Annotated in this window: 110 protein-coding genes (1 of these 110 only partly in view); 51 read left to right on the top strand and 59 right to left on the bottom strand. The window is 72.7% G+C overall.

Translation table 11 applies throughout. From position 1 onward, the window contains the following. From AB0K10_RS11600 to AB0K10_RS11590, 3 genes are all read right to left on the bottom strand, one after another. Window positions 1-414: the start of a sugar ABC transporter permease gene (locus AB0K10_RS11600; RefSeq protein WP_363682392.1), read on the bottom strand. The gene continues 573 nt to the left of window position 1, outside the view; the window shows 414 of its 987 coding nt (coding positions 1-414); the start codon lies at window positions 412-414; the stop codon falls past the left edge of the window. A gap of 113 nt (window positions 415-527) precedes the next feature. After that, on the bottom strand, window positions 528-1,838 hold the full coding sequence (locus AB0K10_RS11595) for an extracellular solute-binding protein (protein ID WP_363682390.1): 1,311 nt from the start codon (window positions 1,836-1,838) through the stop codon (window positions 528-530). Window positions 1,839-2,105: 267 nt separating this feature from the next. Then, window positions 2,106-2,651, bottom strand: a complete 546-nt coding sequence (locus AB0K10_RS11590; RefSeq protein WP_363682388.1) for a plasmid pRiA4b ORF-3 family protein — start codon at window positions 2,649-2,651, stop codon at window positions 2,106-2,108. A gap of 150 nt (window positions 2,652-2,801) precedes the next feature. Here AB0K10_RS11590 and AB0K10_RS11585 point away from each other — a divergent pair, with 150 nt between their 5' ends. Further along, entirely contained in the window at window positions 2,802-3,548 is a 747-nt protein-coding gene (locus tag AB0K10_RS11585) for a pyrimidine reductase family protein (protein ID WP_363682386.1), read from the top strand. Between the two features lie 4 nt (window positions 3,549-3,552). On the opposite strand, the gene AB0K10_RS11580 is transcribed toward AB0K10_RS11585, so the two are convergent. Next, a complete protein-coding gene (locus tag AB0K10_RS11580) occupies window positions 3,553-4,278 on the bottom strand; it encodes a hypothetical protein (protein ID WP_363682384.1) in 726 nt (241 codons plus the stop codon). Beyond that, window positions 4,271-4,789, bottom strand: a complete 519-nt coding sequence (locus tag AB0K10_RS11575) for a SigE family RNA polymerase sigma factor (protein ID WP_363682382.1) — start codon at window positions 4,787-4,789, stop codon at window positions 4,271-4,273. The genes AB0K10_RS11580 and AB0K10_RS11575 overlap by 8 nt, the downstream gene beginning before the upstream one ends. A 234-nt stretch (window positions 4,790-5,023) precedes the next feature. On the opposite strand from AB0K10_RS11575, the gene AB0K10_RS11570 reads away from it, so the two are divergent. The 10 genes from AB0K10_RS11570 (at window position 5,024) to AB0K10_RS11525 (ending at window position 16,291) form a co-directional block, all read left to right on the top strand. Next, window positions 5,024-6,775, top strand: a complete 1,752-nt coding sequence (locus AB0K10_RS11570; protein WP_363682380.1) for an ATP-binding protein — start codon at window positions 5,024-5,026, stop codon at window positions 6,773-6,775. Between the two features lie 18 nt (window positions 6,776-6,793). Next, entirely contained in the window at window positions 6,794-7,942 is a 1,149-nt protein-coding gene (locus AB0K10_RS11565) for an exonuclease SbcCD subunit D (protein ID WP_363682378.1), read from the top strand. After that, entirely contained in the window at window positions 7,942-10,416 is a 2,475-nt protein-coding gene (locus tag AB0K10_RS11560) for an SMC family ATPase (protein ID WP_363682376.1), read from the top strand. Before AB0K10_RS11565 ends, AB0K10_RS11560 begins: the two co-directional genes overlap by 1 nt. Then, a complete protein-coding gene (locus tag AB0K10_RS11555) occupies window positions 10,413-11,372 on the top strand; it encodes a hypothetical protein (RefSeq protein WP_363682374.1) in 960 nt (319 codons plus the stop codon). Before AB0K10_RS11560 ends, AB0K10_RS11555 begins: the two co-directional genes overlap by 4 nt. A gap of 16 nt (window positions 11,373-11,388) precedes the next feature. Next, the gene (locus tag AB0K10_RS11550) at window positions 11,389-12,246 is read left to right on the top strand and encodes a fused MFS/spermidine synthase (RefSeq protein ID WP_363682372.1); all 858 of its coding nucleotides are present in this window, start codon (window positions 11,389-11,391) and stop codon (window positions 12,244-12,246) included. Between the two features lie 155 nt (window positions 12,247-12,401). Beyond that, window positions 12,402-13,094: a sigma-70 family RNA polymerase sigma factor gene (locus AB0K10_RS11545; protein WP_363682923.1), complete on the top strand. Its 693-nt coding sequence runs from the start codon at window positions 12,402-12,404 to the stop codon at window positions 13,092-13,094. Continuing rightward, window positions 13,091-13,873 (top strand): zf-HC2 domain-containing protein, encoded by a 783-nt coding sequence (locus AB0K10_RS11540; RefSeq protein ID WP_363682370.1) that lies wholly within the window; start codon window positions 13,091-13,093, stop codon window positions 13,871-13,873. Before AB0K10_RS11545 ends, AB0K10_RS11540 begins: the two co-directional genes overlap by 4 nt. Before the next feature lie 204 nt (window positions 13,874-14,077). After that, window positions 14,078-14,728, top strand: coding sequence for a hypothetical protein (locus AB0K10_RS11535; protein ID WP_363682368.1), 651 nt, complete (start codon window positions 14,078-14,080; stop codon window positions 14,726-14,728). A gap of 117 nt (window positions 14,729-14,845) precedes the next feature. Next, window positions 14,846-15,766 carry a DNA-3-methyladenine glycosylase 2 family protein gene (locus AB0K10_RS11530; RefSeq protein WP_363682366.1) on the top strand — a complete coding sequence of 307 codons (921 nt, stop codon included), beginning with the start codon at window positions 14,846-14,848 and terminating at the stop codon, window positions 15,764-15,766. A 30-nt stretch (window positions 15,767-15,796) separates the two neighbouring features. Continuing rightward, entirely contained in the window at window positions 15,797-16,291 is a 495-nt protein-coding gene (locus tag AB0K10_RS11525; RefSeq protein ID WP_363682364.1) for a GNAT family N-acetyltransferase, read from the top strand. On the opposite strand, the gene AB0K10_RS11520 is transcribed toward AB0K10_RS11525, so the two are convergent. Beyond that, complete coding sequence (locus AB0K10_RS11520) at window positions 16,266-16,688, bottom strand: SRPBCC family protein (RefSeq protein ID WP_363682362.1); 423 nt, start codon at window positions 16,686-16,688, stop codon at window positions 16,266-16,268. The two genes, AB0K10_RS11525 and AB0K10_RS11520, sit on opposite strands and share 26 nt — an antisense overlap. Before the next feature lie 132 nt (window positions 16,689-16,820). Then, a complete protein-coding gene (locus AB0K10_RS11515) occupies window positions 16,821-17,033 on the bottom strand; it encodes a hypothetical protein (RefSeq protein WP_039905709.1) in 213 nt (70 codons plus the stop codon). Between the two features lie 135 nt (window positions 17,034-17,168). Here AB0K10_RS11515 and AB0K10_RS11510 point away from each other — a divergent pair, with 135 nt between their 5' ends. Further along, entirely contained in the window at window positions 17,169-18,284 is a 1,116-nt protein-coding gene (locus tag AB0K10_RS11510; RefSeq protein WP_363682360.1) for an ATP-dependent DNA ligase, read from the top strand. Window positions 18,285-18,342: 58 nt separating this feature from the next. Further along, complete coding sequence (locus AB0K10_RS11505) at window positions 18,343-19,914, top strand: alpha/beta hydrolase (RefSeq protein WP_363682921.1); 1,572 nt, start codon at window positions 18,343-18,345, stop codon at window positions 19,912-19,914. Here AB0K10_RS11505 and AB0K10_RS11500 read toward each other — a convergent pair. After that, window positions 19,841-20,353 (bottom strand): potassium channel family protein, encoded by a 513-nt coding sequence (locus AB0K10_RS11500; protein WP_363682358.1) that lies wholly within the window; start codon window positions 20,351-20,353, stop codon window positions 19,841-19,843. The two genes, AB0K10_RS11505 and AB0K10_RS11500, sit on opposite strands and share 74 nt — an antisense overlap. 73 nt (window positions 20,354-20,426) lie before the next feature. Here AB0K10_RS11500 and AB0K10_RS11495 point away from each other — a divergent pair, with 73 nt between their 5' ends. After that, window positions 20,427-20,879 carry a GNAT family N-acetyltransferase gene (locus AB0K10_RS11495; RefSeq protein ID WP_363682356.1) on the top strand — a complete coding sequence of 151 codons (453 nt, stop codon included), beginning with the start codon at window positions 20,427-20,429 and terminating at the stop codon, window positions 20,877-20,879. Between the two features lie 337 nt (window positions 20,880-21,216). Here the strand turns inward: AB0K10_RS11495 and AB0K10_RS11490 are convergent, their stop codons facing one another. The 7 genes from AB0K10_RS11490 to AB0K10_RS11460 form a co-directional block, all read right to left on the bottom strand. Continuing rightward, a complete protein-coding gene (locus AB0K10_RS11490; RefSeq protein WP_363682919.1) occupies window positions 21,217-21,942 on the bottom strand; it encodes an ABC transporter ATP-binding protein in 726 nt (241 codons plus the stop codon). 11 nt (window positions 21,943-21,953) lie between these two features. Further along, the gene (locus AB0K10_RS11485) at window positions 21,954-22,949 is read right to left on the bottom strand and encodes an ABC transporter ATP-binding protein (RefSeq protein WP_363682354.1); all 996 of its coding nucleotides are present in this window, start codon (window positions 22,947-22,949) and stop codon (window positions 21,954-21,956) included. A 1-nt stretch (window position 22,950) separates the two neighbouring features. Next, window positions 22,951-25,656 carry an FtsX-like permease family protein gene (locus tag AB0K10_RS11480; protein ID WP_363682352.1) on the bottom strand — a complete coding sequence of 902 codons (2,706 nt, stop codon included), beginning with the start codon at window positions 25,654-25,656 and terminating at the stop codon, window positions 22,951-22,953. Next, entirely contained in the window at window positions 25,653-28,853 is a 3,201-nt protein-coding gene (locus tag AB0K10_RS11475; RefSeq protein ID WP_363682350.1) for an FtsX-like permease family protein, read from the bottom strand. The genes AB0K10_RS11480 and AB0K10_RS11475 overlap by 4 nt, the downstream gene beginning before the upstream one ends. Window positions 28,854-28,961: 108 nt before the next feature. After that, a complete protein-coding gene (locus AB0K10_RS11470) occupies window positions 28,962-29,117 on the bottom strand; it encodes a hypothetical protein (protein ID WP_363682348.1) in 156 nt (51 codons plus the stop codon). Next, window positions 29,114-29,329 carry a helix-turn-helix transcriptional regulator gene (locus AB0K10_RS11465; protein WP_007457017.1) on the bottom strand — a complete coding sequence of 72 codons (216 nt, stop codon included), beginning with the start codon at window positions 29,327-29,329 and terminating at the stop codon, window positions 29,114-29,116. The genes AB0K10_RS11470 and AB0K10_RS11465 overlap by 4 nt, the downstream gene beginning before the upstream one ends. After that, a complete protein-coding gene (locus AB0K10_RS11460; protein ID WP_363682346.1) occupies window positions 29,329-29,808 on the bottom strand; it encodes a DUF2975 domain-containing protein in 480 nt (159 codons plus the stop codon). Before AB0K10_RS11460 ends, AB0K10_RS11465 begins: the two co-directional genes overlap by 1 nt. Window positions 29,809-29,891: 83 nt before the next feature. Between AB0K10_RS11460 and AB0K10_RS11455 the strand changes: the two genes are divergently transcribed. After that, entirely contained in the window at window positions 29,892-30,404 is a 513-nt protein-coding gene (locus AB0K10_RS11455; protein ID WP_363682344.1) for a DUF402 domain-containing protein, read from the top strand. A gap of 34 nt (window positions 30,405-30,438) precedes the next feature. Further along, window positions 30,439-30,777, top strand: a complete 339-nt coding sequence (locus AB0K10_RS11450; RefSeq protein ID WP_363682342.1) for a nucleoside triphosphate pyrophosphohydrolase — start codon at window positions 30,439-30,441, stop codon at window positions 30,775-30,777. Window positions 30,778-30,962: 185 nt separating this feature from the next. Here the strand turns inward: AB0K10_RS11450 and AB0K10_RS11445 are convergent, their stop codons facing one another. Continuing rightward, window positions 30,963-32,213: a DUF222 domain-containing protein gene (locus tag AB0K10_RS11445; protein WP_363682340.1), complete on the bottom strand. Its 1,251-nt coding sequence runs from the start codon at window positions 32,211-32,213 to the stop codon at window positions 30,963-30,965. Between the two features lie 126 nt (window positions 32,214-32,339). Between AB0K10_RS11445 and AB0K10_RS11440 the strand changes: the two genes are divergently transcribed. After that, window positions 32,340-32,687, top strand: a complete 348-nt coding sequence (locus tag AB0K10_RS11440; RefSeq protein WP_363682338.1) for a hypothetical protein — start codon at window positions 32,340-32,342, stop codon at window positions 32,685-32,687. A gap of 11 nt (window positions 32,688-32,698) precedes the next feature. On the opposite strand, the gene ligD is transcribed toward AB0K10_RS11440, so the two are convergent. Next, window positions 32,699-33,736: a non-homologous end-joining DNA ligase gene (gene ligD / locus AB0K10_RS11435; protein ID WP_363682336.1), complete on the bottom strand. Its 1,038-nt coding sequence runs from the start codon at window positions 33,734-33,736 to the stop codon at window positions 32,699-32,701. 47 nt (window positions 33,737-33,783) lie between these two features. Between ligD and msrB the strand changes: the two genes are divergently transcribed. Next, entirely contained in the window at window positions 33,784-34,188 is a 405-nt protein-coding gene (gene msrB, locus AB0K10_RS11430; protein ID WP_363682334.1) for a peptide-methionine (R)-S-oxide reductase MsrB, read from the top strand. On the opposite strand, the gene AB0K10_RS11425 is transcribed toward msrB, so the two are convergent. The 3 genes from AB0K10_RS11425 to AB0K10_RS11415 form a co-directional block, all read right to left on the bottom strand. After that, entirely contained in the window at window positions 34,154-34,765 is a 612-nt protein-coding gene (locus AB0K10_RS11425) for a DUF305 domain-containing protein (RefSeq protein ID WP_363682332.1), read from the bottom strand. The genes msrB and AB0K10_RS11425 overlap by 35 nt on opposite strands. A gap of 63 nt (window positions 34,766-34,828) precedes the next feature. After that, a complete protein-coding gene (locus AB0K10_RS11420) occupies window positions 34,829-35,575 on the bottom strand; it encodes a lytic polysaccharide monooxygenase (RefSeq protein WP_363682330.1) in 747 nt (248 codons plus the stop codon). A gap of 109 nt (window positions 35,576-35,684) precedes the next feature. Then, window positions 35,685-35,960, bottom strand: coding sequence for a glycoside hydrolase (locus tag AB0K10_RS11415; RefSeq protein ID WP_234588982.1), 276 nt, complete (start codon window positions 35,958-35,960; stop codon window positions 35,685-35,687). A gap of 155 nt (window positions 35,961-36,115) precedes the next feature. Between AB0K10_RS11415 and AB0K10_RS11410 the strand changes: the two genes are divergently transcribed. From AB0K10_RS11410 to AB0K10_RS11400, 3 genes are all read left to right on the top strand, one after another. Continuing rightward, window positions 36,116-36,376 carry a hypothetical protein gene (locus AB0K10_RS11410; protein WP_007456992.1) on the top strand — a complete coding sequence of 87 codons (261 nt, stop codon included), beginning with the start codon at window positions 36,116-36,118 and terminating at the stop codon, window positions 36,374-36,376. 51 nt (window positions 36,377-36,427) lie between these two features. After that, complete coding sequence (locus AB0K10_RS11405) at window positions 36,428-36,901, top strand: GNAT family N-acetyltransferase (RefSeq protein ID WP_363682328.1); 474 nt, start codon at window positions 36,428-36,430, stop codon at window positions 36,899-36,901. A gap of 125 nt (window positions 36,902-37,026) precedes the next feature. Beyond that, window positions 37,027-38,160 (top strand): lytic polysaccharide monooxygenase, encoded by a 1,134-nt coding sequence (locus AB0K10_RS11400; protein ID WP_363682326.1) that lies wholly within the window; start codon window positions 37,027-37,029, stop codon window positions 38,158-38,160. Window positions 38,161-38,229: 69 nt separating this feature from the next. Here the strand turns inward: AB0K10_RS11400 and hemQ are convergent, their stop codons facing one another. The 3 genes from hemQ to hemE are packed head-to-tail and all read right to left on the bottom strand — an operon-like array spanning window position 38,230 to window position 41,442. Next, window positions 38,230-38,931: a hydrogen peroxide-dependent heme synthase gene (gene hemQ, locus AB0K10_RS11395; protein WP_266250986.1), complete on the bottom strand. Its 702-nt coding sequence runs from the start codon at window positions 38,929-38,931 to the stop codon at window positions 38,230-38,232. Continuing rightward, on the bottom strand, window positions 38,928-40,337 hold the full coding sequence (gene hemG / locus AB0K10_RS11390) for a protoporphyrinogen oxidase (RefSeq protein ID WP_363682324.1): 1,410 nt from the start codon (window positions 40,335-40,337) through the stop codon (window positions 38,928-38,930). Before hemG ends, hemQ begins: the two co-directional genes overlap by 4 nt. A 7-nt stretch (window positions 40,338-40,344) precedes the next feature. After that, window positions 40,345-41,442, bottom strand: a complete 1,098-nt coding sequence (gene hemE / locus AB0K10_RS11385; protein WP_363682322.1) for a uroporphyrinogen decarboxylase — start codon at window positions 41,440-41,442, stop codon at window positions 40,345-40,347. Window positions 41,443-41,590: 148 nt separating this feature from the next. Between hemE and AB0K10_RS11380 the strand changes: the two genes are divergently transcribed. Next, the gene (locus AB0K10_RS11380; protein ID WP_363682320.1) at window positions 41,591-42,163 is read left to right on the top strand and encodes a DUF3000 domain-containing protein; all 573 of its coding nucleotides are present in this window, start codon (window positions 41,591-41,593) and stop codon (window positions 42,161-42,163) included. A 34-nt stretch (window positions 42,164-42,197) separates the two neighbouring features. Here the strand turns inward: AB0K10_RS11380 and AB0K10_RS11375 are convergent, their stop codons facing one another. Next, on the bottom strand, window positions 42,198-43,124 hold the full coding sequence (locus AB0K10_RS11375; RefSeq protein ID WP_363682318.1) for a hypothetical protein: 927 nt from the start codon (window positions 43,122-43,124) through the stop codon (window positions 42,198-42,200). Window positions 43,125-43,347: 223 nt separating this feature from the next. Then, entirely contained in the window at window positions 43,348-44,607 is a 1,260-nt protein-coding gene (locus AB0K10_RS11370) for a trypsin-like peptidase domain-containing protein (RefSeq protein ID WP_363682917.1), read from the bottom strand. A gap of 245 nt (window positions 44,608-44,852) precedes the next feature. Between AB0K10_RS11370 and AB0K10_RS11365 the strand changes: the two genes are divergently transcribed. From AB0K10_RS11365 to AB0K10_RS11350, 4 genes are all read left to right on the top strand, one after another. Next, on the top strand, window positions 44,853-46,178 hold the full coding sequence (locus tag AB0K10_RS11365) for a ribonuclease D (protein ID WP_363682317.1): 1,326 nt from the start codon (window positions 44,853-44,855) through the stop codon (window positions 46,176-46,178). Window positions 46,179-46,272: 94 nt separating this feature from the next. Next, entirely contained in the window at window positions 46,273-47,466 is a 1,194-nt protein-coding gene (locus AB0K10_RS11360; protein ID WP_363682315.1) for a thiolase family protein, read from the top strand. Continuing rightward, window positions 47,463-49,523 carry a 3-hydroxyacyl-CoA dehydrogenase NAD-binding domain-containing protein gene (locus tag AB0K10_RS11355; protein ID WP_363682313.1) on the top strand — a complete coding sequence of 687 codons (2,061 nt, stop codon included), beginning with the start codon at window positions 47,463-47,465 and terminating at the stop codon, window positions 49,521-49,523. Before AB0K10_RS11360 ends, AB0K10_RS11355 begins: the two co-directional genes overlap by 4 nt. Window positions 49,524-49,694: 171 nt before the next feature. Continuing rightward, window positions 49,695-50,495, top strand: a complete 801-nt coding sequence (locus tag AB0K10_RS11350; protein ID WP_363682311.1) for a hypothetical protein — start codon at window positions 49,695-49,697, stop codon at window positions 50,493-50,495. An 86-nt stretch (window positions 50,496-50,581) separates the two neighbouring features. Here AB0K10_RS11350 and AB0K10_RS11345 read toward each other — a convergent pair whose 3' ends face one another. The 6 genes from AB0K10_RS11345 to AB0K10_RS11320 all read right to left on the bottom strand — a co-directional run bounded on the left by AB0K10_RS11345 (window position 50,582) and on the right by AB0K10_RS11320 (window position 56,073). Then, entirely contained in the window at window positions 50,582-51,010 is a 429-nt protein-coding gene (locus AB0K10_RS11345) for a VOC family protein (RefSeq protein WP_363682309.1), read from the bottom strand. Then, window positions 51,007-51,414 (bottom strand): VOC family protein, encoded by a 408-nt coding sequence (locus AB0K10_RS11340; RefSeq protein WP_363682307.1) that lies wholly within the window; start codon window positions 51,412-51,414, stop codon window positions 51,007-51,009. The genes AB0K10_RS11345 and AB0K10_RS11340 overlap by 4 nt, the downstream gene beginning before the upstream one ends. 163 nt (window positions 51,415-51,577) lie before the next feature. Continuing rightward, entirely contained in the window at window positions 51,578-52,759 is a 1,182-nt protein-coding gene (locus AB0K10_RS11335; RefSeq protein ID WP_363682305.1) for a HAMP domain-containing sensor histidine kinase, read from the bottom strand. Continuing rightward, window positions 52,756-53,424 (bottom strand): response regulator transcription factor, encoded by a 669-nt coding sequence (locus AB0K10_RS11330; protein ID WP_039907546.1) that lies wholly within the window; start codon window positions 53,422-53,424, stop codon window positions 52,756-52,758. The genes AB0K10_RS11335 and AB0K10_RS11330 overlap by 4 nt, the downstream gene beginning before the upstream one ends. An 85-nt stretch (window positions 53,425-53,509) precedes the next feature. Then, window positions 53,510-54,799 carry a hypothetical protein gene (locus tag AB0K10_RS11325; RefSeq protein WP_363682303.1) on the bottom strand — a complete coding sequence of 430 codons (1,290 nt, stop codon included), beginning with the start codon at window positions 54,797-54,799 and terminating at the stop codon, window positions 53,510-53,512. After that, window positions 54,796-56,073 (bottom strand): PQQ-binding-like beta-propeller repeat protein, encoded by a 1,278-nt coding sequence (locus tag AB0K10_RS11320; RefSeq protein WP_363682301.1) that lies wholly within the window; start codon window positions 56,071-56,073, stop codon window positions 54,796-54,798. The genes AB0K10_RS11325 and AB0K10_RS11320 overlap by 4 nt, the downstream gene beginning before the upstream one ends. A gap of 150 nt (window positions 56,074-56,223) precedes the next feature. On the opposite strand from AB0K10_RS11320, the gene AB0K10_RS11315 reads away from it, so the two are divergent. Further along, a complete protein-coding gene (locus AB0K10_RS11315; protein WP_363682299.1) occupies window positions 56,224-58,089 on the top strand; it encodes a hypothetical protein in 1,866 nt (621 codons plus the stop codon). Here the strand turns inward: AB0K10_RS11315 and AB0K10_RS11310 are convergent. Further along, window positions 58,086-59,912 (bottom strand): hypothetical protein, encoded by a 1,827-nt coding sequence (locus AB0K10_RS11310; RefSeq protein WP_363682297.1) that lies wholly within the window; start codon window positions 59,910-59,912, stop codon window positions 58,086-58,088. The two genes, AB0K10_RS11315 and AB0K10_RS11310, sit on opposite strands and share 4 nt — an antisense overlap. Then, a complete protein-coding gene (locus AB0K10_RS11305; RefSeq protein ID WP_363682915.1) occupies window positions 59,912-61,627 on the bottom strand; it encodes a hypothetical protein in 1,716 nt (571 codons plus the stop codon). The genes AB0K10_RS11310 and AB0K10_RS11305 overlap by 1 nt, the downstream gene beginning before the upstream one ends. A 497-nt stretch (window positions 61,628-62,124) precedes the next feature. Between AB0K10_RS11305 and AB0K10_RS11300 the strand changes: the two genes are divergently transcribed. Further along, window positions 62,125-63,285, top strand: a complete 1,161-nt coding sequence (locus tag AB0K10_RS11300; RefSeq protein ID WP_363682913.1) for a hypothetical protein — start codon at window positions 62,125-62,127, stop codon at window positions 63,283-63,285. Window positions 63,286-63,398: 113 nt separating this feature from the next. On the opposite strand, the gene dxs is transcribed toward AB0K10_RS11300, so the two are convergent. The 3 genes from dxs to AB0K10_RS11285 form a co-directional block, all read right to left on the bottom strand. Beyond that, the gene (gene dxs, locus AB0K10_RS11295) at window positions 63,399-65,345 is read right to left on the bottom strand and encodes a 1-deoxy-D-xylulose-5-phosphate synthase (RefSeq protein WP_363682295.1); all 1,947 of its coding nucleotides are present in this window, start codon (window positions 65,343-65,345) and stop codon (window positions 63,399-63,401) included. Window positions 65,346-65,426: 81 nt separating this feature from the next. Then, complete coding sequence (locus tag AB0K10_RS11290) at window positions 65,427-66,683, bottom strand: TRAM domain-containing protein (RefSeq protein WP_363682911.1); 1,257 nt, start codon at window positions 66,681-66,683, stop codon at window positions 65,427-65,429. 34 nt (window positions 66,684-66,717) lie between these two features. Then, complete coding sequence (locus tag AB0K10_RS11285; protein WP_363682293.1) at window positions 66,718-68,787, bottom strand: APC family permease; 2,070 nt, start codon at window positions 68,785-68,787, stop codon at window positions 66,718-66,720. 172 nt (window positions 68,788-68,959) lie between these two features. Here AB0K10_RS11285 and AB0K10_RS11280 point away from each other — a divergent pair, with 172 nt between their 5' ends. Beyond that, the gene (locus tag AB0K10_RS11280) at window positions 68,960-69,625 is read left to right on the top strand and encodes a TrkA family potassium uptake protein (protein ID WP_363682291.1); all 666 of its coding nucleotides are present in this window, start codon (window positions 68,960-68,962) and stop codon (window positions 69,623-69,625) included. Window positions 69,626-69,628: 3 nt separating this feature from the next. Further along, window positions 69,629-70,318, top strand: a complete 690-nt coding sequence (locus tag AB0K10_RS11275) for a TrkA family potassium uptake protein (protein ID WP_363682289.1) — start codon at window positions 69,629-69,631, stop codon at window positions 70,316-70,318. A 38-nt stretch (window positions 70,319-70,356) separates the two neighbouring features. Here the strand turns inward: AB0K10_RS11275 and AB0K10_RS11270 are convergent, their stop codons facing one another. The 4 genes from AB0K10_RS11270 to dut form a co-directional block, all read right to left on the bottom strand. Beyond that, on the bottom strand, window positions 70,357-71,043 hold the full coding sequence (locus AB0K10_RS11270; protein ID WP_363682287.1) for a DUF3159 domain-containing protein: 687 nt from the start codon (window positions 71,041-71,043) through the stop codon (window positions 70,357-70,359). 25 nt (window positions 71,044-71,068) lie between these two features. Then, window positions 71,069-71,449: an OB-fold nucleic acid binding domain-containing protein gene (locus AB0K10_RS11265; RefSeq protein WP_357498525.1), complete on the bottom strand. Its 381-nt coding sequence runs from the start codon at window positions 71,447-71,449 to the stop codon at window positions 71,069-71,071. Between the two features lie 126 nt (window positions 71,450-71,575). Continuing rightward, window positions 71,576-72,250 carry a DUF3710 domain-containing protein gene (locus tag AB0K10_RS11260; protein ID WP_363682285.1) on the bottom strand — a complete coding sequence of 225 codons (675 nt, stop codon included), beginning with the start codon at window positions 72,248-72,250 and terminating at the stop codon, window positions 71,576-71,578. A gap of 25 nt (window positions 72,251-72,275) precedes the next feature. Beyond that, window positions 72,276-72,800 (bottom strand): dUTP diphosphatase, encoded by a 525-nt coding sequence (gene dut / locus AB0K10_RS11255; protein ID WP_363682283.1) that lies wholly within the window; start codon window positions 72,798-72,800, stop codon window positions 72,276-72,278. Window positions 72,801-72,890: 90 nt separating this feature from the next. Here dut and AB0K10_RS11250 point away from each other — a divergent pair, with 90 nt between their 5' ends. Then, complete coding sequence (locus tag AB0K10_RS11250; RefSeq protein WP_363682909.1) at window positions 72,891-73,418, top strand: DUF3093 domain-containing protein; 528 nt, start codon at window positions 72,891-72,893, stop codon at window positions 73,416-73,418. Window positions 73,419-73,437: 19 nt separating this feature from the next. On the opposite strand, the gene AB0K10_RS11245 is transcribed toward AB0K10_RS11250, so the two are convergent. Together AB0K10_RS11245 and AB0K10_RS11240 are read right to left on the bottom strand one after the other, a co-directional pair. Then, window positions 73,438-74,235, bottom strand: a complete 798-nt coding sequence (locus AB0K10_RS11245; protein WP_363682281.1) for a hypothetical protein — start codon at window positions 74,233-74,235, stop codon at window positions 73,438-73,440. A 121-nt stretch (window positions 74,236-74,356) separates the two neighbouring features. Beyond that, entirely contained in the window at window positions 74,357-74,653 is a 297-nt protein-coding gene (locus tag AB0K10_RS11240) for a DUF4193 domain-containing protein (RefSeq protein ID WP_007075406.1), read from the bottom strand. 434 nt (window positions 74,654-75,087) lie between these two features. Here AB0K10_RS11240 and AB0K10_RS11235 point away from each other — a divergent pair, with 434 nt between their 5' ends. After that, window positions 75,088-75,606, top strand: a complete 519-nt coding sequence (locus tag AB0K10_RS11235; RefSeq protein WP_363682907.1) for a LytR C-terminal domain-containing protein — start codon at window positions 75,088-75,090, stop codon at window positions 75,604-75,606. Window positions 75,607-75,680: 74 nt separating this feature from the next. On the opposite strand, the gene AB0K10_RS11230 is transcribed toward AB0K10_RS11235, so the two are convergent. After that, the gene (locus AB0K10_RS11230; RefSeq protein WP_363682279.1) at window positions 75,681-76,502 is read right to left on the bottom strand and encodes an inositol monophosphatase family protein; all 822 of its coding nucleotides are present in this window, start codon (window positions 76,500-76,502) and stop codon (window positions 75,681-75,683) included. A 289-nt stretch (window positions 76,503-76,791) separates the two neighbouring features. On the opposite strand from AB0K10_RS11230, the gene AB0K10_RS11225 reads away from it, so the two are divergent. Both AB0K10_RS11225 and AB0K10_RS11220 read left to right on the top strand, forming a co-directional pair. After that, window positions 76,792-78,381: an RNA polymerase sigma factor gene (locus AB0K10_RS11225; RefSeq protein ID WP_363682277.1), complete on the top strand. Its 1,590-nt coding sequence runs from the start codon at window positions 76,792-76,794 to the stop codon at window positions 78,379-78,381. Window positions 78,382-78,626: 245 nt separating this feature from the next. After that, window positions 78,627-78,860 (top strand): hypothetical protein, encoded by a 234-nt coding sequence (locus tag AB0K10_RS11220; protein ID WP_007456919.1) that lies wholly within the window; start codon window positions 78,627-78,629, stop codon window positions 78,858-78,860. A 209-nt stretch (window positions 78,861-79,069) separates the two neighbouring features. Here AB0K10_RS11220 and AB0K10_RS11215 read toward each other — a convergent pair whose 3' ends face one another. From AB0K10_RS11215 to AB0K10_RS11205, 3 genes are all read right to left on the bottom strand, one after another. Beyond that, on the bottom strand, window positions 79,070-80,803 hold the full coding sequence (locus AB0K10_RS11215) for a DEAD/DEAH box helicase (protein WP_363682275.1): 1,734 nt from the start codon (window positions 80,801-80,803) through the stop codon (window positions 79,070-79,072). A 180-nt stretch (window positions 80,804-80,983) separates the two neighbouring features. After that, a complete protein-coding gene (locus AB0K10_RS11210; protein WP_363682273.1) occupies window positions 80,984-81,628 on the bottom strand; it encodes a trimeric intracellular cation channel family protein in 645 nt (214 codons plus the stop codon). 40 nt (window positions 81,629-81,668) lie between these two features. Next, window positions 81,669-81,887, bottom strand: coding sequence for a DUF3039 domain-containing protein (locus tag AB0K10_RS11205; protein WP_007456912.1), 219 nt, complete (start codon window positions 81,885-81,887; stop codon window positions 81,669-81,671). A gap of 87 nt (window positions 81,888-81,974) precedes the next feature. Here AB0K10_RS11205 and AB0K10_RS11200 point away from each other — a divergent pair, with 87 nt between their 5' ends. Beyond that, window positions 81,975-82,910 (top strand): pseudouridine-5'-phosphate glycosidase, encoded by a 936-nt coding sequence (locus AB0K10_RS11200; RefSeq protein ID WP_363682271.1) that lies wholly within the window; start codon window positions 81,975-81,977, stop codon window positions 82,908-82,910. After that, a complete protein-coding gene (locus tag AB0K10_RS11195; protein ID WP_363682269.1) occupies window positions 82,907-83,806 on the top strand; it encodes a PfkB family carbohydrate kinase in 900 nt (299 codons plus the stop codon). The genes AB0K10_RS11200 and AB0K10_RS11195 overlap by 4 nt, the downstream gene beginning before the upstream one ends. An 80-nt stretch (window positions 83,807-83,886) precedes the next feature. Here the strand turns inward: AB0K10_RS11195 and AB0K10_RS11190 are convergent, their stop codons facing one another. Then, the gene (locus tag AB0K10_RS11190) at window positions 83,887-84,246 is read right to left on the bottom strand and encodes a DUF3099 domain-containing protein (RefSeq protein ID WP_363682267.1); all 360 of its coding nucleotides are present in this window, start codon (window positions 84,244-84,246) and stop codon (window positions 83,887-83,889) included. A gap of 104 nt (window positions 84,247-84,350) precedes the next feature. On the opposite strand from AB0K10_RS11190, the gene AB0K10_RS11185 reads away from it, so the two are divergent. Together AB0K10_RS11185 and AB0K10_RS11180 are read left to right on the top strand one after the other, a co-directional pair. Then, window positions 84,351-84,638, top strand: coding sequence for a hypothetical protein (locus AB0K10_RS11185; protein ID WP_007456905.1), 288 nt, complete (start codon window positions 84,351-84,353; stop codon window positions 84,636-84,638). A 13-nt stretch (window positions 84,639-84,651) separates the two neighbouring features. Next, window positions 84,652-84,963 carry a hypothetical protein gene (locus AB0K10_RS11180; protein WP_363682905.1) on the top strand — a complete coding sequence of 104 codons (312 nt, stop codon included), beginning with the start codon at window positions 84,652-84,654 and terminating at the stop codon, window positions 84,961-84,963. Window positions 84,964-84,972: 9 nt separating this feature from the next. On the opposite strand, the gene AB0K10_RS11175 is transcribed toward AB0K10_RS11180, so the two are convergent. Further along, complete coding sequence (locus tag AB0K10_RS11175) at window positions 84,973-85,563, bottom strand: HhH-GPD-type base excision DNA repair protein (RefSeq protein WP_363682903.1); 591 nt, start codon at window positions 85,561-85,563, stop codon at window positions 84,973-84,975. A 96-nt stretch (window positions 85,564-85,659) separates the two neighbouring features. On the opposite strand from AB0K10_RS11175, the gene AB0K10_RS11170 reads away from it, so the two are divergent. Both AB0K10_RS11170 and dtd read left to right on the top strand, forming a co-directional pair. After that, complete coding sequence (locus AB0K10_RS11170) at window positions 85,660-87,144, top strand: methyltransferase (RefSeq protein ID WP_363682265.1); 1,485 nt, start codon at window positions 85,660-85,662, stop codon at window positions 87,142-87,144. Between the two features lie 37 nt (window positions 87,145-87,181). Continuing rightward, window positions 87,182-87,604, top strand: a complete 423-nt coding sequence (dtd, locus tag AB0K10_RS11165) for a D-aminoacyl-tRNA deacylase (RefSeq protein WP_363682263.1) — start codon at window positions 87,182-87,184, stop codon at window positions 87,602-87,604. 63 nt (window positions 87,605-87,667) lie between these two features. On the opposite strand, the gene AB0K10_RS11160 is transcribed toward dtd, so the two are convergent. After that, on the bottom strand, window positions 87,668-88,453 hold the full coding sequence (locus AB0K10_RS11160) for a sporulation protein (protein WP_363682901.1): 786 nt from the start codon (window positions 88,451-88,453) through the stop codon (window positions 87,668-87,670). A 245-nt stretch (window positions 88,454-88,698) separates the two neighbouring features. Here AB0K10_RS11160 and sigB point away from each other — a divergent pair, with 245 nt between their 5' ends. The 4 genes from sigB (at window position 88,699) to AB0K10_RS11140 (ending at window position 91,115) form a co-directional block, all read left to right on the top strand. Then, on the top strand, window positions 88,699-89,703 hold the full coding sequence (gene sigB, locus AB0K10_RS11155) for an RNA polymerase sigma factor SigB (protein WP_363682899.1): 1,005 nt from the start codon (window positions 88,699-88,701) through the stop codon (window positions 89,701-89,703). 124 nt (window positions 89,704-89,827) lie between these two features. Further along, window positions 89,828-90,205, top strand: a complete 378-nt coding sequence (locus AB0K10_RS11150) for a metalloregulator ArsR/SmtB family transcription factor (protein ID WP_363682261.1) — start codon at window positions 89,828-89,830, stop codon at window positions 90,203-90,205. A gap of 5 nt (window positions 90,206-90,210) precedes the next feature. Further along, window positions 90,211-90,711: an SRPBCC family protein gene (locus AB0K10_RS11145; RefSeq protein ID WP_363682897.1), complete on the top strand. Its 501-nt coding sequence runs from the start codon at window positions 90,211-90,213 to the stop codon at window positions 90,709-90,711. Beyond that, a complete protein-coding gene (locus tag AB0K10_RS11140; protein WP_363682259.1) occupies window positions 90,708-91,115 on the top strand; it encodes a VOC family protein in 408 nt (135 codons plus the stop codon). Before AB0K10_RS11145 ends, AB0K10_RS11140 begins: the two co-directional genes overlap by 4 nt. 10 nt (window positions 91,116-91,125) lie before the next feature. On the opposite strand, the gene AB0K10_RS11135 is transcribed toward AB0K10_RS11140, so the two are convergent. The 3 genes from AB0K10_RS11135 to AB0K10_RS11125 are packed head-to-tail and all read right to left on the bottom strand — an operon-like array spanning window position 91,126 to window position 95,787. Continuing rightward, a complete protein-coding gene (locus tag AB0K10_RS11135) occupies window positions 91,126-93,681 on the bottom strand; it encodes a GNAT family N-acetyltransferase (RefSeq protein ID WP_363682257.1) in 2,556 nt (851 codons plus the stop codon). Between the two features lie 15 nt (window positions 93,682-93,696). Then, window positions 93,697-94,878: an acetoin utilization protein AcuC gene (locus AB0K10_RS11130; RefSeq protein ID WP_363682255.1), complete on the bottom strand. Its 1,182-nt coding sequence runs from the start codon at window positions 94,876-94,878 to the stop codon at window positions 93,697-93,699. 48 nt (window positions 94,879-94,926) lie between these two features. Continuing rightward, on the bottom strand, window positions 94,927-95,787 hold the full coding sequence (locus AB0K10_RS11125; protein WP_363682253.1) for a sulfurtransferase: 861 nt from the start codon (window positions 95,785-95,787) through the stop codon (window positions 94,927-94,929). 100 nt (window positions 95,788-95,887) lie between these two features. On the opposite strand from AB0K10_RS11125, the gene AB0K10_RS11120 reads away from it, so the two are divergent. After that, the gene (locus AB0K10_RS11120) at window positions 95,888-96,577 is read left to right on the top strand and encodes a metal-dependent transcriptional regulator (RefSeq protein WP_358146919.1); all 690 of its coding nucleotides are present in this window, start codon (window positions 95,888-95,890) and stop codon (window positions 96,575-96,577) included. Window positions 96,578-96,596: 19 nt separating this feature from the next. Here AB0K10_RS11120 and AB0K10_RS11115 read toward each other — a convergent pair whose 3' ends face one another. Beyond that, on the bottom strand, window positions 96,597-97,145 hold the full coding sequence (locus AB0K10_RS11115) for a hypothetical protein (RefSeq protein WP_363682251.1): 549 nt from the start codon (window positions 97,143-97,145) through the stop codon (window positions 96,597-96,599). A gap of 92 nt (window positions 97,146-97,237) precedes the next feature. Beyond that, window positions 97,238-97,498, bottom strand: coding sequence for a DUF5522 domain-containing protein (locus tag AB0K10_RS11110; protein WP_363682249.1), 261 nt, complete (start codon window positions 97,496-97,498; stop codon window positions 97,238-97,240). A 119-nt stretch (window positions 97,499-97,617) separates the two neighbouring features. Here AB0K10_RS11110 and AB0K10_RS11105 point away from each other — a divergent pair, with 119 nt between their 5' ends. The 3 genes from AB0K10_RS11105 to AB0K10_RS11095 are packed head-to-tail and all read left to right on the top strand — an operon-like array spanning window position 97,618 to window position 100,728. Next, on the top strand, window positions 97,618-98,895 hold the full coding sequence (locus tag AB0K10_RS11105; RefSeq protein ID WP_363682247.1) for an MFS transporter: 1,278 nt from the start codon (window positions 97,618-97,620) through the stop codon (window positions 98,893-98,895). A 9-nt stretch (window positions 98,896-98,904) separates the two neighbouring features. After that, entirely contained in the window at window positions 98,905-99,759 is an 855-nt protein-coding gene (locus tag AB0K10_RS11100) for an alpha/beta hydrolase (protein WP_363682245.1), read from the top strand. Window positions 99,760-99,792: 33 nt separating this feature from the next. Continuing rightward, window positions 99,793-100,728 (top strand): MerR family transcriptional regulator, encoded by a 936-nt coding sequence (locus AB0K10_RS11095; RefSeq protein ID WP_363682243.1) that lies wholly within the window; start codon window positions 99,793-99,795, stop codon window positions 100,726-100,728. A 47-nt stretch (window positions 100,729-100,775) separates the two neighbouring features. Here AB0K10_RS11095 and AB0K10_RS11090 read toward each other — a convergent pair whose 3' ends face one another. Beyond that, window positions 100,776-101,711: a DUF2332 domain-containing protein gene (locus AB0K10_RS11090; RefSeq protein WP_363682241.1), complete on the bottom strand. Its 936-nt coding sequence runs from the start codon at window positions 101,709-101,711 to the stop codon at window positions 100,776-100,778. A gap of 352 nt (window positions 101,712-102,063) precedes the next feature. On the opposite strand from AB0K10_RS11090, the gene AB0K10_RS11085 reads away from it, so the two are divergent. After that, window positions 102,064-102,963, top strand: coding sequence for a bifunctional 5,10-methylenetetrahydrofolate dehydrogenase/5,10-methenyltetrahydrofolate cyclohydrolase (locus AB0K10_RS11085; RefSeq protein WP_363682239.1), 900 nt, complete (start codon window positions 102,064-102,066; stop codon window positions 102,961-102,963). Window positions 102,964-103,125: 162 nt separating this feature from the next. Here AB0K10_RS11085 and AB0K10_RS11080 read toward each other — a convergent pair whose 3' ends face one another. Beyond that, window positions 103,126-106,032: a vitamin B12-dependent ribonucleotide reductase gene (locus AB0K10_RS11080; protein WP_363682237.1), complete on the bottom strand. Its 2,907-nt coding sequence runs from the start codon at window positions 106,030-106,032 to the stop codon at window positions 103,126-103,128. A gap of 34 nt (window positions 106,033-106,066) precedes the next feature. Further along, window positions 106,067-106,567, bottom strand: coding sequence for a transcriptional regulator NrdR (nrdR, locus tag AB0K10_RS11075; protein WP_363682235.1), 501 nt, complete (start codon window positions 106,565-106,567; stop codon window positions 106,067-106,069). Window positions 106,568-107,148: 581 nt separating this feature from the next. Between nrdR and lexA the strand changes: the two genes are divergently transcribed. After that, window positions 107,149-107,937, top strand: a complete 789-nt coding sequence (lexA, locus tag AB0K10_RS11070; RefSeq protein WP_363682233.1) for a transcriptional repressor LexA — start codon at window positions 107,149-107,151, stop codon at window positions 107,935-107,937. Window positions 107,938-108,006: 69 nt separating this feature from the next. Here the strand turns inward: lexA and AB0K10_RS11065 are convergent, their stop codons facing one another. After that, window positions 108,007-109,677 (bottom strand): hypothetical protein, encoded by a 1,671-nt coding sequence (locus tag AB0K10_RS11065; protein WP_363682231.1) that lies wholly within the window; start codon window positions 109,675-109,677, stop codon window positions 108,007-108,009. Window positions 109,678-109,727: 50 nt separating this feature from the next. Next, entirely contained in the window at window positions 109,728-111,182 is a 1,455-nt protein-coding gene (gene hflX / locus AB0K10_RS11060) for a GTPase HflX (RefSeq protein ID WP_363682229.1), read from the bottom strand. Between the two features lie 185 nt (window positions 111,183-111,367). Here hflX and AB0K10_RS11055 point away from each other — a divergent pair, with 185 nt between their 5' ends. Then, a complete protein-coding gene (locus AB0K10_RS11055; RefSeq protein ID WP_363682227.1) occupies window positions 111,368-112,834 on the top strand; it encodes an NAD-dependent malic enzyme in 1,467 nt (488 codons plus the stop codon). Window positions 112,835-112,977 lie beyond the last annotated feature (143 nt).

The raw sequence follows: 112,977 nt of genomic DNA, 5'->3' as shown, positions 1-112,977 counted from the left end.
GATGGCCAGTCGGAAGAACATCTGGCCGCGGATGCGCCGGTTCAGGGCGTTGGCCAGCAGCAGCGCGATGATGAGCTGCGGGATGGTGGAGAGCGCGAACATCCCGAAGGTGTTCACCACCGCGTTCCAGAACTGCGGATCGTTGGTGAACAGTTCGACGAAGTTGTCCAGGCCGACGAAGCTGATCGTCGCGTTCATCGGTGACCTGTCGGTCATCGCGATCCAGAACGTGTAGACGATCGGGTAGACGCCGAAGATCGCGAAGAGCACGAAGAACGGCAGGACGAACACGTACGGGGTGAAGCGCAGGTCCAGCCGGTTCAATTGACGGCGGCGCGCCGGTGAGTGCCGCGGGGCGGGGCGCGACCGGCGGGCCGACGCACCCGGTGGCGCGGGGGTCTTCAGGGAGCTCATGAGCGGTCCTTCACACTCGGCGGCACCGTCGTGGGCGCCGCGGCAGGGCGTTCCGACGCGGGTTCACGGGTGGCACCGGAGTCCGGCACCACCCGTGAGCGCGTCCACAGCCGTTACTTGCCTGCGGCCTGGCCGTTCTTCACCGCGTCCTGCCAAGCGGCGTCGGCGGCCTTGCCCTGCTCGATGCTGCGCAGCGCGTTCTCGACCGCGTCCCGGACGGCCTGGTTCTTCGGGCCGAGGTAGACCGGCTTCAGCTCGGTCGCGCCGGCGGCGAAGATCTTGCCGATCGGCGCCTTGCTGAAGTAGTCGTTGGTGGCGGCGAGCACGGCCGGGTCGTTGAGGGCCTGCGGCGACGAGGGCAGGTTCCCGACCTTCTTGAACGCCTCGGTCTGGCCCTTGGCGCTGGTCAGGAACTTGGCCAGCTCGGCGGCTTCCTTCTGGTGCTTGCTGGACTTCGGCACGGCCAGCCAGGAACCGCCCCAGTTGCCGGCGCCACCCGGCGCCTTGGCGACGTCCCACTTGCCGGTCGCCGCGTCACCGGCCTGCCCCTTGATGACACCGGTCATCCACGCCGGGCAGCCGATGGTGGCGAAGCTGCCGTTCTTGAAACCGGCGTTCCACTCGTTGGAGAAGCTGCGCAGGTTGTTCGACAGACCCGAGCTGATCATCTTGGTGGTCTGCTGGAACGCGGACTGCACGTCCGGGTTCTCGCCGACGACGAGCTTGTTGCTCTTGTCGAAGTACGTGTAGCCGCTGCCGGCGCCCGCCGTCTGCATCAGCACGATGTTGTAGAAGTTGGTGGCCGAGTCGACGAACTTGTGCTTCGTGTCGGCGGCGGCGAACTTCTTGCCCTGCTCGATGAAGGCGTCCCAGGTCGGCCAGAGGGCGCCCACCTGCTCGCGGTCGGTCGGCAGGCCGGCGGCCTTGAAGAGGTCGCTGCGGTAGCAGACGGCCATGCCACCGACGTCGGTGCCGAGACCGAGCACCTTGCCGTCCGGGGTGACGCCACCCTCCCACTTCCAGGGCAGGAAGTTGCCCTTGAGGTCGTTGGCGCCGTGGTCGGCCAGGTTCACGAACTTGTCGGCCTGCGCGAAGAACTGCACGATCGTGCCCTCTTCGAGGGCGACGACGTCGCCGGCGCCCGCGCCCGCGGTGATCTGCTGCGTCAGCCGGGTGTTGTAGTCACCCAGGCCGAGGCCCTTGCCGCGCTCCTGAATGGTGACGTTCGGGTGCTCAGTCTGGTACTGCTTGTAAAGATCTTCGTAGCCGAAGCCCTGGTCGCCGAAGACGTCGACGACCAGAGTGACCTTGCCGCCGTCCTTGTCGGACGACGAGTCGTCGCCGCCGCAGGCGGTCGCCGAGGCGAGTACGGCGACGGACGCGAGCGCGATCGCCGCAAAGCGACGACGTGAGGTGACGCTCATCCTGACCCCTCTCAAGTGGTGAGGCTTGGTGTGTCGTGCGTGGTGGGGGGTGCTGCAGCGCCCCTGCCGTCGCCGGACCGGTGGTCGTGGACGATCTGGGGAGAACTGTGAAGGAGGCTTCGGCCACTCCCCCGGGAGCGCTCCCATGAGATTGCCGGGGCGCTACCAGGGTGTCAATAGACCGTTGGGAGCGTTCCCAGATCGTTACCGCCCTGTTTCAGGCCGACGCCGGACGTGCCGGACGTCGACCCGAGCGGCCGGGCGGGGTCAGCAGAAGCGGCGCAGCAGCGTCGTGGCGACGGCCGGATCGAAGAACGTCGGGTCGAAGCCGTCACCGACCCAGCTCCGCAGCTCGGGCCGCTCCGGATGGGTCGGATCGGCCAGGGCCGCGAGCAGCGCCTGGTAGCCCGGCGACCCACCGATGCCCTCCGGAGGGCAGGCCCGCTGACCGTCCAGGCAGACCGGGTACCGCTCGTCGTGGTCGGCGGTCAGCGCGTCCTCGACGACCAGGTCGTGCTCCCACCAGTCACCGAAGTCGTACGTGTAGGAGAACCTGCTGCCCTTGCCGAGCACCGCGTCCAGCCGGACGTCCAGCTCGTCGTGCAGCGCGAGGCCCCCGTCCGGGTCCGGCTCGCCGTACGCCACCGCGTCGATCTCGAACGAGTGCAGGTGGCAGTCCCGCCAGCCCATCGCGTGCTGAGCGACCCGGTGCAGGCGGTCCAGCGTGTAGCCGGCCGGGACGAGCACCCGCCGCCACACCTGCGGACGGACACCGGCGAGGGACATCTTCAACTGGAAGATCTGACGCGGCATGCTGTCCCGTCCTCCCGCGGCTTAGGCTGCGAGCATGATCTGCCGAGCGTGCCGGGCCCGGCGGCACGACGACTGCCCGGGCCGGAACTGGTGCGACTGCCAGCACCGTACCGCCGAACCGACCCCTCCGGTCACCGGTCCGGCCGGCGAATGACGGTCGGAATCCCGATCCGGCGGCTCTGGCCCGAGCCCTCCACCGAGCCGCTCGACGACGCCACGCTCACCGCTCTCTTCCGCCGCGGCGACCGGCCCCGGCTGCGGGTCAACTTCGTCGCCAGCCTGGACGGCGCGGTAAGCGTGGACGGCTACTCCGCCGGCCTGTCGGGCGAGCCGGACAAGCGGGTCTTCGGCCTGCTGCGGATGCTCTGCGACGCGCTGGTGGTGGCCGCCGGCACCCTGCGCCACGAGGGGTACCGCGCGGTCCGGCTCGACGAGGGCCGGCGCGCCTGGCGTCGGGCGAACGGGTTGGCCGCGTACCCCACGCTTGTGGTCGTCTCCGGCTCCCTCGACCTGGACCCGGCGCAGGCGGCCTTCGCCGACGCGCCGGTCCGGCCGATCGTGCTCACCCGCGCCGACGCGGACCCGCCACCCGGCCTGACCGACGTCGCCGACCTGCTGCGCTACGGGACCGACCGGGTCGACCTCGCCGCCGGCCTCGCTGAGCTGCACCGGCGCGGGCTGACCCAGCTGCTCTGCGAGGGCGGCCCGCACCTGCTCGGCGCGCTCACCGCCGCCGACCTGGTGGACGAGCTGTGCCTCACCGTCGCACCGCTGCTCGCCGGCCCCGGCCCTGGCCGGATCACCGCCGGCGACGCCAGCGCGCCCCGGCACCTGCCGCTGCGACACGTGCTCGCCGCCGACGACGGCGTCCTGCTGCTCCGCCACGCCCGCGGCTGAGGGCTCAGTCGACGAGCACCGCCCCGGGCGCCCACGGGATCCGGTAGCGCCGACCGTCCTCGGTACTCGCCCAGACCTGCACCTCGTCGTAGGGCTCGTCGGCGACCACCTCGACCACCGCGCCCCGCGGCGCCGCGCCGACCGGATGCGGCACGCCGTTGGCGACGACCTCGACGGTACGGCCCTGCGGTGCCTGGACCAGGACGTAGAGCCGTCCGCCGGAGCGCCGCGCCACGGCGACGCCCAGCCCGCCGCCGGTGGACCGGATGGCCGCGCAGACCACGTCGCCGTCGACACAGGCCAGGTCGTACGAGAGGTAGTCGAGCAACCGGCGCGGTTCGCCCCCGTCCGCGACGGTCAGGACCTCGACCGCCTGCTCTCCCGCGGCCCGTGGTTCGCGCCGGATCAGCACGAGCGTCTCCGTACCGACCCGGCCGACCGCCACGACCTGCGCCTGCGTCACCTGTCGACCGTCGGAACCGACGATTCCGGCCGGGACGTCGGCGGCCGCGCTCGGCCCGGTGCCGCCGCCCTCGCTACCGGCAGGGCCCAGCTGCGGGAGCAGCAGTGCTCCGGCGGCGACCACCACGACCGCCGTGCCGCCCCACAGCAGCAGACGCCGACGGCGACGCGCCTGACTTCTCGCGATGACCCGTTGGGCGAGACCGGGCGGCAGTTCCACGGTTGCGACAACATGGTCGAGCAGGCCGGCCACCTCGTGGTCACGCATGGTTCTCCTCAGCAACGTCGACGTCGAGTGGGGGAACACCGGCCGCCTCCAGTCGAGCCCGCAGGCGGTGCAGACCACGGGAAGCCTGGCTCTTCACCGAGCCCACCGAACATTCCAGTTCCGCGGCCGCCTCCGCCTCGGAGAAGCCGAGCCAGTACCGGACCACCACCACTGCCCGCATCCGCGGCGGCAGTTCCCGCAGCGCCGTCAGCAGCAGCTCGCGGTCGTCGACCCGGGTCATCTCATCCTGCTGCGGCACGCTGTCCGGGACGCCGGCGACCCGACGTCGGTTCCACGGTGAGCGCCACCGGCTGACGAGCCGGTTGGTCATCGCGCGACGCAGGTATGCCTCCGGCTGCCGCTGCCGGACCGTGTGCCACCGTGGGTATGCCTGCTCCAGCACCTCCTGCAGCAGGTCCTCGGCGTCCGCCCGCTGCCCGGTGATCAGGACGGCGAAGCGGAGCAGCCGCGGGCCGCTCGTCGCGACGAACGCGCCGAAGTCGTCACTCATCCGTGCTCCATGCCTAGGTAACGCGACCCGCGCCTCGGGGGTTGAGTCCCTGCCGTGCGCGGTTCGGGCCGACACGACTCCCGCCCACCTCGTGCGCTCGGCCGAGCACCCAGCGTCATGAGTGTGACGGCGCATGGTGTCGTCCGCCGCGTCGCGTGGCGACCTGTCGTACTCCTCGGGCAGGATGCAGGGCATGCGCCCCGACCATGCCGCCCGACCGACCCGATTCGCCCGATGACCGACGCCGACATCGACAGCCCTGGCGAGGCGGTCGGGCGGGTGCTGGGCACCGCCGACGCCACCCCGTTGCAGTTCTGGACGGCCGTGGCGCCCGGCAGTTACCTCCAGCTCGACGACGTGGTGGTCACCCGCCGCGAGCTGCCCGACCGGGAGCCGGTGACGATCGCCGGGGTGGTCACCCAGGTCCGGGCTCGGCACGAGGGCGCCCAGTTCGACTCCGACGTCTTCGCCATCGCCGACGGCACGCTGCCCGCGCAGGTGCAGGAGGCGGCCGAGGTCACCACCACCCGGGTCGATCCGGAGCTGTACGTGCCGCCGACCCCGGGGGCGGTCGTGCACCGGGCCGAGGGCGACGCCCGGGCCCGCGCGCTGCACTTCGACCGGATGGAGCGGCGCATCCCGATGGGCATGGGTCGCGACGGGGTGCCGGTCTACCTGAACGCCGACTTCCTCGACGGCAGCCGGGGCGCCCACGTCTCCATCTCCGGCATCTCCGGGGTGGCCACCAAGACGAGCTTCGCCACCTTCCTGCTCTACTCGGTCTTCCGCTCCGGCGTCCTGGGCGGCGACGCGGTGAACGCCAAGGCGCTGATCTTCAACGTCAAGGGCGAGGACCTGCTGTTCCTCGACCACCCCAACCTGCGCCTCGACGAGCCGACCCGAGCGGCGTACGCGAAGCTGGGCCTGAGCGCCGGCGCCTTCCCCGACGTGCGGGTGTACGCCCCGCCGCGGGTCGGCGACGCCGCCGGCACACCGGACGTGAGCAGCCGACTCACCGGCGTGGACGCCTTCTACTGGACGCTCAGCGAGTTCTGCGCCGACCGTTTGCTGCCGTACGTCTTCGCCGACGCGGACGACGAGCGCCAGCAGTACACGATGGTCGTGCACTCGGTCACCGCGCACCTGGCCCGCCACGCCCAGCCCGCCGACGGCGGGGTCAGCATCGACGGGGTCCGGCTGGGTTCCTACGGCGACCTCGTCGACCACATCGTCGACGCGCTCAACGACGACGAGACCCGCTCCGACTGGGCGGGCAGCGCGGTCGGCCTGGGCACCGTCAACGCGTTCGCCCGCCGGCTGATCGGCAGCAAGAAGGATCTGGCCCGGCTGATCCGTGGCGACCTGGCGACCCGTCGCCCACACTCGATCAACACGAGCGAGTCGGCCCAGGTCACCGTGGTCGACCTGCACAACCTTCCGGACCGGGCCCAGCGGTTCGTGGTAGGTGTGACGCTCAAGAGCGAGTTCGAGCGCAAGGAGAAGTCCGGCACGGCCAAGCCGTTGCTGTTCGTCGTCCTCGACGAGCTCAACAAGTACGCCCCCCGCGAGGGCTCCTCCCCCATCAAGGAGGTGCTGCTCGACATCGCCGAGCGCGGGCGGTCGCTCGGGGTCATCCTGATCGGCGCCCAGCAGACGGCGAGCGAGGTGGAGCGGCGCATCGTCACCAACTCGGCGATCCGGGTGGTCGGCCGGCTCGACCCGGCCGAGGCGTCCCGCCCGGAGTACGGTTTCCTCCCGCCCGCCCAGCGGCAGCGGGCGCTGCTCGCCAAGCCGGGCACCATGTTCGTCAACCAGCCGGACATCCCGGTGCCGCTCTGCCTGGAGTTCCCGTTCCCGGCGTGGGCCACCCGGGTCTCCGAGGCGGGCCGCGCCCCCTCGGAGACGCTGCGCTCGATCACCCAGTCCGCCGACCCGTTCGCCGTGGTGGGCTCCGGCGGCGGCACCGACGACGACATCCCGTTCTAGGTAGGGGCCGGTGCAACTGTGAAGATCCTGCACACCTCCGACTGGCACGTGGGCAAGGTGCTCAAGGGGCAGTCCCGGGCCGAGGAGCACAAGGCCGTGCTGGCGGGGGTGATCGACATCGCCCGTGCCGAACAGCCCGATCTGGTGATCGTCGCCGGTGACCTCTACGACACGGCCGCGCCGACCTCGGAGGCGACCCGGCTGGTCACCCGGGCGTTGACCGCGCTGCGTCGCACCGGCGCGGACGTGGTCGCGATCGGCGGCAACCACGACAACGGCCCGGCGCTGGACGCGCTGCGGCCGTGGGCCGAGGCCGCCGGCATCACGCTGCGCGGTGGCGTCCGGGAAAATCCGGCCGAGCACGTGATCGACGGCACCACGGCCGGCGGGGAACGGTGGCAGCTGGCCGCGCTGCCGTTCCTGTCCCAGCGGTACGCGATCCGCGCGCTGGAGATGTACGAGCTGACCGCCGCGGAGGCCAACCAGACGTACGCCGATCACCTGGGCCGGGTGTTGGGCCGCCTCACCGAGGGCTTCGCCGAGCCGGACCGGGTGCACCTGGTCACCGCGCACCTGACGGTGACCGGCGCGGCGGCCGGCGGCGGCGAGCGGGACGCACACACGGTGCTCGGCTACGCGGTGCCGGCCACGGTCTTCCCGGCGAACGCGCACTACGTGGCGCTGGGCCACCTGCACCGGGCGCAGCAGGTCGCCGGCCCGTGCCCGGTGCGCTACAGCGGCAGCCCGCTCGCCGTCGACTTCGGCGAACAGGAGAACGTGCCCTCGGTGACCGTGGTGGAGGTGACCGCCAGCACTGCCGCCCGGGTGCGGGAGGTGCCGGTGACCGCCGCGAGCGCGCTGCGGACGGTTCGCGGCACCCTGGCCCAGCTCGCCGAGATCGAGGCGCCGGACGCCTGGCTGCGGGTGTTCGTCCGGGAGCAGCCCCGCGCCGGCCTGCGCGAGGAGATCCAGGAGCTGCTCCCCCGGGCGCTGGAGATCCGGATCGACCCGGAGCTGCTCGCCTCGCCGGGCAGCGGCGCGCGCATCGCGCAGCGGTCGGGGCGTTCGCCCCGGGAGCTGTTCGCCGACTACCTGGACAGCCGGGGCCACGCCGACGAGGGCGTGCGGGAACTCTTCGACGAGCTCTTCGAGGAGGTCGAGCACTGATGCGGCCGATGCGGTTGGACATGGCCGGTTTCACGGTCTTCCGGGACGAGACGACTGTCGACTTCACCGATGCCGACTTCTTCGCGCTGATCGGCCCCACCGGCTCGGGCAAGTCCACAGTGTTGGACGCCATCTGCTTCGCCCTCTACGGCACGGTGCCCCGCTGGGGTGGCGCCCGAGGGCTGGCCAACGCGCTGGCGCCGTCGGCGACCGAGGCCCGGGTCCGGCTGGTCTTCGAGTCCGGCGGCGCCCGGTACGTGGCGACCCGGGTGGTGCGCCGCGACGGCCGGGGCAACGTGAAGACAGCGAACGCCGGGTTGCAGGTGATGCCGGCCGGCTTCGACGTGACCAAGCTCGACACCGGGTTGAGCCCGGACGACCTCGGCGAGGTGATCGCCGGGACGCCCGCCGAGATGGAGCAGGCGGTGCTGGAGGCGGTCGGCCTGCCGTACGAGCAGTTCACCAGCTGCGTGGTGCTGCCGCAGGGGCAGTTCGCCGATTTCCTGCACGCCAAGCCGGCGACCCGGCAGCAGATCCTGGTCAACCTGCTCGGCCTCGGTGTCTACGAGGACGTGCAGAAGCGGGCGACGGCGCGCGCCGCGCAGGCGGAGGCCCGACTGGACGCGGTCGACCAGGTGCTCGCCGGTCTGACCGGGGTGGACGACGAGGCGCTGGCCGAGGCCGACGCCCGGGTGGGCCGGATGGTCGAGCTGGCCGATGCGGTGACCGGGGCCGTACCGGAGCTGGCGGCAGCCCGGACCCGCGCGCGGGAGGCGGCGGCGGCGCTGACAGCCCTCGACGACGAGCTGAGCGTGCTGTCCGGGGTGCGTGCCCCGCGCGGGGTGGCCGAGGTGGCCCGCGCGGTCACGGCGGCGCGGGCCGAGGCCGACGCCGCGGCCGCGACGGTGTCGCTTGCCGAGGAGCGGGAGGAGAAGCTGCGCGGTGAGCTGGCCGGCGCCGGTGACGAGAGCGCGCTGCGGTTGCAGCTGCGGGCGTACGACGATCGGGATCGACTGACCGGCGAGGCCGACACGGTCCGCGCGGCCGTGCGCGCGGCGGACGAGGAGCACGCCACGGCGGTGGCGGCGCTGGCGGCGGCCCGGGCGGATGCCGAGCGGGCCGACGCCGAGTTGGAGGCGGCCTTCCGGGCGCACGAGGAGGCGAAGGCCACCGACCTGGCGGTCAGCCTGCGGGTGCACCTGCACCCCGGCGCGCCGTGCCCGGTCTGCGAGCACCCGGTGGCCGAGGTGCCGGCGGTCCCCGCGGACTCGGCGGTGGCCGCTGCGACGGCGGCCGGCAAGGCGGCGCGCGCCGCCACCAAGGCGGCGCAGGCGGCGGTGCAGCAGCGCGACGCCGCGGCGCGCGACCTGGAGCGGCTGCTGGTGCAGGCCCGCGCCCGGCAGGAGCAGGTGGACGCCCGGCTGGCCGAGCTGGGCGAGCAGCTCGCGGGCACGGCCGAGCCTGCGGTGCTGCGCCGGGAGTTGGCCGAGCACGCCCGGCTGCGACGTGCCCTGGAGGAGGCGGCGACCGCCGTGCGGGCCGGCCGGGACAGCGCCCGCCAGGCCCGCGCGGGTGTGGACGCGGCGGAGGAGCGGTTGCGGGCGGCCTGGCGAGGCTTCGACACCGCGCGCGACGGGCTCGCGCGGTTCGGTCCGCCGGCGGCCGACCGGGACGACGTGGCGGCCTCGTGGACGGCACTCACCGACTGGGCGACCGCCGAGGCCCAGCGTCGCCGCGCCGACCGGGAGGGCCGGGCCACAGTGGTTGCCGAGGCGGAGGCGGCGGCCGAGGAGGTGCGGCGGCGGATCGCCGACATCTTCGCCGCCGCGGACGTGCCGGTCGGCGACGACCCGGTGCACGCCGCGACGGTGGCGGTGGAGCGGGCCGAAGCCGACCTCCGCCGGCTGGCCGAGCGCCGCGAGCAGGCCGGCACGTTGCGCGAACAGCGGGCCGGGCACGAGCGTGAGGCGCAGGTGGCGCGGGCCCTGGCCGGGCACCTGCGGGCCAACAACTTCGAGCGGTGGCTGCTGGCCGAGGCGTTGGACCTGCTTGTCGACGGCGCGTCGGGCATCCTGCGGGAGCTGTCCTCGGGCCAGTACGAGCTGGTGCACGACAAGGGCGAGTTCTTCGTGGTCGACCACCACGACGCCGGGCTGCGCAGGGGTGTACGCACCCTCTCCGGTGGTGAGACGTTCCAGGCGTCGCTGGCGTTGGCGCTGGCGCTCTCCGAGCAGCTGGCCGGCATGTCGACGACCGCGGCGAGTCTGGAGTCGATAGTCCTGGACGAGGGTTTCGGCACACTGGACGCGGCCACGTTGGACACGGTTGCCGCGACCCTGGAGAACCTGGCCGCCCGGGGTGACCGGATGGTCGGCGTGGTCACCCACGTCTCGGCGCTGGCCGAGCGGATTCCGGTCCGCTTCGAGGTGCGCAAGGATGCCCGCTCGGCGCGCGTCGAACGGACCGGCCGGTGAGCGACGCCGCGTTCTTCGTCGACTCGTGGGATCCGGCGTACGGGGCGTCGTTCGAGGCGTCCGCGTCGGGGCCGGCGGCGCCGAGCAGCGCGCAGGTCGACGCCGACGTGGAGCTGCCGGCCGTCGACTGGCGGGCGATCGGGGTACGCGCGGACGTGCGAGCCCCTGACGTGGTGTTGCTTGTCGACGGGGTTCGCCGGATCGACGCGAGCATCTGGACGGCCGAACCGGACGGCGTGTCGTTTCCCGGTGTGGCGGCCTCGTACGCGGCCGGGGTGGTCCGCTGCGACCTCGGTCGGGGTGCGGCCCAGTTGGCGGGTACGCGGGTGGGCCGGGGTCTGTTCACGGCGAGCCCGTCGGCGCAGGACGTGGTGGCGGGTTCGATCCGCTACCCGGTGCACCGGGTGGGCGGCACCGGCGAGTTGGCGAAGCTGCCGGCGGCCGTGCAGGGCCCGTTGACCGCGCTGGAGGTGGCGGTGTCCGACGCCGCCCGGGTGGACGGTGACCTGTTGGTGGTGGACGGCCCGTTGCGCAGTCGCCGCCAGTTGCCGCGCACGCTCGGCTACATCAAGACGCAGCACAGCCAGTATCTGGACGCCCGACTGACGGCTGTGGTGACCGGCCTGGCGTCCGGTGAGCGGTCACCGGTGTTCCGGCTCGGTACGGCCTGGGGCGGGTGGTCGTGGTATTTGCGGCTGCCCGTGGCGGTGGGTGCGCCGTGGGCGGGGATCGTCCGGGTGGAGTGCTCCGCCGACCTGCCCGTCGAGGCGGCGATCGATCTAGCCGACCTGTCGCTTGTCACGCTGCCCCGGTTCGCGTCAACCCCGTACAAGGATCCGCGGGCGCCGCAGAACCTCGTCCCGATCGCCGGGCTGGAGCGCCGCCTGCGGGCGCTGCTCGGCGATTCCCGTCTGCTGCACCGCGCGTTGAGCACCGCGGCGCGCGTCGGTCGCTGAGCGGGGACCTGTCGCGTTGGGACGCAAACGATCGGATGACCGCCTGGTCGAGCCTGTGGACACCGGGCTCGCCGAGCTGGTGCCGTCACCGGACCGGGCTGGTTCGTGGACGCTGCTGCTGGACGGGGCGCCGCAGTCGCACGTCGACCTGACCGACCCCACCCATCTGGAGTTCGAGTACGTCCGACGGCTGGCCGCCGCACTGGACCTGGTCGCGCCGTCCGGCGAGCCGCTGCGGGTGCTGCATCTCGGCGGTGGCGCACTGACCCTGCCCCGCTACGTCTCGGCCACCCGGCCCGGGTCCACCCAGCGGGTGTCCGAGGTGGACGGTGCTCTGGTCGAGTTGGTGCGCCGCGCGTTGCCGTGGCCGGCGGACGCCCGACTGCGGGTCCGCGTTCAGGACGCGCGGGCCGTGCTGGCCTCGACCCGGGACGCCAGTTACGACGTGGTGGTCGCCGACGTCTTCGCCGGCGCCCGCACCCCGGCTCATCTCACGTCGGTGGAGTACGCGGCCGAGGTGGCGAGGGTGCTCCGCCCGGCAGGCTGGTTGCTGGCGAACCTGGCCGACGGGCCGCCACTGCGGTACGCCCGCGGCCAGGTCGCCACGGTCCGCTCGGTGCTGCCCCAGGCGTGCCTGGTCGGCGACGCGGCGGTGCTGCGCGGCCGCCGGTACGGCAATCTGGTGCTGGTCGCCGGGCGGACGACGCCCCCGGTGCCCGCGTTGACCAGGCGGGCGGCCGGAGACTGGTTCCCCGGCCGGGTGGTGGCCGGCGACGAGCTGGACCGCTTCGTCGGTGGCGCGGCAGTGGTGCGCGACGCGGACGCCACCGGCTCGGATCCGCCGCCGCCGGGGCTGTTCTCGGTCCGCCGCTGACCGGTCCGTCGGAGTCCGCAGGCCGGCCTGTCCACACCCGCAGACCGGGCCGGCGAACTTTTTTCGCCGTTTGTTGATCCGCTCGGGGCGCCGCTGCGTACCACCGGGCGGCCCGCCTTGTGGCGGCGATGGTGACGGACATCCCGGAGGTCTGCATGCATGCGGTGGCGGCCGGTTGGCACGGCGACGCGGTTCGCGCAGACTGGTTGTCCGCGCGGTCGTCGTCGCGGCCGACGTCGACTGCCCGGGGGGTCGACGCCCGAGCCACGTCTCGCCAAAATGGTCCGGTGACGCCCCGACCGGCGCCCGGGCGCCACCAGGCGACGACAACCGAGGCGAACCACTCCGACCAGTTGATCCGGCAGCTCTATGCCGAGCACGCCGGCCCGTTGCTGATGTTCGTCATGCGGCTCACCGGCGGGGACCGGCAGCGCGCCGAGGACATCGTGCAGGAGACGCTGCTGCGGGCCTGGCGCAACGCGCACCGCCTCGGCGCGCAGGGGCAGGGTTCGCTGCGGCCGTGGCTGGTCACGGTGGCCCGTCGGATCGCCATCGACGAGCACCGCAGCCAGGAGGCCCGACCGCCGGAGACGTACGACCGGGATCTGACCGCCTTCGCCGAAGCGGACAGCACCGACCGGGTGCTGCGCACGATGACGGTGGCGGACGCGCTGCGTACGCTGAGTCAGTCGCACCGGGAGATCCTGATCGCGACGTACTTCCGGGGGCGGACGGTGCCGGAGGCTGCCGAGGAGTTGGGGCTTCCGCTGGGCACCGCCAAGTCGCGGGTCTACTACGCGCTGCGCGCGCTGCGCACGGCTCTGCAGGAGCGGGGGGTGACAGAATGAGCCGGCCAGAGCACATGGACGTCGCCGCGTACGCGCTCGGCGTGCTCGACGAGCAGGACACCGAGCGGTTCGAGGAGCACCTCGCCGCGTGCTGGGCGTGCGCGGCCGAGCTGGAGACGATGGTGCCGGTGGTCGGGCTGCTCTCCGGCATCGACGGCGAGACGATGATGGCGCTGGAGCAGACGGCCACCGATCCGGCACTGCTGGACCGGACGTTGGTAGCGGTCCGGGCCGACCGGCGGCGCACCCGGTTTCGTCAGTTGCTCGCGACCGCCGCGGCGGTGGTGGTCTTCGGCGGTCTGACGGGTTACGGCTTCGTGAGTGTGGCCGGTGAGGAGACGCCGGGGATTCTCGCGGATCCGACGACGAGCGCGGCGGCCAACGACCCGCCGACGAGTGCGCCGACCGCGCCGCCGAGCGGGCCGGGCGTCGGCGGCACCGAGGAGGAGGGCGACCAGGTCGACGCCACCGATCCGACGACAGGCGTGCAGACGACCATGTTCCTGGTCGAGCGGGAGTACGGCACCCGCATCAATTTCAGCCTGCGGAAATTGCCCGGCCCGCGAATCTGCCGGCTGGTGGTGGTACGCAAGAACGCCAGCACGGAGGTTGTTTCGTCGTGGTCGGTGCCCGCGGGCGGGTACGGCACGAACAGTCGTCCGCAGGGTCTTGAACTGAGTGCGTCGACGTCGGCATTGGCGAGTGACATCAAGCAGCTCCAGGTGCAGTCGATCGACGGTAACGGTGTGGCCAGTCCGCTGGTCACGGTGCCCCTGTAGGGCCGCGTACCATCATCGGCGCCGGCCATTTTCCAATGGCCGGCGCCGATCTTTCTGTGTCGTCGGAGGTACCGTGCGGAGCCGTACGGATGGCCGCGATGTTCGGTTCAATCCGGTCGAGTGAAATTGACCACTGTTGCTGCTTCAACCTTGACAGCCCGCCCGCCGTACCTATGGGTGAACTGCCAAGAATGAGGAGGGCACGTGGCACAGATGAAGCGGACCGTCATCGTCGCGAGCGCGATGGTCGCACTAACGGCCTGCGCTCCCGCGGGTTACGACGGGGCGAACTCGAGCGCGGCCGAGCCGGTCGCCGTCGCCGCGGCCGAACCCACCGCGTCGGCGGAGCCCGAGGCGTCGGCATCCGCGGAGGCGCCGGTCGCCGACGCGCCGCCGCCCGCGGACGTCGACCTGACCGAGCAGTTGATCGGCAAGAAGATCGCCCGGATGGGCAACGTCGTGACCGACCAGGACGGCTGGGTCCTGTACCGCTTCGACAAGGACACCGCCGACCCGCCCGCGTCGAACTGCGTCGACAAGTGCGCGCAGGTGTGGCCGCCGGCGTTGACCGACGGCAACCCGCAGCTCAAGGGCCTCTCCGACGACAAGGTCGGCAGCGTCACCCGACAGGACGGCACCCGCCAGCTCACCATCGGCGGCTGGCCGGTGTACCGCTACATCGGCGACAAGAAGCCCGGCCAGTGGAAGGGTCAGGCCGTCGGCGGCACGTGGTTCGTGGTCGACCAGAACGGCAAGAAGAACCTCACCTGCCTGCCCACCTCCACGCCGAAGGCCGTCGCCCCGCCGGCGGACAGCGGGACGAGCGATTCCGGCGGTTCGGGCTACTCGTACTGATCCCGACAACGCCAGGGCACGGTGGCCGGTCGCAGCCGGAAAGGGCGCGGCCGGCCACCGTCGTACCCGGGGGCCTGCGGTGACCGTGGTCGCGCCCCGACCTGGCAGAGTGGCGGGGTGACCGACACCGAGCCCGCCGCGACCCGGGTGCTGCACCCGCCGGTCGGGTACCGGCTGGCCGCGTCGGTCCGCGCCCTGACCTTCAGCCCGTACGACCCGTGTGCGCGCATCGCCGCCGGCACCTTCTGGTGGGCGACCCGCACCCCGGACGGGCCGGCCACCCTCGCGCTGCGGCCCGCCGGCGGTGAGCTGCTCGCGGAGGGCTACGGGCCGGGCGCCGAGCACGTGGTGGCCCGCGCCGACGCGATCGCCGGGCTGCACGACGACCTGACCGGCTTCGCCGAACTGGCGGCGGCGCACCCGCTCGTCGCCCGGCTGGCTCGGGAGCACCGGGGCCTGCGGATGCCCACCACCGGGCAGGTCTTCCCCCGGCTGCTGCGCGCGGTCTTCGAGCAGAAGGTCACCGGCAAGGAGGCGTACCGGGCGTACGCGGCGACCGTGCGGCACTTCCGGGAGCCGGCGCCCGGCCCGCTGCAACCGCTGCTGCTGCCGCCCGAGGCCGCCGCGGTGGCCGCCACGCCGTACTGGGTGTTCCACCCGTTCGGCGTGGAGCAGCGCCGGGCCGACACACTGCGCCGCGCCGCCGCGCTCGCCGACCGGCTGGAGCGCTGCGTGGACGCCACCGAGGCCACCCGCCGGTTGACAGCCATCGCGGGCATCGGCCCGTGGACCGCCGCCGAGGTGGTCCGCATCGCCTACGGCGACCCGGACGCGGTGAGCATCGGCGACTACCACATCCCGAACACGGTGGCCTGGGCGCTCGCCGGCGAACCGAGGGGTGACGACGCGCGGATGCTGGCCCTGCTGGAGCCGTTCCGGGGGCATCGGGGTCGGGTCTGTCTGCTGCTGGCGGCGGCCGGCATCCAGGCGCCGAAGTACGGCCCGCGCGCAGCGATCCGCTCGTTCGCCCGGTTCTGAGGAACCGGGTGGCCGTGGTGTGCTGAAGCGATGAGCGTCGAGCCCCGCATCAGCCCGGCCGGTGTCGCGGACGCCGGTGAGATCCTCACCGTGCAGCGCGCCGCGTACCTGACCGAGGCACAGCACTACGCCGATCCGTTCCTGCCGCCGCTGACCGAGACGCTGGACGAGGTCCGGGCGGTGCTGAGCGGCCCGACCACGGTCCTCGCCGCCCGGCTGGGACACCGGCTGGTCGGCTCCGTGCGGGCCCGCCTGGACGGGCTCACCGCGCACATCGGGCGGTTGTCGGTCGCACCCGACCAGCAGGGGTGCGGCATCGGCGCCCGGCTGCTCGCCGCGATCGAGGCGGCCTGCCCGGCCGAGGTGGCCCTGTTCACCCTCTTCACCGGCGCGGACAGCACCCGCAATCTCCGGCTCTACCAGCGGCGCGGTTACCGGGTCGTGGCGCACCGGCCGGATCCGAACGGCGTTCCGCTCGCCGTGCTCGAGAAGCCGGCCGTCAGCTCCGTTCGGCTCGGGCCCTGAGCCCGTCGGCCTCCAGCCGCAGGTAGCGGCGCAGCAGGCCGCCGTACAGCCGCCCGATCAGCCCGGCGAGCGGTCCGGACTGGTCGATGGCCAGTTCGACCCGGGTACGCCCGTCGGGCAGCGGCAGCAACCGGTGCTCGCCGCGGGTGTGCACCCCGGGAGTGTCGGAGACCCAGGTGAACTCCCGTCCCTCGGTCAGCTCGGTGACCCGCCACACGGCGGGCCGTAGTTTCGGCTGGGTGAGGCGGGCCGTCGCACCGATCGCGAGGGGCCCCGACTCGCCCCGCTCGGCCTGACGCACCGAGGCCGTCCACTCCGGCCACCGCGGCACGTCGACAAGCACCGCCCAGACCTGCTCGACATCGGCGGCGATCTCGGTACCCGTTTCGAATCGCATCGCGTCCCCTCCCCCGGCGGCGCCGACCGGCGCCCACGCCCTGCCGACGACGCTGCCCGGTGAATGGTGACGGCGGCATCCACCGGCCGGTCCGATCATCGAACCGGCCGCGGGCCCACCGGCCGCGCGGGATCAGGCGGCCTCGCGCAGGTCCGCGAGGCTCAATGGGGTACGCCGACGCAACAGCTCCTCCAGCTCCGCCACCGAACCGACCTCGCCGAGCACGTTCCGGCCACCGCCGAACCGCTGCGGGTATCGGCGGGTCAGCCGGTAGCGGTAGCGGCCCCGGATCAGCTCCACGCTCACCCGCCACCGCCCGCAGCAGTCACAGACCCACTCGGACACCCCGCGAAACTAGCTCTGACCTGCGGCTATCCGATTCGCCCACCCGGGACGAGCGGCGCGCGGCCGGACACGCCCCCGCCGTGCCCACGGTGATCTGCCTCACGACTGTCGGCCCCGTCTGATTGACTGGTCGCCGTGGACCTGCCGATCAACCCGCCCGTCGAGCCGATGCTGGCCAAGAGCGTCGCGAAGCTGCCCACCACCGCCGGGGTGACCTACGAGCCCAAGTGGGACGGGTTCCGGTGCATCGTGTTTCGCGACGGCGACGAGGTCGAGCTGGCCAGCCGAGGTGGCAAGTCGATGACCCGCTACTTCCCCGAGGTGGTCGAGCAGGCCCGCCGTCAGCTGCCCGAGCGGTGCGCCGTGGACGGCGAGCTGATCGTGATCAGGCGGGACGGGCCGTCCGGTCAGCCCCGGCTGGATTTCGAGCTGCTGGCCCAGCGCATCCATCCGGCGGCGTCGCGGGTGAAGATGCTCGCCGAGACGACTCCCGCCGACTTCGTCGCCTTCGACCTGCTGGCGATCGGTGACGAGGCGTTGCTCGACCAGCCGTACCCGCGCCGCCGGGAGCGGTTGGTCCAGGCGCTGGCCGGGGTGCGACCCCCGGTGCACGTCACCCAGGTCACGACCGATGCGGACACCGCACGCCGCTGGTTCGACGTCTTCGAGGGCGCGGGGCTGGACGGGCTGATCGTCAAGCCGGCCGACCTGCCGTACGAGCCGGGCAAGCGGTTGATGTTCAAGGTCAAGCATTCGCGCACGGCCGACGCGGTGGTGGCCGGCTTCCGCTGGCACAAGTCCGGTCCGGTGGTGGGTTCGCTGCTGCTCGGCCTCTACGACGACGCGGGCGTCCTGCACCACGTCGGGGTGAGCGCGTCGTTCAGCATGGCCCGCCGCGCCGAGCTGCTCGACGAGCTCGCCCCCTACCGGGACACCGGCGGCGAGCATCCGTGGGTGCACGGCGACCACGAGCGTGGCCAGCGCATTCCGGGTGGGGTGAGCCGGTGGACCGGCACCAAGAACCTGGAGTGGGAGCCGCTGCGCCCGGAGCTGGTGGTCGAGGTGGGTTACGACGCGATGGAGGGTGAACGGTTCCGGCACACCGCCCAGTTCGTCCGGTGGCGGCCGGACCGCGATCCCCGCTCCTGTCGCTACGACCAGCTCGACCGTCCGATCCGCTTCGACGTGGACCAGGTGCTGCGCGGCGATCCGGCGATCACCCTCGATCGGGCCGCCACCGGTCCGGCGTAGCCTGGCCGTCGACCCGACACCGGAGGATCACGTGAGCCGCACCGCCGACCAGCCTCGGATGGCGACAAGTCGCCGGGTCCGTCGCAGCCTCGTCGTCTTCGCCGTGGTGGCGCTGCTCACCGCGGGCTGCACGCTGCCGGCGTTCGCGCCGCGCACCGATGTGGAGGGTACGCCGGCGCCGGCCGGCTCCTCGGCGACCTGGCGGCCCTGCCCGGAGGCGGCCGAGGACCTGGTCGGTCGGGGCGCGCCGGACATGCGCTACGAGTGTGCCCGGATCGCGGTTCCCCGTGACTGGGGCACCGGTGGCGGGGCGACCGCCGGGCCGGGCGTCGGGCAGACCTTCGAGATCGCCCTGCTGCGGGCACGGTCCACCAAACAGCGGGCCCGGATCGGCTCCCTGGTCGTCAACCCCGGCGGTCCGGGCGGCTCCGGTGTGGACACCGCCGTCTACCTCTCCTTCGGCCCCCAGTTCGGCGGTCTGCCCGCCTCGGTCACCGAACGCTTCGACATCGTCGGCTTCGACCCGCGCGGTGTCTCCCGGTCCAGTCCGGTGAAGTGCATCTCCGACGCCGATCTGGACGCCAGCTTCGGCTACGACCCGGATCCGGCGAGCCAGGCGGCGTTCGACGGCTTCGTCGGGTTGAGCCAGCGCATCGGGCGCGGCTGCGGGGACCGCTACGGCGACCAGTTGCCGCTGTACGGCAGCGAGCAGGCCGCCCGGGACATGGACGCGGTCCGGGCAGCGGTAGGCGACGACAAGCTCACCTACCTGGGTTACTCCTACGGCACGTTGCTCGGCGCCATCTACGCCCAGCTCTACCCGCAGCGGGTCCGCGCGCTGGTGCTCGACGGCGCCGTCGACCCGCAGCAGCGGCTGGTCGCCGGCTCGGAGAGCCAGGCCCGCGGTTTCGAACGCGCCTTCGGCAACTTCACCCGCTGGTGCGCCGCCAACGCCGCGCGCTGCCCGATCGCCCCGGACGCCCGCGCCGCCGTGACCTCGGCCATCGACAAGGCCAAGGTCTCTCCGGTCCGCGGCGACGACGGGCGGGAGGCCACGGCGGGCTGGGTCTTCTACGCGGTCATCTCCTCGCTCTACACCGAAGCCGGCTGGCAGGAGCTGGCCCGCGCCATCGACCGGCTGGCCGAGGGCGACCCGAAGGACGTGTTCCGCCTCGCCGACTCCTATGCCGGCCGGGAGGGCGACGGGCACTACTCGAACCTGTTCGACGCCAACCTCGCCGTCAACTGTGCCGACGAGACCGAGAAGCCGAGCCGGGAACAGATCCGCCAGCTGCAGTCGCAGTGGCGCACGAAGTATCCGCTGTTCGGTCCGGCGCTCGCGGTCGGCATGTTGAGCTGCGTCGAGTGGCCGGGTAGCCGGGATGCGTACCCGACCGGCCGGGCCGACGGCGCGCCGCCGATCGTGGTGGTCGGCACGACAGGCGACCCGGCCACGCCATACGAGCAGACCGGCCGCCTCGCCTCCATGTTGGGGGTGGGCCGGGTGCTCACGTGGGAGGGCGAGGGGCACACCGCGTACCCGCAGACCTCCTGCATCACCAAGGCCGTCGACGCGTACCTGCTCGAGCTGACCGTTCCCCGCGAGGGCCTGCGCTGCCCGGCCCGCTGACCGGTCGGGTCGGCGGCAGTGGGGGCAGCTCGATTCCCTGCCTGGTGGCCATCTCCTCCAGCAACGTCCGCATCCGGCGCACGTCGGCCTTGAGCTGTTCCTGCTCCTCGTGCACGAAGGCGTCGTCGTCGACGATGAGCCGGCTCGCGAAGTGTGCGGTGATCAGCGGGATGACCAGCAACACCATGGTCGAGATGAGCAGCGCGGCAAGCGTCCGACCCGCCCAGGTGGTCGGCGAGATGTCGCCGTACCCGACGGTGGAGGCGGTCACCACCGCCCACCAGACGGCGTCGGCAGGGCTGCGGTGCTCGACCTCTCCGTAGATGATCCCGGCCACCACGATCATCAGCAGGTACGAGGCGATAAGTGTGCGGGGCGAGTTCGCGAACCACACCAGCGCCCGGTAGATCCAGCGGAACGGCAGCAGCACTAGCTCCATGCCGCCCCATGCTGCCCGTTGTCCGCAAGCGGCACCGACCCATTCGCCGGTTTCGCTGTGCCAGGCTCGCGGAATGACCGATGTGACCTACCGGGAGGCGGTCCGCGCCGACCTGCCCGCCGTCATCGCCCTGCTCGCCGACGACGTCCTGGGCAAGGCCCGCGACTTCACCGAGGTCGACGAGGCGTACGAGCGGGCGTTCGCCGACATCAGCGCCGACCCGCGCAACCTGCTGATCGTCGCCGAGCAGGGCGGCGAGCTGGTCGGGTGCCTCCAGGTCACCTACATTCCGGGGTTGGGCCGGCACGGCGCCGAGCGGTCCCTGATCGAGGCGGTGCGGGTCCGCTCGGACCGGCGTGGCCAGGGGCTCGGTCGGGAGCTGATGACCTGGGCCATCGAGCAGGCCCGCGAGCGTGGCTGCGCCCTGGTGCAGCTCACCACTGACAAGTCCCGCGCCGACGCGCACCGCTTCTACCTGGGGCTCGGCTTCGTGGCCAGTCACGAGGGCATGAAGCTCCCGCTCTGACCCGCCAACGTCGCCAGCCCGCCAACGTCGCCAGCCCGACGGCCGCCTTCGGCGCTGTGGCCGCCAGGTCCCCAGGTTCCCACTTCGCCCGTGTAGAGCTGCCCCAGATGTGGGGCAGCGAACCACGGCGGCGGCAGGAATGCCCAGGCCCGCACACCTTCACCCCGCCCGCAGCAGGCAAGCCCCACACCTACCACGCGGTCCATGTCTGGGGCAGCTCTACAGGAAGCGAACAGGCCCCAGCCGGTCGTCTCTGACCGCGTGGCCGACGGCCGGTGGTCCGCAGAGCAGCGACCACCGACCACCGGCCGGGGGCCGGGGGTGCATGGGGCTGCGGTCAGCCGTCGACCAGGCGGCCGTCGCGCAGGACGAGCACCCGGTCGGCGAGGTCGATCAGGGCCGGGTCGTGCGTGGCCACCAGCGCCGTCATGCCACGGGCGTGCACCACCGCGCGCAGCAGATCCATGATGGAGCGACCGGTCTCCGAGTCGAGCTGGCCGGTGGGCTCGTCGGCGATGAGAAGGTCCGGCTCGTTGGCGAGCGCGCGGGCGACAGCCACACGCTGCTGCTGCCCACCGGACAGCTCGTACGGGCGCTGCGCCGCGTGCCCGCCCAGCCCCACCAGCTCCAGTAGCACCGCCACACGCTGCTCCCGCTCCGCGGCCGGCACCTGCGCCAGTCGCAACGGCACCCCCACGTTCTCGGCGGCCGAGAGGATCGGCACCAACCCGAAGGTCTGGAACACGAACCCGACGGTGCCGCGGCGCAGCCGCAGCAGCTCGGCCTCCCCGGCCGAGGTCACCTCGTGCCCGGCAACCACGACCTGACCGCTGTCCGGCCGGTCCAGCCCGCCGATGATGTTCAGCAACGTGGTCTTGCCGGCCCCGGAGCGGCCCCGGATGGCGACGAGTTCACCGCGGTTGGCGCTGAACGACACGTCCCGTACCGCCTGCACGGCGTGTTCTCCGCGGCCGAAGGTCCGGCTCACGCCGCTGACCCGCACGGCCTCGTCCGCAGGCGTTCCGGCGCCGCCACTGAACCCGGCCGCTCCGGCCACCACCATGTCCTGAGGGCTCACGCCCGTGCCTCCCGCTCGTCCGAGGCCCGGTCACCGGGCCGTACCTGCACGTGGTCGGGCTCCAGATCGAGCCGGACCCGCTCCTTCAGCGACAGCGCGTCGACGAACCCGGCCGGTAGCTGCATCCGGCCGCTGCGGTCCAGCACCGCGTACTCCTCGCTGACCAGTTCGGTGTTGCCGTCCGCATCGACGCGCGCGGTACGGCGTACCTCGGAGGCGGTTCGGCCGTCGCGAATCGCGACGGTCCGGCGGACCTGGGTGGCCACGGCGTGGTCGTGGGTGACGACGACGATGGTCACACCCAGTTCGGCGTTGATGGTGCGCAGCGCCCCGAAGACCTCCGCGCCGGTGGCCTCGTCCAGTTCACCTGTCGGCTCGTCCGCGAAGAGCACCTCCGGGTCGTTGGCCACCGCCACCGCCACCGCGCACCGCTGCTGCTCGCCGCCGCTGAGCTGACCCGGCCGACGGTCCGCGCAGTAGCCCACGCCGACCATGTCGAGCAACTCCCGGGCCCGCTCCCGGCGGCCCTTACCGCCGCGCTTGCCGGCCAACTGCATCGGCAACTCGACGTTCTCCAGCGCGGTCAGGTACGGCAGCAGGTTGCGGCCGGTCTGCTGCCAGACGAAACCGACAAGCTCCCGCCGGTAGCTCAGTCGCCGCTTGGCCGACAGCGAGAGCAGGTCGTAGTCGGCCACCCGGGCGATGCCGGCGGTCGGCGTGTCCAGACCGGAGAGGATGTTGAGCAGGGTCGACTTGCCCGAGCCGGACGCGCCGACGATCGCCACCAGCTCACCCCGGTCGATGACCAGGTCCAGACCCTGCAGGGCGACGACCTCCACCCCCTCGGTCTTGAAGATCCGCACCAGGCCGTCGCAGACGATGTGTCCGCGCAGTCGATCCTGGCCGCCGGCCCGCTCGGCGGCACGCTGTGCGGCCCTCTGCTGAAGGGCGGCCAGGTCGGGCACCAGTGGAGTCTGTGCGGTAACGGTCATCTCAGCTCTCCTCTCCGAGCCGGAGCACCTCACCGAGGCGCAGCCGGCGGTTGTTCAGGGCCTCGACGGCGACCGCGAAGCCGAGGGCGACCGCGCCGAGCGCGAACACCGCGACGACCAGGCCGGGTTCGAACGCCACCCGGACCGGCATTCCGCCGGTGAACGCGGACAGGCCGAGCACCGGATTGAGCACCAGCGGGAGCACCGCGCCGACCAGCGCGCCGGTCAGCACCGACACCCCGACCAGCGGGGCCAGCTCGACCAGCAGCAGCCCCCGCCACTGCCGGCGGGACAGGCCGAGAGTGCGCAGCCGGGACAGCACCTGCCCGCGGGCCCGCGCACCGGCCAGCACGGTGAACGCGATCGCCAGCAGCCCGAGAACGGTGCCGCCGGCGGCGCCCGCCACGAACCCGAACGCCAGCACGCCGTTCGCGCCACCGTCACCGAGGTCCCGTCGTACGCCCGCTCGGGTGTCGACGGTGACCCCGAGCGGCCGTTCCCGGCCGGTCACCGCCCCCTGCTGCTGGTAGCGCAACTGACCCTGGTCACCGGCCTGCCGCAGCGCCTGGACGTCGAGCCGGTCCCCGGCGACGAGCAGGCTGGTCGGCACCGGCGTGGTGGTCCGTGGCGGCAACGCCTGCCAGGGCAGGATGACGAACCGGCTGGTGCTCGCCGCCAACAGTGGGAAGGTGTCCTGCGCACCCGCCACCCGGAACTCGTACCGCTGCCCCTGCACCGAGACGAACGCGGAACGCTCCAGCCCCGTTCGCGACAGGTCGGCGGCGACGGCCGGGGACACGATGGCGGGCAGCGGCCCCTGCCCGGCCCGGGCGGAGCGCAACGCGTCCGGCACCGTCACGTCCACCTTGGCAGCACCGGTGACCCTGGCCAGTCCCGGGCCGTCGATCAGCAGCACGGTGGTCTGCCCGACCCGCGCGTCGGTGCCGAGTTCATCTTTGGCCAGCCGCTCGTCCGGCTCGATCAGCACCGGGGTGGTGGCGTGGACGCCGGGCACACCGTTCAGGGCCTCGACCGTGTCCGGGGCGAAACGTTCCCCCCGGATCAGCGCGTCGGCGGGAACGATCCGCTCGACGGCCCGGTCGCGGCTGGCGTCGACGCCGGCGGCGACGACTGCGCAGAACGCCGCGGTGCCGATCGCCAGCACCACGACGACAAGCGGCGCGGCGACGGCGGATCGCCCCGCCCGCGCGGTGCCGAGGAACGTCACGCTGCCACGTGTCCGCGCGGCAAGCCGGCTGACCAACCGCAACGGCCAGGGGTACGCGCGCAGCGCGAGCACCGCCGCGGCGATCGCGAGCAGCACGGGCACCGACACCAGCAGAGGGTCCACCTCGCCGAGAGTGAGCCCGCGTCGGCGCAGCAACACCACGCCGAGCCCCGCCAGCAACAGCAGGGACACCTCGACGGTGAGCCGGCGCGCCGACGGGCGCATCCGCACCAGATCACGGCGGGCCGCCCCGCCCGCCGGAACCGCCAGCGTCGCCAGCGGCAACGCCAGGGTGACCAGGACGGTCGCCGCCGCGGCGTACGGGGCGGTGGGATCCGGTTCGCCCGGGAACAGGGTGCCGAGCCACCAGCCGACCAGGGCGGCGACCGGCACGACCAGCAGTGACTCGGCCAGACTGCGCCGGGCGCCGGCGGTGGCCGCGCCGCCACGGGCACGGATCAACACGAACTCCGAGCGGCGTCGGCGGGTGGCCAGGGTCGCCGCGAGCACGATCAACCCGGCCAGGGTGGCCAGCACACCGGCCCCGATGACCGCGAGCAGGGTACGGGCGGCATTCACCTGCGCGGCGAACGCGCGCAGCGGAACGTCGACGCCGATGGTCAACGCGTAGCCGGGCGGGAGGCTGCGTTGCATCTCCTGCAGACCGTCGATCAGGTGGTTCAGGCCGCGCGGGTCGATGCGGTCGACGCCCAGTCGGTACCGCCACTCGGACTCGATCGGCCAGCCCTCCGCGGCACGCTTGTTCATGGCGGACTGGGCGATCACACCGGTGATGGTGAACGGGTCGCCGTCGCCTTCCGGTTCGATGACTCGCAGCAGCTGCGGCAGCCCGTCCCACATCCCGTCCGCGCGGTCGACGGGCCGGAACAGGCCGGACACCACCACCGGTTTCGGGTCGACGAAGGTACCCGCGAGGTCGACGGTGCCGATGCGCAGCCGGCTGCCGGTACGCAGGTTGAGCTTGCGGGCCACGTCGGCGTCGAGCGCCACCTCGATCGGCCGGTCCGGGACGTACGTCTCGCTGGGCCAGGCGCCCTCGACGAGGGTGCTGGCGTCCTGGACGCCTGGCATGGCCCGCAGGCCCAGGTCGACAAGCAGGTTGCGGGCCGCGAGGTCCGGCCCCACCACGCGGGCCGGCGGAATGTCCACCCGCTGCCACCGCTCGGTGATCGCCGAGCGCACCTGCGGCGGCATCCCGGCGGCGAGGGCGTCGAAGCGCTCCTGCGCGTCGGCCATCGCCGTCTTCGTGGTGGGGACCGGGGCGTTCGACGTGTACGAGAGGTCCCGGCGGGCGGGGGGCTCGCTGGTGAGCTGCGCCCGCAACCCCTGTTCCGCGAGCCGGTTGACGAGTCGGGGCGCTCCGCTGACCAGCAGGGTGACCACCAGGGTCAGCACCGCCAGGAGCAGGAACTGCCCACCGTACGCCCGGACCCGGCGGGCGGCCGCGCCGACGCTCATCGTTCTCCCCCGATTCGCAGCTGCACCGCCGCCACCCGCTGACGGATGCCGGCGGCGATGAACGCGCTGAAGGCGAGCGCCGCCAGCAGCAGGCCGACCGCGGTGAGGCCGATGGGCACCCAGGGCAGCGCGAATGCCGCCGGGGGCACCGGCCGGCCGGCGGCCGTGGTGAGGATGACCAACGGAGCCATGGTGGCTCCGACCGTGGCACCGAGCAGAAGCCCGACGCCGACGCCGATGCCGGCCAGGAAGGTCTGCTCGGCCAGCAGCGCCCGGGCCAGCAGCCGAGGTGTGGCGCCGAGGGTGTTCAGCACCGCGAACTCGCCCACGCGGCGCCGGGCGGTGGCCCACACGTCGACCATGAGACCGACCAGGGCGAGCAGGACCGCCCCGAGCGCGGCGGCGAGCATGCCGGTACGCGACCCGCGCCAGTACGGGTCGTCGGCGGCGGCCTCGATCACGGCGCGCCGGTCGAGGACTGTGACGCCGGCCAGTTCAGCGGTGGCGCGGGCGGCAGCCGCCGGGTCGTCGGCGCCGATCCACCATTCCGGCACCGGCCGGATGGTCCCGCCGGCGCGGATCAGCGCGTCGACCGCCGTGGGCAGGTCGAGCAGCACTCCCGCGCCGGTGGTGGTCGGCACGGAGTCCAGTTCACCGAGCAGTCGGGCCTGCACGGACGCGCCGGAGAGGGTCAGGTTGAAGGTGTCGCCCGTGTGCAGGCTCAACGCGTCACGTACTGCGGCGGTCATCAGCACCGGAACGGGTGCGATCTGCCCGGCGGGCACGATGGCGAACCGGGTGGGCGGTTGGTAGGCGAACTGCCCGCCGGGGATCACCTCCACCGGGAAGCTCGCGGCGACGCCCGTCGCGGTGGACTGCGCCTTGGGGGGCGCCTGGCCGCCGGTCGCCTGGCGGCCCGTCGCCGTGACCCAGTCTCCGGTCAGTTCGGCGGGCCGCGTGGCGCCGTCCGCGCCGACGAGAGTGAGGCCGTCCACCTGGAGCCGGTAGTTGTTTCCGGCCGCCGCCCCGCCGTCGGCCTCGAAGCCGGCGAGCCGCAGTCGCGCCGGGCCCACGTCGGGCAGCTGCACGGTGAACGGCGCGGCCCGTCCGTCGCTGGTGGCGTTGACCGCCGGCAGCCGGAAGGCCAGCCCGTCGGAGCTGGTGACCAGCAACGCCACCGCGATCCTCAGGGGCCGATCGGCCTCGCCGACGGGGGTGCGGGCCGTGCCGGTGATCGCTCGGGTGCCGGCAGGCAGTTCGACGCCGGTGGGGGCGCCGCGGGCCGCGACCATCCGCTGGTACTGCGTCGACACCGGCTCGTCGCTGAGCCGGTCGGCGAGCCGGACGACGCCGGCCGCGCTGGCCGGGTCGAGGCCGATCACGGTGACGGGCAGGTCCGCTCGCCCGACCCGTACCTCGTCTCGCCACGCCGGCACTGCCCGGTGCACGCCCGGCAGCGCTGCGAGCTGGCCTGCCCGGCTGGTCGGGGCGGAGCCGGCCCGCTCGGTCACCCGCAGGTCGGCGCCGACCGTGTGGCCGGCCTGTTCGACCTGGGACCGCTCACCAGTGCTGACGAGTGACCAGGCCAGGGTGCTCCCGCCTACGGCGAGGGCGAGCAGCAGCACCGGCCCGGCGTGCGGACGCCGGCCGGCCTGCCACATGCCGAACATGGTGGCCGTCCACGGTCGCCTGTCGACGAACCGCTCGGCGAACCGGGTCAGCGGCGGGAGCACCCGCAGCGCCAGTACGGCCCCGGCCAGCACACCGAGGGTCGGCGCGGCCACCAGCAGCGGGTCGAGTCCGAGACGGCCGTTCGAGCCGGCCAGCGGCGAAGCGTACCGGCGCAGCTGCACCCAGGCGAGCACGGCGAGCGCGACAAGCACCAGGTCGACGCTGGCCCGCTGGACGCTCGCCGACCGGTTCGGCCGGGACCGGGCGGCCATGTCGGCCACATACGTGCCGGCCCCCCGCAGCGTCGGCGCGACCATGGCCACCAGGCATCCGGCGGCGGTCGCCGCGGCGGCCGCCCAGACCAGGGTGGTGTTGCCACCGGCGGCGGACAGCTCTGCCGTCCCGCCAGGGCGGACGAACCGCAGCGCCTCCCCGGCGATCACCGGCCCGAGCAGGGCTGCCGGTGCCACCACGAGGGTCGCCTCCCGGGCAGCCAGGCCGGCGAGCTGACTCCGGGCGGCGCCACGTGCGCGCAGCAGCGCGGTCTGGGGACGACGGTCCTCGTGCAGCAGGGCGGCGACCAGCACCAGCGCGTACCCGCCGAGCACCAGGATGAGCAGCAGCGGGGTGGCCAGCGCGGAGCGTCCCACCAGGTCGGCGCGGGCGATCCGGTCGAGCAGTTGGTCCATCTTCGTCAGCGTCTGGGCCGAGCTGCCCAGTTGGGCGGCCTCGGGCACCGCCGTCGCGGCCGCGTTCACGGCGGCACGCACCGCGGGCAGGTCACCGGCGTCGACGCCGCCGAGGTCCGGCTCGGCCAGCCAGGACGCCGTCACCGAGCCCGGGAAGGCGGTCGCGAAGTCGGCCGGGTCCAGCGCGAACGGCCCGTACGAGGTGGCCGACCCGGCACTGCCTGTACCCACGCCGGGGGCCAGCAGCCAGTACGCCTCGGTCGGGTCGCGGGGCCGCCAGGTGCCGGCGAGCACCATTTCGCTGGCCTTCTCGGTGGAGCGGTCCCGCAGCGGGATCCGCTCGCCGGTGGTCAGGCCGAGTGTCGTGGCGACCCGTTCCGGCAGACTCACCTGCACGGGTTTCGCTCCGGGACGTGGCCACGCTCCGTTGGTCAGCTCGGCGTGCGCGGCCAGGTCGTCGAGGGTGGCCAGGTTCGCGAAGATCGGCTCGTCGCCCGTGCGCGGCACCGAGCCGAGGTCGCCGGTCAGCTCCCGGCCCGTGCCGTACCGGGCCCCGGCGACGGTGACCGGGACCCCGGCGAGCCCGTCGGCGAACTGTGCCCGTGCCGCCTGGTCACGCTTGGCGAACTCGGCGGCGTCGCGACCACCGGCGCCGCTGATCAGCAGGCCGCGTTCCTCGGCCGGCGACGCGGCGACCAGCGCCCGCTGGCCGGCGTCCACCGCCCGGCGGTTGTAGTCGGACAGACCGGTGACCAACGCGACGGCCACCAGGGCGGCGATCACCGCGGCAACCAGCAGACCCCGCGCCTCGCGGGCCCGCCTCCACACCAGCTTCATCCGACGCCTCCCCTGGCCCTGGCGGGCCGACGACCTTCAAGACAGGTCACCTACGGGGAAAGGTTCGCGCCCGTTACATGATCGTTATTACGAGTACGACAGGTGCGGTCACGTTCCGCGCCGGGCCGTCCGTACCGCGAACACGACAGCGCCCACGACGAGCAGTACGCCGACGAGCTGGAGGCCCGGCGAGTCGTCGGCTCCGCCGTACGCGACGGCGGCGACGCCGAGGGCGACAAGGACAGTGGCGGCGACGTACCTCATGGGGTTTCCTCCTCGACCCACTCCAGCAGGTCTCCGGGCTGGCAGTCGAGCACCCGGCACATCGCTTCCAGGGTGCTGAAGCGGACGGCCTTGGCGCGGCCGTTCTTCAGCACCGCGACGTTCGCCGGGGTGAGCCCGACGCGCTCGGCGAACTCGCCGACGCTCATCTTGCGCTTGGCCAACTCGACGTCGATGCGGACGATGATGGGCATCAGATCACCGCCTCCATGTCGGTCCGCAGCGTGGTGGCCTGCCGCAGCAGCGCCCGCATCACCACCATCAGCAGCCCGAGCACCGTGACGCCCATCGTCAGCAGGAACAGCAGGATCGGGCCGCCCGGGTCGTCGGCGTGAAAGCCGACGTAGAGGAAGACGCCCACGAGCACCACCCACCCCGCGCCGATGGCCCACACGATGAGGTCGACCCACGTCAGGGACGCCTCGGTGAAGATGCGGTCGTCCTTGACCAGGCTGAGCAACTTCCAGGTGGACACGATCACCACCTGGACGCACAGCACCCAGAAGACCGTCACGGCGGTCAGCGGCCACCGGAGGTACGCGTGCTCGGGCGCCTCCTGGGCCATGTGCGCGAACTGCCCCGGCAGCGAGAAGCTCTGGAACCCGACCAGGACCACGAACAGCACCACGAGAAAGACACGGAGAGCGGCTACCGCTCGACGTTCAACAAACATACATCGAGTCTCGCTCGTTACCTATCGAAAGTCAATCGGTTATCGGCCTGCATGCCGCCCCCAGCTGCGCCTAGGGTTCTTCCGTGAACATCGGGGAGACACCCACCAGCGTGCGGCTCAGCAAGGTCAAGCGTCCTGGTGGGGTCCTCTGGTTCGATCTCCAGCAGGTCGCGCACGACGATGCGGGAACGTGGCTGCGAGGTCCGGTCGGTTCGCCGTGGGCCGCTCCACACGACAGTGGCGGCCTGTCCGTGCCGACAGTGGTGCTGCTGGCCGCGGACCGCCCGTGGGTGGCATGGTGGGTCGGCGACCCCACTGATCGGCGGCTGGAGATCGACGTGTGCCTCCCGCCAGAGGCCGTCGAAGGGGGTTGGCGGTATGTCGATCTTGAGCTGGATCCGGTGCGCCACGAGGGCGACGGACGTGTGGAGATCGAGGACTGGGACGAGTTCGAACAGGCGTGCCGGCACGGCTGGATGACGTCGGACGACGCGACGCTTGCGCAGACCACGGCCGAGCGCTGTGCGGAGGTGCTTCGGCACGGGACGGAGCCCTGGCTGGGGCGCGGATGGGACATGCTTCGCGAGTCGCCGTGACCCCCGCGCGATCCGGCACTGCGAGGATGCTGACGTGGCGCAGATCGGGAGAACACTTCACGGCAAGCTGGTACGTGACCGCATTCCCGAGATCATCGCGGGAAACGGCCAGGTCCCGAAGTTTCGCGTCCTTCCTCGGGAGCGGTTCCTGCCGGCCCTTGTCGCCAAGTTGCACGAGGAAGCCGAGGAACTTGGGTCAGCCGGCCAGGAGGACGTCCTCGGTGAACTCGCCGACGTCCATGAGGTTCTCGCGACGATCATCACGCTGCTCGGCTATACAGCGGAACAGGTCGAACGGGCCTCCGCCGAGAAGCGTTCGGCTCGTGGTTCGTTCGACGAACGTTACTGGCTCGACGAGGTCGAGCACCCGTAGCCGGACGCGAGGGCACAACCCGTACCGCCCCGATAGCGGCGGTCGTTCGGCGGAAGAGCATGAAGAGCCCCGCATGGATGCTTCGGGGTTAGGCCACGTCGCAGCGCCGCGCTCAGCGTGCTTTTGTTCGCTGGGCTTCGTGCTCGTCGAGTGGTGACGGGGCGACGGATCGCGGTGCCGGCTGCTCACGTCCGTCGGTGGTAGTGGTTGCGGCGTGGGAGCTGCTCCGGGTCGAGCCAGGCCGGCGGCACGAACTCCGGGCGGCCGTCAGCGCCGAGGCGGACCGCCCAGTCGCTCTTGTGGACGTGTCGGTGGTGGTGGCCGCAGAGCAGGACGGCGTTGTCGAGTCTGGTCGGGCCGCCGTCGACCCAGTGCCGGATGTGGTGGGCGGCGCACCAGCGCGGTGGCCGGTCGCAGCCCGGGAAGGCGCAGCCGCCGTCACGCAGCACGAGTGCCCGACGCAGCGGACCGCTGATGAGGCGGCGCTGCCGGCCCACGTCGAGGACCTGGCCGGCGCCGCCCAGCACGGCGGGCAGGGTGGCGGCATCACAGGCGAGCCGACGCACCGTGTCGGGGGTGAGCTGCGGGCCGATGTCGAGAGCGCCGGCCCCCAACTGTCGGGTCAGCCCGTCGTAGCAGGTGGTGACGACGACCTGGGCCGGATCGCGGCCGTTCTCAGGCAGCTCACCGGTGCGCAGGGCGAGCCGGCACACGTCGGCGAGGGCATCGTGACGGCGCTGCCCGGCGCAGCGGGTGTCGTCGGGGCCGGCCGGTGCGCTGAGCGGGTCGATGACGGCGCACAGCAGCGCCGCGGCCTCCGCGTCCAGGGTGCCGCTGAGCCGTAGCCGCCCGCCGGTCTGCTCGGAGATGGTGACGTGCCGGTCGCGGGTCGCCCGCGCGTCCTCGGCGGCGAGGGCCGCCTCGGCGGCTTCGTCGGCGACATCGGGGGCGACGTGGTCGAGGATCCGGGTGCCCATTCTGCGCAGCACTGAGGGGTCGAACTGCTCGGCCCACTCCACCAGCACACCGACGGCCTTGTCGGCGACCTCGGCGCCCGCCGAGGTCGCCACGGTGGCGGCCGTGTCAGCGATGACCCGGGCCTGCTCCACGCTGACCACCCCATCGGCGAGGGCGACCCGCACGCCAGGCGGGGCCACGTCGAGCGTGGCGGCGAGGCCGACCAGGCGGCGCGCCGCAGAGACGTCGAGGCGCAGCCGATGACGCAGCCACACCGCCGTCGAGGACGCGCCCTGCGCGACAGCGGTGCCCCGACCGTCCAGCTCCCGCACGGCGGCCAACTGCACCGCCGCAAGGCGCTGTTGCAGCCGGTGCGTGGCATCGATCGTCGCGATCAGGTCATGCTCGGAGAGGACCCAGGCGGCAGCATCGACGCAGGCCGCCACCGCGCTCTCCGCCCGCGCCAACTCATCGATCACACACAAATTCTAGAACAGGTGTACGACAATTTCCGCCGCCCGCGCGGCGACGGAAGACAGATCCCAGGACGGTCAGCGCGATCGAAACCGATGGCTCGGTAGCGGCATCCCGAGGGATCATGAGGCGTGACCGATGCCGCTGCGACGCTGAGAATCGCGGATCTTCGCCAAGCCTGTTCGATGCTGCTGGACGCGGCGGAGAGCAGGTTCGGCCCACACATCCCGCTGTCCCAGTTCCGCGTCGACCACTACTGGAACATCGATCTTCGTGCGGCATTCGAGATGACTCCGCAGCCGGAGCTGGCGATCGACTGCGGGCAGAGCAGCGACGATCTCGCAGAGCTGATCGGCATCATGCAGCGGGGTCCGGAGGACCTCCTGTCGCTGTGGCACGACCTCCGGCACGTGAGCGGGCTCCTGCGGCTGCTGGCGTACCTCGACCTGCCGGACACCCGCGAAACGCCCGGCAACTAGCGGAGAGAGAGTCAGGCGCTCTCGTCGTCGGGGGTGCGCTTGGCGCGGCTGGGCTGCACCCGCTTGGGCTCGCCGGGCATCTTGGGGTGGTCTGGCGGGTACGGCAGGTCGCCCTGGCCGGCGTCGGCGTCGCGCTCGGCCCACTCAAGCAGGGGTGTGATGTCCCACGGGGCGTCGTCGATGCCGGCGTGCGGGTCGCCCTGCTCGGCGAGCCGGGTCGGGACGCTGCGCAGGTCGAAGTCGTCGGGGTCGACGTCGGGCAGTTCGTCCCAGGTGACCGGGGTGGAGACGGTCGCCCGCGCGTTGGCCCGCAACGAGTACGCACAGGCGATCGTGCGGTCACGGGCCATCTGGTTGTAGTCGACGAACACCCGGCGGCCGCGCTCCTCCTTCCACCAGGCGGTGGTCACCAGGTCGGGGGTGCGGCGCTCCACCTCCCGGGCCAGCGCGATGGTGGCCCGGCGCACCTCGGTGAACGTCCAGCGGGGTTGGATGCGCAGGTAGACGTGCACGCCGCGACCGCCGGAGGTCTTCGGCCAGCCGGTGGCGCCCAACTCGTCGAGGAGCGCGCGGATCTCCCCGGCGGCCCGCGCCGCGTCGGCGAAGTCGGTGCCGGGTTGCGGGTCGAGGTCGATGCGCAGCTCGTCGGGGCTGTCCACGTCGGCGGCGCGCACCGGCCACGGGTGGAACACGATCGTGCCCATCTGCGCCGCCCAGGCCACGTGCGCCAGGTCGGCCGGGCACAGCTCCGCCGCGCTGCGACCGCTCGGGAAGGTGATCTGGGCGGTGGTCACCCAGGGCGGCACGCCACGGGTGGGTACGCGCTTCTGGAAGAACGCCTCACCCCCGATGCCCTCGGGGAAGCGTTGCAGCGTGGTGGGCCGGTCCCGCAGGGCGCGCATGATGCCGTCGCCGACCGCGAGGTAGTAGTGGAAGACGTCCGCCTTGGTGAAACCCCGCTGCGGGAAGATCACCCGGTCCGGACTGCTCAGCCGTACGCTGCGCCCGGCCACCTCGACCTCGGCGACCGCTGCCTTGGTGCCACCCATCCCGCGACCTTATGCCACGCCCCCGACGTTCGACGTACCGTTGACGGGTGAGTCTTGACGACAACAACCTGCCCAAGACCGAGGACGAGTGGCGTGTCCGCCTGAGCCCCGAGGAGTTCCACGTCCTACGGGAGGCCGGCACCGAGCGCCCGTGGGTCGGCGAGTACGTGGACACCAAGACCCAGGGGGTCTACCACTGTCGCGCCTGCGGCCTGGAACTCTTCTCCAGCGACACGAAGTTCGACTCGCACTGCGGGTGGCCGAGCTTCGACGACGCCATTCCCGGCCGGGTCAAGGAGATCGAGGACCGCAGCCTCGGCATGGCCCGTACGGAGATCCGCTGCGCCCGCTGCGACAGCCACCTCGGGCACGTGTTCCACGGCGAGGGCTTCACTCCGAAGGACACCCGGCACTGCGTCAACTCGATCTCCGTCCGGCTGGAGCCGAGCTGATCTGAGCCGCGTACCCCTGGAGCAGCTCGACCTCGGCGGTCCGGGACCGCTCGATCCGCCGGGCCAGGTCGCGGACACGCTCGTCGCGGCCGACGTCGACCTGGGCCCGGGCCAGGTCGGCGGCGGCCCGCTGGTGCTCGGCGAGCACCTCGCGCAGCACCCGGTCGACGTCGGCGTCCCCGGCGGCCCGCAGCCGGTCGAGCGCGGTGTCGTCGCCGTGCCCGGCGTGGTCGTGCCCGGCCGCATCGGCGCCCGGCCCGGCCGTGGGCAGCCAGCCGCGCATGGCCGACAGCTCGTCGGCCTCGGTCGCCTCGACGGCGGCGGCCAGGGTGCGCAGCGCGTCGTCGCGCAGCCGGTCCCGGGCCAGCCGGACGATCTGCAGGGTGCGTTCGCTGTGCCCGACCATCGTGCGCAGGAACACCACGTCGATGCCGCTCAGCTCGGCGCCGGCCGGCGCGGCCCCGGCCGCCGGGGTCCCGGCCGGGGGCGCGGAAGCCGCCGGGCTTGGGGACGGCCCGGCGCAGGCGGCGAGCAGCGACGCGGCGACCAGCCACGACAGCAGGTGTACGCGGGGCATGCCGAGGCTCCGATCATCCGATGAGACGGTGACACGGGTGCGGCCGGGGCCGCACCCGTGCGGTCAGACCTGCTGCCAGAGCGCCGGCACGTTCGGCGGCTCCCAGCCGGGGATCGCCGTGTGGGCCTGCCGGCAGCGGTACGTGAGTCCGCCGTAGGTGACCTGGTCGCCGACCTGGTACGCCCGTCCGCTCGTCCAACTGCCGCCCGTGGGGGGCGGGGTCGTCGGCGCGGTGGTCGGGCTGGTGGTGGGCCGGGGCGTGGGCGAGGTGGTCGGCGTGGGGGTGGGCGTCGACCCGCCGCCGCCGATCTGCACGTCGATGCAGGAGTAGAAGGCGTTGGCGGTGTCGGAGATGTTCCACACCGCGAGGATCTTCTGGCGGCCGGAGAAGCCGCCCAGGTTGACGGTGTGCGAGACCGTCGCGCCGGGCTGCTGCCCGTTGCCGTTGACCACGCCGACGCGGGTGTTGCCGATCCAGTACTCCCAGTTGCTGGTGGCGTGCCGGGCGGTGTTGACCCAGGTGAAGGTCAGCGAACTGCCGACCGACGTGGCGGGCCAGCCCCGGCTGTCGTCGTTGAGGACGGCGAACTGGGCGATTCCGGCGTTGCAGCTGCGCAGCCCCTTGGGCCCTTCCACGCTCTGGGGCTCGTACCTGATCTGCCCGCAGTCGGGCACCCGGCCCTGCGCGCAGAGCGCCTGCCGACTCGGTGGGGCGGAGACGTAGCCATGCGCCTGGGCGGGCGCGGCGACTGTGAGGGTGGCGGCGACAGCGCCCGCCGCCACCAGCGGGACGGTGATTCTTCGACGCATGGGGGCAGCTCCTTCTCCAGGTGCGGTGAGGTGCCCTCAAGGTAATTTAAACTTTATTAACAGTAAAGAGCGTCATCGATAAATCCATCGATGGTGACGACTTCGCTCCTCAGAGTCGCAGCAGGCTGCCGCGGTCATCGACATCGTCGGCCGTCTCGTCGTCGAGCCAGACGCCGCCGCTGGCGAGATAACGGAACCGATACTCCCCCGGGCCGAGCTTCACGGTCACCGTCCGAGTGCCGTCGCGGCGGGCCACCAGCTCGTGCCGGCCGGGCTCCCAGTCGTTGAAGGAGCCCACCACGCTCACCGGACCGGGCGGGGCGTCCCGGGGAAGACAGAAGGTTACCCGGGTCTGGCTGCCGAAGAGCTTGTTGCGCTTGATCATGGCGATCCTCCGGGGTTACGGCGGTCCACCCGATCTAACGGACGACACGCCGGAGCCGACACGCCGCCGACCTCGACGAGCTGGCGGTAATTCGCCCGCTACCGCCCTGATCTGAGGGACCCTGGTAGCACATGTCCTGATATGGGGGGTTTTCCGTGGCAACCTGCGAGGTCTGCGGCAACGACTACTGGATGGCGTTCGAGGTGCACACCGTCAGCGGCGACGTGCACACCTTCGACTCCTTCGAGTGCGCGATCCACCGCATGGCACCCATCTGCGAACACTGTCAGATCAAGATCGTCGGGCACGGCGTGGAGGTCAACGGCCGGTTCTTCTGCTGCGGGCACTGCGCCCGGGCGGTCGAGGGCGCCGAGGGTGCCGAGATCCGCGACGCCGTGGGCGCGCGCCCCGCCTGAGCGACACCCCTGCGGAGTCGCCCGTGCGTCCGCCCGGCCTACCATCGGTGCGTGCCCCAGCAGACCACCGAGGTCCTCACGGCCTCCTTCGCCGACCTGGACGCCCGCACCTTCCACGACCTGCTCAAGCTGCGCATCGACGTGTTCGTGGTGGAGCAGAACTGCCCCTACCCGGAACTCGACGGGCGGGACGTGGAGCCAGGCACCCGCCACCTCTGGCTGACCGACGGCAGCGCGCCGCTGGCGTACCTGCGGATCCTGGCCGACCCCGACGGCGTCGCCCGGATCGGTCGTGTGGTGGTGGCCCCGGCGGCGCGCGGCGGCGGGCACGCCGGCCGGCTGATGACGGCGGCGTTGGACCTGGTCGGCGACCGGCCCTGCGTGCTGGAGGCCCAATCACACCTGGTCGGTCTCTACGCCCGGCACGGCTTCGCGGTGAGCGGCCCGGAGTACGTCGAGGACGGCATCCCGCACACCCCGATGCGCCGCACCGCGGGGGCCCGCGCCGACGACGCCAACCATTGACGTCTGACGATCGGCCTGGCATCGTTCCGGTTGGAGCCAGCGCGAGAGCAACGCAGTAGGCACGGGAGCGGGCAACTCCCGGCCGTCCGGGTGTCGTCGTCCGACCTCATCCCCCCGGGGGCTCCATGTCCAGTCTCGCCCGATCACCACGCGTGCTCCGGCCGCTCGCCATCGCGGCGGCCGCCACGCTCCTGCTGACCACCGCGCTGAGCGTCGCGCTGGTCCAGCCCGCCTCCGCGCACGGCTCGGTCGTCGACCCGGCCTCGCGCAGCTACAGCTGCTGGCAACGCTGGGGCAGCGAATTCCAGAATCCCCGGATGGCCACCGAGGACCCGATGTGCTGGCAGGCCTGGCAGGCCGACCCGCAGGCCATGTGGAACTGGAACGGCCTGTTCCGCGAGGGTGTGGCCGGCAACCACCAGGCCGCCGTCCCCAACGGCCAGCTGTGCAGCGGCGGGCACACCCAGAACGGTCGCTACAACGCGCTGGACACCGTCGGCGCGTGGAAGGCCACCCCGGTGTCGAACAACTTCCGGCTGCGCTTCTTCGACCAGGCGAGCCACGGTGCCGACTACATCCGGGTGTACGTGACCAAGCAGGGCTTCAACTCGTCGACCGAGGCGCTCGGCTGGGACGACCTGGAACTGGCCGGCCAGATCGGCAACACCCCGGCGTCGCAGTGGGACCGGGACACCGGTGGCGTCTCCATCCAGATCCCGGTCAGCGCGCCGGGCCGCACCGGGCGGCACATGGTCTACACCGTCTGGCAGGCGAGCCACCTGGACCAGTCGTACTACCTGTGCAGCGACGTGGACTTCTCCGGCGGCACGAGCACCCCGCCGCCCACCACGCCGCCGCCGACGACTCCGCCGCCCACGACTCCGCCGCCCACCACTCCCCCGCCCACGACCCCGCCGCCGAGCACGCCTCCGCCGAGCACTCCCGTGCCGGCCGGCGCCTGCTACGCGACGTACCAGATCACCGGCCAGTGGGCCGGCGGCTTCCAGGCCGAGGTGAAGGTGACCGCGGGCGCCAACTCGCCGACCCAGAGCTGGTCGGTGAGTTGGAACTACAACAACGGTCAAAAGGTCGCGTCCGCGTGGAGCGCCGATCTCACCACCAACGGAACGCTCGTCACCGCACGCAACGTGAACTACAACGGCGCCCTGGCCGGCGGAGCGAGCACCACGTTCGGCTTCCTCGGCTCGTGGACCGGCAGCAACCCCGTTCCCCTGGTCTCCTGTACGAAGACCAGTTGATCCCCGTCCGGCGCCGCACCCGGGCGGGGGCGCGGCGCCGGCCGGCGGGGATCAGACGACCGGCGGGGATCAGACCAGGCAGTTGACGATCTCGCCGACCGAGCGGCGACGACCCGTGTAGAACGGGACCTCCTCGCGGACGTGCCGCCGGGCGCCGGAGGCGCGCAGGTCCCGCATCAGGTCGACGATCCGGTGCAGCTCGTCGGCCTCGAACGCGAGCATCCACTCGTAGTCGCCAAGCGCGAACGACGCGACGGTGTTGGCGCGTACGTCGGGGTAGCCGCGGGCCATCTTGCCGTGCTCGGCGAGCATCTCGCGCCGCTCGGCGTCGGGCAGCAGGTACCACTCGTAGGAGCGCACGAACGGGTAGACGCACAGGTAGGGGCGGGCCTCCTCGCCGGCCAGGAACGCCGGGATGTGGCTCTTGTTGAACTCCGCCGGCCGGTGCAGCGCCATCTGCGACCAGACCGGGGTCAACGCCCGACCCAGCGTGGTGCGACGGAACCGCAGGTACGCGTCCTGCAGCGCGTCGCTCGACGCGGAGTGCCACCAGATCATCACGTCCGCGTCGGCGCGCAGCCCGGACACGTCGTACACGCCCCGGATGACCACGTCCTTGCCGGCCAGTTCCTCGAAGAGGGACTCGACCTCGCCTGTGACGTTGTCCCGCAGCGACGGCAGTGGGGCGCTGGCCCGGAACACCGACCACATCGTGTAGCGGATGCTGTCGTTCAGCTCCCGCAACCGGGCCGCGTTGGTCTGCTCGGTCATCTCGCCGATCCTCCCAGTGCTGTGATGATCTCGTCGGCTGCCGTCTCGCCGGAGCGGACGCAGACCGGTATGCCGACACCGTCGTAGCCGGCACCCGCCAGGACCAGTGTGGGATGCGCCGCCCGCAGCGCAGTGCGCGCGGCGGTCACCCGGTCGGCGTGCCCCGGGGCGTACTGCGGCAGCGCGCCGCCCCACCGCTGCACGTGCCCGTCGACCGGGGCGGGCAGCGGGGCGCCGAGCACCGCCGACAGCTCCCGGTGCACGGTCGCGGCCAGGTCCGCGTCGGGACGCTGGAGGTGCGCCTCCTCGCCGTAGCGGCCCACCGAGGCGCGCACCAGCGCCAGCCCGTCCGGCCGACGCAGGTGCCCCCACTTGGTGGTGAAGAACGTGGCCGCCTTGATCAACAGCCCTTCGGTGCTGGGCACCAGGAAGCCGGACAGCTCGGGCAGCAGCGGCTGCGGCAACGCCAGGGTGACAAGCGCGACGCTCGCGTAGTCCAGCTCACCCACGGCCGCGGCGGCCACCGGGGCCGGGCCGGCGAGCAGCCGAGCCGCCGGCCGGGCCGGCACTGCCAGCACCACGGCGTCCACGTCCACCAGCTCAGGGGCCCGGGTCGGGCCGACCGTGAGGCGCCAACCCGTGCCGGTCGGGGTCACCTCGCGCACGGCGGCGTCGGGTCGTACCGTCGCGCCGCTGGCCCGCACCGCCGCCTTGACCAGGGTGCTCAACCCGCCGACCAGGGTGCCGAAGACCGGGGCGCCCGGAGCGCGCGGCGCTGCGGCCTGCGCCGCCCGGACCGCGCCGATGAGGGTGTGCTCCACCCGGGCCGTGCGGGCCAGCGCCGGCATCGTGGTGACCAGGGACAGGTCGTCGGCGCGGCCGGCGTACACGCCACCCAGCATGGGGTCGACCAGCCGGTCGACGACCTCGTCGCCGAACCGGGACCGGACCAGCGCGCCCACCGAGACGTCCGCGTCCGGGCCGACCAGCGGCCGACCGTCGTCGGTGTCGGCGTCCGCGGCCGGGCGCGCGACAGTGGCCACCCGCTCCAGATCCCCGGGTACGCCCACAAGCGTCCCGCCCGGGATGGGGCGCAGCCCTCCGTCGACGACAAGCGCGGCCTGCCCGACGGTGGGGTGCACGATCCGGTCGGCCAGCCCGAGCCGGTGCGCCAACGCCACCGCCGCGCTCTGCGCCCCGGTCGGGTCGCGCATGAGGAACGACTCGGCGCCGAACTCCACAGGCGCACCTGCCAACGTCCCGGTACGCAGCTTGCCGCCCACCGCGCCGGACTGCTCGTACACCGTGATCTCGGTGCCCTCCGGCGCGCGGTCGCGCAGCCGGACCGCGGCGGCCAGCCCGGCGATTCCGCCGCCGACCACCGCCACCCGCCAGGGCTGCCGCATCGCCGTATCAGCCCTGGTCGGCCCGGCGGCTGGAGACCTCGTGCACCAGCGCGACCACCCGGGTCAGCACGTCCGGGTCGGTCTCCGGCAGCACACCGTGGCCGAGGTTGAACACGTGCCCGGGAGCCGCCTGCCCCTGGGCCAGGATCCGGCGCACCTCGGCCTCCACCACCGGCCACGGCGCGAGCAGCACGGTCGGGTCCAGGTTGCCCTGCACCGCCCTGTCCGGGCCGATCCGGTGCGTGGCCACGTCCAGCGGGGTACGCCAGTCGACGCCGACCACGTCCGCGCCGGCCTCGCCCATCGCGCCGAGCAGCTCGGCCGTGCCCACCCCGAAGTGGATGCGCGGCACGCCGGCGTCAGCCAGCCCGCTCAGCACGGACGTCGAGTGCGGCAGCACGTAACGCCGGTAGTCGGCCTCGGAGAGCGCGCCGGCCCACGAGTCGAACAGTTGCACTGCGGACACGCCCGCCTCGATCTGCACCCGCAGGAACGCCAGCGTCACCTCGGCCAGCCGGCCGCAGAGCGCGTGCCACAGCTCGGGATCGCCGTACATCAGGGCCTTGGTCTTCGCGTGGGTCCGCGACGGGCCGCCCTCGACCAGGTAGCTGGCCAGGGTGAACGGCGCGCCGGCGAAGCCGATCAGCGGGGTGTCGCCCAGCTCGACCACAAGCTGGCGGACGGCCTCGTCCACGTACGAGACGTCGTCGCGGCCGATCAGGCGGATCCGCTCGACGTCGGCGGCGGCACGGATCGGCTCGGCCACCACCGGACCGGTGCCCGGCACGATGTCCAGATCGATCCCGGCCGCGGCGACCGGCACCACGATGTCGCTGAACAGGATGGCGGCGTCGACCCCGTGCCGGCGCACCGGCTGCAGGGTGATCTCGGTGACCAGCTCCGGGCGACGGCAGGATTCCAGCATCGGCACGCTGGCCCTGATCTCCCGGTACTCCGGCAGTGAGCGGCCAGCCTGGCGCATGAACCAGACCGGGGTGTGCGGGCCGGGCCGACGCCGACAGGCCCGGATGAAGGGCGAGTCGGCCGGGCCGCCGGGGCGCGGGTGTCCGTCTCGGGCGGCAGTGCCCGTGGTATCCGTGGTCATCGCCGCAATCGTGCCACGCCGCCCGACCCCAGGCCGCGGAGGGTGAACGGAAGGGACGCACCTAACGTCCGTCGCGCGCCGGGGCGGTCGGGGTACGTGTCGGCGCGCCGTCGAAGCCTGTGGGCCGACGGCGGCATAGGCTGCCGACATGGCCCCCCCGATCGCGCTCCCGGAGACCTTCGCCCGCGCGGTCGCCGGGCTGCGGTCGCCGGCGCCCCGACCGGAGATCACCCTCGAGGAGGTCGGCGCCCCCCAGCGGCTCGCACCGTTCACGTTCGCGCTCTCCGCGACCGTGCTGCGCGACGGCGACGAGGTGGCCACCGGCCGGCTGATCCTGCTGCACGACCCGGCCGGGCACGAGGCCTGGCAGGGCACGCTGCGACTGGTCACCTACGTGACGGCCGAGCTGGAGGTCGACCTCGCCGCCGACCCGCTGCTCCCCGGCGTCGGCTGGACGTGGCTGACCGACGCCCTGGACGCCCAGGACGCGGATCACCGAGCGATCGGCGGGACGGTCACCCAGACGATGTCGACCCGGTTCGGCGACCTGGCCGGTCCACCGACGGCCGGCGACATCGAGATCCGCGCCTCCTGGACACCCGTCGACGACGACCTCACCCCCCACCTGCTCGGCTGGTGCGCCCTGCTCGCCTCGACGGCCGGGCTGCCCCCACCCGGGGTCACCGCCCTGGCCGACCGCCGTCCGGCCGCCACCGCCTGAAACCTGGGCGGCGGCCGGCTCAGGGCCTGGCGGATCAGAGGTAGTTCTCCGCCTCGTCGCACACCTTGTCGAGGCCCTTCATGGCCGCGTTGTACGCGCTCCTGTTCCCGGCCGCCGCCGCACCCAGCGCGGTGGTCAGCTTGTCCAGGCAGCTCGCGATGACCTTCTTCTGCCGGGCCTGCTCGTCGCGGTCGTTGCGGGTGCCGGTCAGGTCCTGCTCGGTGTTGTCGAGCTTGTCCTGCATGGCCTGCAGATCGGTCTTGAGCTTCGCGATCTCGGTGGTGTTGGCCGCGATGGTCCCGTCGCGCTGGCTGACCTGAGCGGTGAGGCGCTTCTCGGTCCGGTTCAGCTCGTTGTTCTTGGTCACGAACAGCCCGGTCATCACCCCGCTGACCACGAAGAGCAGCGCCGCCACCAGGGCCAGCACCAGCACCGCGCGACCCCGGCGTGGAGTCGGGGCGGCACCGTACGGCGGCATCCCGGGCGGGCCCGACATCGGCTGCCCGTACGCCGGACCGGAGACCGGCGGCGCGGACATCGGCTGCCCGTACGCCGGACCGGACACCGGCGGCGCGGACATCGGCTGGCCGTACGCGGAGCCGGAGACCGGCGGCGCGGACATCGGCTGGCCGTACGCGGAGCCGGAGACCGGCGGCGCGGACATCGGCTGGCCGGCGTACGGCGGGGCGCTGGCCGGGGAGCCGTACTGCGTCTGCGGGGGGCCGTACTGCGGCTGCGCGGGCGCACCGTATTGCGGCCCGGCGTGGCCCGGCGCGTACTGCTGCGGCGGCGTGGGCTGGCCCGGCGCGTACTGCTGCGGCGCGGGCTGCCCGGCCGGGTACTGCACGGTCGGGTCGGTGCCGGCCGCGTGCCGCACCGTCGCATCCGGGTCGGGCGAGCCGGCCGGCGGCGTCGGGGTGGCGGGCGGGAGACCCTCCGGCCCGGTCGGTGGCTGGGACATTTCTTCCTCCAGGTGAGCAGGTCCCTCCGCCGGTAGGCGCGACGGACCGGATGCAGCGGTGGGGTCGTCCGAGGCCGAGGACCCGGACGGGTCGGGGACGACCGGGGAGGCCGTCGGTGGCGCGGGCGGCCGGGAGGCCAGGGGTGGCGCGGGCGGCCGGGAGGCCAGGGGTGGCGCGGGCGGCCGGGAGGCCAGGGGTGGCGCGGGCGGCCGGGGCCGCGGGTCAGCAGATCTTGAAACCGTCGCAGGCGACCTTGATCGGGATGGCGAGCCCGATGCCCTCGGCGTCACGCGCCTTGGCGGTGGCGATGCCGACCACCTGCTTGCTGCCGTTGATCACCGGGCCGCCGGAGTTGCCGGGGTTGATCGGGGCGTCGAACTGGATGGCCGGTCCGGAGCCGCCCTGCGCGGCGCGCAACGCGCTCACCACACCGGTGGTGACGCTGTCCTCCAGGCCGAGCGGAGCGCCGACGACGATGATCTGCTGCCCGGACTTCACGGCTGCGGGTGAGGTGACCAGGCCGGTGAACTTGCCGGTCGCCCGCAGGTGCGCCACGTCGTTGGCCTTGTCGACCTTGACGATGGTGGCCGGGAAGCGCTGGTCCGTACGCTCCAGGAAGACCTCCCGGCCGCCGCTCTCCCACACCGACTCGACGACGTGGAAGTTGGTGAACAGGTTGGTGCCACCGCCGGCCGCCGGCTTGCCCACCGCGAACGCGGTGCCGGTGAACTGGCCGGCCCGCACCCGGAAGACGCTGGGCAGCACGGCGCTGGCCACCGCCTCGGGGTTGAACGCCGCCCCGGCCTGCTTCTCCAGCGCGTCCGTGCGCTGTTCCAGGCCGTCGAGACGGGTGCCGTCGCCGTCCTGGGCCTGAGCGAGCCGGCGGTCGGTGGCGGCGAGTCGGTCGCCGAGTCGGTCGAGCTGATAGGCCTGCAGGCCGGCCACGGCGGCAAGCGCGACGACGAGCAGCGTGGCGAGCACGACGGGCCACCGACGTCGGGTGGGCCGCGCGGGCGGGGTGACGCTGGGCCAGCCGAGCTGACCGGGGTTACCGGGCTGACCGGGGTGACCCGCGGTGGCGAACGGCGGCGCGCTGGCCAGGTCACCGGCGGGCGGGTAGCCGCCGGCGCCGTACGACGTGGGAGCGCCAGGGGTGTACGCGCCGTGCGGCGCCGGCCCTGCCACGTATGGCGCCGGCCCCGCCGGGTACGGCGCGGCAGTGCCGTGAGCAGCCGCCGTGGGCGCGGCGGTCATGCCCGGGCCGGTGGGCACGGGCCCCTGGGGCGCCGCGCCCCACTGGCCGGCGTTCGGCGGGGCCACCCAGCCGGTACGGGGTGCCGGGATGGCCGCGGAGGGCTCGGCGTTCTGGCCCGGCGTGCCGGACCAGGTGGCACCGGCCTCCGGGTGTGGTTCGATGCGTGGCGGCAGAGGGCCCGGCCGATCGGGGGCCCGGCCGCTCACGTCGTCAGGCTCGGCGCCCATTGGCCGTACGTCCCCCGCGCCGAAGCCAGCCGTCATGATCATCTTGCCTTTCCCCGTGGTCTTTCGCTTGCGGCCACGACCCAGGATCACCCGAGCGGGGTCGGCGGCTCGATGGACCGTACCTGCGCGAACGGGCTTTGTCTCCCCCGATGTCCGGGATCCGAAAGGACACCTTGCGGACACCTGACCGACACACGCGGGACCGGCTGCGCACGCCGGATCACGGCGCGCACTAGGGTTGGCAGGTGACCGACGAACCACCCCTGCGCCGTCGGCCCGCCGAAGAACTCCCGGGACACGCACCCCAGCAGCCGCCGTCGGCCCAGCCGCAGCCGGCGGACGAGGGGCCCGACCCGACCGACGGTGGGCCCGTTCCGCTGACCGCCCCGCGCGACGGCACCCCCGATCCGGTGACCACCCCGGCCGAGCTCGCCGAGGTCGTGGCCCGGTTCGCCGCCGGCACCGGCCCGGTCGCCCTGGACGCCGAGCGCGCTTCGGGGTACCGCTACAGCCAGCGCGCGTACCTGGTGCAGTTGCGGCGCGCGGGCGCCGGCACCGCGCTGATCGACCCGCTGCCGCTGCCCGACCTCAGCACGCTGGACGCGGCGATCGGCGAGGCCGAGTGGGTGCTCCATGCGGCCAGTCAGGATCTGCCCTGCCTCGCCGAGGTGGGGTTGCGCCCGCGCCGGCTGTTCGACACGGAACTGGCCGCTCGGCTGGCCGGGTTCGAGCGGGTCGGCCTGGCGGCGCTGACCGAGCAGCTACTCGGATTCACCCTGGAGAAGCACCACTCGGCGGCCGACTGGTCGAGTCGACCGCTGCCCGAGTCGTGGCTGACCTACGCCGCGCTCGACGTGGAGATGCTCACCGACCTCCGCGACGCGCTCGACGCGGAGTTGGCCCGACAGGGCAAGTCGGCCTGGGCCGCGGAGGAGTTCGCCGCCCTGGTCCGGACGGGTGCCCGGCCGCCCCGGGTCCGGGCGGAACCCTGGCGACGTACGTCGGGCATCCACCGGGTGCGCGGGGCGCGGGCCCAGGCCCGGATCCGCTCGTTGTGGTACGCCCGGGACCAGATCGCGGCTCGGCGGGACGCCGCGCCCGGCCGGGTGCTGCCCGACTCGGCCATCGTCGCCGCGGCCGAGCTGGACCCGAAGGACGAGAAGACGCTGCTGACGCTGCCCGGCTTCGGGGGGCGGTCGGTCCGTCGGCTGGCCCGCACCTGGCTGGCCGCGCTCGACGACGCCCGGGAGTTGCCGGACGACGCGCTTCCGGCCACCCCGGCGGTGGAGGGCCCACCACCGCCGCACCGGTGGGCCGAGCGGGACCCGGTGGCAGCCGGTCGCCTGGCCCGCTGCCGGGAGGTGGTGGTCCGCATCGCGGGCGAGCACAACCTGCCCCCGGAAAATCTGATCACCCCGGATTCGGTACGTCGTCTGGCCTGGACCCCGCCGGAGGAGATCACCGAGGACGCGGTGGCGGAGACCCTGCGCGGCTTCAATGCCCGCGAGTGGCAGATCGCCCTGCTGACCCCCCAGCTGACCCAGGCCCTGTCCCCCAACCCCATTCCCTGACGGGTGTGGGGTGGGCCACAGCCGGGGGTCGGCAGCAGTTTGGTTACTGGCGAGTAGCATTCGGGGGAACGCGCCCATCGGCTAGGAGGCTCAAGTGCCCCGTGAAGTCCGGGATGTCGTCTTCGTCGACGGCGTCCGTACCCCGTTCGGCAAGGCGGGTGGCATGTACGCCAACACCCGCGCCGACGACCTGGTGATCCGCTGCATCCGTGAGCTGATGCGGCGCAACCCGCAGCTGCCTCCGGAGCGGGTCGAGGAGGTCGCCATCGCGGCCACCACCCAGATCGGCGACCAGGGCCTCACCATCGGCCGCACCGCCGCCCTGCTGGCCGGTCTGCCCAAGACCGTTCCCGGCTTCGCCATCGACCGGATGTGCGCCGGTGCCATGACCGCGGTGACCACCGTGGCCAGCGGCATCGCCATGGGCGCGTACGACATCGCCATCGCCGGTGGCGTCGAGCACATGGGTCGCCACCCGATGGGCGAGGGCGTCGACCCCAACCCGCGCATCATCGCGGAGAAGCTTGTCGACCCGTCGGCGCTGGTCATGGGCGCCACCGCGGAGAACCTGCACGACCTGGTCCCGCACATCACCAAGGCGCGCACCGACGCGTTCGCGCTCGCCTCGCAGCAGAAGACGGCGAAGGCGTACGCCAACGGCAAGCTCCAGGACGACCTGGTGCCGGTGGCCATCCGCGACGCCGAGGGCGGCTGGGGTCTGGCCGGAGTGGACGAGGCTCCCCGCGACACGTCGCTGGAGAAGCTGGCCACCCTGAAGACCCCGTTCCGCCCGCACGGCAAGGTCACCGCGGGCAACGCGGCGGGCCTGAACGACGGCGCCACCGCGAGCCTGCTGGCCGACGAGGCCACCGCCCGCGAGCTGGGCCTGCCGATCGCCATGCGGTTGGTGTCGTTCGGTTTCGTCGGGGTGGAGCCGGAGGTGATGGGCGTCGGCCCGATCCCGTCGACCGAGAAGGCCCTGCGCCTGGCCGGGCTCAGCATCGACGACATCGGCCTGTTCGAGCTGAACGAGGCGTTCGCCGTGCAGGTGCTCGCCTTCCTCGACCACTTCGGCATCGCCGACGACGACCCGCGGGTCAACCCGTGGGGCGGCGCGATCGCCATCGGCCACCCCCTCGCGTCGTCCGGCGTACGGCTGATGACCCAGCTGGCCCGGCAGTTCGCCGAGCACCCCGAGGTCCGCTACGGCGTGACCGCGATGTGCATCGGCATCGGCATGGGCGGCACCGTGATCTGGGAGAACCCGAACTGGGAGGGTGGCAAGTGAAGGCGCCGAACGAGGTCGTCACGAAGGCGCTGCTGCGCTCGGTGACCGTGCCGGGGCTGGACCGGCCCGCCGCCCTGATCACTCTGGACAACGGCTTCGACCACACGAAGCCGAACACCTTCGGTCCGGCCGGTCTGACCGATCTGGACGATGCCATCACGGCCGCGCTCGCCGCCGACCCGGCGTTCATCGCGGTCACCGGCAAGCCGTACATCTTCTGCGTGGGCGCGGACATCGTCGGCCTGCCGCAGCTCGCCGACCGCGAGCAGGCGCTGGAGATCGGCCGACTCGGTCACCGGGTCTTCGCCCGCCTCAAGGACAGCACCGTTCCCACCTTCGCCTTCGTCAACGGCGCGGCGATGGGCGGCGGCCTGGAGTTGGCGCTGCACTGCCACTACCGGACGCTCTCCGGTGGCGCGGCGGCGCTCGCCCTGCCCGAGGTCTCCCTCGGTCTGGTGCCCGGCTGGGGCGGCACCCAACTGCTGCCGAACCTGATCGGCATCCCCGCCGCGACCCAGGTGATCATCCAGAACCCGCTCATGCAGAACAAGATGCTCAAGCCGAAGCAGGCCGCCGAGATGGGCATCGCGGACGTGCTGCTGGAGCCTGCCGACTTCCTGGAGCGGTCCCTGGAGTGGGCCGCCGGCGTGGTGCGCGGCCGGATCACCGTGACCCGGCCCGAGGTCGACAAGGACATGTGGGCGGGCGTGCTCTACTTCGCCCGCGAGACGTTGAACCAGCGGCTGCACGGCGCGGTCCCGGCCGCGTACAAGGCGCTCGACCTGTTGGAGACGGCGAAGGACGGTGACTTCGCCGCCGGCACCGCCGCCGAGGACGAGGCCCTCGCTGACCTGGTCTTCTCCGAGGAGCTGCGCAGCGGGCTGTACGCCTTCGACCTGGTGCAGCGGCGGGCCAAGCGCCCGGCCGGCGCACCGGACAAGGGCCTGGCCCGCACGGTCACCAAGGTCGGCATCGTCGGCGCCGGCCTGATGGCCAGCCAATTGGCGCTGCTGTTCGCCCGCCGCCTCCAGGTGCCTGTCGTCATGAGCGACCTGGACCAGGCCCGGGTGGACAAGGGCGTCGGCTACGTGCACACCCAGATCGAGAAGGCCGTCACCAAGGGCCGGATGGACAAGGGCACCGCCGCCAAGCTGTACGGCCTGGTCAGCGGCACTGTCGACAAGAGCGCCTTCGCGGACGCCGACTTCGTCATCGAGGCGGTCTTCGAGGACCTGGGCGTCAAGAAGCAGGTCTGGGCCGAGCTGGAGAAGATCGTCTCCCCGGAGGCGGTGCTCGCCACCAACACCAGCTCGCTGTCCATCACGGAGATGGCCGCCGAGCTGGAGCACCCGGAGCGGGTGGTCGGCTTCCACTTCTTCAACCCGGTGGCCGTGCTGCCGCTGCTGGAGATCGTCCGGGGCGAGCGCACCGACGACGCCACCCTGGCCACCGCGTTCGCGGTCGGCAAGCAGCTCAAGAAGTCGAGCGTGCTGGTCTCCGACGCCCCGGCGTTCGTGGTGAACAGGCTTCTCACCCGCTTCCTGGGCACCGTCTTCGCCGCCGTCGACGCCGGTACGCCGCTGGACGTGGCGAACAGCGCACTGGATCCGCTCGGCCTGCCGATGCGCCCGCTCGCCCTGCTCCAGCTCGTCGGGCCGGCCGTGGCGTACCACGTGGGCGGCACCCTGCACGCCGCGTACCCGGACCGGTTCTCCGTCAGCGAGAACCTCAAGCGGATCGCCGACTCGGGCCAACCGATCGTGGTCGACGACCAGGTCAACGACGAGGTCGCCAAGCTGCTCGTCGTCGGTGACCAGCCGCTGACCGCCGAGCAGGTCCGCCAGAACGCGCTCGACGCGCTCGCGCAGGAGGTCCGGCTGATGCTGGACGAGGGTGTGGTCGCCGAGGCGCAGGACATCGACCTGTGCATGATCCTGGGCGCCGGTTGGCCGTTCCACCTGGGTGGTGTCACGCCGTACCTGGACCGGACCGGCACCAGCGAGCGGGTCACCGGGCGCCGGTTCCTGCCGCGCGGGGCGGCGAGCCTGCCCGCCTGAGGAAATCCCCGCACCACCGTCGCGGTGGCCGGACCGTCCCTCGTGGACCGGGCCGGCCACCGCGCTCGTTGGCGGTCACCGCGGGGCGCCGGACGAAACCGGCGCGGGCGACACCGCCGTCGGCACCGGGTTAGGATCACGCGCTTCGCACCCCGATCCTGGAGCTGACTGATGTCCCAGCCGCCGGCCAACCCCTTCGGCCCGCCGCACGATTCCCCTCCCCCGCAGCAGCCCGGCCAGCCGCCAGCGCCACCGCAGCCCGGTGGCTGGTCGCCGCCGCAGGGCCAGCCGCAGGGTGGCTGGCCGCCGCCGCAGCAGCAGGGCTTCCCGCCGGCTCAGCCGGGCCAGCCGTACGGCGACCCGAACCAGTTCGGCGGCCCACCGCCGGCCAAGAAGTCGAACGTCGGCAAGATCATCCTTATCGTGCTGGCCGTGGTGCTCGTGCTCTGCCTCGGCGGAGCGGCGATCGCCTGGTTCGCATTGAAGGACGAGGTGGGCGACGTCGTCGACGCCACCAAGACCCGGGTGGTCGCGCCGGCCACCCTCGCCGGGCGGGCCAAGAACACCGACCCGCAGTTGCAGTCGATCGCCGACCAGATGGTCACCTCGATGAAGGCCGAGGTGCAGAACGAGACCAGCACCGTCGGCGGGTTCTACGGCGATCCGACCAAGCAGGATCTCGTCATGATCACGGCGGTGTCCGGCGTGATGGCCGACCCGAAGAAGGAGCTGGACGAGGCCGTGACCGGGCTCTCCAGCGAACTGGCGGTGACCAACATGGCGGCGGTCGAGGCCGGCCCGCTCGGCGGCGACGCGCGCTGCGGTGACGGCAAGACCAACAGCGTGCCGTTGGGCGTCTGCATCTGGGCCGACCGGGGCAGCGTGGGCCTGGTGGTCATGTACTTCAAGTCGGCCGAGGAGACGAAGGCCGAGTTCGTCACCATCCGGGGGCAGATCGAGCAGCGCTCCTGACGCGTGCACGACCGGGCCCCGGCCACCCCTGCGGGTGACCGGGGCCCCGCCGATTCGATCATGGGACGGCAGCGGTGCCGCCGGCGCTAGACCGGCTCGCCCGTACCCGTACCCGTAGCCGCGGCCCGCGCCGCCGCTGCCGCCGCTCGCTCGGCCGAGTTGCCGAGTACGCAGAACTCGTTGCCCTCCGGGTCGGCGAGCACCACCCAACCTCCGCCGGTCGGGCTGACCTGATCGGCGACGAGCGTCGCGCCGATGCCGAGCAGCCGCTCGACCTCGTCGGCCCGGGACCGGTCGGCCGGTTCCAGGTCCAGGTGCAGTCGGTTCTTCACGGCCTTGCCCTCGGGCACGGCGATGAACAGCACCTCCGGTCCGCCCGGCGGCAAGAGCATCGCCTCCGGGTCGCCAGGGAAGTCGTCGGGATGCCGTGGGCAGTCGAAGACCTGCGACCAGAAGCCGGCGAGCGCGTACGTGTCGTGACAGTCGATGCTGATGTTGTGAATCGTCGAACTCACGGTTGGTCCTCCACAGTGGTGGTGGCGACACGTTCCCCGGCGCTGCGGACCACGCAGAACTCGTTGCCCTCCGGGTCGGCCAGCACCGCCCAGCCCGTCCCGTCGGCGTGCCGTCGGTCGGTCACCAGGGTGGCCCCGAGGCCGAGCACCCGCTCGATCTCCTCGTCCCGGGTCCGGTCGACCGGCTCCAGGCAGATGTGCAGCCGGTTCTTGGTCACCTTGTCCTCCGGCACCTCTTGGAAGAACAGGTTCGGCAGGGTCTCGTCCTGCGGCAGCACGGCCGCCTCCGGATCACCGGGGACGTCGTCGTCGTGCCGGGCGTAGCCGAGCACGGCCGACCAGAAACCGGCCAGGGAGTACGTGTCGTGACAGTCGAAGCTGATATTGCGGATCCGTGGATACACGGGTGGTCCCTCCATGGTGGGATGAGGACGCTCCGCTGCCCGGGGTCAGCCGGCGAAGACCCGGGGTGCGGAGTCATGACTGGTGGACATCGACGCACCCCCTCTCGTCTCGAGCTGACTCCGGCGATCTTGCCATCGGCCGAGCGCCGCGCGCAACCCCGTTTCAGCCTCCGGCGGCCACCGGGCCGGTCACCGCCGGGGCGTCCGCCGTCGGCAGGGTGACAGTCACCTCCAGGCCGCCGCCGGGCTGGGCGACCACCCGGACGGTGCCGCCGTGCGCCTGGCAGACCGCCCGGACGATGGACAGGCCCAGCCCGGAGCCGCGGGCCCCGGTGCGTTCCCGGCCACCGCGCCGGAACGGTTCGAACAGTCCCGGCACGTCGGCCTGGTCCACCTCGAAGCCGGTGTTGCCCACCACCAGCCACGAGCGCTCGCCGTCGGTGCCGGTACGCACCCAGAGCCGCCCGTGCAGGTGGTTGTAGCGGACGGCGTTCTCGATCAGGTTGCCGGCCAACCGGTCGAGCAGCCCCGGATCGCCTACCACCGGCGCGGATTCCAGCGACGTCTGCACGCGCAGGCCGATCCGCTCCACCTCCCGGCGCATCGCCGACAGCGCGTTGGCGGTGCCCGTCGCGAGGTCACACTCGGTGCGCCGACCCAGCCGCCGCCCGGTCTGGGCCTCGCTGCGGGCCAGCACCAGCAACGCGTCCACCAGGCCGTTCGCCCGCTCCGAGGCGTCGCGGACGACTGTCGCCATCCGGCGGTACTCGGCAGCGTCCGCGTCGTCGTCACTGAGCGTCACGTCGATCTCGGTCCGCATCACGGCGAGCGGGGTACGCAGTTCGTGCGAGGCGTTGGCCACGAACCGCTTCTGCGCCTCGAACGCGGACGCGATCCGGTCCAGCATCGCGTCGAACGTCTTGGCCAGCTCGGCCACCTCGTCGTCCGCGCCCGAGTAGCCGATCCGCTGGTCCAGGGTCGCCTCGCCGAGCCGCTGCGCCGTCGCGGTGACCTGGTGCAGGGGCCGCAGCGCCCGGCCGGCCACGGCGTACGCGCCCGCCACCCCGACCACGCTTATCGCCAACAGCGCGACCAGGCCCTTGGCCAGCAGCTCCCCGGAGGCGGCGTCGACCAACTGTCGCTGCCACTGCGCGGCATCGATCGTCCGGTTGTCGGACAGCACCACCACCGTGCCGGGCAGCAGCTCGTCGGTGGGCCGCAGCGCGTCGCGGACCAGCAGCCAGGCCAGCAGCACCAGGATCGCTCCCGCGCCGACCAGCAGCACCCCGTTGAGCAGCGTCAACCGCAACCGCAGGGTGGGTCGCAACCGGCCCAGCCGGCTCACGGCAGGACCTCGGCGGTGCGGTAACCCGCCCCCACCACCGTCTCGATCAACGGCGGATCGCCGAGCTTCCGACGCAGCGTCATGACGGTCACCCGGACAATGGTGGTGAACGGGTCGGTGTTGGCGTCCCACACCCGCTCCAGCAGCTCCTCGCTGGACACCACCGCGCCGCGGGCCTTGAGCAGCTCGCTGAGCACGCCGAACTCCTTGTTCGTCAGGTCCATGGGCACACCGGCGCGGGTGGCGACCCGCCGGGCCGGATCCAGCACCAGATCCGCCAGTTCGAGAACCGGGGGCGCGGCCGGGGTGGCCCGCCGGCCCAGTGCCTGCACCCGGGCGACCAGCTCGTCGAACGCGAACGGCTTGGGCAGGTAGTCGTCCGCCCCGAGCTGCAACCCCTCCACCCGGTCGGCCACGGTGCCGCTCGCGGTCAGCATCAGCACCCGGGTCAGCGCCCCGGAGGCGGCGAGGTCGGCACAGATCTGGTCGCCGTGCACGCCGGGCAGGTCGCGGTCGAGCACCACCACGTCGTACCGGGTGACGAACGCCGCCTCGTGGCCGGCGTCGCCGTCGTACGCCACGTCCACCGCCATGCCCCGTTTGCGCAATCCGCGCGCGATCGCGTCGGCGAGGTTGCGTTCGTCCTCCACCACCAGTACCCGCATCCCGGCCTCCTCGCTGCTGACCACCGACAACCTAGTGCCGGCGGGCAACAATCCTCCCTCGCCGCCCGCATCGACCCGCCGGTGGTCAGCGGGGCAACGACCACAGCCCGTACGCGCCGTCGTGGCGCCGGCAGAGCAGTCGCCCGGGGAGGGCCTGACAGTCCCCGGACGCGTCCGGCAGCACGTCCAGCAGCCGCGCTCGGCCATCGGTGACGTCCAGTTCGGCGACGAGCAGACCCCCGTCGGGATGACTGCGTACGCCGATCATCCGGCCGCCCTGGGCGGACCCGGCCAGCTCCCATCGACCCAGCTCGGCCAGCACCCGGCCGGTCGGTGGGTCGAGCACGACCAGGTCTTGCGCGCCGGGTCCGGCGCTGCTCACCGTGGTGGCCACGAGCCGACCGGCGTACGGCCAGACCCACCCCCAGCGGTCGCTCCCCCAGAGCTCCCGACCGGTGGCGGCGTCGAGCGCCCGCATTCCGCCGGAGCGGGTCTGCAGGCAGATGGCGATGCCGCAGTCCGACGCGTACATCGCATCGCCCGCGGGCACGCTCCACCGCTGGCGCAGGTCGTCGAGCCCGTAGGCGGTGGTCGTGGGCGACGGGCCACCGATGGTGAGCAGCAGGTCGTCCACCAGTTGCACGGACAGGCCGGACCCACCGGAGGCGGTGCCCAGGTCGGCGCGGGCCAGCACCACGCCGGTGGTCGCGTCGCGGACCTCGGTCGGGCCACTCGGGCGGGCGACAACCAGGCGGTCCACCCCGTGCTCGCCGTCGCGGAAGACGAACTCACCGCCGGGAGTGATCGGCACCTGCCAGCGCACGGTGCCGCAGCACGGGTCGACACCGCGCAGGGTGCCGGGTTGGTAGTCGCTGACCTGCGACCACATGAGGATGTTGCCGTCGGGGAGTGCGGCGGGGCTGCCGGGCAACTGCCAGCGGTACACCCCGGTCCGGCGGTCCAGCGCCATGGTGAGCGTCCCCTGCCGGTCCGGGCCGACCTCGTGGCCCGTGACCAGCAGAGCCTCGCCCTGCTGCGCAACTCCCCAGTACCGGCCCTCGGTCGGCAACGGCACCTGCCAGACCGGCTCGCCACCGGGCAGCCGGGTGGCGGTGATCCGCCGCTGTCCCGTCCTGCCGAGCGGCTCGACGAGGACGAAGAGGTCGTCCGAGACCAGCGCGTCGGCGCCGGGATCGGCCGGTAGCGTCACCACCTCGCGCCTGTGGAACGGCCCCGAACCGGCGAGGCCGGCCAGCAGCAGCACCAGGACCAGCGCGCACCGCAGGGGCCGCCAGTGGGCCGACGGTGGGCGGGGCAGCGGGTCGAGGTCCGGCCCGTGCCGCAGCTCCCCGAGGTCGATCACACCGCCGGTCATCGGGCCAACCGCCACAGGCCGGTCGAGCCGTCGAGGCGGCGGCAGAGCAGGACCGGCAGCGCGGCCTGGCACCCGCCCGCGACGTCCGGCAGCACGTCCAGGACGCGCGTCCCCCCGGTGCGCAGGTCCAGCGCGGCGACCACGAGCTGCCTGCCGGCCGACCGCACGCCGATCAGCTCGTCGTCGCGCCGCAGTGGAGCCACCAGCTGCCACTCACCCAGGTCGATGCGCTCCCGCCCGGTCGCCGCGTCGCGGACCGCGTACCGCTGGTCGGGCCCGGTCACCAGCAGCCGATCTCCCCGGATCTCGACAAACATGTCCGGACCCGGGTCGGCCCAGCGGACAGCGCCGGTGGCCGGGTCGATGGCCTGGATGCCGCCGGTCTGCTGGACCACGCAGAGCAGGTCGCCGCACGTGGTCGCCCAGGACACCAGCGGCACCGGGGACGTCCACACCGGATCGAGCCCGGGCAGGCCGTACGCGACCAGCCTGGTGCTGCCGGGTGGGACGAGGAGCACCAGATCGCCCACCACCTGCACCCGCTGGAACGCCGACCGGGCACCGGCCAGCGTGTCGACGTCGCGCAGCAGGCGGCCGGAACCGGCGTCGTACACCTGGACCTCGCCGGTCGGCCGGACGAGCACGAGCTGGTCGACCTGATCGGGTGGACCGTGGAGTTCGGGGCCGCCCGCGACCGGCACCGAGACCGTCCACTGGACGGCGCCGGTGTCGGGCGTCACCTTGCGCACCGCGCCGAACTCCTCGGACTCGTCGTTGACGAGGAGCAGGCCCCCGTCTGCCGTCCATCGGGCGACCCCGGGATGCCGCCAGAGCTGCCGGCCCGTCCCGGCGTCGAAGGCGGTCGTCTCGATCGGGCTGCTCGTGGCGCTGACGCCCGCTGCCAGCAGCAAGCCGCGTCGGGCCCACACGGCGAGATAGTCACCTGTGCGTGCCAGCGGCGTCCGCCACCGGCGCCGCACGACGCTGTCGTCGTTCGCCGTGGGCAGGGCATAGGTGGTCAGGTAGCGATCCCCGGTGGGCGTCGTCGCGTCGACGACGACGACGCTGTCCTCGGTGAGGTACGTCGAGGCGCCCGGCGCGGTCGGCACCGACGCCACCGCCCGCCTCGGCACCGGCGCCGCCCCGGCCAGCACGACGAGGGCCGCCAGTAGCACCGCCCCCGCCCGCAGTCGGCGACTGGCGGCGCGCGGTCGGCGGACCGTCGGCGGCGACTCGGGCTCGTCCCGGACCTCGCCCAGTTCGATGATCGACACGCCCGTCCCTTCCTCGCCGGTGGGGCCGACCGGAGGCGGCGGCCCCGGCAAACCGGCCGGGGGGCGTACCGGCCCGGCAAAAGCGACGCATCCCCGCCTGTACGATGGCGCGTCGTGGCCGTGCCGGTGGTAGACCCTTCGCTGAATCCCGTGACCGACGCCGAGCCGGCCGAGGTCGAGCCGACACGGCGGCCTCGACGCCGCCCGGCCCGAGCCGACCTGTTGGCCCTCGGAGCCTATGTGGTGCTGGGCGTCTTCGTCTGCCTCCACTACTGGGGGGACGTGACCGGTCGGGTCTCGTCGCACCTGCCCACCGACCACAGCTGGTTCGAGTGGCTGTTCGCGCACGGCGCGTACTCGGTGCGGCACCTGGAGAACCCGCTGTTCACGGCCCGGCAGAACGCCCCGGACGGGGTGAACATGATGGCCAACACGTCGCTGCTCGGGCTGACCCTGCCGCTGTCTCCGCTGACGATGCTGTTCGGCCCCCAGGTCACGTACGCGCTCTATCTGGGAGGGGCCCTGGCGGCCACCGCCGGCACCGCCTACTGGATGCTCTCGCGGCACCTGGTGCGCTCCCGGGCGGCGGCCTTCGTCGGCGGGGCGTTCCTCGGCTTCGCGCCCGGCATCATCCACCACGCCAACGGCCAACCCAACTTCGTGTCCAACTTCCTGCTGCCGTTGATCGTGGTGCGGGTGCTGCGGATGGGCGAGCCGGGCCGGTGGCGGCGCAACGGGCTTGTGCTCGGGGTGCTGGTGACGTACCAGATCTTCATCAACGAGGAGATGCTGCTGCTCACGGCGCTGGCCTGCCTGGTCGTCGTGCTGGCGTACGCGGTGCAACGGCCACGGGCGACGCGCGCCGCGGCCGGGCCGTTCCTGGCCGGGATGGGCGTCGCCGGCGGGCTGGCCCTGCTGCTGGCCGCGTACCCGATCTGGTTCCAGTTCAACGGCCCGCAGTCCTACCGCGGCCTGCAGGGTGGCGTGTTCCACAACTGGGGCGAGGACCTGGTCGCCTTCGTCACCTTCGCCCGGGACACCTGGGCGGGCGACCCGGCGGTGGAGCAGACGATCGGCATGACCGAGCAGAACACGTGGTTCGGCTGGCCACTGGTGCTGCTGTCGGTGGTGGCTCTCGTGCTGCTGGTGCGCCGGTCGCTGGCCGCCCGGATCGTCGCCGTGCTGATCGTGGTCTTCACGGTGGCCGCGATCGGGCCCCGGGTGCGCTTCGACGGCGTGGAGACCGGCGTGCGCGGCCCCTGGTCGTACGTTCCGGACGACCTGCCGCTCGTCGAGATGATGATGCCGACCCGGCTGACCCTGGTGGTCGCCGCCGCGGTGGGCGTCCTGCTGGCGCTGATCTGGGACGCGGCGGCCCGGCAGGGTCGCCCGGTGGCCGCGCCGGGCCGCGTGCCGGCCCCGCGCGCCGGGGAGCCGGCGACGTCCGACGACCAGGCCGCGACCGCGCCTGTCGCGCCGCGTCGACGGTGGCTGCGCCCGCTGGGGTACGCGGCGGTCGCCCTCGCCCTGCTGCCGCTCTTCCCCCGGCCGCTGCCCGCCCAGCAGATCGACCCGCCGCCGCACTTCATCACCGCCGGCGGCTGGCGGCCGTACGTGCCCCAGGGCCGCACGCTCGTGCCGGTGCCGATCCCGAGCAACGTGCACGGCCTGCCCACGCTGCGGTGGAGTGCCCTGACCGGGCAGGAGTTCCCCGTCCCGGGCGGCTACTTCATCGGCCCGAACGAGCTGGGCGAGGGTGTCTTCGGCGCACCCAACCGGCCGACCAGCAGCCTCATCTACTCCACGATGGACGCGGGCGCGGTCCCCGTCCTCACCGACGAGAACCGCCGCCAGGCCGTGGAGGACCTGCGGTTCTGGAAGGCGTCCGTGGTGGTGCTCGGCGCACACCCGCGCGAGGCGGTGCTGCGCGAGCTGGTCACCGCACTGATCGGGCCGCCGCAGCGGGTCGACGACGTCTGGGTCTGGGACGTCCGCGCGCTTGTGGATCAGCGCTAGCCGACCAGGCCGCGCACGTCCCACACCCAGCCACCGTCGACGGGGCGGCCGGGGCCGAGCAGCTCCTCGACGGTCCGGCGGACCGGTTCACCGTGCGTCAACCGGCCGAGCACCACCACGGCGGCCCGCCAGTGCCGCAGGTCGTCCACGGCCTGGTGGCGGTCGACCTCGGTGAGCACCGGCACCGTGCCGGTCTCGGCGACCCGGCGCAGCAGCACGGCGGTGGGCCGGTCCGGGGCGCCCCAGCGGGCCGCAGCGTCGTCCGGGCCGCTCGGCCCGATGAAATACCCACCCGGGGCGCCGAACACCAGCCCGGTGCGGGCGGACCAGAGCATCACCGGGCTCAGCGCGGCGCCGGTCACCGGGGGCACCGCCACCACGGTCCGGCCCGCGGGCACCAGCGGCCGCCACCCTCCGTCGACGACGAACCCCGGAACCGGCGCGATCGGCACCACCCGGATCGGCGTCGGCGTGAGCGGCAGCAGCGCGGCGGCCACCGCGCCGGCCCCCAGCAGCCGTACCGGCAGTCCCGGCGCGGCCGGTGACCGGCGAGCCGCCCGAACCCGGTCGGCGAAGAGCGCCACCAGGACGCCAAGCACCGGCACGCAGACCAGCGCGAACCGGGCCGGCACCGCGAGGTCGAGCAGCGGCAGGCCGACGACCAGTCGGTACGGGCCGGCGATGCCGGTGGCCGTGCCGTCCACCCGCAGGTCGGTGCCGAGGGACAGCAGGGCGAAGACGACACCGCAACCGGCCAACGCGCGGACCAGTGGCCGCCGCCACAGCCAGATCACGACGACCACGGCGAGCACCAGCAGCCCGGGCCCGAAGAACGAGTTCTCCTCGGTCGGGTTCGGCGCGAGCAGCCCCGGCAGCCAGTCGTCACCGAGCACTGTCTGCCGGGCCGACGCGGTGAACGACGCGGCGTCGAGCTGGAAGCCGTGCGCGGCGAAGGCCATCCCGGTGTAGTGCTGCGGCCCGCGGAACTGGAACCACAGCGGGTACGCCAGCAGCGTCACCGCCACCAGGGCCGCCACCGCGAGCCGACCGAGCAGGGACGGCGCGAGGCGGCGGGCCGCGGCCCGGTCGGCGAGGGCGTAGCCCAGCGTGAACACCCCGGCGGCGAACGCCAGAAGAACAAGCACCTCCTCGCCGATGAATACCTGCCAGACGAGCAGCAGGCCGAGGCCGACACCGGGACGCCACACCCCGCGCGGGCTCGACGCGGGACGGAACACCAGGGCGAGGATCGCCGGAAGCAGGAACTGGGCGGCCACGTGCAGATGCGCCCCGGCCTGGGCGATCATGCCGGGGGCGAAGCCACAGACCAGGCCCCCGAGCGCCGCCGCGGAGCGAGCGGTGACCAGTCGACGGCGCAGCAGCACGTACCAGGCCGCGGCGGTGCCGGCGAGGCAGCAGACCACCGCCACGCAGAACGCCACCTGCGAGCCGAACAGCAGCGTGACCGGGGTCAGCGGGACACCGAGGCCGAGCACCGAGGTGTTCGCCATCAGGTTGACCCCGTCCGGGGCGTTCAGGGCGGTGCTGAAGAGCGGGTTCTCCCCCGCGACGACGGCATGTGCCGCGTGGGCCAGCATCCACTCGAAGAGCACCTGGTCGCCGGCCTGGTGGAACAGCCGCCCGGGATGGCCCCACTGGGCGCTGGTCAGCAGCACCGCCAGCCCCAGGTAGCCGGCGATGACAAGCGCGTCCGGCAGCCACGCCGGCCGGCTGGGGCGCGAGCGCGGCGGACCGGCCGTCGCCGTCGCATCCCCCGCCGCATCCCCCGCCGACGTCGCCGCCGACGTCGTTCCGGTGGACATCAGACCGAGCGGTCGGTAAGCGTCCGGACGTCCCACACCCAGACGTCCAGCTCCTGCCGGCCGGGGCCGACGAGCTCCTCGACGGTACGCCGCAGCGGCTCGACGTGCTGCTGGCGGACCGGCAGCACCAGGATCGCCGCGTGCCAGTGCCGCAACTCGTCGGTGAAACGCCGACGCTGCCTGTCGTCCAGTTTGGGGGTCCGGCCGGTGGTCGCCACCTCCTCCAGCAGTTGGCCCACCCCACTGGGCCGACCACCGAACCGACCGGGGTCGCCAGTGTTGCCGTTGCGGGGGGCGAGGAAGTAGCCGCCGGGGATCTTGAAGTCGAGGTTGGTGGCCGCCGCCCAGCGCATGCCGTGCGTGTTGCCCATGCTGGGCACCGGGATCGGCACGAGCGTCTGGTCCGGGCCGACGTACGCCCGCCAGCGGTCGGCGGTGATGAACTGCGGCACCGGCGGGCGGGAGACCATCCGCAGCGGCATCGGGGCGATCGGCAGCAGCGCGAACGCCAGGCCGGCGGCGGTGAGCATCCGGACGGTACGCCTGTCGGCCGGGCGCAGCGCCCAGGCCCGCTCGACGGCGAGCGCGAGCAGCAGACCGATGACCACGGTGGTGATCAGGCCGAACCGGGTCGGCACGACCGCGTCCAGCAGGGGCAGCTGCACCAGCAGCTCCCACGGCCCGGCGAACAGCTCCCGGTCCCACCAGGAGACCCGCTCGCCGAGGGAGAGCAGGGCGAAGAGGGCACCGGTCGCGGCGAGCGCACGGACGATCATCTCCCGCCGCAGCCACACCACGACGCCGACGGCGAGCAGCGACAGGCTCCAGCCGAAGAAAGCGTTCTCCTCGGAGTAGTTCGGGGCCAGGTTGACGTTGGCCCGCTGGTTGCCGCCGAGAGTGGCCGAGCCGGGTGCGAAGAAGGAGGCGATGTCGTTGCCGTAGTCCCGCACCGCGTCACTGAGCCCGTGGTACGCCATCGGCCCGGCGAACTGCACGTACAGCGGGTACGCCAGCAGCGTCCCGGCCAGCAGCGCGCAGGCGGCGAGGCCGGCGGCCAGCGGTCGCCACGCGGCCTGCCAGCGGGCCGGCTCCTGAGCCACCACCGCGAGCAGGAAGATCCCGCAGGCCAGCGCCGTGAAGAGCAGGATCTCCTCGTTGATGAACGCCTGCGCGGTGACGAGCAGGGCCAGCAGGGCGCCGTCGCGGACCGGCCGGCGCGAGCGGGTGAGCACCAGCACCCGCCAGACGATGAACGGCAGCAGGAACTGACTGATGATGTTCGGGTGCCAACTGGCGTGCGAGAGCATCGCCGGGGAGAAGCCGCAGAACCAGCCGCCCGCCGCGGCCGCGAGCGGCGTCCGCACGACGTGGCGGCGCAGCACGAGGTACCAGGCCATGGCGGTGCCGGCGAGGCCGAGCGTCACCAGCACCACGAAGGACACCGCCGGCCCGAACAGCAGGGTCACCGGCACCATCGGGATGCCCAGCGCCAGCACGGCGGTGTTCGCCATCAGGTTGACGCCGTCGGGATAGTTGAACTGCTCGGTGTAGAAGGGGTACTCCCCGTGCAGCACCACCCGCACCGAGTGGGCGAGGAAGAACTGCACCTGGGCGGGGTCCCCGGTATAGAGCGACGCCACCCGGCCGGCCGGGTCCAGCCAGATCCGGCTGGTCACCCAGAGCGCGGCGAGCAGGAACAGCACGCCGACCGCCAGATGCTGCCGTCGCCCGGTCCAGCGGGCCCACCGACGACGGCCCGGCTCGTCCGCCCCCTCGGCGCCGTCGCCGTCGGCTGTGGCCGGCGCGGCGGGGACCGCCGTCGGCGCGGTCTCGGTGTCGGTGTCGGGCTCCACGGTCTGCACGCCAGCGCCACCACGGGCGGCCGGAGCGGCGGAGCCGCCAGGAGCGCCGACGGTCCTGGCCCGGGAAGCGGTGCGAGTGTGGTGGCTCACTGTCTCGTCGGGGCCGGCCGCCTCCGGGTGCGGCGCGGACAGGGCGCGGGACTCGGGAGGCGTCACAGTCGGCGGAGTCTACCCGAGCGGCGAAAAGGCACTAAAGCCCCGGTGGCGTCCATTGTGGTGGGTGCGGGGCCGGCCACCGACGGCGTCGCGTCGGACATCTCGTACTATGGCACTTTCCCACAGCGACGGCGAGGCGATCGGGGGCGGATCAGGTGACTCCGGGCCGCCGGCACGGCAGGGCGCTCACCGTCCTGCTGGCCGCGCTGTTGGCCGCCACCGCGTGCGGTCCCGTCGCGGAGCGCACCCCCCGCGACCTGCGGGTGGGGTACGACAGCCTCGACGGCACGCTGACGGTGTGGCCGCCCCGGGGCGACCTGGCCGCTGACGCGGCGGCGACGGCGGCGGTCACCAGGGCGGTACGCGACTGGCGTTCACCTACCGACGAGCGGGCGCACCTGCCCTCGTCCGGCATCCTCTTCTCGGGCCGGGTCGACGGGGCCCCGGTGGCCCTGGTCGCGGCCGACGTGCCCGGCGAGAGCGCGTCCTGGCTGCTGCAACTCAGTGGCGACGGCGCTCGGTACGCGGTCGCCCGTGCCACCGAATACACCGACCCCGGCTACCTGGTCTACTCCGACGTGCTGCCGGTGCAGACGGCCGGCGGTCGGCGCTACCTGGTCTCCGCCCGGGTGCAGCAGCTGCTCGGGCCGCAGGGCCGGGCGCTTATCGTCGCCGACGGCCTCAGCGCCCCGGTCGACGTGCCGACCTGCACGGCGGTCGGCGTGACGGCGACCCTGCGGGCCACCGAGTCGCTGCCCCGCGGACGGGCCGCCGACCGGCTGCTCGACCTGGGCACCGGCACGACCGACCCGCGCTATCCCCTGGTCCGCGACGAGTCCGGCGCGGGCCGGCGGGCGCTCACCGGCCTGGACACCTGTGTGCTGGCCGGCGAGCGGGGCCCGTTCGGCAGCATCCCGCGTCGGATCGGCGACCGGGACGCGCCCAAGTCGGTGCCGACGTCCTGGCCGATGGCGAAGCTCTCGGTTCGTTCACTCGGTGAGGTGGCTCTCGGCGGTGGCGAGCCGGCCGAGTTGCAGCAGCTCAGCTGGGACACCGACGCCGGCACGATGACCGCCGTCGTCTACCGCCCGGCGGACGGGAGCGCGCCTGTGGTCTCGCCGGCCGACCGGGCCACACCGTTGCAGACGTACCAGCTGCCGGTGCCCGGCCAGCCGCTTGTGGTGCTGAGTTGGCGGGCCACCCGGGACAGCTCCCTCTCGGTGCCGCCCGGCACCCCGCTGCTGGTGGAGCGCCCCGGCCTGGTGGTCGTCCCCGAGCCGGCCCACACCCAGACCTACAGCCTGGCCAACACCGACAAGACCCACTACCGCTCGGTAACGCCCCGCTCCCGCTGAGCCTCGATCGTGCTCTTCTCGGCCCCGACAGACGGGGGCGGAAGCCGCAACACGGCGACCGAAAACCCGACGGCGGGTGCCCCGTGGGGCGCCCGCCGTCGGGTCGAGCCGGCTCAGTTCTGGGCGGGGGTCCTGGTGGGGGTCAGCCGGTCCGGGGTGGCGTCCAGGCGGGAGATCCAGCCGGTGACGTCGCGGGCCACGTCCTGCGCGGTGAGGCCGAGGTCGGCGAGGATCTGCGCGCGGGTGCCGTGCGGGTGCCAGTCGGCCGGTACGCCCAGGTCCTTGAGCGGCACCCGGACGTCGGCGTCGCGCATGGCCTGGCCGAGGGCGTCGCCGACGCCGCCGACGCGGACGCCGTCCTCGACGCTGACCACGAGCCGGTGGCGGGCGGCCAGCTCGACCAGCTCGGCCGGGACCGGGCGGACCCAGCGGGGGTCGACGACCGTGACGCCGTAACCCTGCTCGGCGACCCGGGCGGCGACCTCCATGCCCAACTGGCCGAAGGAGCCCACGGCGACGAGCAGCACGTCGGTACGTGCCGATTCGGCCAGCACGTCGACCGGGCCGACCCGGCGCAGCGCCGGCAGGTCCGCGGCGACCGTGCCGGTCGGGAAGCGCACCACGGTCGGGCCGTTGTCGACGGCCAGCGCCTCGCGCAGCTCCTCGCGCAGTGTGGCGGCGTCCCGGGGAGCGGCGATCCGCAGACCCGGCACCACTCCGAAGACGGACATGTCCCAGATGCCGTAGTGGCTGGGGCCGTCCGGGCCGGTGATGCCCGCCCGGTCCAGCACGAAGGTCACCGGCAGCTTGTGCATCGCCACGTCCAGCAGGACCTGGTCGAAGGCACGGTTGAGGAAGGTGGCGTAGACCGCGACCACCGGGTGCAGCCCGCCGAGCGCCAGACCGGCCGCCGAGGTGGCGGCGTGCTGCTCGGCGATGCCCACGTCGTACACCCGCTCGGGGTACTTGCGGGCCAGCTTGGCGATGCCTGTCGGCTCGGCCATGGCGGCGGTGATGCCCACCACGTCCGGACGCTCGTCGGCGACGGCCAGCAGCTCGTCGGCGAAGACGTGCGTCCACTTCACCGCCGGGGCGGCCAGCAGGGCACCGGTCTCCACGTCGAAGGCGCCACCGGGGCCGTGCAGGCAGTCGGCCTCGTCCTCCTCGGCCGGGCGGTAGCCGTACCCCTTGCGGGTGACGGCGTGCACGATCACCGGACCGCCGAAGTTCTTCGCCGCGCGCAACGCAGACTCGACGGCCGCCACGTCGTGCCCGTCCACCGGGCCGACGTACTTGATGCCGAGGTCCTCGAACATGGCCTGCGGGGCGACGGCGTCCTTGATGCCCTTCTTGACCGCGTGCAGCACCTCGTACATCGGCTTGCCGACGAGCGGCGTCGAGCCGAGGGCGTCCTTGACCGTGTCGAGGACCTTCTCGTAGCCCGGGTTGAGCCGCAGCGAGGAGAGGTGGTCGGCTAGGCCGCCGATGGTCGGCGAGTAGGACCGCCCGTTGTCGTTGACCACGATGACGAGGGAGTTGCCGGCGGTGGCGATGTTGTTCAGCGCCTCCCAGCACATGCCGCCGGTCAGCGCGCCGTCGCCGACCACGGCCACGACGCTGCGCGCCTCACCCCGCAGGGCGTACGCCTTGGCGAGGCCGTCGGCGTAGGAGAGGGCGGTGGAGGCGTGCGAGTTCTCGATGAGGTCGTGCTCGCTCTCCGCCTGGCTGGGATAGCCGGAGAGGCCACCGCGCTGGCGCAGCTTGTCGAAGCCGGCCTGACGTCCGGTGAGGATCTTGTGCACGTACGCCTGGTGGCCGGTGTCGAACAGGAGCCGGTCACGGGGGGAGTCGAAGACGCGGTGCATGGCCAGCGTCAGCTCGACCACACCGAGGTTGGGCCCGACGTGCCCGCCGGTGCGGGAGACCTTGGCGATCAGGAAGTCCCGAATCTCCGCGGCGAGAACATCCAGCTCCTCGCCCGACATCCGCTTGACGTCCTGCGGACCGCGTACCGTCCCCAGCAACCGACCGTGGTTGGCCGTGTCCTCTTCAACGCTCATGACCGGAGAGTCTATCGGCCGCCCGACGGTCCGCAGCCTGGCCCGAGCCGGGCGCATCGCGGCGGGCGGCTGAGCGCCTGGTCAGGGCCCGTCCACGGCGGGCACGTCGACAGGCAGCAGGAGGCCCACCAGTTCGACGTGCTGGGTCATCGGAAACAGGTCGAAGCCGCGCAGCGCGGCCAGCCGCCAGCCCAGCCCGGCGAAGGTGCGCACGTCCCGGGCGAAGGCCGCCGGGTCGCAGGCCACGTACGCGACCGCTCGCGGGCCGGCGGCGGCCAGCGCGCGCACCACCGGGGCGCCGGCGCCGGAGCGCGGCGGGTCGAGCACCACCACGTCGACCGGGCCGGTGATCCGGCGGCGGGCCAGCGCGGTCTCCACCCGGGCCGCCACGACCTCCACGCGGGGCAGGTCGGCCAGGTTCTCCCGTGCCGCGGCGACGCCCTGTGCGGCGGCCTCCACCAGTGTCACCCGCCCGGACGCGCCGACCCGGGCGGCCAGCCCGGCGGCGAACAGCCCGGCGCCGCCGTAGAGGTCCCAGGCCACCTCCCCCGGGCGTGGGTCGAGCAGTTCCAGTACGGCCGTGGACAGGGTGTCCGCCGCTGCCGGGTGCACCTGCCAGAAGGAGGACGCGGGCAGCGCCCAGTCCCGCCCGGCGGCCACCTCGCGCACCTCGGTGGGCCCGCTCACCGGCGTGGCCACCCCGTCGCGGACCTCGGCGACGCTCACGTCCCCGCCGGTGCTGGCGACGGTCTCCACCGCCTCGGCGGCCGGCCAGCGCGTGCCGGTGGGGGTGAGCACCGGCAGCTGCTGGATGGCCGGGTGGGCGATCCGACAGCTGTCGATCGGCACGACCTCGTGCGACCGGTGCTTGAGCAGGCCGGCGCGGTCCGCGGCGTCGACCGCGTAGCGGACCCGCGAACGCCAGCCCAGCAACCCGCCCGGCAGCGCCTCGACCCGGACGCCGAGCCGGTCCAGCTCGGCGTCGGTGAGCCCGCCGAGGCGGACCAGCTGCTCGCGCACCACGGCGGTCTTCCAGGCCAGCTGCGCGTCCGGGGCGACGTGTTGCAGGTCGCAGCCGCCGCAGGCGCCCGGCTTCGCGTACGGGCAGGGTGGCTCCACCCGGTCCGGCGAGGCGTCCAGCACGGTCACGGCGTCGGCCCGGACGAACCCCCGGTGCACCTCGGTGACCTCGGCGATCACCCGCTCGCCGGGCAGCGCGTGCCGGACGAACACCACCTGCCCGTCCACCCGGGCCACGCAGTGCCCGCCGGGGGCGACCGCGTCAACTGTCAGCTCGACGCGCTCCGCCTCCGCGAGGCCGCGCTCCGCCTCGGCCAGGCCACGCTCGGCCGCCACGGGCGGTCCGGTCCGCTCAGTCACGGCCGTTCCCGATCGTCTCGGTGCCCACTGGGCCGGACTCGTCCGGCGGCGGTGCGGTGACCGCCGGTGGCACGGTGCCCCGGGGTCCGCGCGCCGGCGTGTTGGAGAGTGCCGCGTCCAGCCGGTCCAGGTTCTTGCTCGCGGTCGAGGCGAGCTGCCACGGGACGCTGACCACCATCACCCCCGGTTCGAAGAGCAGCCGGCCCTTGAGGCGCAGCGCGCTCTGGTTGTGCAGCAGGTTCTCCCACCAGCGCCCCACCACGTACTCCGGAATGAAGACGGTGACCACGTCACGCGGTGACGTACGGCGGGTCGACGCGACGAAGTCCAGGATCGGGCGGGTGATCTCCCGGTACGGCGAGTCGACGACGGTGAGCGGAATCGCCATCTCCCGCCGCTCCCAGTCGGCCTGCAGGTCGCGGGTGTCCTTCTCGTCGACGTTGACGGTCACCGCGGTCAGCGTGTCCGGCCGGGTCGCCCGGGCGTACGCGATGGCCCGCAGCGTCGGCTGGTGCAGCTTGCTGACCAGCACGATCGCGTGGTTGCGGGCGGGCAGCACGGCCCGGCCCTCGTCCGGCGGGGTCAGCTCGGTGGCGACCCGGTCGTAGTGCCGGCGGATGGCCAGCATCAGCGCGTAGATCACCGCCATCGCCGCGATCGCGATCCAGGCGCCGAGCAGGAACTTGGTGATCAGGACGATCACCAGCACCGTGCCGGTCAGACCCATGCCGAACGTGTTGATGGCCCGGGACCGCAGCATCCGATGCCGTGCCTCCGGGTCCCGCTCGGTGCGCAGGCGCCGGTTCCAGTGTCGGATCATGCCGGCCTGGGACACGGTGAACGAGACGAAGACGCCGACGATGTAGAGCTGGATGAGGCGGGTCACCTCGGCCTGGAACCCGACGATCAGCACGATCGCGAAGAGGGCGAGGAAGGTGATGCCGTTGGAGAAGGCCAGCCGGTCGCCCCGGGTGTGGAACTGGCGGGGCAGGTAGCGGTCCTGGGCGAGGATCGAGCCGAGCACCGGGAAGCCGTTGAACGCGGTGTTCGCGGCCAGGAAGAGGATGAGCGCGGTCATCCCGGCCACCACGTAGAGCAGGAACGAGCCGGAGCCGAAGACCGTCTCGCCGAGCTGGGTGGTCACCGTCTTCTGCACGTACCCGTCGGGGCCCGAGACGATCTGCAGAGCCGGGTCCTCGACGAACTGCAGACGGGTCAGCCGGGCCAGCCAGATGATCCCGACCAGCAGGCTCACCGCGATCACGCCCAGCAGCAGCAGCGTGGTGGCGGCGTTGCGGCTCTTCGGCGCCTTGAACGCGGGAACGCCGTTGGAGATCGCCTCGACACCTGTGAGCGCGGCGGCGCCGGAGCTGAACGTCCGCAGCAGCAGGAAGACGAGCGCGAAACCGGTCACGCTGTGCTCGGCCTGGATGACGAGGCCGGCACTGGGCGCACGGAGGTCGTCGCCCAGCACGAAGACGCGGAACAGCCCGGTGAGCAGCATTCCGCCCATCACGATCACGAAACCGTAGGTGGGGATGGCGAACGCGGTGCCCGACTCGCGCAGCCCGCGCAGGTTGACGGCGGTCAGCAGGACCACCGCGAGCACCGCGATCATGACCTTGTGGGTGGCCACGAACGGCACCACCGAGCCGAGGTTGGCCACCCCGGAGGAGACCGACACGGCCACCGTGAGCACGTAGTCGACAAGCAGGGCGCTGGCCACGCCGACCCCGAACTTCGGCCCGAGGTTGACCGTTGCCACCTCGTAGTCGCCGCCGCCGGAGGGGTAGGCGTGCACGTTCTGCCGGTAGCTGGCCACCACCGTGAGCATCACCACCACCACGGCGAGGGCGATCCACGGGGAGAAGAAGTACGCCGAGGTGCCGGCGATGGAGAGGGTCAGCAGGATCTCGTCAGGCGCGTACGCGACGCTGGACAGCGCGTCGGAGGCGAACACGGGCAGCGCGATGCGCTTCGGCAGGAGGGTGTGCTGCAGACGGTCGGACCGGAACGGTCGACCGAGGAGCATTCGCTTCAACAGCGAGGTGGGACTGGCCACGAACGCCAAGAGTACGACCACCACTGTGCGAACGCGGGGGTGGGCGATCACGCTCGGCCGGGATGAGGGGGTACGGTCGGTCCCGCTGTCGACCCGGACGTGGCAGGCTCGGACCCGAAGCCACCGGCGGCGGAAGGCCAGCGGCAGCGGTACGCACCTTGGGAGGGACAGCGTGCACGTCGTGATCATGGGGTGTGGCCGGGTCGGGTCGACCCTCGCTCACAGCCTGGAGTCCCGGGGGCACTCGGTGGCGGTGATCGACCAGGACGCCGACGCCTTCCGGCGACTCGGCCCCGACTTCGCCGGGATCACGGTGACCGGGGCGGGCTTCGACGGCGAGGTGCTGCGCCAGGCCGGCATCGAACGCGCGGACGCCTTCGCCGCCGTCTCCAGCGGTGACAACTCGAACATCATCTCGGCGCGGTTGGCCCGCGAGACGTTCGGCGTGTCCCGCGTGGCGGCCCGCATCTACGACCAGCGCCGGGCCCAGGTCTACGAGCGGCTGGGCATCCCCACTGTGGCGACCGTGCGCTGGACGGCCGACCGGATGCTGCGGCACCTCGTGCCGGAGGGCAACGTGGAGATCTTCCGCGACCCGACGAGCACCGTGTCGATCGTCGAGGTCCCGGTGCACAAGGAGTGGATCGGCCGCCCGGTGCGCGCCCTGGAGGAGGCGGCCGGCGCGCGGGTGGCCTACCTGATCCGCTTCGGCATCGGCACGCTGCCCACCGCCTCCACAGTCGTCCAGGAGGGCGACCAGGTGTTCATGCTGGTCAGCGACGACATCGTGGCGACTGTCACGTCGGTGGCGGCGACGCCGCCGGAAGGGGGGCACTGAGCCATGCGGATCGCCATCGCGGGCGCCGGCAACGTCGGCCGCTCGATCGCCCAGGAGCTGATCGAGAACGGTCACCAGGTGATGCTCATCGAACGGCAGCCGAAGATGCTCCGGCCGGACCGGGTTCCGGCCGCCGAGTGGGTGCTCGCCGACGCGTGTGAGGTGGCCAGCCTGGAGGAGGCCAACGTCGCCGGCTGCGACGTGGTGGTCGCGGCGACCGGTGACGACAAGACCAACCTGGTGCTGTCGCTGCTGGCCAAGACCGAGTTCGCGGTGCCCCGGGTGGTGGCTCGGGTCAACCGGGCCGAGAACGAGTGGCTCTTCACCGAGCAGTGGGGCGTGGACGTCGCGGTGAGCAAGCCGCGGGTCATGGCCGCGCTCGTCGAGGAGGCGGTCACCGTCGGCGACCTGGTCCGCCTGATGACCTTCCGGCAGGGCGAGGCGAACCTCGTCGAGATCACCCTGCCGCCGACCGCGCCCTACGTCGGTCAGCCCATCCACGCGGTGCCGCTGCCCCGCGACTCCGCCCTGGTGGCGATCCTGCGCGGCAAGCGCGTCCTGGTGCCCAGCCCGGACGACCCCATCGAGGCCGGCGACGAGCTGATCTTCGTCTGCACCGCCGAGGTGGAGGACGACGTCCGCGCGGTCATCCTCGGCCCGGACAGCGTCGAGCGGACCCGCGGCTCACGCTGAGCACTGAGCTGCCGCCGGGCCGCGGGGGGCGCGGTCGATCAGGCGCCGGGCAGCGGGGTCGGCTGCGGCTCCCGGGTGACCCGACGCACCGTCCAGACGGTGATGAGCAGCAGCAGCGCGTACGGCGGGTAGCCCAACGCCAGCCGGGCCACGCCCAGCGCGGTGTCCTGATGGGCCAGGTAGAGCCCGGCCTGCACGCCCACCTTGGCGAGCCACACCACGCCCCAGAGCACGGTCAACCGGGTGAAGGTGCGTACGAGCTTCGGGTCGGCCCGCCACTCCGATTTGCCCTTGGCGACCAGCACCGACCAGATCCACCCGACAAGCGGCTGCCGGACGACCGCCGAGATCAGCAGGGCGATGCCGTAGCCGATGCCGTAGAGGATGCCGGGAAGGTAGAAGTCCCGCTCGTCGCCGGTACGCCAGGCGATGGCGGCGCCGATGCCCACACCGAACAGCCCGTTGACCGCGTGCCGGATCGGCCGGCGCTGGGCCAGCCGCAACCCGGCGATCACCAGCGCGACGGCCACCGAGGCGATCACGGCCGGCCGCAGGTCGCCGATGATGTTGGCGAGCACGAAGACGACCACTGGGATGCTGGACTCGACCAGCCCTCGCCACCCGCCGAGCTGGTCGGCCATCTGTTCGGCGATCGTGGGCAGCGGCTCGTCGTCCTGCGGAGGATCGGTCTCCGGTTGTGCTGCCCGGTGCTGTCCCGTCGTCATGCCCGGCCTTCCGTCCGCGGTGCCGTCACTTCGGCGAGTCCAGCTCGTAGTAAGGGTTGTAGATGACCTTGCGGTCGTCGCGCATGGCCACCCGACCGCGCGCGGTCAGGTGCCGCCCCGGCTCGATCCCGGAGATGTGCCGCCGGCCCAGCCAGACCAGCGTGACCACGTCGCTGCCGTCGTACAGGTCGGCCTCGAGGGTGGGCAGGTTGGTGCGCGGCGTGTAGACCACCGTGCGCAGCCGACCGGCGACCGAGACCACCTGACCTCGGGAGCACTGCTGGGCCAGGACGCCACCGCACTCGGCGCTCTCCTGACGCAGCTCCTGCGCGTCGATCTCGGCCTCGCTGGCGGTGAACCGTTGCAGGATGCGCCGCAGCGACACCCTGCTCTCGTCGGTCGTCATGACCTCCGCGTCACCCTCTCCACACTCGCCGGCGCTGGCCGGCACCGGCCCAGCTCCGGCGACGCCGGAACCGTCCCGCCAGCGTACGCCGACGGGCCCGGTTCCGGCGGGCCGGTGCGCGGTCGGTCAGACCTGGCGGGGCTCGGCGGCGGCGGACGCGTCCGCGCCCTCGGCGCCGGCCTGGTCGGCGATCTCGCGGGGCAGCCGCAGCGGCAGCGGTTCACGGACCGGCTTCGCCTCCTGGCCACGGTCGACCACCAGGCCGTCCAGGCACTCGGCGAGCGGCCCGGCGCTGGCCGGGTCGGTGGCCACCGGGCCCTGGAAGACGCCCCGGACCATCCAGCGCGGCCCGTCGACGCCGACGAATCGCAGGTTCGTCGGGCCGTCCGGGGTTCGCACCTGGGCGTGCAGCTCCGGGCCGTACTCGCCCTCGACCTCCTGGGCGGCGGCGCCGTCGCTCAGCAGGGACTGACGAATCTCCTCGCGCACCTCGTCCCAGATCCCCTCGGACCGGGGGGCAGCGAAGACGCCGAGCTGCAGCGCGTTGTCCCCGTGCACCAGCACCACCTGCTGGATCACGCCCTGCGGGTCGGCCTGCACCCGCACCTCCACCTCGGCCACCGCCGGGATGTGCAGGCTGCCGAGGTCGAGTCGCTGCACGTCGTCGTCGACCTCGGAGATGTCGTACGGCCCGCGCACCAGCCCCGGCGTCGACGCCCCGGTGCCCTCGTCGAGGACCTCGGCGGTCCGCTCGTCGCGGGTGTGCCGCCCGGCATCGGCCCGCTTTCGGGAGAAGATCACTGCGCCCACCCTCCGCTGTTCACAATCACCCTGCCACCTCTTCCGTCTGCCCGGGCCGCCGCTGGTCGGCCCACTCCTGGCCGGCCGGTGACGGCACCAGCCCGGCGTGCCCGCCGGTCGAGCCGTGCCCGCCGGTCCCGCGCGCGGAACCGGGCAACTCGGCCACCGGCTCGAACCGCGCCCGCGCGACCCGCTGGACGACGAGCTGGGCGATCCGGTCGCCACGGGAGATCTTCGCGGGCGTGTCCCGATCATGATTGATCAGGTTGACCATGATCTCACCCCGGTAGCCGGCGTCGACCGTACCGGGCGCGTTGAGCACCGTCACGCCGAGCCTGGCCGCCAGGCCGGAGCGCGGATGGACCAGGCCCACGTACCCGTCAGGCAGGGCGACGGCCACGCCGGTGGGCACCAGGGCCCGACCGCCGGGCGGCAGCTCCACGTCCGCGGCGGCCACCAGGTCGGCCCCGGCATCGCCGGGATGGGCGTACGTGGGCAGCGGCAGCTCGGCATCGAGCAGCCGTACGGGCACGGGTACGACGTCGGTCACGGGTCCCCTCTTCGTCCGGTTGTCTCCGGTGACCCTGCCATCCTGCCGGTTGGCCGGCCCGCCGTGCGCCGTACCCTCGCAGGAGTGAGCATGTCGCCCTCCCCGTCCGCCGATCGGTCGCCGGTTCCGGCCCGTCCGGCGTACGCCGAACGGCTGGACCTGCCCTGGTGGCTGTGGCTGACCGGGCTGGTGGCCGCCGCGCTGCTGGCCGTCGAGATCTGGATGGGCGGCCCCGGCGCCCGCGCCTGGGTGCCCTTCGCGGTGCTGCTGCCGGTCACCGCCGCCGGGCTGTGGTGGCTGGGCCGGATCCGCGTCGCGGTCGTCGACTCCGAGCTGCGGGTGGACGACGCCCGGCTGCCGGTGCGCTTCGTGGCCGACGTGATTCCGTTGGACGTGGCCGGCCGCCGTGAGGTGCTCGGTGTGGGCGCGGACCCACTCGCCTTCGTGGTGCAGCGGCCGTGGGTCGGCGGCGCCGTGCAGGTGGTGCTCGACGACCCGGCCGATCCGACCCCGTTCTGGGTGGTCAGCAGCAGGCGTCCGGTCGAGCTGGCCGAGGCGGTGCTGGCCGCGCGGGACGCGCGCCGGCCTGCCGACCGTACGGCCGGCGAGCCGGGCTGATCGACGTCGGCGGCTCCGCTCAGGTGCCCGTGGGCGGGCCGGGCAGGGCCGGCGGTGGCGCCGGCCGGGCGATGCCCTGACGGCGCAGGTCCACCTGGAGCTGGTCGGCCATCTGGCGGGTGGCCCGGCGGTTGAGGAAGCTGGCCACCGCCGCGCCGGTCAGGAACGGCCCGAGCGTGGTGAGGTTGCGCCCGAATCGGCGCAGCAGCATGTCCCGCATCTCCTTGCGGGCGGCGGTGCCGAGCACCGCGCCAACGCCCACGCCGGGCACCATCGGGTTGACCCCGCGCTGGGTGGCCCAGGAGTGCACCAGGGCCACCGCCCGTTGACCGCCGGCGCCCGGCAGCGCCACGCCGTGGATCTCGTGCAGCTCACCGATCAGTTTCAGCTCCACCGCCACGACGGCGACGGTCTCGGCGGCGAGCAGCACGGGCGCGGAGAGCAGCGTGGGCGCGACGGTCCACTCGACTGCCGCGACTCCCCCGCCGGCCGCGCCGATCCCGGCCGTGGCGCGGGAGGCGTTGCGGATCAGTCGCTCGGCCAGGGCGGCGTCGTCCAGGCCGGGAAAGTGTCGACGCAGGGTCGCGAGGTCCCGCACGGGTACGTGCGGGGCGATCTCGGCCACCGTGTCGGTCATCCAGCGCACTGCGGCGCGAGGTTTGAACAGGTCGGAAATGCCCCGGCTGCGGGCCTGGCTCACCATCCGGGTGAGCAGTTGGCGCCGCCGGGCCGGCGCTATGTCGTCCGCGGTCAACGCCGCGACGGTGGCGCCGAGGTCGTCCCCGCCGCCGTCGGTGGTGTCGCCTCGATCGCTCATGGGTCGGACCTCCCGGTGCTGTGGCTACCCGCTACGAGTCAAGCAGGTACCCACAGGCGTCGCATGCCTACACCGGTAGCGGCGGCCCCGATCAGGAGGGCCGCCGCCGGTGTCGTGAGTGTCAGACGCACTCTCGGCAGATCAGCTCGCCGTTGCGCTCGACCGCCAGCTGGCTGCGATGGTGGACCAGGAAGCAGCGGGCGCACCGGAACTCGTCCTGCTGCATCGGTAGCACCTTGACAGTGAGCTCCTCGTCGGCCAGGTCGGCACCGGGCAGCTCGAAGCTCTCGGCGACCTCGGCCTCGTCGACGTCCACCGCGCCCGACTGTGAGTCGACGCGCCGTGCCTTGAGCTCTTCCAGGCTGTCCTCGCCGAGGTCGACCTCGTCGCGACGCGGGGCGTCGTAGTCGGTGGCCATCGGTTGTCACTCTCCCATATCGATGTTGTCGCTTCCGGTTGTAACGCCGGACGACGCTGTTTCGGTTCCGCTGGCCGACCACCACTTGTGTCGGGCACCCGACCCGGGGACTGTACGGGTCGGGACCGCTGGGGCCACTCCCCTGCGAGCGCGGAACCTTACCCCCCCTTGGGCGAGGCATGTATACCGCCCTTGCGGCTGAGATGTACGCCCCCGCACGCGAAGTTGTTCCCAATGTGATTCAGGCGACACGAAGATAGGGGTAGTAGTACCCGGTTCGCGGTCGGCGCGCCGGCATGTCGGACTGTTTCCACGCGACGGCCGGACAACCGTTAACCTCAGCGGCGTATTCGACGGCCGGCGGTCAGTGCGATCGGTGGCGGCCGCCGCCACCCACCTGAGGTCCCGGGAGCGCCCAGATGAGTTTTGCGCGAGTGCGAGCACTCGTCGTCGTCGGCCTGCTGGGCGTCCTGGCCCTGGCCTTCGTGATCACCGCGATCGTTCGTGACAGCCAACGGGGGGCCGGCGCAGCAGGCGGTTGTCCGGACGGCTGGCCGCTTGCCGACGTGACGCTGCACGAGCCCAAGGACGTCAAGATCAATGTTTTGAACGCGACAGTCGAGCCGGGCCGCGCCGGCATGGTCGCGGACGACTTCCGCAACCGAAAGTTCCAGGTCAAGAAGGTCGGCAACGCGCCCAAGGGGATCGACGACGTCGCCGTGCTGCGGTACGGCCCCAAGGGCGTCAGCTCCGCCCACCTGCTCAAGGCGTACTTCCTCAACAACGCCGAGCCGGTCTACGACGCGAAGCGCACGGACGACGTGGTCGACGTGGTGTTGGGCAACGGCTTCCAGCAGCTCGCCACCACCACCGAGGTCAACCAGTCCCTCGGCGACCTGGGCCCGCCGGTCGCGCCGGCCGGCTCCTGCCCGGCCCCCGCCCCCAAGAAGTGACGCCGTAACCGCCCGATCCCGCCCCCTGCCACCCCCGGTCCGCCCCCGGCGCTCCCGACGCGCTCAGGACGTCGTCAGGGGCCGCCAGAGGCGTCCAGGGCGGCCAGCCGGTCGTGCAACTCGGGGAAGAGGGTGGGCGGGGCCGCGATCACCAGGTCCGGGCCGGGCGGACGACCGGTCAGGCCGGAGACCCGCGCGCCCGCCTCGGCCGCCACCAGACCGCCGGCGGCCAGGTCCCAGGCGGCCAGGCCCTTCTCGAAGTACGCATCCAGCCGCCCCTCCGCCACCAGGCAGAGGTCCAGGGCGGCGGCACCGAGGCGGCGGATGTCCCGCACCGACGCGATCAGCCCGGCCACCACCGACGCCTGGTGCGCCCGCCGGCCGGCGTCGTAGCCGAAGCCGGTGCCGACCAGCGCCTGCCCCAGGTCCGTCTCCCCGGAGCAGCGCAGCCGGACGCCGTCGCGCCAGGCACCGCCACCCGCGGTGGCGGTCCACTCCTCGCCGGTGTTCACGTTGCGCACCACGCCGGCGACCACCACCCCGTCCACCTCGGCCGCCAGCGACACCGCGCTGTACGGCAACCCGTAGAGGTAGTTCACGGTGCCGTCGATCGGGTCGACGATCCACCGCACGCCGCCCGGCTCGGCGGGGCCGGTGTCCTGGGTGCCGTACTCCTCGCCCAGGACCGCGTCCCCCGGCCGCAAGGCGCACAGCGCGTCGAGGACCTGCCGCTCGACGGCGCGGTCCGCCGCCGTGACCACGTCGGTGACCGTGCTCTTGGTCGCCGCCACGGACACGCCCTCGGCCCGCATCCGGTACGCGGTGGCCGCGGCGTCCCGGGCCACCTCGATCGCGATCGCCAACAGTTCCCGCGGTGGCGGCGCCGAACGGTCCATTCCAGGGTCCCCTTCCCGTACGACCGGGGCGTTCCGGGCCGTGCGCGAGTATCATCCTTACAAAGTCCACATCTGCGCCGAATCGGCGGTCCCGCCGCCGTTACGCCGTGCGGCGCAGGATGATCGCCGCAGACGGCGTTACAATTCACCCCTGCCCACGCGCCACGGACCGCCGACCACCGGCCGGCCCGGGACACGAGGGTCCCTCAACCACATCGCCCGGCCCGGTTGCCCCACGCTGTGCCGGACGACCCGGCCGTGCCCGCTCTTCGCCTCCGGAAGGTCATTCGTGACAGAACCCCGCCAGCCCGGCGCCGACGTTCGCTCGCTCACCGACACCCTGATCGCCCACGCGCAGAGCGCCGGTGGTCAGCTCACGTCGGCTCAGCTCGCGCGCACCGTCGAGACCGCCGAGGTGACTCCGGCCCAGGCCAAGAAGATCCTCCGGGCGCTCTCCGAGGCGGGAGTGACCGTTGTGGTGGACGGCTCGGCGAGCACCCGCCGCCGGGTCGCCGCGGCCCGCTCGACGACCCCCGCGTCCCGGGCCACCACCGCCAAGACCACCAAGAAGGCCGCCGCGCCCGCCCCGAAGCAGGCGCCGGCCTCCGACGAGCCGGCGTCGACGCCGGCGCCGCGCAAGGTGGCCGCTCGCAAGGCCGCCGACGGCGCCGCCGCGGCCACCCCGGCGAAGGCGACCAAGTCCACCCGCGCCACCAAGGCGACGGTGGCCGCGGCGGCCGGCGCCAAGCCGGCCAAGGCCAAGGGCGAGGGTGCCGAGGGAGAGATCGACCCGGAGGAGCTCGCCGCCGCCATCGAGGACGTGGTGGTGGAGGAGCCGGCCGAGCTGGCCCAGGCCGCCGAGACCGACGCCGCCGCGTCGGCCACCGACAACGACTTCGAGTGGGACGACGAGGAGTCCGAGGCCCTCAAGCAGGCTCGGCGTGACGCCGAGCTGACGGCCTCCGCCGACTCCGTCCGTGCGTACCTGAAGCAGATCGGCAAGGTTCCGCTGCTCAACGCCGAGCAGGAGGTGGAGCTGGCCAAGCGGATCGAGGCCGGGCTGTACGCCGCCGAGCAGCTGCGCGCGGCCGACGAGGGCGAGGAGAAGCTCGCCCGGGAGATGGTCCGCGACCTGGGCTGGATCTCCCGCGACGGCGAGCGCGCCAAGAACCACCTCCTCGAGGCGAACCTCCGTCTGGTCGTCTCGCTGGCCAAGCGGTACACGGGGCGCGGCATGGCCTTCCTGGACCTGATCCAGGAGGGCAACCTCGGCCTCATCCGCGCGGTGGAGAAGTTCGACTACACCAAGGGCTACAAGTTCTCCACGTACGCCACCTGGTGGATCCGGCAGGCCATCACCCGCGCCATGGCCGACCAGGCCCGCACCATCCGCATCCCGGTGCACATGGTCGAGGTCATCAACAAGCTCGGCCGCATACAGCGCGAGCTGCTCCAGGACCTGGGCCGTGAGCCCACGCCGGAGGAGCTGGCCAAGGAGATGGACATCACACCGGAGAAGGTGCTGGAGATCCAGCAGTACGCCCGGGAGCCCATCTCGCTGGACCAGACCATCGGCGACGAGGGCGACAGCCAGCTCGGTGACTTCATCGAGGATTCCGAGGCCGTGGTGGCCGTCGACGCGGTCTCGTTCTCGCTCCTGCAGGACCAGCTCCAGCAGGTGCTGCAGACGCTCTCCGAGCGTGAGGCGGGTGTGGTACGTCTGCGTTTCGGCCTGACCGACGGTCAGCCGCGGACGCTTGACGAGATCGGCCAGGTCTACGGGGTGACCCGGGAGCGGATCCGGCAGATCGAGTCCAAGACGATGTCCAAGCTGCGTCACCCGTCCCGGTCGCAGGTTCTCCGGGATTACCTGGACTGAGCCGGTTTCGTCAACCGAACGTGTCGTTTTGGCCACCTGGTGTGCAACACCAGATGGAGATCGTCCGGATGCACGAATGTGATCGTTGACGTGGCACCCTGGGTGCACGGCACACTGTCCCTGCCAGGTGTGACCTCGGTCCCCCGCGGGCACACAGGGAAGGCAGCGCCTAGCAAGGGTGTTGCACGATAGGTGAGCAACGACCGAAGAGATTGTTCATCGGTGACGACCAGAGGAGGAAGGCGATGAACTCGACCCTCACGCCGCCGCCCGAAACGGTGGCACCCCCAGCCGCCGATGAACGGTGCGACCGCTGCAATGCTGCCGGCAAGCTCCGGATCACTCTGGTGGGTGGGAGCGAGCTGGTGTTCTGCGGGCACCACGCGAACAAGTACGCGGAGGATCTCGTGAAGATCACCGAGCGGTTCGCAACGGAGCCCGACTTCAGCTGGCGTGGCGCCGATCTGATGGCGAACTGAGTCCGTAGACCGACATAGCCGGCCGGAGGCACCCTGAGGGTGTCTCCGGCCGGCTTTTTCCTGTCCAGCACCCGCGCGCCCCGCGCAACTTCACCGAAGTTGCTGCCTCCGACGCGGGGGCGCTTCGTGATCCACTCAGTTTCACGGAAGTCGCGCTCTCCACCTCGCTCGAACACCGCGTTTTCACGAAAATCGAGGGGGCAGCCGGGCTAGAGGGTCTGCACCGTCGCGATGCGTTCCTCGAGCTGCTCGATGGTGGCTTGGGCGCTCGGCGGGCCGCCACAGAGCCGGCGCAGCTCAGCGTGGATCTTGCCGTGGGGTTGGCCGGTGCGATGGTGCCGGGCGGCCACCAGAGCGTTCAGTTGCCGCCGGAGCGCCACACGACGCTGGGCGGCACTCATGGGTGCCGGAGGCGCCGCCGTGGGCGCAGCGGCCGGCTGAGCGGCCCCGTCGGCCGTACGACGGCGCTGGGCGGCGAGCTGTGCCGCCTGGCGCTTGGTCAGCAGCAGCGAGACCTGGTCGGCGGTGAGCAGGCCGGGCAGGCCGAGGTACTCCTCCTCCTCCGGTGTGCCGGCCTGCGCGGCGGTCCCGAAGGACGCGCCGTCGAAGATCACCTGGTCCAGTTCGGCGGTGGCCGAGAGCGCCGCGAAGCGCTTCTCCAGCTCCCCGCTGGCCTGGTCGTCGCGCTGCGCCCGTTCCAGCAGGTCGTCATCGAGGCCGTCGGAGTCCTTGGGTTTGCCGAGGACGTGGTCCCGCTCGTTCTCCATCTCGCTGGCCAGCCCGAGCAGGTGCGGCACGCTGGGCAGGAAGACCGACGCCGTCTCGCCGGGGCGGCGGGCCCGCACGAACCGACCGATCGCCTGGGCGAAGTAGAGCGGGGTGCTGGCGCTGGTGGCGTAGACGCCGACCGCCAGCCGGGGGATGTCCACCCCCTCGGACACCATCCGCACCGCGACCAGCCACCGCTGGTCGGACGCCGCGAACGTCGCGATCCGCGCGGAAGCGCCCTGGTCGTCGGAGAGCACCACGGCAGCCTTCTCGCCGGTTATCTGCTCGATGAGCTTGGCGTACGAGCGGGCGGTCTGCTGGTCGGTCGCGATGATCAGACCACCGGCGTCGGGCATGCCGGCGTTGCGCAGCACGGTGAGGCGGGCGTCGGCGGCGCGCAGCACCTGCGGCATCCAGTCCCCCGCCGGGTCCAGGGCGGTACGCCACGCCTGCGCCACCAGGTCCTGGGTCATCGGCTCGCCGAGGCGGGCCGCCAACTCGTCCCCCGCGTTCGTGCGCCAGCGGGTCTCCCCGGAGTACGCCAGGAAGAGCACCGGCCGGACCACGCCGTCGCGCAGCGCGTCGGCGTAGCCGTACACCGAGTCGGCGTGGGAGCGCAGCAGCCCGTCACCGCCCCGCTCGTAGGTGACGAACGGGATGGGGTTGTCGTCGGAGCGGAACGGCGTACCGGTGAGCATCAGCCGGCGTACGGCGGGTTCGAAGGCGTTCTTCACGCCGTCGCCCCAGGAGCGGGAGTCGCCGGCATGGTGGATCTCGTCGAGGATGACCAGGGTGCGACGGGTCATGGTGCGCCGCCTGTGCACCTGCGGGGCCATCCCCACCTGGGCGTAGGTGACCACCGCGCCGTGGAAGTCGGCCGCCGAGTGCACGTCGGCGTTGCGGAACGCGGCGTCGAGCTGAATGCCCACCCGCGCCGCGGCCTCGGCCCACTGGTTCTTCAGGTGCTCGGTGGGCGCGACCACGGTGACCGCCTCGACGGTGCCGTCGCCGAGCAGCTCGGCAGCGATCCGCAGGGCGAAGGTGGTCTTGCCGGCGCCCGGCGTCGCGACCGCTGTGAAGTCCTCGGTACGCCGGCGCAGGTACTCCACCAGGGCCTTGCGCTGCCAGGCACGTAGTGCCGGGAACGTCTCGAGCACCGGCGTCCGGGCTGCCACGCGAAAGCTCCTCTCCGACCGCACGAGGGCGGACACCGGGCGAGGGCCACGAGTATCGCCGCCCATGAAAACGCCTCCGCGCAGAAGCTGCCGCGAAGGCCGACTCAGCATAACCAGCGCGGGCCCGTCGGCCCAGGCGACACCACGCCTGTCACGTTCACCACCCGCGCAGGACGGGCCTCACCACTCCGGGTCGCCGGTCGTCGGTGGCCGCAGCGTGGCCACCGGCGCGGACCAGCGGCGGCGCAGCGCGATCAGGCGCAGCCCGAAGACCCCGACGGCGGCGGCGGTGAGCGGCGCCGGCCCGGTCTGCCCGGTGACGTACAGCAACGCCACCGCGACCGATCCGGCCAGGGCGGCCACCGCGTAGATCTCCCGGCGCAGCACCACCGGGATCTCGGCGGTCAGCAGGTCCCGGCCGAGCCCGCCGCCGATCGCGGTGAGCATGCCGATCAGGCAGGCGCCGACCGCCGGCACCCGGGCGTCGAACGCCTTGAGCGTGCCGGTCACGGTGAACAGACCGAGGCCCGCAGCGTCGAGCACCAGCACAGTGGTGCGCAGTCGGGCGAGCTGTGGGTGCAGCCAGAAGACGGCGACCGCGGTGATCGCCGCGGTGGTGGCGTACCGCCAGTCGGCGAAGGCGAGCGGCGGCACCTCGTCGATGACCAGGTCGCGGAAGATCCCACCGCCGAGCGCGGCCACGAAGCCGACGAACGCGACGCCGAACAGGTCGAGTCGTTTGGCCACCGCCGCCGAGGCGCCGGAGGCGGCGAAGACCGCCACCCCGGTCAGGTCGGCGACGAGCAGGGCGGTGGAGGTGGTCACCGCCGCAGGCTACGTCGCCGGCCGGAGCGCCGGCCGGGGTTCACTCGCGGTACGAGTCGTAGATCTCCTTGCACTTGGGGCAGACCGGCGAGCCCGGCTTGGCCGCCTTGGTGACCGGGAAGGTCTCCCCGCAGAGCGCGACGACGAAGGTGCCCATGACGGCACTCTCGGCGATCTTCTCCTTGCGGACGTAGTGGAACATCTCGGGACCGGTGTCGGCGTCCTTCAGTTCCGGACGCTCGAGAACCTCTGTGCTCACGTCTGCACCTCCAACCGCCAAGTTTGGCAGGTCATCACGGCCGGGTCCACTTGAGCCCGGGCCGGTTCCGACCCGTACCGTGCCGGTGTGACTGACTTTCGCATCAGCTTCGGCACCGAGGTGGCCGAAGCCCTGCGCGACGGCCGGCCCGTCGTCGCGCTGGAGAGCACCATCGTCTCGCACGGCCTGCCCCGTCCGCAGAACCTGCAGGTGGCCCGCGAGATCGAGCAGGCGGTCCGGGACGCCGGGGCGGTGCCGGCGACCATCGGGATGATCGGCGGCGAGCTGGTGGTCGGCCTGGACGACGCGCAGCTGACCCGGCTGGCCACCGTCGACGGGGTGACGAAGCTCTCGGTCCGCGACCTGGCCGTGGCGGCCGCGACCGGCGCGGACGGCGCCACCACCGTGGCGGCGACGAGCGCCGTGGCCGCCGCCGCCGGGATCGGGGTGTTCGCGACCGGCGGCCTGGGCGGCGTGCACCGCGAGGCGGCGCACACCTTCGACGAGTCGGCGGACCTGGTCACCCTGGCCCAGACTCCGATCACGGTGGTCTGCGCGGGGGTCAAGTCGATCCTCGACGTGGGCGCGACGCTGGAGCGCCTGGAGACCCTCGGGGTCGCCGTCATCGGTTACCGCACCCGCCGGTTCCCCGGCTTCTACCTCACCGACGCGGGCTTCGACCTGGACTGGTCGGTGGACTCCCCGGAGCAGGTCGCCGCCGTGCTGGCCGCCCGCGACGAGCACGCCGTGCACACCGGCGGCCTGCTCGTCGCCAACCCGCTGCCGGTCGACGAGCAGCTCGACCCGGAGCTGCACGACCGGACCCTCGCCGAAGGGCTGGCCCGGCTGGAGCGGGACGGGGTGACCGGCAAGGCCGTCACCCCGTACCTCCTGGCGCACTTCCACTCGGCCACCGAGGGCGCCAGCCTGGCGGTGAACGTCCGGATCATCCTGCGCAACGCCGACCTGGCCGCGCGCATCGCGGTCGCCGCGGTCGCCCGCGCCTCCGCCGTCCCGGCATGACCCCTGGGGCCCGCGTGGTCGTCGTCGGGGACGTGATCACCGACGTGGTCGCGGTGCTGTCCGGGCCGCTCGCGGCCGGGTCGGACACCGGTGCCGAGATCAGTCTCGGCGGGGGCGGGCAGGCGGCCAACACCGCCGCCTGGATCGCCGCGCAGGGGATGGCCGTCACACTCGTCGGCGCGGTCGGCGACGATGACGCCGGGCGCGACCGGGTGGCCGAGCTGGACCGCGCGGGCGTGGACTGCGCGGTCGAGCGGGTGGTGGGCGCCCGGACCGGCACGGTGATCGTGCTGGCGGCCGACGGCGAGCGGACCATGGTCACGTCGCGGGGCGCGAACCTCGCGTTGCGCGCCGAGCACGTGGAGAAGGCCCTGGCGGCGGTGCCCGAGGCGGGGCATCTGCACCTGTCCGCGTACACCCTGTTGGACGCCGGGTCGCGCGGCGCGGGGTTGCGGGCGCTGGGCGCCGCCCGCGAGCGCGGGCTCACCACAAGCGTCGACGCGGCGTCCGCGGCGCCGCTGCGGCGGGTCGGCGCGCGGACCTTTCTCGGTTGGGTACGCGATGTCGACCTGCTGCTGGTCAACGCGGACGAGGCCACGGTGCTGGCCGGCGGTCTGGACCCGGCGGCGCAGGGGCGGGCGCTGTCGGCGACGGCTCGGCGGGTCGTGGTGAAGCGCGGGGCGGCGGGAGCGGTCTGGGTGGACCGCACCTCGCCGGTCTGCGTGGCTCCGGCCCGGCGGGTGGCGGTGGTGGACGTCACGGGCGCGGGCGACGCCTTCGCGGCCGGCCTGCTCACCGCGTGGCTCGCCGGTGCCACCCCGACCGCGGCACTGAGCCGCGCGACCGACCTGGGCGCGCTGGCCGTCTCCACGGCCGGTGCGCGGCCACAGCCGTAACTGTCGAAAGCAGCCGTAACGGCCGGCCCACGGCCACCGCGCGGCCGAGAACGGTCGAGCCCTGGCCCGCGCGACGCGGGTCAGGGCTCGACGTCGATGACCCTGTGTGGGCGTTCCTCGGCGGTGAGGCTCATCGGCGGGGTCTCGTCCTGTTGACGGCTGTGGAACCGATTGGCCAGCCGGTGCTCCTCCTTGGGCGGCCGGTCGTTGGCCAGCAACACGGCCAACCACGGAATGAGCACCATGCCGAGGGCACACAGCGGCAACCAGACCCAGAGCAGTGGGGCGTTCGCGCCGACCAGGATCGCGCCGGCGACGATGCAGGCCACCCGGATGCCCATCATGAGGACATAGCGGCGCTGACGGCTGGTGAGCTGATCATTCTGGCTGCGCGAGGCATCGGTGATCAGAATCGGCTGGTACGCCTGACGCTTCACCATGGACCTCCTCGAGGGGATTACGCCCCATCCTGTCACCACGGAGGCGTGATCAGCGAAAATTGACCTGGCCCGGTACGTGTTACGTGCGTGGTACGCTGCGCGACGTGGGCAGCAGGTTCAGCTTCACCGACGAGGCGTTGGCCAACCTGAGGGTCTACGACGTCACGCCCGGGGAAGTCTGGGAGGCGCTGCACAGCGCTCGACGGGTCATCCGCCACCTGGGTGACGACGTGATGGTGGTCTACGCCGCCGGCCGGCGCGGCCGCCGCCTGGCGGTGCTGCTCGCCGAGGCCGATGGCACCGACAACGACTGGGACATCCTCTCCGCCCGCGAGCTGAGCGACGTCGAGTCGAAGCGCTACGACGAGGCCGTGCGGAGAGATCGCCGATGAGGAGGCCGTGACGATGCACCGTAACGACGCGACCAAGCAGTTCCACAGCGGCGACGACCGGCTCGCCGACCTGATCGACGACAGCCCTTCGGTGGACCTCCCCACCCCCGACACCGACGTGCCGATGGTGAGCCGATCGGTGCGGCTGCCACTGGAGACGTACGAGCGGGTGCGCGCCGCCGCCGATGCCCGGGGCATCGGGGTCACCACGCTGATGCGGCAGTGGATCGAGGCCGGCCTCGCCGACCTGGACGACTCCGCGACCGTCTCCCTCGCCGACGTCCGGCGGGCGCTGGCCTCGCTCGCCCACCCGACCGCCGCCTGAGCGCGCGGGTCAGCCGTCGGCGGTCTTCGCCTTGGCCGCCGCCTTCATCTGCTGCTTGTACTCCCGCACCTGGCGCAGCGAGTCGACGTCGGTGACGTCCGCCACCGACCGGTGGGCGCCGGGGTCGCCGTACCCGCCGGCCGCCGTCCGCCAGTCCTGCGGGGTCACCCCGAACCGCTTGCCGAGCAGGGCCACGAAGATCTGCGCCTTCTGCTTGCCGAAGCCGGGCAGCCCGGCGACCCGCCGCAGCAGCTCCGGCCCGTCGGCGACGTCGGCCCAGAGCAGCGCGGCGTCCCCGTCGTAGCGCTCCACGAGCACCCGACAGACCTCCTGCACCCGGGCCGCCATCGCCTTCGGGAACCTGTGCAACGCGGGCGGCTGGGCGAAGAGCGCGACGAGCGCCTCCGGGTCGTAGCCGGCCAGCTCCGCCGCGTCCAGGTCGTGGCCGAGCCGCTGGGTGAGCACGTACGGAGAGGAGAACGCCTTCTCCATCGGCACCTGCTGGTCCAGGGTCATGCCGAGAAGCAGGGCCAGTGGGCTGCGCTCCAGCAGCCGGTTGGCCTCCGGATCGATGGGCAGCACGAGCGTCATACCCGCCATCTTGCCTGGCCCGCGGATCCGGGTCGGCACCGACGCTCCGGCGGTCGTCCGGCGGGTGCTGCCGACGCGGGACGGCACGAAAGGCAGGATGAGGGCGTGGACGAACACGACATGCTGCTCTCCCCCGCCGGTGTCGACGCGCTGCGCGCCGCGCTGACCCGGACCGGGTTCACCAGCCACGGCATCGCCGAGCGGCTGGGCGCGCAGGCCACCGCCGCGGTCGCCCGCAACGACTACCGGGCCGCACTGCGCGCCACCGAGGACGGCGACCCGCTCGGCACCCTCATCCGGGTGTTCATCTGCGACCAGACCGAGCCGGAGGCCGCGGTGGCCGCCGCGCTGGCGCCCCTCCCGCTGGAGGAGGCGCTGGCCGGCGGGCTGGTCGAGCGCTACGGCGACGGCCTGCGCGCCGGCGTCGACCTGGAGCCGTACGGCGACGACTGGTGGGTGCTCGCCGACGTGCCGGCCAGCGCCCGGCCGGGTCGTCCACTGCACGCCGAGCACGTGCTGGGCATCGGCGGCGCCACGCAGACCCTGATCGGCGCGACAGTGCGCCGGCCGGTGGGCAGCGCACTGGACCTGGGCACCGGCTCCGGCGTGCAGGCCCTGCACCTGGCCACCCACGCCGACACGGTGACCGCCACTGACCTCTCCGAGCGGGCCCTGCGCTTCGCCGCGACCACCGCCGCCCTCAACGGCCAGGACTGGGAGCTGCTGCGCGGCGACCTGGTCGCCCCGGTGGCCGGGCGCCGCTTCGACCTGGTGGTGAGCAACCCGCCGTTCGTGGTCGGCCCGGGTACCACCACGCACGTCTACCGCGACTCGGGGCGGGTGGGTGACGCGATCGCCGCCGAACTGGCCTCCGCCGCTCCCGGCCTGCTCACCGAGGGCGGCACCATGCAGTACCTGGCGAACTGGGTGCACGTCGCCGGCGAGGAGTGGGACGAGCGGGTGGCCGGCTGGTTCGCCGGCACCGGCCTGGACGCCTGGGTGATCCAACGCGAGGTGGCCGACCCCATGGCGTACGTCGACCTGTGGCTCAACGACGTCGGCCAGGGCGCCGACCCGCAGCGGGCCGCCGTCTGGCTGGACTGGTTCGACGCGCACAAGATCGAGGGAGTCGGCTTCGGCATCGTGTCGCTGCGCCGAGGTGGGCACGCCGATCCGGTGGTCCGCGTGGAGGACCTGCGTCAGCAGGTCCAGCCGCCACTGGGCGACCACATCGGCGCCTGGTTCGACCGCCAAAACTTCCTGCGGGTACGCGACACCGACGGGCTGCTCGCCGAGCGCTACCGGGCCGCCGATGGTCTCCAGCTGCGCCAGGAGGCCACCATGGGCGACGAGGGCTGGGCGGTGGACCGGCAGGTGCTCGCGATGCCGCACGGCCTGCGCTGGACCGAGGAGATCGACCCGCTGGTGCTGGCGCTCGTCGGTGGGGCCGACGGCCGGCTGCCGCTGCGCGACCAGCTCGCCCTGCTCGCGGCGGCCCACGACGTCGAACCCGCGGAGATGGCCGAGGCCGCCGGCCCCATCGTCGCGCACCTGGTGGAGCGCGGCTTCATCGAGCCGGTGACCGCGTGACGCAGGCGGTCGTGCTGCTGCGGGCCGGGGTGCTCTGATGCGGGCGGTGGTGCAGACCGTCGGGCGGGCCAGCGTGACGGTCGACGGCGAGGTGGTCGGCGCGATCGAGAACGGCCTGCTGGTGCTGCTCGGGGTGACGCACACCGACACCGCCGAAACCGCCCGGACGATGGCCCGCAAGGTGCACGAGCTGCGGATCCTGGACGGCGAACGGTCCGCCGCCGATGTCGGAGCGCCGATCCTGGTGGTCAGCCAGTTCACCCTCTACGGCGACGCCCGCAAGGGCCGCCGTCCAAGTTGGACGGCGGCAGCCCCCGCCGAGGTGGCCGAACCCCTGGTGACAGCGGTAGTCGAGTCCCTACGCGAACGAGGCGCCACTGTCGAGACCGGCCGCTTCCGCGCCCACATGCTGGTGGAGAGCACCAACATAGGCCCCCAAACCCTCCTCCTGGACCTCTGACACCCCGGTTGATCATGAAGTTGTTGCCACGACACGCCGAGGCGGCGGGCAATAACTTCATGATCAACGGCTGGGGCGGCGGGACAGGGATCCGCGGAGCCAGATGTCCAGTTCGGCGGGCCAGTCGGTGTGGTCGGCCGTGGCGTGCTCGACAGTGAACCGGCCGAAGGCGTCGCGGCCCTCGGTGAAGACGCCGCCGCGCTTGTCGACCTCCAGCACCACCTGCATCTGTCGCGCGTCGGCGATGAAGGTGACCTCCAACTGGTTGATCGACCGGGCGTACTGCGGTGCCGGGCTGAACTCGATCTCCTGGTAGAACGGCAACGTCTGCCGTACGCCGTAGAGGTGCCCACGCTCCACATCGGCTCGCGCGAAGCGGAAGCCCAGTCGCAGCAGCGCGTCCAGCAGCCGCTCCTGCGCGGGCAGCGGGTGCACCGACACCGCATCCAGATCGCTGGTGTCGACGGCTCGGGCGACCTCCAACTCGGTCCGCAGGCCCATCGTCATGCCGTGCAGGTGCTGCCCGTACAGCTCGGTCACGGGTGTCTCCCAGGGCACGTCGAAGCGGAACGGGAGGTCGTGGCGCTGCCCCGGCTCCAACCGGAACGCGCCGGTGACCCGCTGGCGGTGGAACTCCTGAGTGGTGTCGTAGTCGCTGTCGCCGCTCTCCACCTCGACCCGGGTGACCAGGCCGAGCGTGACGTGCTCGATGTCGACCTGATGGTCGCCGCCGAGCACCTGGATGCGGCCCTCCAACTGCCCTCCGGGGCGGCAGTTCGGGTTGGCGAGCACCGTCTCGACCGACGGGCCACCGACCCCCATCGCCTTCATGAGCCGCTTGAAGACCACACCGTCCTCCATCGTCGGACCACGCCGACCCGGGGCGGCCGGCCTGCCCGCAACGTAGCCGGGCGGCGCACGCAACCGCCGGGACGACACACCGCGGCAACGATCCGGCCGGATTCCTGTCGGGTGCCCGATCGCCTCACTCCCGTTTCACGCCCTGCCCGCCAAGCTGTGTTTCACACCGGCACCACTGGGCCGGAGACGCGGCACAGACGTGGACACGGGGAGAGACAGAGATGGTCCTGCAGATGACGGAACACCGGACGCGCCCGGCCACCAGCACCGAGAGCAACGGGCCCGCAGAGGCCCTCACCGACCTGGACGCCACCGACGAGCGCGGCATCTCCACCGACCTGGTCCGGGCGTACCTGAACGGGATCGGCCGGACGAAGCTGCTCACCGCGGCGCAGGAGGTCGACCTGGCCCGCCGGATCGAGGCCGGCCTGTTCGCCGACGAGAAGCTCGCCACCTGCACCCCGGTCTCCGAGGAACTGCGGGCCGACCTGGAGCTGATCGTCGCCGAGGGCCGCGCCGCCAAGGACCACCTGCTGGAGGCGAACCTGCGGCTGGTGGTCAGCATCGCCAAGCGCTACACCGGACGTGGGATGGCCTTCCTCGACCTGATCCAGGAGGGCAACCTCGGCCTCATCCGGGCGGTGGAGAAGTTCGACTACGCCAAGGGTTACAAGTTCTCCACGTACGCCACCTGGTGGATCCGGCAGGCGATCACCCGGGCCATGGCCGACCAGGCTCGCACCATCCGCATCCCCGTGCACATGGTCGAGCAGGTCAACCGGATGGTCCGGGCCCGCCGCGAGCTGGCGGTGACGCTGGGTCGCGAGCCCACGGTCGCCGAGGTCGCCCGTGCCCTGGACATCCCCGAGTTCCAGGTCATCGAGCTGATCTCGTACGACCGCGAGCCGGTCAGCCTGGACCAGGCCGTCGGCGACGACGGCGAGAGCGCGCTCGGTGACTTCGTGGCCTCGGTGGACCCGCGCACCGACCCGGGCGAGGGCGCCGCGCAGGGCGAACTGCGCAACGAGGTGAGCATCGTGCTGGCCACGCTGTCGCAGCGGGAGCAGGCGGTCATCCGGCTCCGGTTCGGGCTGGACGACGGCCGGCAGCGCACCCTGGACGAGGTCGGCCGGGAGTTCGGCCTGTCCCGTGAGCGCATCCGGCAGATCGAGAAGGTGACGCTGCTGAAGCTGCGCGCTCCGGAGCGCGCGCAGCGCCTGGAGGCGTACGCCTGCTGACGTACCCGCTTCGACAGGGAGGCCCCGGCGGTTCGCCGGGGCCTTTCCTGCTGCCGTGGTGCTTGACGGTGGCACCGATCCGCGATAGAAACCATCTGGTTATAGAACCGGGGGGTTATCGGCGGTGGGAACTGACCTCTTGGACGCGACCTTCGCGGCGCTGGCCGACCCGACCCGGCGGGCCATCCTCGCCCGGCTCGCGGTCGGCGAGGCGACCGTTACGGAGCTGGCGGAACCCTTCGAGATGAGCCAGCCGGCCATCTCCAAGCACCTCAAGGTGCTGGAGCGGGCCGGCCTCGTCAGCCGGGGGCGGGACGCCCAGCGCCGGCCGTGCCGGCTGGAGGCCCGACCGTTGCGTGAGGCGACGGCCTGGCTGGCCGACTACCGGGACTACTGGGCGGAGAGCTACCAGCGCCTCGACGCCCTGCTCGACGAACTCCGGGCCGTCGATGAGGCCGACGCCGAGCGTCGGGGGCCCCGACGGGACGGGACGGCGGCGTGACAAGCCTGGACGACCCTCTCGTCGTGCACACACCGGGCGACCGGGAGATCGTGTTGAGCCGACTGTTCGACGCGCCGGCGCAGCTGGTGTTCGCCGCCTTCACCCGACCCGAGCTGCTGACCCGGTGGTACGGCGCCCGCGGGTGGAGGCTTGCGGAGTGCGACGTCGACCTGCGGGTCGGCGGGCGGTGGCGGTTCGTGTCCCTGGGCCCGGAGGGCGGGCGGATGGTCCAGGCCGGGGTCTACCGGCGCATCGAGCCACCCCACCTGCTGGTCTGCACCGAACTCTTCGACGAGCAGTCCTACCCGGGCGAGACACTCGTCAGCCACCGGTTCACCGAGCTGGCCGGGCGGACGACGGTCACCACCACCCTGCTCTACGCCACGCCCCAGGGGCGGGACACCGTGCTGCGGTACCCGATGACACGGGGCGTCGGGCAGAGCTTCACGCGGCTCGCCGAGCTGCTGCGATCGACAACGACGACGACGGAAAGAGAGCAACCATGAACTGGACCCTGGAAGTGGTGGTCGTGCCGGTCTCCGATGTGGACCGGGCCAAGAAGTTCTACGCCGACCAGCTCGGCTTCGCCGTCGACCACGACACCGCCATCGGCGGTCTCGGCCGGATCGTGCAGCTCACCCCACCCGGTTCCGGCTGTTCCATCGTGTTCGGCGCCGGAGTGGTCCCTGAGATGCCTCCCGGTTCGCTCCGGGGCCTGCAACTGGTGGTGCCCGACCTGAAGCGGGCCCATGCCGAGCTTGTCGAACGTGGTGTGGACGTCAGCGATATCCAGGTGCTGGGCGACAACCCGAGCCCCACGCCGCACCCGCTGGACAATGTCGGCTTCGTCTTCTTCGCCGACCCGGACGGCAACACCTGGGGTGTCCAGCAGATCTCCAGCCGCGCCTGACCGGCCGCGTTCAGAGGCGCCGGGGGCCGGTGTCCGGGCGGGCGGCCACGCCGCCCACCCGCACCTCGGCGTGCAGGACCGAGATGCCGTCCGGGCGGGCGAGGACCGGGTTGAGGGTCAACGACCGCACCCGGGGCTGGTCGTCGGCGAGCTGACCGACCCGCAGCAGCAGGTCGGCCAGGGCCGCCCGGTCCACCGGTGCGGCGCCCCGGTGCCCCCGCAACAGCGGTGCCGCCCGGGGTTCGTCGACAAGCTCGGCGGCGTCGGTGTGGGTCAGCGGCACCGCCCGCCAGGCCCGGTCGCCCAGCAGCTCGGTGGCGACCCCGCCGAGGCCGAAGCCGACGACCGGCCCGAACGCCGGATCCTCCACGAGCTCCACCACGCAGGCCACGCCCGGCGGGACCATCGGCTGCACCAGCACGTCCGCGCCGAAGCCGGCGGCCATGTCGGTGTACGCGCGGCGGACGCTCGCCTCGTCGGGCAGGTCGAGGCGGACCGCGCCCAGGTCGAGCCGGTGTCGCAGCCCCGCGGCGGCGGCCTTGAGGGCCACCGGAAAACCCACCCGGGCCGCCGCGTCGACAGCCGCGTCGACCGAGTTCACGGGCACCGACGCGACGGTCTCGATGCCGTACGCGGCCAGCAGCGCCTGCGCGTCGGTGCTGTCGGTGCGCAGCGCGGCCGCCGCGGCGTCCCGGTCGATCCCGGACAGTTCGGGTGCCACTCCGGGAGGACGGCGCAGCCACTCGGCGTACCGGTGCGCCCGGGCGAGGGCCCGGACGGCCTCCTCCACGCCCCCGTACGCGGGCACCCCGGCCGGCAACCGCCCGACCAGGAACGTCGCCACGGTGGGCTTGCCCAGGGCGAGGGCGGCCGGCAGCGCGGCGGTGACGTCGGCTTCCATCTCGGCGCGTTGGCCCGGCAGCGGGGGGGCGAAGACCACGACGAGGGCGTCCACCCGGTCGTCGCGTGCCGTCTCGGCGAGGGCGGCGGCGAACTCGTCGGCGCCGGCGCTCGGCGCGACGTCGCGCGGATAGCCCTCGGCGACGGTCAGGCCCTGCCCGACACAGGCCGTGGCGGCCAGGCCGGTCAACGCCGAGGAGTTGCCGACCACGCCGACCCGGCCGCCGGTCGGCAGCGGCTGGTTGGCCAGCAACACCCCCACGTCGAGCAGCTCGGGCACGGTGTCCACCCGGATCACCCCGGACTGGGCGAAGAGCGCGGCCACCGCCACCTCATCCGGCCCGGTGGTGTCGCCGACACCGGGCGGGCGGGCCGGCGAGGCGAGCGCCACGACCGGTTTCGCGCGGCCGATCCGCCGGGCCAGCCGGGCGAACTTGCGCGGATTGCCGAACGTCTCCAGGTACAACATGATCACGTCGGTGCCGGGGTCGTCCTGCCAGTACTGCAGGAGGTCGTTGCCGGAGACGTCGGCCCGGTTGCCGGCCGACACGAAACTGGACAGCCCCAGGCCACGCCGGTCCGCCTCGGCGAGCAGCGCCACCCCGAACGCGCCGGACTGGCTGAAGATGCCGACCCGACCGGCAGGCGGCAGCGCCGGGGCGAGGGTGGCGTTGAGGCGTACCGCCGGGTCGGTGTTGGCCACGCCCAGGCAGTTCGGGCCGACCACGCGCATCCCGGCCGCGTGCGCCGCGCGGACCAGCGCACGTTGCGTGGCCGCGCCCTCCGGACCGGCCTCGGCGAAGCCGGCCGAGATCACGACCAGGCCGTGCACCCCGGCTGCCGCGGCGTCGGCGACCACAGCGGTCGCCGCCTCCGGCGGGACCGCCACCACCGCCAGGTCCACCGCGACCCCGGCGTCGACAGCCGAGGGGTACGCGGGCAGTCCCGCCACCGTCGACGCGCTCGGATGCACTGGCACCACCGCGCCCGTGAACCCGCCGTCGCGCAGGTGCCCGAGGACCGCCGCGCCGACACCCTGCCCGGTGGCGCTCGCGCCGTAGACGGCGATGCCGCGGGGGGCGAGCAGCCGGGCGATCGAGCGGGCCTCGGTGCGGTGCTCCCGGCCGCGCTGCACCTCCAGGGTCGTCTCCGTCGGGGCGATCGGGAAGCTCAGGTGCACCACACCGTCGGCGTACGCGCGCTGCACCTGGTAGCCGAAGTCGGAGAAGACCCGCAGCATCGTCCCGTTGGCCGGCAGCACCTCGGCGACGAAGCTCATGATGCCGTTGCGCCGCGCGGCGTCGGCCAGGTGCTCCATCAGCACCGAGCCGATGCCCCGACCCTGGAAGGCGTCCTCGACCACGAAGGCGACCTCCGCCTCCGGCGCCTGCGGACCGAGCCGCTCGTACCGGCCGACCGCGACGATCAGGTCACCGGCCAGCACCACGAACGCCTCCCGGTCGTGGTGGTCGACAGTGACGAACCGGATCAGATCGCGCTCCGGGATGCGCGGGTACGGCGAGAAGTAGCGCAGGTAGCGGGTGCGCTCGGAGAACCGGCTGTGCATCGCCACGATCGCCGGCGCGTCGGCCGGGTCGATCGGTCGCAGCTGGACGGTGCTGCCGTCGCTGAGCAGCACGTCCACCGGCTGGTCCACTGTCGTCACAGGAAACGGCCCGGCTCAGTCCCGGGGGTCGTACGGATCGAGCCCGAGCAGCGGGAAGACGGCCTTGCGGGTCGCCGCGATCGCCCGGTCCACCGCGTTCGGCTCGCCCGTCGGCTGCCACGGCTCGAACGACGGGTCCGCGTCGTCGGTCATCCGCAGCGGAATCTCCCGGCCCGGCCGACGGGCCGCGGCCAGCTCCCGCCAGGCGGGCGGAGTGAGCGTCGCCGGGTCGATCGGGTCGCCGGTCGCCACGGCCAGCAGGTGGCTCCAGGCTCGGGGCACCGCCTCGACAAGCGCGTACCCGCCGCCGCCGGTGGCCACCCAGCGGCCCTCACACAGCTCGTCGGCGAGCGCCCGCAACGCCAGGTAGGTGGCGCGCTGCCCGTCCACCGTCAGGTTCAGGTCGGCGAGGGGATCCAGCCGGTGCCCGTCCGCGCCGCACTGGCTCACCAGCACCTGCGGCCGGAACGCGCGCAGCACCGACGGCACGATGGCGTGGAACGCCCGCTGCCAGCCGGTGTCGTCGACACCCGGCGGGAGCGGCATGTTGACCGCGCTGCCCTGCGCGCCCGGCCCACCCGTCTCGTCCGGGAAGCCGGTGCCGGGGAAGAGCGCGAGCGGCGTCTCGTGCAGGCTGACCGTGAGCACCCGCGGGTCGTCCCAGAAGACCTCCTGCACGCCGTCGCCGTGGTGCACGTCCACGTCGACGTACGCGATCCGCTCCGCGCCCAGGTCGAGCAGGCGAGCGATGGCCACGGCCGGGTCGTTGTAGACACAGAAGCCGGAGGCGCGGGCGGGCATCGCGTGGTGCAGGCCGCCGGCCACGTTCACCGCCCGCCGGGCGTCACCACGCCACACCGCCTCCGCGGCGGCCACCGTCGCACCGGTGATCAGAGCGCTGGCCTCGTGCATCCCCTCGAAGACCGGGTTGTCGGAGGTGCCCAGCCCGTACCCGGCGAACAGCGGGTCGCGCGGCGCGGCCCGCACCGCGGCAAGGTAGGCCGGGTGGTGCACGCGGGTGAGCAGGGCGTCGTCGGCGGGCTCCGGCTTGACCACGCGGACCCCGGGACGGTCCAGGATGCCCAGCTCCCGGGCGAGCGCGACGGTCAGCTCCACCCGGACCGGGTCCAGCGGATGGTCACCCATGTTGTAGGCGAGCAGCGCGGGGTCCCACACCACCACCGTGTCGTCGGACATGAGCTCATCGTCGCACGAGGACCGTCGTCGACCCACCGCACGCGCTGGTCAGCGGCCGGGTGTCGGTCCGGAGGCGACCGGCCGGGCCGGGTCGGCCACCCAGTTGCTCCACGAACCCACGTAGAGCGCGGCGTCCGTGCGGCCGGCCAGGTGCAGCGCGAGGACGGCCTGCGCGGCGGTCACCCCGGAGCCGCAGTACGCCCCGACTGCCCGCGCCCCGGTGACACCGACGGAGGCGAACCGCTCGCGCAGCACGTCGGCGGCCGGAAAGCGCCCATCCGGCCCCACGTACTCGCCTGCGGGCAGGTTGGCCGCCCCGGGCACGTGACCGGCGACCGGGTCGATCGGCTCGACCTCACCGGCGTAGCGGGGCGCCGCACGCACGTCGAGCAGCACGGCGTCATCGGCGGTCGCCAGCGCGGCGGCCTGCCCGGCGTCCAGCACCGGAAGATCACCGGGGCGTACCTCGACGTCGCCCTCGCCCGGGGCGGGCGCGGTGGTGGAGACCGGCTGGCCGGCGGCGACCCAGGCCGGGAAGCCGCCGTGCAGCAGGCGCACCTGCCGGTGCCCGGCCCAGCGCAACGTCCACCAGGCGCGCGCGGCGGACAGGCCGTCACCGCCGTCGTACACCACAACGGGGTGACCGGTGCGGACGCCGGCCGCCCGCAGCGCGGCCCGCAGCGCGCCCGGGTCGGGCAGCGGGTGCCGGCCGCCGGCCCCGGGCGGCCCGCACAGCGCGGTGTCCAGATCGACGAAGACCGCGCCGGGCAGGTGACCGGCCAGGTAGTCGTCGTGGCCTGGCGGACCGGTGAGCCGCCAGCGGACGTCGAGCAGGGTGGGCGGATCGGCGTGGTCGAGTTCGACGGCGAGCCCATCGACCTCGACAAGCAGCTCCTCGGTACCGGACATGGCGACCATCCAACACCATCCGGGACGGCGGCACGCGGTTCGGCGGCGGTCGTCGGTCACGACGCGGGGTAGCATCGTGCACCGGAGGGCCGCTGACGTTATGAAGTCTCACGACCTGGTCGACACGACCGAGATGTACCTGCGCACCATCCTCGAGTTGGAGGAGGAGGGGGTGCCGCCGCTGCGTGCCCGGATCGCCGAACGGCTGCAGCAGAGCGGCCCCACAGTGAGCCAGACCGTCGCCCGGATGGAGCGCGACGGCCTGCTCACCGTCGAGGGCGACCGGCACCTGACGCTCACCGCGCTCGGCCGTGGCAGCGCCGTCTCGGTGATGCGCAAGCACCGCCTCGCCGAGCTGCTGCTCGTCAACGTCATCGGGATGCCCTACGAGGAGGCCCACGAGGAGGCCTGCCGCTGGGAGCACGTGATGAGCGACGCGGTGGAGAAGCGGGTGTACGACCTGCTCAACCGACCGACCCGCTCCCCGTACGGCAACCCGATCCCGGGTCTTCAGGAGCTGGGCTCGGCCGAGGCGGAGACCACCGAGGCCGCCGAGGGCGAGCGCAACCTGGCCTTCCCCGGCCTCTCCGGGCCGGTCGTGGTGCGGCGGATCTGCGAGAGCGTGCAGAAGGACGCCGACGTGCTGCGCCAGCTGCACGCCGCCGGTGTCGACCCGGGCGCCACGGTGACCGTGGCCCAGGAACGCGACGGGGTGTCGATCGACCGGTCCGGCGACCGGGTGCGGCTGCCCCGCGAGGTCGCCTCCCGGGTCTTCGTCGCCGCCAACTGACGCACCGCGCACCCGGGCGTCACAGCGCCCGGGTGTCCACCTTCCGGGCCAGCGCGACCAGGTCCGTGGCCATCTTCTCGGCGGCCGCGCGCTCGGCGTCACGGGCACCGGTCCAGGCCAGCGTGGCGAGGCGTCCGTCGGTGGCCAGCCAGCCGACCTCGGCGACCGGCCCGTGCCCGCCGGTCGCGGCGGCGGTACGCCGGTACGCCTGCTGACCCAGCCCGGTGACCTTCGCCGCCTTGTCGGGCACCACGTCCGCGCCGAAGGTGGCCTTGTCGATGGTGGTCTCGGACACACTGAGCATCAGCTCCGGCAGCGCCGCGCGCTCGGCGCGGATGACGCACGTGTGCGTGTCGCCCCGCTCGCTGGCCGCCGCCACGTCGAAGCGCACCTTGACGAGCTGCTCGATCACGGCGAAGTCCAGCAGTCGGCAGGCGCCTCCCGAGGAGGCCGCCGACACGTCCAGGGCGACCGGCGCCTGCGGCGGCACCGCCACCGGCTCGGCGTCGGCGGCACAGCCGCTCACCAGCAGGCCCGCCAGCCCGGCGACCACGATCCGCCCGCGCACGCTCCACCCTCTCGCCGACCGACGGCGGAAGGGGCCCGCCGGATGTCCGTCGGAAACCGTACGGGGTGTCCGGGTCGCGCGGAAGTCCTCGTTTACGCCTTTCCGGTCGGTGGATCGTCCACGTACGGGCAGTGGCGGCAGCCGCGTCCGCAGCACGTGCCGCGGCGGGCCAGGAAACCGGCGCTGAGCACGAACAGCCCCGTCGCCGGGTCGAGGTAGCCGGCCTCCCCGGCGGCCAGCGCGGCGGCGTGCGCGGCGAGGATCCGCTCCCGCTCGGGGTGCTCCGGCGGCAGCCGGGACGGGTGCGGCTCGGTGAGCGGCCGATCCGCCAGGGGCCGTCGCTCTCCACTCACCCGCAGAAGTCTAGGGAGGACCCCGGCCGGCGGAAATGCGGTGCCGGCTGGGGTGACGCCCCGATAGAGTCCCCGAGCCGCCGGCCGGTGGCGCGTACCCGCACCGACAGGCGGCGACAGTGAGTCAGCAGGTGGAGCAGTCTCCGGCGGTCACAGCGGGGGCGACCCCGTCGCTGTGGCGCAGCCGGAACTTCCTGCTGCTCTGGGGTGGTCAGACCGTCAGCGAGCTGGGCACCCGGATCGCGAACGTCGCGGTGCCGCTGCTCGCCGCGGACACCCTGCACGCCAGCGTGTTCCAGATCTCCCTGCTGACCGTCCTGGCCTGGCTGCCGTACCTGCTGTTCTCGCTGCCGGCGGGCATCGTCGCCGACCGGCTCGACAAGCGGCGACTGATGATCGCGTGCGACCTGGGTCGGGCCGCGCTCCTGCTGTCGGTGCCGGTGGCCGCGCTGGTCGGCCATCTCACCCTTCCCTTCCTGTACGCGGTGGTCGGGCTCGGCGGCGTGCTCACCGTGCTGTTCACCGTGGCGTACAAGACCCTGCTGCCCCAACTGGTGCCGGCGGACCTGCTGGTGGACGGCAACGCCAAGCTGACCATCAGCCAGGACGCCGCCGAACTGGTCGGCCCGACGGTCAGCGGCGCGTTGATCGGGCTGGTCGGCGCCGCCCGCACCTTCCTGGCCAACGGGTTCGCCTTCCTGGTCAGCGCGTTGACCCTGATCCTGATCCGGCAGCCACCGGTACACCGCGAGCCGACTCCCCGCGTACCCCTGCGGGTGGAGCTGACCGACGGGCTCGGCTTCATCCGGCGGCAGCCGATCCTGGTCAGCATCCTGGCCTGCACGACCTGGTCGAACTTCTGGGTGATGGCGTCCGCCTCGATCGAGGTGACGTTCCTGGTGCGCGAGCTGCACGCCGCGCCGGTGCAGGTGGGTCTGGTCTTCTCGGTCAGCGCCGTCGGCGGGCTGGTGGTGGGGGTGCTGGCCGCCCGGCTGTCGGCCTGGCTCGGCTCGGCCCGGGTGATCTGGGTGGCGATGACCGCGCCGGGCCCGTTCTATCTGCTGATGCCGTTGGCCCGACCCGGCTGGGGACTGCTGCTCTACGGGTTCGGGCTGGCCGCGTTCTCGGCCAACGCGGTGCTGTTCAACGTGGCGGCGATGTCGTACCGGCAGCGGATCACCCCGTCGGCGATCCTCGGCCGGGTCAACGCCGCGTTCCTCTGGATCTGCTTCGGGGTGATCCCGCTCGGCGCGCTGACCGGCGGCGCGCTCGGGACGGCCCTGGGGCTGCGCGGGGCGCTCTGGGTGTGCGTGCTGGGCACCTGGGCGGCGTGCCTGTTCGTGGTCTGCTCGCCGCTGCGGCGGATGCGGGACACGCCGCCGCCGGTTTCGTCGTAGGGTCCGACGATGGCCACCTTTGCCGCCCCGGACGGGACCGCGCTCGCGTACCGGACCCTCGGAGGCGGAGACCCCCTGGTCTGCCTGCCGGGCGGCCCGATGCGCGACTCCGCGTACCTCGGTGATCTCGGTGGCCTGGGCGCACTGCGGACGCTTGTCGTTCTCGACCAGCGGGGCACCGGTCGGTCGGCGGCGCCGGCGGACGTCTCCACCTATCGCTGCGACCGACTGGTCGACGACGTGGAAGCACTGCGCCGGCACCTGGGCCTCGACCGGCTGGACCTGCTCGGGCACTCCGCCGGCGCGAACGTGGTGGTGCGGTACGCGGCCCGGCACCCCGACCGGGTGGGCCGGCTCGCGCTGGTCACCCCGAGCACCCGGGCGGTCGGGCTTCCGGCGACGGCCGCGCTGCGTCAGGAGGTCACACGCGCCCGCGTGACCGAGCCGTGGTTTCCGGCTGCGGCGGAGGCCCTGGATTCCATGGTGGGCGGTCGGGCCAGTCCGGAAGCCTGGCAGGCGATCGCGCCGTTCTTCTACGGCCGGTGGGACGAGGCGGCCCAGGCGCACCAGGCGGCCGAGGTCGGCCAGCGCAACGAGGAGGCGGCGCGGATCTTCGGCAGCGAGGACGCCTTCGATCCGCCGGCCACCCGCGCCGCGCTCGCCGCGCACCGAGGGGCGGTGCTGCTGGTCGCCGGTGAGGTTGACCTCGGCGCGCCGCCCGGCCTCGTGGCCCAGCTCGGCGAGCTGATTCCCGGCGCCGAGGTGGTCGTGCAGGCTGGCGCGGGCCACTACCCGTGGCTCGACGACGCGGAGGCGTTCCGCGCGACGCTCGCGGCGTTCCTCGCCGACCCGGCCGGTGCTTGAGTCTCCACCGGGGGGAGACAGCAGGGTGGGGGCATGGACGGGGAAACGCGGTACACGATCGGTGACCTGGCCCGCCGGAGCGGCCTGAGCGTCAAGACCATCAGGTACTACGCCGACAGCGGGATCGTGCCTCCGACGGACCGGAGCCCGACCGGCTATCGCCTCTTCGACGCGGCAGCCGTCGCCCGACTGGAACTGGTCCGGACGTTGCGCGACCTGGGCGTGGACCTGGCGTCCATCCGGCGGGTGGTGGACCAAGAGGTGCCCCTGCACGAGGTGGCTGCCGCGCACGCCGAGGCGCTGGCCGTGCAGATCCGTGTGCTGCGGCTGCGCCGGGCGGTGCTCACCGTGGCAGCGCGGCGTGGGTCGGGCCCGGCGGAGGTGGACGACCTGCACCGGCTGGCCCAGCTCTCCGCCCACGAACGGGGGCAGCTGGTGGACGACTTCCTGAACAGCGTCTTCACTGGCGACCCGCCGACGTACCCGGGTGTGCTCGTCTCGATGACGCCGGAGCTGCCCGACGACCCGACCACCGAGCAGGTGCAGGCGTGGCTGGAGCTGGCCGAGCTGTGCCGGGACCCGGAGTTCCGGGCACGGATGCGGCGGCTGGCGCGTCTACACGCCGCCGACCACGACGTCCCGGGGCTGCCCCGCCCGGACGCCGTCGCGGTGGTCCGGGACGCGGTGGCCCCCGCCCTCGCGGCCGGCCTCGACCCGGCCAGCCCGGACGCCGACCCGGTGGTCGCGGCAGCCACCAGCCGGTACGCGAGCCTGCACGGTCACTCCGACGACGCCGACCTGCGACAGCGGTTGCTGGACCGGCTGGTGCCGGCCAACGATCCCCGCCGGGACCGCTACCTCGACCTGGTGGCGGTGCTCAACGGCTGGTCCACCGGCGACGCGACCGTGCCGGCGGTGGACTGGTTCATCCGTGCCCTGCATGCCCGGATGCCCGAACCGGTTCGTTGAGCCGGCCCGGCCGGGCCGGGCGGGCTGGCTGGCTGGCTGGGCTGGCTTCAGCCGAACCAGGTCATCGCCTGACCGTGGCCCCGGGTCCACGCCAGCGGCTTGCCGTCGAGCGCGAGGACGTTGTGCAGCGCCGCGTCCGGCGGGTCGGGCAGCCCGTCGTAGGGCAGCACCTCCGGGGCCTCGTTGGCGATCCAGTGCCCCGGCAGCTCACGCACCAGCCGGACGAACGCCTCCCGACGCGCGACGGGCACCTGGTAGAGCACCGAGGTGTGGAAGACGACAAGCGTCGCGTCGGCCGGCGCCCGTGCGGCAAGCGCCGGCAGGTCGTCCACCAGGTCACCGCGGACCAGCAGCGGCGGATCGGCCGCGGCGACCGCCGCCGCGGCGCGCAGCCGGGCACGCCGGTGCGCGTGCTCTGGCCAGATCAGGGCGTCCAACCAGGACACGTCGCCGGGGTCGGTCACGTCGAGCGGGTTCAGGTCCAGGCCGGCCCGCCACACCACCTGGGGTACGCGCGCCGGCGGCACCAACCCGCTGGCCGCGCACTCCAGCACCGGCGTGCCTTCGCCGACCTCGTGCTCGCCGTAGCGGTAGGCGTACCGGTCCGGATAGAGGCAGAGCCCCGCCGACGCGCCGACCTCCAGCAGGGCGAGGGGCTGCGACAGCGCGGCGAGCACGGGCAGCAGGACCGCGCACCGGCCGGCCTCGTTCGTCTGGGTGGCTCGGGCGCGCACCTGCGCCTCGACGGCCGGCCAGTGCGCCACCGTGTAGTCGTGAAAGGCGACCGGGTCGTCGACCGGCCCGCCCAGCCAGCGCACGACGCCGAACAGCAGGTTGGGCTGCCGCTTGCCGGGCGGCAGCGTGTCGAGCAGGGCGAGCAGGTCGCCGTCGTGGGCGACGGCGTGGGACAGCCGCTCGTACGTCGGTGAGACGCCGTGCGCCTCGCGGTTGCCGAACTCGACGTACGCCTCGCTGGTTGTCATGCCCCGATCGTCGCAACGTTCTGCCGAGTTTTCAGCCCCGCGACTCCCTGCCGGTGCCGGCTCCATCGTCACCACGAGCGGTATACCTGGGAGTCATAGTTATGACTCCCAGGTATACCGGCCAACGGCGACCTGCCTCCGGGCCGGGACGACGGACAGGACGGTGGCCAGCAGGGCGAGACCGGGCCACGAGCGTGGCGGGTGATCCCCGCCGCGCGTCCCCTGCTGGGCGACCGCCTCGGCGATGGGGCATCATCGAACCACCGGCGACTGGCGGCACGGGGATGGTGGAACCATCGGGGAGCCTCTCGCGGACGTCGACCGCCTGGGCGCCCGCGTCGAGGGGCCCCTCATGTCCACGACAAGTGAATCCGCCGAGACCCACACCACTCCGGGTGCAGCTCGACTCCTGCCGGGCGCACCCGTCGCCGACGCCATTTTCGCCGAGGTCGCCGCCGCGGCCGAGCGCCTCCGTGGGCGCGGGATCACACCGAGCCTCGCCACCATCCTGGTGGGCGACGACGACGCCAGCGCCGGCTACATCGGCATCAAGCAGCGTCAGGCCGCCGCGCTCGGCTTCGACTCCCCGCACGTGCACCTGCCGGCCACCGCCACCCAGGCCGATCTGCACCGGGCCGTCGCCAGGTTCAACACCGATCCGACGGTGCACGGACTGCTCGTGCAGTACCCCGTTCCGGGGCACCTCGACTACGACGCGGCGCTGCAGACCATCGACCCGGACAAGGACGTCGACGGTATGCATCCGCTGAACATGGGACGTCTCGCCGTCGGCCTGCCCGGCCCGCTGCCGTGCACGCCCGCCGGCATCGAAGCCCTCCTGGCGCACTACGAGATCCCCGTCGCCGGCCGTGAGGTCGTCATCCTCGGTCGCGGCGCCACCCTGGGCCGGCCCCTGGCGATGCTGCTCGCCCAGAAACGCCCGACTGCCAACGCCGCCGTCACCGTCGTGCACACCGGCGTACCCGACTGGGCCCGCTACACCCGCCGCGCGGACATTCTCGTCGCCGCCGCAGGCGTACCCGGGATCGTCCAGCCCGAGCACGTCAAGCCGGGCGGCGTCGTCATCGGCGCCGGCGTCCGCTACGCCGGGCGGCGGCTCCTGCCGGACGTGGACGAGGCGTGCGCCGAGGTCGCCGGCGCCATCACGCCCCGGGTCGGCGGGGTCGGCCCGACCACAGTGGCGATGCTGTTCCGCAACGCCGTACGCGCCGCCGAACGCGCGAACCAGTAGCCGCTGCGGCCTCGGTGGGTGATCGCGGGTTCGCTGAAGTCGGGGTGTCCGGGCGGGCGCGATACCCCGAGTTCCTGGAACTCGAGTCGATCATGCGGACGGCGGAAACGGCGCTGCCCCGGCTCTCCTGGCAGGAGGGCCGGGGCAGCGCTGATGCGTACGTCAGCTGCAACCGCTGGTGGAGCCGCAGCCCTCGCAGACGTAGCAGCTACCGGCGGGGCGCATCTTCGTACCGCAGGTGAAGCAGAGCGGCGCGTCCGCGGCCTTGCCGATCACGGCCTCCAGCAGTTCGGTGCTGGAACCCACGCTCGGAGCCGGCTTCGCGGCGGCCACGTCGGCCATCTCCTGAGCCGGCTGGGCGACGGCCTCGGTCTTGGCCGGAGCCTCGACCGGCGCGGACGACGCCATCGCGGTGAGCTCGGCACCGGTGACGGCGGCGGCCTCCGCGTCGGCCTCGGCCCGCAGCTGGGCGGCCCGCTCCGACGCGGTGAAGATGCCCAGCTCGGCGCGACGCTCGTAGGGCAGGAAGTCCAGCGCCAGGCGACGGAAGATGTAGTCCATCACCGAGGCCGCCATCCGCACGTCCGGGTCGTCGGTCATACCGGCCGGCTCGAAACGCATGTTGGTGAACTTGCTGACGAACGTCTCCAGCGGCACGCCGTACTGCAGGCCGATGCTGATGGCCACCGAGAAGGCGTCCATCACGCCGGCCAGGGTCGAGCCCTGCTTGGACATCTTGAGGAACACCTCACCGAGGCCGTCGTCCGGGTAGGACGACGCGGTCAGGTAACCCTCGGCGCCACCGACGGAGAAGCTGACCGTCTCGGACGGGCGCTTCTTCGGCAGGCGCTTGCGCACCGGCCGGTACTCGATGACCTTCTCGACCGCGGCCGGCGCTGCCGGTGCCGTCTCGACGGCGGCCGGCTCGGCGGCCTTGTTGGACTTGGCCACCGAGAGCGGCTGGCCGACCTTGCAGTTGTCCCGGTAGATCGCCAGCGCCTTGAGGCCGAGCTTCCAGCCCTCGAAGTAGATCTTCTCGACGTCCTCGACGGTGGCCGCCTCCGGCATGTTGACCGTCTTGGAGATGGCACCGGAGACGAACGGCTGGATGGCCGCCATCATCCGTACGTGGCCCATCGGGGCGATGGTCCGCTCCCCCATCGCGCAGTCGAAGACCGGGTAGTGCTCCGGCTTGAGGCCGGGGGCGTCCACCACGTGACCGTGGTCGGCGATGTGCTCGACGATCGCCTCGACCTGCTCCTCGGGGTAGCCGAGGCTGCGCAGGGCGCGCGGCACCGTCTGGTTGACGATCTGCATCGAACCGCCACCGACCAGCTTCTTGAACTTGACAAGCGCCAGGTCCGGCTCCACGCCTGTCGTGTCGCAGTCCATCATGAAGCCGATGGTGCCGGTCGGGGCGAGGACGCTCGCCTGCGCGTTACGCCAGCCGAACTTGTCGCCGATCTTGTTGCCCTGGGTCCACTGCTTCGTCGCCTCACGGACGATCGCGGTGGCCACCGGGCTGGTCGGCTTGATCTCGTCGTTGGCCGCGGCGTGCTTGCGCATGACCCGCTTGTGCGGCTCGGCGTTGCGGGCGTAGCCGTCGTACGGGCCGACGACCCCGGCCAGCTCGGCCGAGCGACGGTACGCGGTGCCGGTCATCAGCGACGTGATCGACGCGGCGACCGAGCGGCCCTGGTCCGAGTCGTACGGCAGGCCGGTGGCCATCAGCAGGGCGCCCAGGTTGGCGTAGCCGATGCCGAGCTGCCGGTAGGCGCGCGACGTCTCGCCGATCTTCTCGGTCGGGAAGTCCGCGAAGCAGATCGAGATGTCCATCGCGGTGATGACGAACTCGACGGACTTGACGAACTTCTCCACCTCGAAGCCACCGTCGGCGCGGAGGAACTTCATCAGGTTGAGCGAGGCCAGGTTGCACGAGGAGTTGTCCAGGTGCAGGTACTCCGAGCACGGGTTCGACGCGGTGATCCGCCCGGTCTCCGGGCAGGTGTGCCAGTCGTTGATCGTGTCGTCGTACTGCAGGCCCGGGTCGGCGCACTCCCAGGCGGCCTGGGAGATGGACCGGAACAGGTTCTTGGCGTCGACGGTCTCGATCACCGAGCCGTCCAGCCGGCCGCGCAGGTCGAAGCCCTTGCCGTTCTCCACCGCCGACATGAACTCGTCGGAGACCCGGACCGAGTTGTTGGCGTTCTGATACTGCACGCTGACGATGTCGGAGCCACCGAGGTCCATGTCGAACCCGGCGTCCCGCAGCGCGCGGATCTTGTCCTCCTCGCGCGCCTTCGTGACCACGAACTCCTGGATGTCCGGGTGGTCGACGTCGATGATGACCATCTTGGCCGCCCGGCGGGTCGCGCCGCCGGACTTGATGGTGCCGGCGGAGGCGTCCGCGCCGCGCATGAAGCTGACCGGGCCGGAGGCGTTGCCGCCGGAGGAGAGCAGCTCACGGGACGAGCGGATGCGCGACAGGTTGACCCCGGAGCCGGAGCCGCCCTTGAAGATCAGCCCCTCCTCCTTGTACCAGTCGAGGATGGAGTCCATCGAGTCGTCGACGGCCAGGATGAAGCAGGCGCTGACCTGCTGCGGCGACGGCGTGCCGACGTTGAACCAGACCGGCGAGTTGAAGCTGAACACCTGGTGCAGCAGCATCCAGGTCAGCTCGTGCGCGAACACCTCGGCGTCCGCCGGGCTGGCGAAGTAGCCGTACTCCTCACCCGCGGTGCGGTAGGTGGTGACCACCCGGTCGATCAACTGCTTGAGCGACCACTCGCGCTCCGGGGTTCCCACCGCTCCCCGGAAGTACTTGGTGGTCACGATGTTGGCCGCGTTGACGCTCCACGACTCCGGGAACTCCACCCCACGCTGCTCGAAGTTGATCGAGCCGTCCCGCCAGTTCGTCATCACGACGTCACGGCGCTCCCAGCTGACCTCGTCGTACGGGTGGACCCCCTCGGTCGTCCACACCCGCTCGATCTTCAGCCCCGCGCCTGTCTTGTTCCGTGAACGGCTAGTAGTCACGCCGTTGCCCCCCTCGTCTGCGCGGTCACCCACCGCGCGTCCCAATCTCTTGAAAAACCGTGAAGTCTCAGCTGGTACGGCCGGCGGCCTCAACCGCTTCGGCCCGGCCCTGCTCCCGGGCTCGCGCCACGGCCCGCAACGTCTCGATCTCGCGCTCGAAGTCGGCGAGCGAGTCGAAGGAGCGGTAGACACTGGCGAACCGCAGGTAGGCGATCTCGTCCAGGTCGCGCAGCGGGCCCAGGATCGCCAGGCCCACCTCGTGACTGGGGATCTCGGCGGCCCCCTTGGCCCGGACGGTCTCCTCCACCCGTTGCGCGAGCAGCGCGAGTGAGTCGTCGTCCACCGGCCGGCCCTGGCACGCCTTGCGCACCCCGCCGATGATCTTCGTGCGGCTGAACGGTTCGGTCACCCCGCTGCGCTTGACGACCGCGAGGACCGCCTCCTCGACGGTGGTGAACCGCTTGCCGCACTCCGGGCAGGAGCGTCGCCGCCGGATGAGCTGGCCGTCGTCGGCCTCCCGCGAGTCGACCACCCGGGAGTCGGCGTGCCGGCAGTACGGACACCGCATCGCCCAACCTCCACATTCTGATCAACTGCGGACACACCGGGCACTCCCGGACATGACTCACCACGGCGGTGCCACCCTCGGGCGGCGCTCGCCGTGATCGACGTTACGGAAGTGCGGTCGGTAGTCGAACCCAACCTGTAGGCAACTTACGCCCGTGTCACTACTACATCTAGGGGTTGACCGTATGTCGCTGACGAACCCGGGTCAAGTTGATCGGCGTGTCCGGCGCGTCACGGATCATCCGGTCATCCGCACCCGCCGCTCCACCGCAGAACCAACGCCGAGGACCCGACCGGGTTACCGGCCAGACGGCCGGAGCACCCCGGAAAATGGCCAGACTTCGAACACGCGTGCTATCCGACGTACCATCTATCAGAACATCCGTACGACCGGAGGGGTTTTTCACCCCGACACGCCGGTGAGAGGTCGTACAGATGTTTGAAAATGACCGATCTCACCTATACGGTCAGGAACAACCGGGCGCGATGGATCTTCACCACACCCGGCCGACGCACACTCATGGCACCACCGCACGCACCACGAGCCGACGAGGCACCCAGCGCCGACCAGGGAGGACGGACGTGACCGAGGACCGGGCAAGCCGGCCGAAGTGCCCGCAGCAGATCACCGAGGCGGGCCCGCCGCCGGCCACCCGACGCCGCAGCGCCGCGCGCAGCCGGACGGGTCAGCCGGCCGTGCGCCAGGTCACCCCGGTGGTCAGCGCCTTCCCCGACCCGGCGACGGTCGACCTGACCGCCCGCCAGCGCCGCATCCTGGAGTTCATCCGCACCTGGGTGGAGCGGCACGGCTACCCGCCGAGCGTCCGCGAGATCGGCGAGGCGGTCGGCCTGGTGTCACCGTCGAGCGTCGCCTACCAGCTCAAGGAGCTGGAGAAGAAGGGCTTCCTGCGCCGCGACCCCAACCGGCCCCGCGCGGTGGACGTCCGGGCCCCCAGCGAGGCCATCGACGACGAGTTGTCCCGCGCCCAACGGCCCACCCCTGCGTACGTGCCGATGCTCGGCCGGATCGCCGCCGGTGGGCCGATCCTCGCCGAGCAGGCGGTGGAGGACATCTTCCCCCTCCCCCGCGAGCTGGTGGGTGAGGGCGAGGTGTTCATGCTCCAGGTCAAGGGCGACTCGATGCTCGACGCGGCGATCTGCGACGGCGACTGGGTGGTCGTCCGGCAGCAGCCGACGGCCGACTCGGGCGAGATCGTGGCCGCCATGCTCGACGGCGAGGCCACCGTCAAGACCTACCGGCGCCGCGACGGGCACGTCTGGCTGATGCCGCAGAACCCCGCCTTCGACCCGATCCCCGGCGATGACGCCACCATCATGGGCCGAGTGGTGGCGGTGCTCCGCCGGATCTGACCGGCCGGCGGAGCGGGTGAGGGCCTACGCGCTCACCCGCTCGGCCGGACCGATGAAGCGCCGATCGTGTCAGTAGCGGTCGCCGCGAGGGCCACGGCCACCACCGGGGTACTGCCCGTACGGGTCCCCGGGCGCGTCGCCGTCGCGCCGACGACCGGGTCGCTGGCCCCGGGGGTCCGGTTCCTGCCCGCCGCGCCGTGGCGGCTCCGCCCGACCTCCGCCGGGCTGGCCACCACCGCCGTACACCCCGTTGCCGGGCCGACCGCCGGCACCCGCCGGACGGCCTCCGCCCCCCGCACCCGCCGGACGGCCCCCACCGCCGCCGTACACACCGCCACCGGCGGGAGCGGCACCACCGCGACCACCCGGACGGACGGGACCGTAGCCGCCACCTTCACCGCCGGGTGGGCGTGCACCGCCGCCGTAGACGCCGCCACCGGCGGGAGCGGTACCGCCCCGGCCGGGGCCACCGCCGCCGTAGACGCCGCCACCGGCCGCCGCGCCGCCGTAGACGCCAGGGGCCGGACGGCCTCCGGCCGTCGGTACGGCGCTGTCCCGGGGGGCGCCACGCCTGTCGTCGGGATCGACATCCGAGCCCGGCCCGTCGCCCGGCTCCGCCGGCGGTCGCCGACGACGGGCTCGCAGGATGCCGACGATGCCGGTGGCGACGAGCAGCAGACCGAGGACCCCTACCGCGCCCACGAGGTAGGTGATGTCGTCGAAACTGAGCCCGTCGATCCAGGACTTCTCGGCGGCCGGCTTGGCACCCGCAGGGGCGGCCAGCGGGGCCGCCGCGCTCATGGACGGCGTGTAGCTCAGAATGTCGACAGGCTCGTCCGCGGTGAGCTGCCCGCCTTCGGAGACGGTGACGAAGGTCTTCCCGTCCGAGGTGTAGGAGATCGCCTCACCGAAGGGATCGGCAAGTGGCGTCACCCGCGGCTTGCCGGTGGTGAGCGCCCCGACGATGTCGCCGCCGGTCACGTCGTACTCGAAGGCGTCCGCGTACGTCCGGACGACCACGCGGCTGCCGTCCGGCGATCGGGCGGCCCCGGTGACGGCCGACCGCCCGTAGACGCTGAGCGGGTTCTCGGTGGTGGTCTTCGGCAGCTTGATCTCGCCGACCTTCTTCATCGGCACCGGCGCGGTGTCGCCGTTCCTCAGCTTCGCCGTGGGGGTGAAGATCTCCGAGTTGCCGCTCGCCACCTTGGTGATGACCAGCGGGAGGCCGTCGGCCCCCACCAGCAACGCCTCCGCGTCGTGCGGCTTGTTCTCGGGGTAGGAGAGCCGGTGCAGCACAGGCTGACTGCTGCCGTTGATCGGCATGGTCCAGACCGCGATCCGCGACCGCCGCTCCTTGCTGGTGGTGTTGTCTCCGATGTCACCGATCCACAGGGTGTCGCCCTTGGGCGAGACCGCGAGGTCCTCGGTGTCGAACGGCCCCTGGCCCGAGTACCGGATCGGATCCTTGGCGACCTTGCACTTGCTGTCGAGGAAGAAGACCCGCTTGCGCGCCTCAACCTCGGTGCCGTCGTTGATGACGATGTAGCCGCTCTTGGTCGCCACCAGGCCAGACAGCTCCCGCAGCCGCTCGTCGGCGACGGTGCAGCGCTTCTTGCCGGGGGTGGCGGCGGGCGGCTGGGATGATCCGGGAGCGGGAGCGGCTACGGCAGCTCCGGCCAGCGCCACGGTTGCCCCGAGCAGGCCGAGGGCAACCGTGACCGAGGAAACAACGCGGCGCATTCGGCCAGTGTCGCATGCCGCGCGTTTCCGGTGGATGACGCCGGGGCCGCTCAGGGCCGGCTGCCGACCGCCTGGCCCTCCCGAGCGACGTCGAACGGCGCCAGTTCGGCGGCGAGCGCCGCACTGACCCGCACGTGCAGCAGGGTGCCCTCCGGCAGGTGCGACGTGCTGAGCACCTCACCGGTGCGGTGCACGCGAGACACCAGGTCGCCCCGGTCGTACGGCAGGACGGCCCGGACCTCGACCGCCGGCTGCGGCAGCCGCTCCTCGATCGCCGCCCGCAGGGCGTCGATCCCCCGCCCCGAGTACGCCGAGACGAAGATCGCCTCCGGCCAGAGGCGCTTGAGGCGCAGCAGCGCGTCCTCGTCGGCCGCGTCGGTCTTGTTGACCACCAGCAGCTCGGGCAGCCGGTCAGCGCCCACCTCGGCGAGCACCTCGTGCACCGCCCGCACCTGCTCCTCCGGATCCGGGTGGGTGCCGTCGACGACGTGCACCACCAGATCCGCCTCCGCGACCTCCTCCAGCGTCGAGCGGAACGCCTCGACGATCTGGTGCGGCAGGTGCCGGACGAAGCCCACCGTGTCGGAGAGCGTGTAGAGCCGCCCGTCCGAGGTGGTGGCCTTGCGGGTGGTCGGGTCGAGCGTCGCGAAGAGCGCGTTCTCCACCAGCACGCCCGCGCCGGTCAGCCGGTTGAGCAGGCTGGACTTGCCGGCGTTGGTGTAGCCGGCGATGGCCACGGCGGGCACGGAGTTGCGGGTGCGACGGGCGCGCTTGGTGACGCGTACCGTCCGCATGCTCTTGATCTCGCGGCGCAGCCGGGAGATGCGGTGGCGGATGCGCCGCCGGTCGGTCTCCAGCTTGGTCTCACCGGGACCACGCACACCCACGCCACCGCCGGCGCCGCCGCCACGGCCGGAACCACCGGTCTGCCGGGAGAGCGTCTCACCCCAACCGCGCAGCCGGGGCAGCAGGTATTCGAGCTGAGCCAGCTCGACCTGCGCCTTACCTTCCTTGCTCTTGGCGTGCTGGGCGAAGATGTCGAGGATCAGCGCCGTGCGGTCGACAACCTTGACCTTTGTGCGCTGCTCCAGGTTGCGCAGCTGCGACGGGGACAGCTCACCGTCGCAGATGACCGTGTCGGCGCCTGTGGAGAGCACCACCGCGCTCAGATCGTCGACCTTGCCGCGGCCGATGTAGGTGGCCGGGTCAGGTCGCGTACGACGCTGGATCAGCCCCTCGAGCACCTGCGAGCCCGCGGTCTCGGCCAGCGCGGCCAGCTCGGTGAGGGAATTCTCCGCGTCGGTCACCGTGCCCTCGGTCCAGACGCCCACCAGGACGACCCGCTCCAGCCGCAGCTGGCGGTATTCCACCTCGGTGACGTCGGAGAGCTCGGTTGACAGGCCCGGAACGCGTCGCAGGGACTGTCGCTCCGACAGCTCCATCTCGCCGGTGGTGACGTCGTCGAACTCGTCCTCGACGGGGACGAAGCTCTCCTGGTCTCGCAAGCGGTTCTCCTGTCCGAAATGATGAGTAGAACGTAATCCTGACATGACACAACGCCGAACGCACCTGCTATATGCCCGTGCTGGAGGTCGCCAAAAGTGGGGGCGAATACCGGTCGACCTCGGCAACCCGGTAGAAATGCTCAGGCGGCGGCCGACCGGTCGCACAGCCGTGACGGAGGGACCCCGTGGCCATCACCCGACTGCCGAGCGCCGGATTTTCGATCACCATCCGGATCGCGGTTACCGCGGACGCGTCCTCGATCGGCCGGCTCACCACCTCCGTCGGCGAGGCCGGGGCGATCGTCACGGCGCTGGACGTGGTGGACTCGGACCCGACCCACGTGATCGTCGACCTGACCTGCGACACCGCCGACGCCGGGCACGCCGACCAGGTGGTCGAGGCGCTGACCGCGCTGGACGGCGTGGACGTGCGCAAGGTGTCGGACCGCACGTTCCTGCTGCACCTCGGCGGCAAGATCGAGGTGACCTCCAAGGTCGCGCTGCGCAACCGCGACGAGTTGTCCCGGGCGTACACCCCGGGGGTGGCCCGGGTCTGCATGGCGATCGCCGAGAACCCGGCGGACGCCCGACGGTTGACGATCAAGCGCAACACCGTGGCGGTGGTCAGCGACGGCTCGGCGGTGCTCGGGCTGGGCAACCTCGGCCCGGCCGCGTCGCTGCCGGTGATGGAGGGCAAGGCGGCCCTGTTCAAGCGCTTCGGCGGCGTGGACGCCTGGCCGGTCGTGCTGGACACGCAGGACACCGACGAGATCGTGCAGATCGTCAAGGCGATCGCGCCCGCGTACGGCGGGATCAACCTGGAGGACATCGCCGCGCCGCGCTGCTTCGAGATCGAGGCCCGGCTGCGCGAGGCGCTGGACATCCCGGTCTTCCACGACGACCAGCACGGCACCGCGATCTGCGTGCTGGCCGCGCTGACCAACGCGCTGCGCGTCGTGGGCAAGCAACTCGCGGACGTGCGGGTGGTCGTCTCCGGCGCCGGCGCGGCCGGCACCGCGATCATGAAGCTGCTGCTGCGCCAGGGCGTCGGCGACATCATCGCGTACGACCGCCAGGGCGCCCTGCACCGCGGGCTGACCAACCTCAACTCGGCGTGGCAGTGGCTGGCGGAGAACACCAACAAGGAGAACTACTCCGGCGACCTGCCCGGAGCGATCCGGGGCGCCGACGTGTTCATCGGGGTCAGCGCGCCGAACCTGCTCACCGGGGACGACATCGCGCAGATGGCGAAGGACTCGATCGTCTTCGCGCTCGCCAACCCGGACCCGGAGGTCGACCCGCGGGAGGCGCGCAAGTACGCCGCGGTGGTCGCCACCGGCCGCTCGGACCAGCCGAACCAGATCAACAACGTGCTCGCCTTCCCGGGCGTCTTCCGCGGGATGCTGGACGCGCACGCCGAGGAGTTCACCGAGGAGATGGCGATCGCCGCCGCCCGGGCCATCGCCGACGTCGTCGGCGAAGAGAAGATCAACCCGACGGTGATCGTGCCGAGCGTCTTCGACTCGCGGGTCGCCCCGGCGGTCGCCGCCGCCGTCCGCGCCGCCGCGCACAACCCCAGCCCACTGCCGGCGGCCGACCCCGGCCCGTCCGACCTCCCCGAGATCGCGGCAAACGCCAGCGCAACCCCCTAACCCCACCCCCACCGGCCCCACGGCCCCACGGCCTCCGTCCCCTCCGTGGGGGGGGGAAATAAAATAAATTTAAAACACCCCCCGCCGGGGAAAAAAAAAAAAAAAAACGGCAAAAACGGAGAAAACCAAAAAAAAAAACAAAA

The sequence above is a fragment of the Micromonospora sp. NPDC049274 genome, assembly GCF_040678875.1.
GTDB lineage: Bacteria > Actinomycetota > Actinomycetes > Mycobacteriales > Micromonosporaceae > Micromonospora.
The sequence above is the reverse complement of the archived record's forward strand: the minus strand, read 5'-3'. Positions and strand labels throughout refer to the sequence as shown.

What these genes read in the sequence shown, in the direction of transcription:
- AB0K10_RS11595 (WP_363682390.1), bottom strand. Translation starts at nt 1,838, where the DNA reads ATGAGCGTCACCTCACGTCGTCGCTTTGCGGCGATCGCGCTCGCGTCC.
- AB0K10_RS11590 (WP_363682388.1), bottom strand. Translation starts at nt 2,651, where the DNA reads ATGCCGCGTCAGATCTTCCAGTTGAAGATGTCCCTCGCCGGTGTCCGT.
- AB0K10_RS11585 (WP_363682386.1), top strand. Translation starts at nt 2,802, where the DNA reads ATGACGGTCGGAATCCCGATCCGGCGGCTCTGGCCCGAGCCCTCCACC.
- AB0K10_RS11580 (WP_363682384.1), bottom strand. Translation starts at nt 4,278, where the DNA reads ATGCGTGACCACGAGGTGGCCGGCCTGCTCGACCATGTTGTCGCAACC.
- AB0K10_RS11575 (WP_363682382.1), bottom strand. Translation starts at nt 4,789, where the DNA reads ATGAGTGACGACTTCGGCGCGTTCGTCGCGACGAGCGGCCCGCGGCTG.
- AB0K10_RS11570 (WP_363682380.1), top strand. Translation starts at nt 5,024, where the DNA reads ATGACCGACGCCGACATCGACAGCCCTGGCGAGGCGGTCGGGCGGGTG.
- AB0K10_RS11560 (WP_363682376.1), top strand. Translation starts at nt 7,942, where the DNA reads ATGCGGCCGATGCGGTTGGACATGGCCGGTTTCACGGTCTTCCGGGAC.
- AB0K10_RS11545 (WP_363682923.1), top strand. Translation starts at nt 12,402, where the DNA reads ATGCATGCGGTGGCGGCCGGTTGGCACGGCGACGCGGTTCGCGCAGAC.
- AB0K10_RS11540 (WP_363682370.1), top strand. Translation starts at nt 13,091, where the DNA reads ATGAGCCGGCCAGAGCACATGGACGTCGCCGCGTACGCGCTCGGCGTG.
- AB0K10_RS11525 (WP_363682364.1), top strand. Translation starts at nt 15,797, where the DNA reads ATGAGCGTCGAGCCCCGCATCAGCCCGGCCGGTGTCGCGGACGCCGGT.
- AB0K10_RS11520 (WP_363682362.1), bottom strand. Translation starts at nt 16,688, where the DNA reads ATGCGATTCGAAACGGGTACCGAGATCGCCGCCGATGTCGAGCAGGTC.
- AB0K10_RS11505 (WP_363682921.1), top strand. Translation starts at nt 18,343, where the DNA reads ATGGCGACAAGTCGCCGGGTCCGTCGCAGCCTCGTCGTCTTCGCCGTG.
- AB0K10_RS11500 (WP_363682358.1), bottom strand. Translation starts at nt 20,353, where the DNA reads ATGGAGCTAGTGCTGCTGCCGTTCCGCTGGATCTACCGGGCGCTGGTG.
- AB0K10_RS11495 (WP_363682356.1), top strand. Translation starts at nt 20,427, where the DNA reads ATGACCGATGTGACCTACCGGGAGGCGGTCCGCGCCGACCTGCCCGCC.
- AB0K10_RS11490 (WP_363682919.1), bottom strand. Translation starts at nt 21,942, where the DNA reads ATGGTGGTGGCCGGAGCGGCCGGGTTCAGTGGCGGCGCCGGAACGCCT.
- AB0K10_RS11485 (WP_363682354.1), bottom strand. Translation starts at nt 22,949, where the DNA reads ATGACCGTTACCGCACAGACTCCACTGGTGCCCGACCTGGCCGCCCTT.
- AB0K10_RS11480 (WP_363682352.1), bottom strand. Translation starts at nt 25,656, where the DNA reads ATGAGCGTCGGCGCGGCCGCCCGCCGGGTCCGGGCGTACGGTGGGCAG.
- AB0K10_RS11475 (WP_363682350.1), bottom strand. Translation starts at nt 28,853, where the DNA reads ATGAAGCTGGTGTGGAGGCGGGCCCGCGAGGCGCGGGGTCTGCTGGTT.
- AB0K10_RS11470 (WP_363682348.1), bottom strand. Translation starts at nt 29,117, where the DNA reads ATGAGGTACGTCGCCGCCACTGTCCTTGTCGCCCTCGGCGTCGCCGCC.
- AB0K10_RS11465 (WP_007457017.1), bottom strand. Translation starts at nt 29,329, where the DNA reads ATGCCCATCATCGTCCGCATCGACGTCGAGTTGGCCAAGCGCAAGATG.
- AB0K10_RS11460 (WP_363682346.1), bottom strand. Translation starts at nt 29,808, where the DNA reads ATGTTTGTTGAACGTCGAGCGGTAGCCGCTCTCCGTGTCTTTCTCGTG.
- ligD (WP_363682336.1), bottom strand. Translation starts at nt 33,736, where the DNA reads ATGGGTGGCACCAAGGCAGCGGTCGCCGAGGTCGAGGTGGCCGGGCGC.
- AB0K10_RS11425 (WP_363682332.1), bottom strand. Translation starts at nt 34,765, where the DNA reads ATGCCCCGCGTACACCTGCTGTCGTGGCTGGTCGCCGCGTCGCTGCTC.
- AB0K10_RS11420 (WP_363682330.1), bottom strand. Translation starts at nt 35,575, where the DNA reads ATGCGTCGAAGAATCACCGTCCCGCTGGTGGCGGCGGGCGCTGTCGCC.
- AB0K10_RS11415 (WP_234588982.1), bottom strand. Translation starts at nt 35,960, where the DNA reads ATGATCAAGCGCAACAAGCTCTTCGGCAGCCAGACCCGGGTAACCTTC.
- AB0K10_RS11400 (WP_363682326.1), top strand. Translation starts at nt 37,027, where the DNA reads ATGTCCAGTCTCGCCCGATCACCACGCGTGCTCCGGCCGCTCGCCATC.
- hemQ (WP_266250986.1), bottom strand. Translation starts at nt 38,931, where the DNA reads ATGACCGAGCAGACCAACGCGGCCCGGTTGCGGGAGCTGAACGACAGC.
- hemG (WP_363682324.1), bottom strand. Translation starts at nt 40,337, where the DNA reads ATGCGGCAGCCCTGGCGGGTGGCGGTGGTCGGCGGCGGAATCGCCGGG.
- hemE (WP_363682322.1), bottom strand. Translation starts at nt 41,442, where the DNA reads ATGACCACGGATACCACGGGCACTGCCGCCCGAGACGGACACCCGCGC.
- AB0K10_RS11380 (WP_363682320.1), top strand. Translation starts at nt 41,591, where the DNA reads ATGGCCCCCCCGATCGCGCTCCCGGAGACCTTCGCCCGCGCGGTCGCC.
- AB0K10_RS11375 (WP_363682318.1), bottom strand. Translation starts at nt 43,124, where the DNA reads ATGTCCCAGCCACCGACCGGGCCGGAGGGTCTCCCGCCCGCCACCCCG.
- AB0K10_RS11370 (WP_363682917.1), bottom strand. Translation starts at nt 44,607, where the DNA reads ATGGGCGCCGAGCCTGACGACGTGAGCGGCCGGGCCCCCGATCGGCCG.
- AB0K10_RS11350 (WP_363682311.1), top strand. Translation starts at nt 49,695, where the DNA reads ATGTCCCAGCCGCCGGCCAACCCCTTCGGCCCGCCGCACGATTCCCCT.
- AB0K10_RS11330 (WP_039907546.1), bottom strand. Translation starts at nt 53,424, where the DNA reads ATGCGGGTACTGGTGGTGGAGGACGAACGCAACCTCGCCGACGCGATC.
- AB0K10_RS11325 (WP_363682303.1), bottom strand. Translation starts at nt 54,799, where the DNA reads ATGACCGGCGGTGTGATCGACCTCGGGGAGCTGCGGCACGGGCCGGAC.
- AB0K10_RS11310 (WP_363682297.1), bottom strand. Translation starts at nt 59,912, where the DNA reads ATGTCCACCGGAACGACGTCGGCGGCGACGTCGGCGGGGGATGCGGCG.
- dxs (WP_363682295.1), bottom strand. Translation starts at nt 65,345, where the DNA reads ATGAGCGTTGAAGAGGACACGGCCAACCACGGTCGGTTGCTGGGGACG.
- AB0K10_RS11275 (WP_363682289.1), top strand. Translation starts at nt 69,629, where the DNA reads ATGCGGATCGCCATCGCGGGCGCCGGCAACGTCGGCCGCTCGATCGCC.
- AB0K10_RS11270 (WP_363682287.1), bottom strand. Translation starts at nt 71,043, where the DNA reads ATGACGACGGGACAGCACCGGGCAGCACAACCGGAGACCGATCCTCCG.
- AB0K10_RS11265 (WP_357498525.1), bottom strand. Translation starts at nt 71,449, where the DNA reads ATGACGACCGACGAGAGCAGGGTGTCGCTGCGGCGCATCCTGCAACGG.
- AB0K10_RS11250 (WP_363682909.1), top strand. Translation starts at nt 72,891, where the DNA reads ATGTCGCCCTCCCCGTCCGCCGATCGGTCGCCGGTTCCGGCCCGTCCG.
- AB0K10_RS11245 (WP_363682281.1), bottom strand. Translation starts at nt 74,235, where the DNA reads ATGAGCGATCGAGGCGACACCACCGACGGCGGCGGGGACGACCTCGGC.
- AB0K10_RS11240 (WP_007075406.1), bottom strand. Translation starts at nt 74,653, where the DNA reads ATGGCCACCGACTACGACGCCCCGCGTCGCGACGAGGTCGACCTCGGC.
- AB0K10_RS11230 (WP_363682279.1), bottom strand. Translation starts at nt 76,502, where the DNA reads ATGGACCGTTCGGCGCCGCCACCGCGGGAACTGTTGGCGATCGCGATC.
- AB0K10_RS11220 (WP_007456919.1), top strand. Translation starts at nt 78,627, where the DNA reads ATGAACTCGACCCTCACGCCGCCGCCCGAAACGGTGGCACCCCCAGCC.
- AB0K10_RS11195 (WP_363682269.1), top strand. Translation starts at nt 82,907, where the DNA reads ATGACCCCTGGGGCCCGCGTGGTCGTCGTCGGGGACGTGATCACCGAC.
- AB0K10_RS11190 (WP_363682267.1), bottom strand. Translation starts at nt 84,246, where the DNA reads ATGGTGAAGCGTCAGGCGTACCAGCCGATTCTGATCACCGATGCCTCG.
- AB0K10_RS11180 (WP_363682905.1), top strand. Translation starts at nt 84,652, where the DNA reads ATGCACCGTAACGACGCGACCAAGCAGTTCCACAGCGGCGACGACCGG.
- AB0K10_RS11175 (WP_363682903.1), bottom strand. Translation starts at nt 85,563, where the DNA reads ATGGCGGGTATGACGCTCGTGCTGCCCATCGATCCGGAGGCCAACCGG.
- dtd (WP_363682263.1), top strand. Translation starts at nt 87,182, where the DNA reads ATGCGGGCGGTGGTGCAGACCGTCGGGCGGGCCAGCGTGACGGTCGAC.
- sigB (WP_363682899.1), top strand. Translation starts at nt 88,699, where the DNA reads ATGACGGAACACCGGACGCGCCCGGCCACCAGCACCGAGAGCAACGGG.
- AB0K10_RS11140 (WP_363682259.1), top strand. Translation starts at nt 90,708, where the DNA reads ATGAACTGGACCCTGGAAGTGGTGGTCGTGCCGGTCTCCGATGTGGAC.
- AB0K10_RS11130 (WP_363682255.1), bottom strand. Translation starts at nt 94,878, where the DNA reads ATGTCCGACGACACGGTGGTGGTGTGGGACCCCGCGCTGCTCGCCTAC.
- AB0K10_RS11125 (WP_363682253.1), bottom strand. Translation starts at nt 95,787, where the DNA reads ATGTCCGGTACCGAGGAGCTGCTTGTCGAGGTCGATGGGCTCGCCGTC.
- AB0K10_RS11120 (WP_358146919.1), top strand. Translation starts at nt 95,888, where the DNA reads ATGAAGTCTCACGACCTGGTCGACACGACCGAGATGTACCTGCGCACC.
- AB0K10_RS11100 (WP_363682245.1), top strand. Translation starts at nt 98,905, where the DNA reads ATGGCCACCTTTGCCGCCCCGGACGGGACCGCGCTCGCGTACCGGACC.
- AB0K10_RS11095 (WP_363682243.1), top strand. Translation starts at nt 99,793, where the DNA reads ATGGACGGGGAAACGCGGTACACGATCGGTGACCTGGCCCGCCGGAGC.
- AB0K10_RS11090 (WP_363682241.1), bottom strand. Translation starts at nt 101,711, where the DNA reads ATGACAACCAGCGAGGCGTACGTCGAGTTCGGCAACCGCGAGGCGCAC.
- AB0K10_RS11085 (WP_363682239.1), top strand. Translation starts at nt 102,064, where the DNA reads ATGTCCACGACAAGTGAATCCGCCGAGACCCACACCACTCCGGGTGCA.
- nrdR (WP_363682235.1), bottom strand. Translation starts at nt 106,567, where the DNA reads ATGCGGTGTCCGTACTGCCGGCACGCCGACTCCCGGGTGGTCGACTCG.
- AB0K10_RS11065 (WP_363682231.1), bottom strand. Translation starts at nt 109,677, where the DNA reads ATGCGCCGCGTTGTTTCCTCGGTCACGGTTGCCCTCGGCCTGCTCGGG.